Source organism: Bacillus glycinifermentans, assembly GCF_001042475.2.
GTDB lineage: Bacteria > Bacillota > Bacilli > Bacillales > Bacillaceae > Bacillus > Bacillus glycinifermentans.
This window is the reverse complement of sequence record NZ_LECW02000024.1, coordinates 1-115,343: the sequence shown is the minus strand read 5'-3', so window position 1 is coordinate 115,343 and position 115,343 is coordinate 1. Positions and strand designations below refer to the sequence as shown.

Annotated in this window: 92 protein-coding genes, 1 tRNA gene, 9 pseudogenes and 1 other annotated feature; of the genes and pseudogenes, 70 read left to right on the top strand and 32 right to left on the bottom strand. The window is 46.3% G+C overall.

Features of this window, described 5'->3' with window-relative positions; genetic code table 11:
• Nucleotides 1–309: 309 nt before the first annotated feature.
• Nucleotides 310–3,144, top strand: coding sequence for a 2-oxoglutarate dehydrogenase E1 component (gene sucA / locus AB447_RS15650; protein WP_057957643.1), 2,835 nt, complete (start codon nt 310–312; stop codon nt 3,142–3,144).
• Nucleotides 3,145–3,159: 15 nt separating this feature from the next.
• Nucleotides 3,160–4,431, top strand: coding sequence for a 2-oxoglutarate dehydrogenase complex dihydrolipoyllysine-residue succinyltransferase (gene odhB, locus AB447_RS15645; RefSeq protein ID WP_048356355.1), 1,272 nt, complete (start codon nt 3,160–3,162; stop codon nt 4,429–4,431).
• A 44-nt stretch (nt 4,432–4,475) separates the two neighbouring features.
• Here odhB and AB447_RS15640 read toward each other — a convergent pair whose 3' ends face one another.
• On the bottom strand, nt 4,476–5,447 hold the full coding sequence (locus tag AB447_RS15640) for a bile acid:sodium symporter family transporter (RefSeq protein WP_048356354.1): 972 nt from the start codon (nt 5,445–5,447) through the stop codon (nt 4,476–4,478).
• Nucleotides 5,448–5,672: 225 nt separating this feature from the next.
• Here AB447_RS15640 and AB447_RS15635 point away from each other — a divergent pair, with 225 nt between their 5' ends.
• Nucleotides 5,673–7,028 carry a sodium-dependent transporter gene (locus tag AB447_RS15635; RefSeq protein ID WP_082142420.1) on the top strand — a complete coding sequence of 452 codons (1,356 nt, stop codon included), beginning with the start codon at nt 5,673–5,675 and terminating at the stop codon, nt 7,026–7,028.
• A gap of 24 nt (nt 7,029–7,052) precedes the next feature.
• On the opposite strand, the gene AB447_RS15630 is transcribed toward AB447_RS15635, so the two are convergent.
• Complete coding sequence (locus tag AB447_RS15630; protein ID WP_048356353.1) at nt 7,053–7,895, bottom strand: superoxide dismutase; 843 nt, start codon at nt 7,893–7,895, stop codon at nt 7,053–7,055.
• The gene (locus AB447_RS15625) at nt 7,892–9,784 is read right to left on the bottom strand and encodes a terpene cyclase/mutase family protein (protein WP_048356352.1); all 1,893 of its coding nucleotides are present in this window, start codon (nt 9,782–9,784) and stop codon (nt 7,892–7,894) included. The genes AB447_RS15630 and AB447_RS15625 overlap by 4 nt, the downstream gene beginning before the upstream one ends.
• Nucleotides 9,785–9,947: 163 nt before the next feature.
• On the opposite strand from AB447_RS15625, the gene AB447_RS15620 reads away from it, so the two are divergent.
• From AB447_RS15620 to AB447_RS15595, 6 genes are all read left to right on the top strand, one after another.
• Nucleotides 9,948–10,430, top strand: coding sequence for a MarR family winged helix-turn-helix transcriptional regulator (locus AB447_RS15620; protein WP_231592098.1), 483 nt, complete (start codon nt 9,948–9,950; stop codon nt 10,428–10,430).
• Nucleotides 10,424–10,642: a binding site (T-box leader), on the top strand. It overlaps the preceding gene by 7 nt.
• Before the next feature lie 10 nt (nt 10,643–10,652).
• On the top strand, nt 10,653–11,918 hold the full coding sequence (gene tyrS, locus AB447_RS15615) for a tyrosine--tRNA ligase (protein WP_096892168.1): 1,266 nt from the start codon (nt 10,653–10,655) through the stop codon (nt 11,916–11,918).
• 183 nt (nt 11,919–12,101) lie between these two features.
• A complete protein-coding gene (locus AB447_RS15610) occupies nt 12,102–13,046 on the top strand; it encodes an aldo/keto reductase (RefSeq protein ID WP_048353825.1) in 945 nt (314 codons plus the stop codon).
• A 16-nt stretch (nt 13,047–13,062) separates the two neighbouring features.
• Nucleotides 13,063–13,479 carry a hypothetical protein gene (locus AB447_RS15605; RefSeq protein ID WP_048353824.1) on the top strand — a complete coding sequence of 139 codons (417 nt, stop codon included), beginning with the start codon at nt 13,063–13,065 and terminating at the stop codon, nt 13,477–13,479.
• Nucleotides 13,442–13,852, top strand: a complete 411-nt coding sequence (locus AB447_RS15600) for a cytidine deaminase (RefSeq protein WP_048353823.1) — start codon at nt 13,442–13,444, stop codon at nt 13,850–13,852. Before AB447_RS15605 ends, AB447_RS15600 begins: the two co-directional genes overlap by 38 nt.
• Nucleotides 13,853–13,870: 18 nt before the next feature.
• Nucleotides 13,871–14,407, top strand: coding sequence for a GNAT family N-acetyltransferase (locus AB447_RS15595; RefSeq protein ID WP_048353822.1), 537 nt, complete (start codon nt 13,871–13,873; stop codon nt 14,405–14,407).
• Between the two features lie 137 nt (nt 14,408–14,544).
• On the opposite strand, the gene AB447_RS15590 is transcribed toward AB447_RS15595, so the two are convergent.
• On the bottom strand, nt 14,545–16,029 hold the full coding sequence (locus tag AB447_RS15590; protein WP_048353821.1) for an aldehyde dehydrogenase family protein: 1,485 nt from the start codon (nt 16,027–16,029) through the stop codon (nt 14,545–14,547).
• A 278-nt stretch (nt 16,030–16,307) separates the two neighbouring features.
• Between AB447_RS15590 and AB447_RS15585 the strand changes: the two genes are divergently transcribed.
• From AB447_RS15585 to gerPC, 9 genes are all read left to right on the top strand, one after another.
• On the top strand, nt 16,308–16,511 hold the full coding sequence (locus tag AB447_RS15585; RefSeq protein WP_048353828.1) for a DUF6501 family protein: 204 nt from the start codon (nt 16,308–16,310) through the stop codon (nt 16,509–16,511).
• A gap of 66 nt (nt 16,512–16,577) precedes the next feature.
• Nucleotides 16,578–16,727, top strand: a complete 150-nt coding sequence (locus AB447_RS25360; RefSeq protein WP_157769089.1) for a DUF4025 domain-containing protein — start codon at nt 16,578–16,580, stop codon at nt 16,725–16,727.
• A gap of 269 nt (nt 16,728–16,996) precedes the next feature.
• Complete coding sequence (locus AB447_RS15580; RefSeq protein ID WP_046129545.1) at nt 16,997–17,341, top strand: PH domain-containing protein; 345 nt, start codon at nt 16,997–16,999, stop codon at nt 17,339–17,341.
• A gap of 609 nt (nt 17,342–17,950) precedes the next feature.
• The gene (locus tag AB447_RS15575) at nt 17,951–18,325 is read left to right on the top strand and encodes a Na-translocating system protein MpsC family protein (RefSeq protein WP_048353820.1); all 375 of its coding nucleotides are present in this window, start codon (nt 17,951–17,953) and stop codon (nt 18,323–18,325) included.
• Between the two features lie 152 nt (nt 18,326–18,477).
• Nucleotides 18,478–20,022 (top strand): NADH dehydrogenase subunit 5, encoded by a 1,545-nt coding sequence (locus tag AB447_RS15570; protein ID WP_411801443.1) that lies wholly within the window; start codon nt 18,478–18,480, stop codon nt 20,020–20,022.
• A complete protein-coding gene (locus tag AB447_RS15565) occupies nt 20,019–22,634 on the top strand; it encodes a DUF2309 domain-containing protein (protein ID WP_048353819.1) in 2,616 nt (871 codons plus the stop codon). Before AB447_RS15570 ends, AB447_RS15565 begins: the two co-directional genes overlap by 4 nt.
• A gap of 41 nt (nt 22,635–22,675) precedes the next feature.
• Nucleotides 22,676–23,149, top strand: coding sequence for a carbonic anhydrase (locus AB447_RS15560; protein WP_232517688.1), 474 nt, complete (start codon nt 22,676–22,678; stop codon nt 23,147–23,149).
• Nucleotides 23,149–23,313, top strand: a complete 165-nt coding sequence (locus tag AB447_RS26345; protein WP_172796360.1) for a hypothetical protein — start codon at nt 23,149–23,151, stop codon at nt 23,311–23,313. Before AB447_RS15560 ends, AB447_RS26345 begins: the two co-directional genes overlap by 1 nt.
• 197 nt (nt 23,314–23,510) lie before the next feature.
• Nucleotides 23,511–23,720, top strand: a complete 210-nt coding sequence (gerPC, locus tag AB447_RS15555) for a spore germination protein GerPC (protein ID WP_057957642.1) — start codon at nt 23,511–23,513, stop codon at nt 23,718–23,720.
• A 5-nt stretch (nt 23,721–23,725) separates the two neighbouring features.
• Here gerPC and AB447_RS15550 read toward each other — a convergent pair whose 3' ends face one another.
• Nucleotides 23,726–24,898 carry an oxalate decarboxylase family bicupin gene (locus AB447_RS15550; protein ID WP_048353816.1) on the bottom strand — a complete coding sequence of 391 codons (1,173 nt, stop codon included), beginning with the start codon at nt 24,896–24,898 and terminating at the stop codon, nt 23,726–23,728.
• Between the two features lie 138 nt (nt 24,899–25,036).
• Here AB447_RS15550 and AB447_RS15545 point away from each other — a divergent pair, with 138 nt between their 5' ends.
• The gene (locus AB447_RS15545) at nt 25,037–25,525 is read left to right on the top strand and encodes a TraR/DksA C4-type zinc finger protein (protein ID WP_048353815.1); all 489 of its coding nucleotides are present in this window, start codon (nt 25,037–25,039) and stop codon (nt 25,523–25,525) included.
• A 140-nt stretch (nt 25,526–25,665) separates the two neighbouring features.
• Nucleotides 25,666–26,292 (top strand): FMN-dependent NADH-azoreductase, encoded by a 627-nt coding sequence (locus AB447_RS15540; RefSeq protein WP_048353814.1) that lies wholly within the window; start codon nt 25,666–25,668, stop codon nt 26,290–26,292.
• A gap of 42 nt (nt 26,293–26,334) precedes the next feature.
• Here AB447_RS15540 and AB447_RS15535 read toward each other — a convergent pair whose 3' ends face one another.
• A complete protein-coding gene (locus AB447_RS15535; RefSeq protein WP_048353813.1) occupies nt 26,335–26,835 on the bottom strand; it encodes a DinB family protein in 501 nt (166 codons plus the stop codon).
• A 211-nt stretch (nt 26,836–27,046) separates the two neighbouring features.
• On the opposite strand from AB447_RS15535, the pseudogene AB447_RS15530 reads away from it, so the two are divergent.
• Nucleotides 27,047–27,754, top strand: a pseudogene (locus tag AB447_RS15530) (gamma-glutamyltransferase); the annotation flags it as partial.
• A gap of 17 nt (nt 27,755–27,771) precedes the next feature.
• Here AB447_RS15530 and AB447_RS15520 read toward each other — a convergent pair.
• From AB447_RS15520 to AB447_RS15510, 3 genes and pseudogenes are all read right to left on the bottom strand, one after another.
• Nucleotides 27,772–28,227, bottom strand: coding sequence for a YndM family protein (locus AB447_RS15520; protein WP_048353812.1), 456 nt, complete (start codon nt 28,225–28,227; stop codon nt 27,772–27,774).
• 21 nt (nt 28,228–28,248) lie between these two features.
• Entirely contained in the window at nt 28,249–28,374 is a 126-nt protein-coding gene (locus AB447_RS15515; protein ID WP_046129522.1) for a hypothetical protein, read from the bottom strand.
• Between the two features lie 371 nt (nt 28,375–28,745).
• Nucleotides 28,746–29,405: pseudogene (locus tag AB447_RS15510) on the bottom strand (YukJ family protein).
• Between the two features lie 476 nt (nt 29,406–29,881).
• Here AB447_RS15510 and AB447_RS15505 point away from each other — a divergent pair.
• The 7 genes from AB447_RS15505 to AB447_RS15475 all read left to right on the top strand — a co-directional run bounded on the left by AB447_RS15505 (nt 29,882) and on the right by AB447_RS15475 (nt 64,132).
• Nucleotides 29,882–30,184: a hypothetical protein gene (locus AB447_RS15505; protein ID WP_231592100.1), complete on the top strand. Its 303-nt coding sequence runs from the start codon at nt 29,882–29,884 to the stop codon at nt 30,182–30,184.
• A 420-nt stretch (nt 30,185–30,604) separates the two neighbouring features.
• Entirely contained in the window at nt 30,605–36,181 is a 5,577-nt protein-coding gene (locus AB447_RS15500) for a type I polyketide synthase (RefSeq protein WP_057957640.1), read from the top strand.
• Nucleotides 36,178–46,605 (top strand): non-ribosomal peptide synthetase, encoded by a 10,428-nt coding sequence (locus AB447_RS15495; protein ID WP_053075382.1) that lies wholly within the window; start codon nt 36,178–36,180, stop codon nt 46,603–46,605. The genes AB447_RS15500 and AB447_RS15495 overlap by 4 nt, the downstream gene beginning before the upstream one ends.
• On the top strand, nt 46,595–56,053 hold the full coding sequence (locus AB447_RS15490; protein WP_057957639.1) for a non-ribosomal peptide synthetase: 9,459 nt from the start codon (nt 46,595–46,597) through the stop codon (nt 56,051–56,053). Before AB447_RS15495 ends, AB447_RS15490 begins: the two co-directional genes overlap by 11 nt.
• Nucleotides 56,054–56,060: 7 nt before the next feature.
• Nucleotides 56,061–58,601: a non-ribosomal peptide synthetase gene (locus tag AB447_RS15485; protein ID WP_053075413.1), complete on the top strand. Its 2,541-nt coding sequence runs from the start codon at nt 56,061–56,063 to the stop codon at nt 58,599–58,601.
• Nucleotides 58,523–62,971 (top strand): non-ribosomal peptide synthetase, encoded by a 4,449-nt coding sequence (locus AB447_RS15480; RefSeq protein ID WP_057957638.1) that lies wholly within the window; start codon nt 58,523–58,525, stop codon nt 62,969–62,971. Before AB447_RS15485 ends, AB447_RS15480 begins: the two co-directional genes overlap by 79 nt.
• A 129-nt stretch (nt 62,972–63,100) precedes the next feature.
• On the top strand, nt 63,101–64,132 hold the full coding sequence (locus AB447_RS15475) for a monodechloroaminopyrrolnitrin synthase PrnB family protein (RefSeq protein WP_048354689.1): 1,032 nt from the start codon (nt 63,101–63,103) through the stop codon (nt 64,130–64,132).
• Between the two features lie 229 nt (nt 64,133–64,361).
• Here the strand turns inward: AB447_RS15475 and AB447_RS15470 are convergent, their stop codons facing one another.
• Together AB447_RS15470 and AB447_RS15465 are read right to left on the bottom strand one after the other, a co-directional pair.
• Nucleotides 64,362–64,547, bottom strand: coding sequence for a type Z 30S ribosomal protein S14 (locus tag AB447_RS15470; protein ID WP_048354688.1), 186 nt, complete (start codon nt 64,545–64,547; stop codon nt 64,362–64,364).
• A gap of 152 nt (nt 64,548–64,699) precedes the next feature.
• Nucleotides 64,700–65,323, bottom strand: coding sequence for a LysE family translocator (locus AB447_RS15465; protein ID WP_048354687.1), 624 nt, complete (start codon nt 65,321–65,323; stop codon nt 64,700–64,702).
• Nucleotides 65,324–65,599: 276 nt separating this feature from the next.
• Between AB447_RS15465 and AB447_RS25355 the strand changes: the two genes are divergently transcribed.
• The gene (locus tag AB447_RS25355; protein ID WP_231592103.1) at nt 65,600–65,854 is read left to right on the top strand and encodes a CotD family spore coat protein; all 255 of its coding nucleotides are present in this window, start codon (nt 65,600–65,602) and stop codon (nt 65,852–65,854) included.
• A 270-nt stretch (nt 65,855–66,124) separates the two neighbouring features.
• On the opposite strand, the gene AB447_RS15455 is transcribed toward AB447_RS25355, so the two are convergent.
• A complete protein-coding gene (locus AB447_RS15455; RefSeq protein ID WP_048354685.1) occupies nt 66,125–66,427 on the bottom strand; it encodes a hypothetical protein in 303 nt (100 codons plus the stop codon).
• A gap of 225 nt (nt 66,428–66,652) precedes the next feature.
• On the opposite strand from AB447_RS15455, the gene AB447_RS15450 reads away from it, so the two are divergent.
• Nucleotides 66,653–67,483: a pentapeptide repeat-containing protein gene (locus tag AB447_RS15450; protein WP_048354684.1), complete on the top strand. Its 831-nt coding sequence runs from the start codon at nt 66,653–66,655 to the stop codon at nt 67,481–67,483.
• Between the two features lie 33 nt (nt 67,484–67,516).
• Here the strand turns inward: AB447_RS15450 and AB447_RS15445 are convergent, their stop codons facing one another.
• Nucleotides 67,517–68,311, bottom strand: a complete 795-nt coding sequence (locus AB447_RS15445; RefSeq protein WP_048354683.1) for an SDR family NAD(P)-dependent oxidoreductase — start codon at nt 68,309–68,311, stop codon at nt 67,517–67,519.
• Nucleotides 68,312–68,485: 174 nt separating this feature from the next.
• Nucleotides 68,486–68,845 (bottom strand): YxeA family protein, encoded by a 360-nt coding sequence (locus AB447_RS15440; RefSeq protein WP_048354682.1) that lies wholly within the window; start codon nt 68,843–68,845, stop codon nt 68,486–68,488.
• Between the two features lie 124 nt (nt 68,846–68,969).
• On the opposite strand from AB447_RS15440, the gene AB447_RS15435 reads away from it, so the two are divergent.
• The gene (locus tag AB447_RS15435) at nt 68,970–69,200 is read left to right on the top strand and encodes a hypothetical protein (RefSeq protein ID WP_048354681.1); all 231 of its coding nucleotides are present in this window, start codon (nt 68,970–68,972) and stop codon (nt 69,198–69,200) included.
• A gap of 901 nt (nt 69,201–70,101) precedes the next feature.
• Nucleotides 70,102–70,968 carry an SDR family oxidoreductase gene (locus AB447_RS15425; RefSeq protein ID WP_048354679.1) on the top strand — a complete coding sequence of 289 codons (867 nt, stop codon included), beginning with the start codon at nt 70,102–70,104 and terminating at the stop codon, nt 70,966–70,968.
• 68 nt (nt 70,969–71,036) lie between these two features.
• On the opposite strand, the gene AB447_RS15420 is transcribed toward AB447_RS15425, so the two are convergent.
• Nucleotides 71,037–71,651: a hypothetical protein gene (locus tag AB447_RS15420; RefSeq protein WP_053075410.1), complete on the bottom strand. Its 615-nt coding sequence runs from the start codon at nt 71,649–71,651 to the stop codon at nt 71,037–71,039.
• A gap of 1,015 nt (nt 71,652–72,666) precedes the next feature.
• Between AB447_RS15420 and AB447_RS15415 the strand changes: the two genes are divergently transcribed.
• A complete protein-coding gene (locus AB447_RS15415; RefSeq protein ID WP_048354678.1) occupies nt 72,667–72,981 on the top strand; it encodes a hypothetical protein in 315 nt (104 codons plus the stop codon).
• A gap of 79 nt (nt 72,982–73,060) precedes the next feature.
• Here the strand turns inward: AB447_RS15415 and AB447_RS26920 are convergent.
• From AB447_RS26920 to AB447_RS15410, 3 genes and pseudogenes are all read right to left on the bottom strand, one after another.
• A pseudogene (locus tag AB447_RS26920) lies at nt 73,061–73,180 on the bottom strand (N-acetylmuramoyl-L-alanine amidase); the annotation flags it as partial.
• A gap of 322 nt (nt 73,181–73,502) precedes the next feature.
• Nucleotides 73,503–73,694 (bottom strand): annotated as a pseudogene (locus AB447_RS26340) (BLB8/JUQZ-1 family protein); the annotation flags it as partial.
• A gap of 587 nt (nt 73,695–74,281) precedes the next feature.
• Nucleotides 74,282–74,653, bottom strand: coding sequence for a BLB8/JUQZ-1 family protein (locus tag AB447_RS15410; protein ID WP_048354676.1), 372 nt, complete (start codon nt 74,651–74,653; stop codon nt 74,282–74,284).
• 214 nt (nt 74,654–74,867) lie between these two features.
• Here AB447_RS15410 and AB447_RS15405 point away from each other — a divergent pair.
• Nucleotides 74,868–75,236: pseudogene (locus tag AB447_RS15405) on the top strand (ArpU family phage packaging/lysis transcriptional regulator).
• 97 nt (nt 75,237–75,333) lie between these two features.
• Here AB447_RS15405 and AB447_RS25345 read toward each other — a convergent pair.
• The gene (locus tag AB447_RS25345; RefSeq protein WP_082634666.1) at nt 75,334–75,465 is read right to left on the bottom strand and encodes a Phr family secreted Rap phosphatase inhibitor; all 132 of its coding nucleotides are present in this window, start codon (nt 75,463–75,465) and stop codon (nt 75,334–75,336) included.
• A 337-nt stretch (nt 75,466–75,802) separates the two neighbouring features.
• On the opposite strand from AB447_RS25345, the gene AB447_RS25885 reads away from it, so the two are divergent.
• From AB447_RS25885 to AB447_RS15375, 7 genes and pseudogenes are all read left to right on the top strand, one after another.
• Complete coding sequence (locus AB447_RS25885; RefSeq protein ID WP_053075409.1) at nt 75,803–76,525, top strand: hypothetical protein; 723 nt, start codon at nt 75,803–75,805, stop codon at nt 76,523–76,525.
• A complete protein-coding gene (locus AB447_RS15395) occupies nt 76,480–76,755 on the top strand; it encodes a hypothetical protein (RefSeq protein WP_053075408.1) in 276 nt (91 codons plus the stop codon). Before AB447_RS25885 ends, AB447_RS15395 begins: the two co-directional genes overlap by 46 nt.
• Nucleotides 76,756–76,766: 11 nt before the next feature.
• A complete protein-coding gene (locus AB447_RS15390; protein WP_048354675.1) occupies nt 76,767–77,162 on the top strand; it encodes an immunity 22 family protein in 396 nt (131 codons plus the stop codon).
• 109 nt (nt 77,163–77,271) lie between these two features.
• Nucleotides 77,272–77,412: a hypothetical protein gene (locus tag AB447_RS26915; RefSeq protein WP_232517687.1), complete on the top strand. Its 141-nt coding sequence runs from the start codon at nt 77,272–77,274 to the stop codon at nt 77,410–77,412.
• Nucleotides 77,412–77,615, top strand: a complete 204-nt coding sequence (locus tag AB447_RS26910) for a hypothetical protein (protein WP_232517686.1) — start codon at nt 77,412–77,414, stop codon at nt 77,613–77,615. Before AB447_RS26915 ends, AB447_RS26910 begins: the two co-directional genes overlap by 1 nt.
• 53 nt (nt 77,616–77,668) lie before the next feature.
• Nucleotides 77,669–78,172, top strand: a pseudogene (locus tag AB447_RS15380) (XkdF-like putative serine protease domain-containing protein); the annotation flags it as partial.
• A 387-nt stretch (nt 78,173–78,559) separates the two neighbouring features.
• Nucleotides 78,560–78,661: a putative holin-like toxin gene (locus tag AB447_RS15375; protein ID WP_048354674.1), complete on the top strand. Its 102-nt coding sequence runs from the start codon at nt 78,560–78,562 to the stop codon at nt 78,659–78,661.
• A gap of 300 nt (nt 78,662–78,961) precedes the next feature.
• Here the strand turns inward: AB447_RS15375 and AB447_RS15370 are convergent.
• The 3 genes from AB447_RS15370 to AB447_RS26335 all read right to left on the bottom strand — a co-directional run bounded on the left by AB447_RS15370 (nt 78,962) and on the right by AB447_RS26335 (nt 79,622).
• Nucleotides 78,962–79,035 (bottom strand) — tRNA-Arg (locus AB447_RS15370).
• Nucleotides 79,036–79,149: 114 nt separating this feature from the next.
• The gene (locus AB447_RS25335) at nt 79,150–79,332 is read right to left on the bottom strand and encodes a YjfB family protein (protein ID WP_373687983.1); all 183 of its coding nucleotides are present in this window, start codon (nt 79,330–79,332) and stop codon (nt 79,150–79,152) included.
• 143 nt (nt 79,333–79,475) lie between these two features.
• Complete coding sequence (locus tag AB447_RS26335; RefSeq protein ID WP_172796359.1) at nt 79,476–79,622, bottom strand: hypothetical protein; 147 nt, start codon at nt 79,620–79,622, stop codon at nt 79,476–79,478.
• Nucleotides 79,623–79,700: 78 nt separating this feature from the next.
• Here AB447_RS26335 and AB447_RS15365 point away from each other — a divergent pair, with 78 nt between their 5' ends.
• The 4 genes from AB447_RS15365 to AB447_RS15350 all read left to right on the top strand — a co-directional run bounded on the left by AB447_RS15365 (nt 79,701) and on the right by AB447_RS15350 (nt 83,973).
• Nucleotides 79,701–80,219 carry a hypothetical protein gene (locus AB447_RS15365; RefSeq protein WP_048354673.1) on the top strand — a complete coding sequence of 173 codons (519 nt, stop codon included), beginning with the start codon at nt 79,701–79,703 and terminating at the stop codon, nt 80,217–80,219.
• 115 nt (nt 80,220–80,334) lie between these two features.
• Nucleotides 80,335–82,110, top strand: a complete 1,776-nt coding sequence (gene recQ, locus AB447_RS15360) for a DNA helicase RecQ (RefSeq protein ID WP_057957637.1) — start codon at nt 80,335–80,337, stop codon at nt 82,108–82,110.
• Between the two features lie 220 nt (nt 82,111–82,330).
• On the top strand, nt 82,331–83,152 hold the full coding sequence (locus AB447_RS15355; protein ID WP_048353395.1) for a LysM peptidoglycan-binding and 3D domain-containing protein: 822 nt from the start codon (nt 82,331–82,333) through the stop codon (nt 83,150–83,152).
• Nucleotides 83,153–83,652: 500 nt separating this feature from the next.
• Nucleotides 83,653–83,973: a hypothetical protein gene (locus AB447_RS15350; protein WP_048353396.1), complete on the top strand. Its 321-nt coding sequence runs from the start codon at nt 83,653–83,655 to the stop codon at nt 83,971–83,973.
• Between the two features lie 267 nt (nt 83,974–84,240).
• Here the strand turns inward: AB447_RS15350 and AB447_RS15345 are convergent, their stop codons facing one another.
• Nucleotides 84,241–84,747, bottom strand: coding sequence for a YoqH family protein (locus tag AB447_RS15345; RefSeq protein WP_411801438.1), 507 nt, complete (start codon nt 84,745–84,747; stop codon nt 84,241–84,243).
• A gap of 169 nt (nt 84,748–84,916) precedes the next feature.
• Here AB447_RS15345 and AB447_RS15340 point away from each other — a divergent pair, with 169 nt between their 5' ends.
• Nucleotides 84,917–85,453, top strand: coding sequence for a GNAT family N-acetyltransferase (locus AB447_RS15340; protein WP_048353397.1), 537 nt, complete (start codon nt 84,917–84,919; stop codon nt 85,451–85,453).
• A gap of 85 nt (nt 85,454–85,538) precedes the next feature.
• On the opposite strand, the gene AB447_RS15335 is transcribed toward AB447_RS15340, so the two are convergent.
• Complete coding sequence (locus AB447_RS15335) at nt 85,539–86,501, bottom strand: S66 family peptidase (RefSeq protein WP_048353398.1); 963 nt, start codon at nt 86,499–86,501, stop codon at nt 85,539–85,541.
• A gap of 253 nt (nt 86,502–86,754) precedes the next feature.
• On the opposite strand from AB447_RS15335, the gene AB447_RS15330 reads away from it, so the two are divergent.
• From AB447_RS15330 to AB447_RS15305, 6 genes and pseudogenes are all read left to right on the top strand, one after another.
• Nucleotides 86,755–87,735, top strand: coding sequence for a hypothetical protein (locus tag AB447_RS15330; RefSeq protein WP_048353399.1), 981 nt, complete (start codon nt 86,755–86,757; stop codon nt 87,733–87,735).
• Nucleotides 87,736–87,883: 148 nt separating this feature from the next.
• The gene (locus AB447_RS15325; protein ID WP_048353400.1) at nt 87,884–88,417 is read left to right on the top strand and encodes a DUF420 domain-containing protein; all 534 of its coding nucleotides are present in this window, start codon (nt 87,884–87,886) and stop codon (nt 88,415–88,417) included.
• Nucleotides 88,418–88,571: 154 nt separating this feature from the next.
• Nucleotides 88,572–89,798, top strand: a pseudogene (locus AB447_RS15320) (glycosyltransferase family 4 protein).
• Nucleotides 89,795–90,688, top strand: coding sequence for a hypothetical protein (locus AB447_RS15315; protein WP_048353401.1), 894 nt, complete (start codon nt 89,795–89,797; stop codon nt 90,686–90,688). The pseudogene AB447_RS15320 and the gene AB447_RS15315 overlap by 4 nt, the downstream one beginning before the upstream one ends.
• Nucleotides 90,689–90,882: 194 nt before the next feature.
• On the top strand, nt 90,883–91,521 hold the full coding sequence (locus AB447_RS15310; protein ID WP_048353402.1) for a DUF1796 family putative cysteine peptidase: 639 nt from the start codon (nt 90,883–90,885) through the stop codon (nt 91,519–91,521).
• Nucleotides 91,522–91,562: 41 nt separating this feature from the next.
• Nucleotides 91,563–92,549, top strand: coding sequence for a polysaccharide biosynthesis protein (locus AB447_RS15305; protein ID WP_048406354.1), 987 nt, complete (start codon nt 91,563–91,565; stop codon nt 92,547–92,549).
• 136 nt (nt 92,550–92,685) lie between these two features.
• Here AB447_RS15305 and AB447_RS15300 read toward each other — a convergent pair whose 3' ends face one another.
• Complete coding sequence (locus AB447_RS15300) at nt 92,686–93,336, bottom strand: lysozyme family protein (protein WP_048353403.1); 651 nt, start codon at nt 93,334–93,336, stop codon at nt 92,686–92,688.
• 81 nt (nt 93,337–93,417) lie between these two features.
• The gene (locus AB447_RS15295; protein WP_048353404.1) at nt 93,418–94,764 is read right to left on the bottom strand and encodes an APC family permease; all 1,347 of its coding nucleotides are present in this window, start codon (nt 94,762–94,764) and stop codon (nt 93,418–93,420) included.
• Nucleotides 94,765–94,925: 161 nt separating this feature from the next.
• Between AB447_RS15295 and AB447_RS26905 the strand changes: the two genes are divergently transcribed.
• Nucleotides 94,926–95,177, top strand: coding sequence for a YnfE family protein (locus AB447_RS26905; protein WP_048353405.1), 252 nt, complete (start codon nt 94,926–94,928; stop codon nt 95,175–95,177).
• A gap of 535 nt (nt 95,178–95,712) precedes the next feature.
• Entirely contained in the window at nt 95,713–96,045 is a 333-nt protein-coding gene (gene czrA, locus AB447_RS15285; protein ID WP_048353418.1) for a Zn(II)-responsive metalloregulatory transcriptional repressor CzrA, read from the top strand.
• A 40-nt stretch (nt 96,046–96,085) separates the two neighbouring features.
• On the opposite strand, the gene AB447_RS15280 is transcribed toward czrA, so the two are convergent.
• Complete coding sequence (locus tag AB447_RS15280) at nt 96,086–96,631, bottom strand: CcdC protein domain-containing protein (RefSeq protein ID WP_232517682.1); 546 nt, start codon at nt 96,629–96,631, stop codon at nt 96,086–96,088.
• Nucleotides 96,632–96,775: 144 nt separating this feature from the next.
• On the opposite strand from AB447_RS15280, the gene AB447_RS15275 reads away from it, so the two are divergent.
• On the top strand, nt 96,776–97,711 hold the full coding sequence (locus tag AB447_RS15275) for a helix-turn-helix transcriptional regulator (protein WP_048353406.1): 936 nt from the start codon (nt 96,776–96,778) through the stop codon (nt 97,709–97,711).
• A gap of 150 nt (nt 97,712–97,861) precedes the next feature.
• Here AB447_RS15275 and AB447_RS26900 read toward each other — a convergent pair whose 3' ends face one another.
• Together AB447_RS26900 and AB447_RS26895 are read right to left on the bottom strand one after the other, a co-directional pair.
• Complete coding sequence (locus AB447_RS26900; RefSeq protein ID WP_231592142.1) at nt 97,862–98,011, bottom strand: pectate lyase; 150 nt, start codon at nt 98,009–98,011, stop codon at nt 97,862–97,864.
• Nucleotides 97,983–98,204 (bottom strand): pectate lyase, encoded by a 222-nt coding sequence (locus AB447_RS26895; RefSeq protein WP_231592145.1) that lies wholly within the window; start codon nt 98,202–98,204, stop codon nt 97,983–97,985. Before AB447_RS26895 ends, AB447_RS26900 begins: the two co-directional genes overlap by 29 nt.
• Nucleotides 98,205–98,633: 429 nt before the next feature.
• Between AB447_RS26895 and AB447_RS15265 the strand changes: the two genes are divergently transcribed.
• The 7 genes from AB447_RS15265 to AB447_RS15235 all read left to right on the top strand — a co-directional run bounded on the left by AB447_RS15265 (nt 98,634) and on the right by AB447_RS15235 (nt 102,733).
• Complete coding sequence (locus AB447_RS15265) at nt 98,634–98,921, top strand: zinc ribbon domain-containing protein (RefSeq protein ID WP_048353407.1); 288 nt, start codon at nt 98,634–98,636, stop codon at nt 98,919–98,921.
• Nucleotides 98,918–99,373, top strand: coding sequence for a GyrI-like domain-containing protein (locus AB447_RS15260; RefSeq protein ID WP_048353408.1), 456 nt, complete (start codon nt 98,918–98,920; stop codon nt 99,371–99,373). Before AB447_RS15265 ends, AB447_RS15260 begins: the two co-directional genes overlap by 4 nt.
• A gap of 82 nt (nt 99,374–99,455) precedes the next feature.
• Entirely contained in the window at nt 99,456–100,172 is a 717-nt protein-coding gene (locus AB447_RS15255; protein ID WP_048353409.1) for an MBL fold metallo-hydrolase, read from the top strand.
• Nucleotides 100,173–100,177: 5 nt separating this feature from the next.
• A complete protein-coding gene (locus tag AB447_RS15250) occupies nt 100,178–100,750 on the top strand; it encodes a TetR/AcrR family transcriptional regulator (RefSeq protein ID WP_048353410.1) in 573 nt (190 codons plus the stop codon).
• Nucleotides 100,751–101,050: 300 nt separating this feature from the next.
• A complete protein-coding gene (locus AB447_RS15245; RefSeq protein WP_048353420.1) occupies nt 101,051–101,536 on the top strand; it encodes a DinB family protein in 486 nt (161 codons plus the stop codon).
• Between the two features lie 176 nt (nt 101,537–101,712).
• Complete coding sequence (locus AB447_RS15240; RefSeq protein WP_057957636.1) at nt 101,713–102,312, top strand: TetR/AcrR family transcriptional regulator; 600 nt, start codon at nt 101,713–101,715, stop codon at nt 102,310–102,312.
• A 10-nt stretch (nt 102,313–102,322) separates the two neighbouring features.
• Complete coding sequence (locus AB447_RS15235) at nt 102,323–102,733, top strand: DUF5367 family protein (RefSeq protein ID WP_048353411.1); 411 nt, start codon at nt 102,323–102,325, stop codon at nt 102,731–102,733.
• Between the two features lie 58 nt (nt 102,734–102,791).
• On the opposite strand, the gene AB447_RS15230 is transcribed toward AB447_RS15235, so the two are convergent.
• Nucleotides 102,792–104,120: a S8 family peptidase gene (locus AB447_RS15230; RefSeq protein ID WP_057957635.1), complete on the bottom strand. Its 1,329-nt coding sequence runs from the start codon at nt 104,118–104,120 to the stop codon at nt 102,792–102,794.
• A 222-nt stretch (nt 104,121–104,342) separates the two neighbouring features.
• Here AB447_RS15230 and csaA point away from each other — a divergent pair, with 222 nt between their 5' ends.
• On the top strand, nt 104,343–104,675 hold the full coding sequence (gene csaA / locus AB447_RS15225) for a chaperone CsaA (RefSeq protein ID WP_048353412.1): 333 nt from the start codon (nt 104,343–104,345) through the stop codon (nt 104,673–104,675).
• 43 nt (nt 104,676–104,718) lie between these two features.
• Here the strand turns inward: csaA and tlpB are convergent, their stop codons facing one another.
• Nucleotides 104,719–106,686 (bottom strand): methyl-accepting chemotaxis protein, encoded by a 1,968-nt coding sequence (gene tlpB, locus AB447_RS27635; protein WP_057957634.1) that lies wholly within the window; start codon nt 106,684–106,686, stop codon nt 104,719–104,721.
• A gap of 160 nt (nt 106,687–106,846) precedes the next feature.
• Between tlpB and AB447_RS27540 the strand changes: the two are divergent.
• Nucleotides 106,847–107,294 (top strand): annotated as a pseudogene (locus AB447_RS27540) (GNAT family N-acetyltransferase); the annotation flags it as partial.
• Nucleotides 107,295–107,431: 137 nt separating this feature from the next.
• Nucleotides 107,432–107,938, top strand: coding sequence for a ClbS/DfsB family four-helix bundle protein (locus AB447_RS15210; protein ID WP_232517681.1), 507 nt, complete (start codon nt 107,432–107,434; stop codon nt 107,936–107,938).
• Between the two features lie 45 nt (nt 107,939–107,983).
• Here the strand turns inward: AB447_RS15210 and bla are convergent, their stop codons facing one another.
• The gene (gene bla / locus AB447_RS15205) at nt 107,984–108,778 is read right to left on the bottom strand and encodes a subclass B1 metallo-beta-lactamase (RefSeq protein WP_048406359.1); all 795 of its coding nucleotides are present in this window, start codon (nt 108,776–108,778) and stop codon (nt 107,984–107,986) included.
• 558 nt (nt 108,779–109,336) lie between these two features.
• On the opposite strand from bla, the gene abc-f reads away from it, so the two are divergent.
• The 5 genes and pseudogenes from abc-f to AB447_RS15180 all read left to right on the top strand — a co-directional run.
• Nucleotides 109,337–111,037 (top strand): ribosomal protection-like ABC-F family protein, encoded by a 1,701-nt coding sequence (gene abc-f / locus AB447_RS15200; RefSeq protein ID WP_048353413.1) that lies wholly within the window; start codon nt 109,337–109,339, stop codon nt 111,035–111,037.
• Between the two features lie 297 nt (nt 111,038–111,334).
• Nucleotides 111,335–112,900, top strand: a complete 1,566-nt coding sequence (locus tag AB447_RS15195) for a spore germination protein (RefSeq protein WP_048353414.1) — start codon at nt 111,335–111,337, stop codon at nt 112,898–112,900.
• 23 nt (nt 112,901–112,923) lie between these two features.
• On the top strand, nt 112,924–114,030 hold the full coding sequence (locus AB447_RS15190) for a GerAB/ArcD/ProY family transporter (RefSeq protein WP_057957633.1): 1,107 nt from the start codon (nt 112,924–112,926) through the stop codon (nt 114,028–114,030).
• A 36-nt stretch (nt 114,031–114,066) separates the two neighbouring features.
• The gene (locus AB447_RS15185; RefSeq protein ID WP_048353415.1) at nt 114,067–115,170 is read left to right on the top strand and encodes a spore germination protein; all 1,104 of its coding nucleotides are present in this window, start codon (nt 114,067–114,069) and stop codon (nt 115,168–115,170) included.
• A pseudogene (locus AB447_RS15180) lies at nt 115,154–115,343 on the top strand (Ger(x)C family spore germination protein); the annotation flags it as partial. The gene AB447_RS15185 and the pseudogene AB447_RS15180, both read left to right, overlap by 17 nt.

Genomic DNA, 115,343 nt, shown 5'->3' with positions numbered 1-115,343 from the left:
ATTATCTTTATCAACTATAATTTTTGAAATTGATTTTTCTTGGAACAAACGTCATAACATACAGATGGAGAGGTGAAATATGGATAAAGTGTAAAACAGCTGCGGTCTGAATGTTCTAAATTATAATTTTTTTTATTTTTCAAGACGATTTTTTAATTTTATTTGAACAATCTGTGTAGAAACGAAGGAGAAACAGTGGTAAAATGAACGTGGAAGCGTTTTTATTACATAATTCTGGGCAAAGGGTTCAGAAGATATATTAAGATAGTGAATCATTCACTTGATTATTAGGTTGGGGGTAATGTTCAAATGTTTCAAAATAGTATGAAACAAAGAATGACTTGGGAAGAATTTCACGGTCCGAACCTCGGCTATGTGCTGGAGCTCTATGATCAGTATGTCAAGGATCCGGAGAGCGTCGATCCTGACGTGAAAGAGATGTTTGACGGTCTCGGAGCTCCCCCGGGTGACATAAGGGCCGCCTCTGAAAGCAATGAAGGGGCACATTTCACGGCAGAATCTATCGAAAAAATCGCATCCGCGGTAAAACTCGCAGAAGATATTCGAACCTATGGCCATTTAAACGCTTCCGTCAATCCTTTGAGAAAAACGCAAGAAAAACAAGAGCTTTTCCCGCTTGCTGAGTACGGTCTGACCGAGCAGGATGTGGAAAAAATCCCGGCATCGGTGATTTGCAAAGATGCCCCAAAAGAAGTAACGAACGGTTTAGAAGCCATCCAGTACTTAAGGAACACATACAAAAAATCGATCTCTTTCGAATTCGACCACGTGCATATTTTTGAAGAGCGCAATTGGCTGATGAAGAAGATCGAATCGGGGGAACTATTCGCACCGAAAGCGAAAGAGAAATTAATAGACGTCTTAAGAAGGCTGACAGAGGTTGAGGGGCTTGAACAGTTTTTGCACAAAACGTTTGTTGGGCAAAAGCGCTTCTCGATCGAGGGGCTTGATGCGCTCGTGCCAATGCTGGATGATATGATCGCCAAGTCGGTTTCCCTCGGTACGACGAACATCAATATCGGAATGGCGCATAGGGGACGCCTGAACGTTTTGGCCCATGTGCTCGGAAAACCGTACGAAATCATTTTTTCCGAATTTCAGCATGCTCCGAACAAAGATCTTGTCCCTTCTGAGGGATCGATCGGAATCAGCTACGGCTGGACGGGGGATGTAAAATACCATCTCGGTGCAAACCGCCAGATTCAGGATAAAGAGACAAAGACGGCGCGGATCGCCTTGGCGAACAATCCGAGCCACCTTGAATTCATCGATCCGATTGTAGAGGGCTCTACAAGGGCAGCCCAGGAAACGAGAACGGAGAGCGGCTATCCGGTTCAAGACGTCAAAAAATCGCTGGCGATTCTAATCCACGGCGATGCTGCATTCCCGGGAGAAGGCATCGTCGCTGAAACCTTGAACCTCAGTCAGCTGAAAGGCTATCAGGTCGGCGGAGCGATCCACATCATCGCCAACAACATGATCGGATTTACAACCGAAAGCAATGAATCGAGATCGACGAAATACGCGAGCGACCTGGCCAAAGGTTTTGAAATTCCGATTGTCCACGTCAACGCCGACGACCCTGAAGCCTGTCTTTCAGCGGTTCAGCTTGCTGTCGAGTACCGTATGACATTCAACAAGGACTTTTTGATCGATCTGATCGGCTACCGCCGCTTCGGACACAATGAGATGGATGAACCGTCAGCGACGCAGCCGATGCTGTACGATGCGGTCAGAAAGCATCCGACGGTCAAAAATATTTTTGCAGAAAAGCTGATCGATAGAAGAGTTATTGAAAAAGAGGCCGTTCAACACATTCAAGACTCGGTCATGAAGCGTTTGGAAGATGCGTACCGAAAAGTGCCGGCGAAAAAGGAAGACATGGCGCATGAAATCGTTCCGCCGGAGCCGGTTTCCAACGGGTTCCCGTTTGTCGACACATCCGTTGAATTTGACGTTCTGCGCAAAATTAACGAAGAACTGATCGCATGGCCGGAAAACTTCAACGTGTTCGACAAGTTAAAACGAATCCTCGAAAGGCGCGCCAAAGCGTTTGAAAATGACCGGAAAGTCGATTGGTCTTTGGCCGAGGCGATGGCGTTTGCGTCCATTTTGAAAGACGGCACACCTGTAAGGCTGACCGGCCAGGATTCAGAACGCGGCACATTTGCACACCGCAACCTTGTTCTTCATGACAGCAAGACAGGGGACGAATTCATCGCCCTGCATCACCTTGCAGATACAAAAGCGGCATTTGCGGTTCACAACAGCCCGCTTTCTGAAGGGTCTGTCCTTGGCTTTGAATACGGTTATAACGTTTCTTCGCCGGAAACGATGGTGATCTGGGAAGCGCAGTTCGGAGATTTCGCGAACGCAGCTCAAGTATATTTTGATCAGTTTATTTCAGCAGGCAGGGCCAAATGGGGGCAAAAATCGGGGCTTGTCATGCTGCTCCCGCACGGATATGAAGGGCAGGGGCCTGAGCATTCGAGCGGCAGAACAGAGCGATTCCTCCAGCTTGCAGCGGAAAATAACTGGACTGTCGCCAATCTGACAAGCGCGGCGCAATACTTTCATATTTTAAGAAGGCAGGCAAAAATGCTGCTGCGTGAGGAGATCCGCCCGCTCATTATCTTGACGCCGAAAAGCCTGCTGAGAAATCCGAACACCGTTTCAGAAGTACAAGAGCTGACAAACAGCAGCTTTAAGCCTGTTTACGAAATGTCCGGTCTTTCTCATCAGTATGAAAAAGTGACGCGCCTCATCCTTTCAAGCGGCAAAGTCTCAATCGACATCAGCGATTACTTTAACAAGATGGAAGGCGACAAAGACTGGATCCATATTGCCAGGGTCGAAGAACTTTATCCTTTCCCTGCAAAGCATATCAAGGGGGTCTTTGGCAAACTGCCGAACTTGGAAGAAATCGTTTGGGTTCAGGAAGAGCCGCAAAATATGGGGGCCTGGAATTACATTGAGCCTTATTTAAGGGAAATTGCTCCTAAAGACGTTAAAGTTCGCTATATTGGAAGAAGAAGACGTTCAAGTCCGGCAGAAGGGGATCCGACGGTTCATAAGAAGGAACAGGAACGCATTGTATCTGAGAGCTTGACTCGCAAAAACTAAGGGGGAACTGAAAAAATGGCGGAAATTAAAGTACCTGAATTAGCGGAATCAATTTCAGAAGGAACGATAGCCCAATGGCTGAAACAACCGGGAGATTATGTGGAACAAGGGGAATTCCTGCTTGAGCTGGAAACCGACAAAGTCAATGTTGAATTGACGGCAGAACAGTCCGGAGTGCTTCAGGAAGTGCTGAAAGACTCCGGTGACACGGTTCAGGTCGGTGAAGTAATCGGAACGATTGCAGAAGGCGAAGCAAAAGGAGGCGGGGATTCCGCACCACAGGCTGATGCCAGGAAGAGCGCAGAGGCTTCCGAAGAAAAGCCTGCGGCGCCGCAAGAGAAAGCCGAAACGCAGGATCAAGCGAAAAGCCGGGAAGAGGCGGCGAAAACAAGAACGATCGCTTCTCCTGCTGCCAGAAAACTGGCCCGGGAAAAAGGCATTGATTTATCGGAAATTCAGACTGGCGATCCGCTCGGAAGGGTCAGAAAACAAGATGTTGAATCCTATCAAAAGAACGAGCAGCCGCCAAAAGCTCCGGCCGCGCCGAAACCGCAAGGAAAGGCCGCAAATGCAGAGGATTCGGCAAAACCGGTTGAACGGCAGAAAATGTCCCGCCGGAGACAAACGATTGCCAAACGCCTCGTTGAAGTTCAGCACACCGCCGCTATGCTGACGACTTTTAACGAAGTAGACTTGACGGCGGTCATGGATCTCAGAAAACGCCGCAAAGACCAATTCCTGGAGCAGCACGATGTGAAGCTTGGATTCATGTCTTTCTTTACAAAAGCCGTCGTGGCTGCCCTGAAAAAATACCCGCTTCTCAACGCGGAAATTCAAGGCGACGAGCTTGTTATCAAAAAGTTTTACGATATCGGAATCGCGGTCGCCGCTCCTGAAGGTCTTGTCGTCCCCGTCGTTCGCGATGCGGATCGAAAAACCTTTGCAGATATCGAAAGAGACATCGCTGAGCTGGCGAAAAAAGCGAGAAGCAACAAGCTGTCTCTCGGCGAACTTCAAGGCGGATCCTTCACGATTACAAACGGGGGAACGTTCGGATCGCTGCTGTCAACTCCGATTTTGAACAGCCCGCAGGTTGGAATTTTGGGTATGCACAAAATTCAGCTTCGCCCTGTAGCCATCGATGAAGAGCGCTTTGAAAACCGTCCGATGATGTACATCGCTTTATCTTATGACCATCGGATCGTTGATGGAAAAGAAGCGGTCGGCTTTTTAGTCACCGTGAAAAACCTGCTCGAAGATCCTGAGCAGCTTCTGTTAGAGGGTTAAATCAAAAAAAGCTTTGGCCGCATGAGCGGCCAAAGTTTTTTTGTTTATGAAACGACGGAGGATTGCCGGGTTTCAGACGCATTTTTCTGCTTCTTTGCTTTTTTGGCCCAGTAAGTCGCAAGCCATGAACCTGAAAGGTTGTGCCAGACGCTGAAAACCGCGCTCGGTACGGCAGACAGCGGCGAAAAATGAGCGGTTGCCAGCGCCGCCCCAAGACCCGAATTTTGCATGCCGACTTCGATTGAGACGGCTTTTTGCGAAGCATAATCCATCCTGAAGCATTTTGCCAGCAAAAAGCCGAGCAGCAGTCCGAGCCCATTGTGAAGGACGACAACCGCAAAAATCAGCAGCCCGGATTGAATGATATTGTCCCGATTTCCCCCGACGACGGCCGCAACGATCGCGACAATCCCGATGACCGACACGAGCGGAAGCACCTGCACCGCTTGTTCGACTTGTTTTTTAAAGAAAAACTGGACGATCAGTCCGAGAATGATCGGGATCAGTACAGCTTGTAAAATCGAGACAAATAACGATGCGAAGGATACCGGAAGCCATTCTTTTGCGAAGAGCATAATGAGAAACGGTGTCAAAACGGGCGCCAGCAATGTTGAAATCGTCGTGATCGCGACAGACAGCGCCGTATTTCCTTTTGCCAAATAGGTCATGACATTTGAGGCGGTCCCGCCGGGGCAGCAGCCGACTAAAATGACGCCGACGGCAATGTCAGGCGGAAGGTTGAGCCCGTAAGCCAGCGCAACAGCAGTGAGGGGCATGACAGTAAATTGGACGATCACGCCGATTACCACGTGAAGGGGTTTTCTCAGCAGTTCTTTAAAATCGTCCGCTGACAGGGTCAGCCCCATCCCAAACATGATGACGCCGAGCAGAATCGTAATATAAGGGCTGATCCATGTAAACTGTGAAGGAAACGCAAACCCGAGCACCGCAAAGAGGATCACCCATAGGGCAAAGGTCTTTCCTGTAAATTGACTGATTTTGACTAAATAATTCATTTGTCCAGCTCCTTACTATGCAGAAAATCTAACAAAATTCGTGTCCTCTTATTATAATTAATATTCTGAATAATTCAACACCGGAAACATACGTTGGAATGGCCGATAATATTGTTATGTAAACCGAAAGAATTATTCGAAAACTTGACGGATTCAGAAATCGTTTTTAAAATGATAGTTTGTAGCATGATTTGCAGGGTAGTCCTGAGAAGAAGAGGTGCTTTAGTGGAAAATAATCAAAATTCATGGTCATCAAAGCTTGGATTTATTTTAGCTTCAGCCGGCTCAGCAATCGGGCTCGGCGCGATATGGAAGTTTCCTTACGTTGCCGGAACAAGCGGCGGCGGAGCGTTTTTACTTATTTTTATCCTTTTTACCTTACTGGTCGGGCTTCCGTTATTATTGGCTGAATTTATCATCGGCAGAAAGACGCAAAAAGATGCCGTTGAATCTTACAAGGAGCTTGCGCCCGGCTCGCTGTGGCATTTGATTGGGCGGCTCGGCATCGTCACGTGCTTTATTCTCCTGTCTTTTTACAGCGTCGTCGGCGGCTGGATTATCATTTATATCTTTAAAGGAATAACGGGAGAACTTTCAAAAAATACGGATTATGCGAACCTTTTTGGGCAAACGATTGCAGATCCGTTTCTCGTCCTTGTCAGCCAGCTTATTTTTATCATCATCACAATCATTGTTGTGGCAAAAGGAGTCAGCAGCGGAATTGAAAAAGCGAGCAGGTTTATGATGCCGGCCCTTTTTATCATTTTTCTGATCTTGATTGTCCGCTCGGTCACGCTGCCGGGGGCAATGGAAGGAATCGAGTTTTTCTTAAAGCCTGACCTTTCCCATATAAAAGCCGAGACGGTGCTGTTTGCCATGGGGCAATCCTTTTTCTCTTTGAGCGTCGGGGTGTCTGTCATGGTGACGTACAGCGCTTATTTGTCCAAAAAAGAAAATATGGTGCAGTCGGCCGTTTCGGTCACATTGTTAAACGTCTCAGTGGCCATTCTTGCGGGATTCGCGATTTTCCCGGCAGTGTTTTCATTCGGTTTATCTCCTGATGCGGGGCCGATGCTTTTATTCAACGTGCTTCCGTCCGTATTCCATCAGATGCCGTTTGGAATCGTCTTTTTATTGGCGTTTCTTATCCTGTTTTTATTTGCGACGCTCACTTCGGCCTTTTCGATGCTTGAAATTTTGGTCTCCGTTCTGTCAAAAGGGGACGCGAGAAAAAGGCGGATCTTTGCCTGGGCTGGAGGCATTGCGATATTTCTGTTCGGAATTCCTGCAGCATTATCGTACGGAGTGCTTCAGCACGTCACGATTTTCAACCTGTCAATCTTTGATGCGTCAGATTACCTCGTCAGCAACATTTTAATGCCGATCGGCGCCTTTTTAATCGCCGTTTTCGTTCCGCTGAAAATACCGAAAGACGAGCTGTTTGCCGAATTAAAAGAAGGCTCAAAACTCAAGCGAAAATGGTTCGCCGTCTGGCTTCTATTAATTCGCTACGTGGCGCCTGTCGTCATCATCATCGTCTTTTTAGATGTAATCGGAGTCTTCAAATCCCTAAACCTTTAAGGTTTAGGGATTTTTTTGTTCCGGTCAGTAAGGCTCCCACAAGACGCGTTTCGCTTGCGCAAAGCGTCTTTCCGGCTCCCGCCAGTCAACGACGTTCCACCAATTGTCCACATATTTCGCTTTTTCATTTTGATACTGGAGATAGTATGCGTGCTCCCATACATCAAGCGGAAGGAGCGGGATGACGTCCCACTGGCTCATCATCTGATGTTTTTCTGCAATCAGAATCTCGAGGCGATGCGCGCGCGGCGCCCATACGAGAATCGCCCAGCCGACGCCTTCGACATGTTTGGCCGCTTCTGTAAACTGCTCTTTAAAGGCAGAATAGCTGCCGAACGATCTGTTGATCATCTCCAGCAGTTCGCCGGACGGCCTTCTTTTGCCTTTCGGATTCATCGCATACCAGAAAATCGTATGCAAATAGTGGCCGGCTCCGTGAAATGCGAGCTCTCTTTCCCAATGGTTTACAAGCTGGTACTGTTTCGTCTGCCGCGCCTTTTGCAGCTCCCGTTCGGCTTTGTTGAGGCCGTCGACATAGCTCTGGTGATGCTTTGTATGATGGAGGAACATGATCTCTCTTGAAATATAAGGCTCAAGGGCCGAGTACGAGTAAGGAAGCCTTGGGAGACGGTGGCCGCCGATCGGAACCATCCTGTACGGCTGACGGTTCTTTTCAGCGCTGCTGCGCCTGATAGCCTCATAAACAGCTTCAGCCTGTTCATACCATTCCTGCTCAGTCGCATCGGCATCATTAAGCGATCGAAACAACCCATCTAACCGGCTTTCTAAAGAAGAATCATGCTTCACCTGTTCTTTCAGACGGTTGGCCCAAGACATGAGTTCCTCTTTGTATACGTCTCTGTTCAATGTTTCTCCCTCATTTCCATTTGTTTAATAAACGCGCTTACAGCCAGCAGAGAAAACACGAAGGGATAGCTGTGGTAGCGAATGTAAAATTGCTTCGGAAGCCCGATGCCCGTCGGATAAACGATATGCTGCGGCTGATGCCGTCTCTGATCGATGAGAAAACGAATCCCTTTTTGAATATGCGGTTCGAGCGGGTCTTCATATTGCAGCAAAGCGTCGAGCGCCCAAGCACTTTGAACGATCGTGCTATGGGAAAGGGGGGCAAACGTTTTGATTTCACAGCTTTTGCACGATTCGCCCCAGCCGCCGTCACGAAGCTGAATAGACGCGAGCCACCGCAATGCTTTTTGGACAGCCGGATGATCATCCCGGACGCCGACGGCTTTCATCCCGGTCACTGCCGCCCATGTTCCGTAAATATAGCAGACGCCCCAGCGGCCGTACCATGAACCGTTTTCCTCCTGATTGTGATAAAGCCAATGGAGCGCCCGCCTGATGGCAGGATGGTCCGCCCGGTAACCCGCCTTGAGACCGAGCATATGCAAGACGCGGCCCGTCAGATCGGCGGTTGACGGATCAACCGCCGCTTCATTTGCCGACTCGATCGGCAGGCTTCCGATCAATGGATGGTTGACGTTTTTTTCAAAGGCCGCAAAACCGCCGTCCCTGTTTTGCATCGACAATAGCCAGGCGAGTCCCCGGTTCCAGTCGGCCGGCCGTCTGTTAAAAGGGATCGCTTTTAACGCCGCCGCCGTATCGTCCAAATCCGGATTGTTCGTGTTGATATTCGAAAATCCCCAGCCGCCCGGCGTTGCATGCGGGTTGAAAACGGCCCAATCCGCTTTTTTGACATGCTGCTTTTTTTCCAGAAAGTCTGCCGCAGAGGAGACGGCAGCGCTTTTTTCGGGCATTCCGGCTTCCTGCATCGCATAGCTTAATAATGCTGTATCCCAGACGGTTGACGTGGAATTTTCCAAATAAAGGCCATCGCTTCCTCCGCACGGAGAAATCAGCCCCTTCACCCCGCTGACCGCTCTTTTGATCACGGGTGCGTGTTTTGAGATCCCGAGTGAAAGCAGACTGTAAATCATAAATATCGTCGCGCTCGCATAGCTGTACAGCGTACCATCTTGTTCGATCCTGTCAAGCATGTATTTTTTCCCCGCTTCATACCCAAGGTTGTGAACATATGCCGGCCCTTTCAAAAGCTCCTTCCATTGCAGGTTGAAAGGGTAAAAGCTCCGTTCATGAAAGGAGCGGATGCTGAGCCACTCCAGCGGATTTTTTGACATGTTTTCATCTAAGTGGCGCAGCGAGCCGATCTGCTCGTTCTTCAGCGAGAACTTTTTATTTAATGTGATGGCCATCGGAACGAAATGAATTCTCGCATATGTGCTCAAATGATAGAAATGCAGCGGGAAAATCGGAGGAATCAGCAAAAAAGACAGCGGCAAATACAGTCTTGGCCACGGATACAATCCGTTTGCGGCAAGCATCCATTTCGTCATAAAGTGGACGCGTTTTAATCCGCCTTTCGATTGAATAAATGCCTCCGCTTTCTGCATATGCGGTTCATAGCGGTTGTACATCCCTGAAGCCAGCATGCCGGTATACCCTTGCACGGTCGCCGTCAAATTTCCGGCTGTCTCATCCGGATAATTTCGGAACGTCCCGTCGCCATCTTGCTTCGACCTGATTCGTCTGGCAAGAGCGGAGATTAGAGAAGGGTCATGATCGCCGAGGGAAGTAAGCAGAAGAATCAAAAAACTGTTTGTCATGACAGACCCTTCAAAACAAAACTTCCACGATCCGTCCGGCTTCTGTTTGTTTAGAAGTTGTTCAAGAGTCTTTTGCCTGAACGCTTTTACATCTTCCAGTAAAGAATGCATTCTTCTCATCCCCTTCATATTAATCTATTCGCCTGCATGATTCATCATGCATCATGATAGCTGTTGCATGTCGGATGCGTTTCTGTTAATATCGTTTCATAGCTAACGATTTTGAAAATTAAAGGAGGGACGTGCGATCCACGTATTTGATGAAAACGGAACATTGCTTCCGGAAGAAAAGGATGCCATCAATGTATTAACCAAATTGCCATTAAAGGAGCTCAATTTAGAGGCGGTTGCCGTTTGTGCCAATTTGTACCGCACAGCACAGCTCCTGAAGAATAAAATGGAGCAGGAGGTTCTCTCAGCGCATCGATTGTCATGGACGGCGTTTTCGATTCTTTATGATTTATGGGTATGGCGGTCAATGGAGACGAAAAGGCTGGCGGAAACATCGGGGGTCAGCAAAGCGACAGTCTCAAATATCACGAAAACATTGGAGCGGAAAGAACTCTGTTATCGAAAAACCGATCCAAGGGACAGGAGAATCGTTTACGTCGCCATCACCGAAAAGGGGAGAGAGGTAATGAAAAGTCTGTATCCCCGCTTTCATCAAGGCGAAACCGAGCTCGCCGGAAGTCTTGAAAAAGAAGAGCAAAAGGTCATGGCCGACCTGCTCAGAAAGATCATCAGAAATAATGAATAGCGATGATGGGGTCTTAGTAGTGATGATTTCCCTGTATCAAGAGAGCCGGTGGACGGTGTGAACCGGCACAAAGATCATCATGAATTACCGCCCCTTGAGCTTTCTTTGTGAACAAAGAACGGGCGGACCGTTATACCGAATGAGCGGAAGAACGAACATGTTCTTCAATTAGGGTGGTACCGCGTGCAATCGGCAAAAATCACGTCCCTTTTCACAGGAGGGATGTGTTTTTTTATTTTTAAAAAGGAGGAAAATAACGTGAGTCATGTTTTGGAACAGCTTTCAGAAAGCCAAATCAAAGAAGTAAGGAGGCAAATGGACATCTACACGCAAGGAGCAGAGGACATCATACCGGCCGAGGATCTTGACCTTAAGGTTGCCAAATCGGTCATTTCCGGCCGGCCGTTAAACATTAAGCTTGGTCTTGATCCCTCAGCTCCTGACGTACACCTCGGCCATACTGTCGTTTTAAATAAGATCAGGCAATTTCAGGAAAACGGTCATACCATCCAGTTGATTATCGGTGACTTCACAGGGAAAATCGGCGACCCTACAGGCAAATCGGCCGCCAGAAAGCAGCTGACAGACGAAGAAGTAAAGCATAATGCCCGAACGTATTTTGAGCAGTTTGGGAAAATCATCGATATGGAAAAAGCGGAACTGCACTACAACTCAAAATGGCTGTCCAGGTTACATTTTGAAGACGTTATAAAACTCGCCGGAAAAATAACGGTCGCACGGCTTTTGGAAAGAGACGATTTTGAAGAGCGGCTGGCGCTCGGAAAACCGATTTCGCTGCACGAATTTTTTTATCCGCTCATGCAGGGATACGATTCTGTTGTACTCGAGTCAGATGTTGAACTTGGCGGAACGGATCAGCATTTTAACGTCTTAATGGGACGGCATTTTCAAGAAAAGTTCGGAAAAGAGAAACAGACTGCCATACTGATGCCGTTATTGGAGGGACTTGACGGGACCGAAAAGATGTCCAAATCGAAGAACAATTACATCGGCATTGATGAAAGTCCGAATGGCATGTACGGAAAGACGATGTCCATCCCTGATCAATTGATCACAAAGTATGCTGAACTTGCAACAGACCTTTCGGCTGAACAAATCAAACAACTTCAAGCGGACCATCCGAAAGACGCCAAAATGTTTTTGGCGGGAACGCTCGTCAGGATGTACCATGGCGCTGAAGCAGCAAAACGAGCCGAACAGCACTTTACCGCAGTTTTTCAAAAAGGAAGCCTCCCTGATGAAATGCCTGAAGTTCGCTGGCACGGCGTAAAACACATCCCGGTCATCGATTTGCTCGTTGAATTAAAGCTGCAGCCTTCTAAAAGCGAAGCCCGGAAGATGATCCAAAACGGCGGGGTAAAAATCGCCGGAGAAAGGGTCGATGATTTGCAGCAAACGATTATCGTTGAAGACGATTTAGTCGTCCAAGTCGGAAAACGGAAATTTGTCAGGTTAAAAGTTTCATAAAAAACAGAAACGGCAGCTTTGAACACTGGAGGTTCAAGCTGCCGTTTTGTCTTTAAAATTGGACCCACGATTACAATAGAATAACTCAAAGGCAAAAATAAGTCTATATTTTTCGCGAGATTTCCGATATATTTGTCGATGCTTAAAAAAACCTGCATTTCAGGGAATATTTGAGGTGGGAAAATGAAAAGACGGAAATTAGGCCGGCTGGAAGTATCCGCTATTGGACTGGGCTGTATGAGCATGTCCGAATTTTACGGCGAACAGGATGTCAGCGAATCAATCTCAGCCATACACCATGCGCTGGATTCCGGTGTTAATTTTTTCGATACGGCTGACATATACGGCATGGGCGAAAATGAAAAATTGCTGGGCAAGGCTTTGAACAAGCGGCGCTCAGAAGCCATTGTAGCCACGAAGTTTGGGGTTGTCCGCGACCCGCAGGGAAACACGGTTGGGCTGAACGGAAGGCCGGAATATGTAAAAAAGTGCATTGACGAAAGCCTGCAAAGACTTGAAATGGACTATGTCGACTTGTATTATCAGCACATTCCCGATCCGGCTGTACCTATTGAAGAAACAGTCGGAGCGATGTCCGAACTTGTCAAGGAGGGAAAAGTCCGTTTTCTCGGCCTTTCGAACGCGGGAGCCGACCTTTTGATACGCGCCAATAAAGTCCATCAAATCACAGCCCTCCAATCGGAATATTCATTGTGGAATCGTGAGATCGAGACAGTACTGCCACAAGCGCGGGAGCTGGGAATTGGCATTGTCGCTTACAGCCCGCTCGGAAACGGGTTTTTAACCGGCAAACTCAAGCAATACGGCGATTTTTCCGCCGGTGATATCAGAAGGCACTTTACAAGGTTTCAAGAGAAGACATTTCATCAGAATCTGCAATTGGTAACTGAGCTTAAAAGGATCGCAAAGGATAAAAAAGCAACGCCTTCTCAAATCGCGCTTGCCTGGGTATTGGCGCAAGGAAGCGATATTGTCCCGATTCCGGGAACAAAAAGAAAGAAATATCTCAAGGAAAACAGCGGGGCTGATGCCGTCATATTAACACAAAAAGACCTTGAAAAAATCAATCAGATTGCCAAACCTTTTTTCGTCAAAAGCGAGCTGTAGACCAAAGAGGGGGGATATGGCGTTAAAAAATGCCGATCATGTGGAATTTACCATAGCAGATAGCGGCAAAGCGGTGGGAAAGGTGTCAGGCCAGCATGAAGGAGGCGGCGTCTACAGCGGCAAAACGATGTTTCGCGAGGAAGGCGTTTATGATATTCAAGCACACGCCAAAGCGGAGGGTATGAAAGTAATGCCGATTAAACAGACGGTTGTCGGCGGTGTTTCTGCTCAGGAACCTGAAATCGTTGGCCGGAACGGATCAAAAAGAGGAAGGGCATCACCATTAAACGAAGCCTGCCAAAACTTGTTTACCCGTTGGGAAAAATCAGGTATCGTTAAAAGGAGATACACATACAAGCTGCGCCGGGCGCACGATCATAATGGAGGTCTTAAAAATGAATGTAGAACAAACGCTGTATGCAGCCGCTGTTGAGCTCATTAACACAAGGTACCCTTCCGGATGGGGCGGGGCGGCCGCGATGTATACGGAAGACGGTAAAATCCTCACGAGCGTGGCACCGGAGGTCATCAACGCTTCTACAGAATTATGCATCGAAACAGGCGCCATCTTAGAGGCGCAGAAGCTGGGCACGAGGATCACGCATTCTATTTGCGTCGTCAGAGATGATGAACATTCCGGATATAAAGTGCTTACGCCTTGCGGGGTATGCCAAGAAAGGCTCTTTTATTGGGGGCCCGAGGTGAAAGCGGCTGTTACCGTCCCTGACGGCGGCCTTGTCTTTAAAGCATTAAAGGAGATTCAGCCGTTTCACTGGTCTGCTGCATATCAAGAAACTGATGCGTAATCAAGGGGGAGAGTCTATATGGAAAGAGGCCGCACCGTTTACCTACGACCCGTCAGGAAAGAAGATATGGAGAGCTTTTACAAAGCCGTCCAGGATGAAGTCATCAGGTATATGACCGGAACAAGACGCGTCTTTACAATGGACGAATTATATGACCATTACGAGCGGATCACAAATGATAGTACACGTTTTGATTTCGCGATTTGTTTACGGGACGGCGATGAGACGATCGGCGATTTGTCGATTTTGGACATCGACCGGGTCAATCGGAAAGCTGGATTCAGAATTGCGCTCCACGGCCAGGAACATTTCAACAAAGGGTACGGTACAGAAGCCGTTCAGCTGGCCCTGCGGTTTGTTTTTGAGAAGCTACATTTAAACCGGATTCAGCTTGAAGTGTTTTCACATAATATCCCTGCCGTGAAAGCATACGAAAAAGCCGGCTTTAAAAAGGAAGGAACGCTGAGGCAGGTTCTTTATATGAATGATCGATATTCTGACGAAATCATCATGGGGATGCTGAAAAAAGAATATAGCGAGCGGAAAAACTATTGACTTCTCTATACGTTTTGAACTGCAGAGGCCGAAGGTCGTGTCACTAACAGCTTCAAATTAGCTAAAACAATGATTTTCCGAACAAAAAACACCGTCCACAATGTGAACGGTGTTTTGCCTTTGTCGAAAAAAAGATGCTACTCCATACTGATCCATACGCTTTTCACTTCCGTATAATTATCCAAAGCGTATGATCCCATTTCTCGGCCGAGGCCGGACTGCTTATAGCCGCCGAACGGCGATGCCGCGTCAAACGCATTGTAGCAGTTGACCCAAACGGTGCCTGCTTGCAGTCGGTCTGCTATATAATGGGCGTTTTTCACGTTTTCCGTCCAAACACCGGCGGCGAGTCCGTATTCCGTCCGGTTGGCGCGTTCGATGACTTCGTCAACCGTTTCATAAGGGATCGCGGCCAGGACAGGACCGAAAATTTCCTCTTTTGCGATTGTCATGTCATCCTCAACATTCGTAAACACGGTCGGAGAGACGAAATATCCTTCCTCATAAGGGCATGTTCCGCCGGCGGCAATTGTTGCGCCTTCCTGGCGGCCTTTTTCAATATATGAAAGAACCCGTTCATGCTGTTCTTTGCTGACAAGCGGTCCCATTTGCGTATCTTCGTGAAGACCCGCACCCTGACGAATGGATTTCGCATATGTGACCATTTCGTCGATGACTTTATCGTATTGGTCTTTATGGATGAAGACGCGCGAACCTGCACAGCACACCTGGCCCTGGTTGAACATGACGCCGGTCAGCGCTCCCGGAATCGCTTTTTTTAAGTCTGCATCAGGCAGGATGATGTTCGGCGATTTTCCGCCGAGCTCTAGGGTGACCCGCTTAACGGTTTTTGCCGCTTTTTCCATGATTTTTTTGCCGATTTCGGTCGAACCCGTGAATGCAAGCTTGTCGACGAGCCTGTGGTCTGTAAGCGCTTCCCCGGCTGTTTCTCCGAAGCCCGGGATGATGTTGATCACGCCCTTTGGAAAGCCGGCCTGATCGACGAGCTCAGCCAGATACAGGGCGGAAAGGGGAGTTTGCTCAGCAGGCTTTAAGACGATCGTACAGCCGGCTGCCAGAGCTGCGCCCATTTTCCACATCGCCATCAGGAGCGGGAAGTTCCAAGGGATGATCTGTCCGACCACACCGACAGGTTCATGGCGTGTATAGTTAAAATAAGGTCCGTTTACAGGAATCGTTTGTCCGGTTATTTTCGTCGCCCAGCCTGCGTAATAGCGCATGTGTTCAATTGACATCGGAATATCCCCGGCGGATGTTTCGCTGATCGGCTTTCCGTTGTCAAGCGTTTCGAGCTGAGCCAATTCGTTCTTGTGTTCCTCCATCAGATCGGCGAGTCTGTACATGAGCCGGCTTCTCTCGGCTGAGGACATCGTCCGCCATTCCCCGTGATCAAAAGCTTCCCTAGCGGCTTTTACCGCTTTGTCGACATCTTCAGGGCCCGCTTCATACAATGTAGCGAGAGTTTCTCCCGTGGCCGGGTTTGGGGTTTCAAACGTTTTGTTTGAAGCGCTCGCTACAAATTCTCCATTAATGTAAAGCTTTTTCGTTCCCTGCAAAAATGACTCCAGCCTTTTACTGACCTGCATCGTTAAAGAACTCATGTTTGTGAAACAAACCTCCCTTAAAATTTTGGTCTGTCTTCTTGTGAGTTATTCCTGGTGCTGGTGTGATCGGTGGTTGGATCAATGAGATGCCGAAGGTGGGATATATTGCTGATTTTGGAATCGTACACCACCATTCTATAACAGAAAATGTATCGAAATCAATATTCATTTGCAGTTTAGAGAAGGAGCCGCCCTGGACGGCGCATCGTTGCAATTCGGCAAAAAAACGCTACAATGGAATTTATACATCGTTTTTTTTAAAAGGAGACATCAGTATGATCCACGAAAAATGGCACAACAACAAAACCTTGAAAAAAGTAACATGCATTCAGACTGACGCAAAAAAATACATTGTCGACAGAGCTTTGACCGTAGGAAAAACGTATGAAGTCAAAAATGAAACGGAAGAATTTTTATTTATTATCGACAACACGGGCAAAGTGGGCGGCTATTACAAAGAATATTTTGAAGAGGTCTAAGGGCTGAATGATTCTCCCAAAGATCATCAATACTAAAAGATGATCACGATTGAAAGGGTGAATCTGGTGAAACAAAACCGCGACCAGGAAATTCGGGAGCTCCTTCAGAAAGAAGCCGGCCGCAACGATAAAGCAGGAGCGGAGAGAATGGCTGTAACAGAAGGGCAAGTGTCCGATATGTATACGGAAGGCACGATAGAAGACGAAAATCGCTGAACAAAACCGCAGGAGAAGCATTCCCTGCGGTTTTGTGCGTCTTTTGTCCGGCAAAAGATGACGAACTAAAAAAACTGAAAAAAGTTGAAACCTTTAGTTCTTGTTACGCGTATTAACTGGTAGATAAAAAACATACATACAGAGTTAAAGAAATGTAATCTGCTCGTAATTGTTTATAAAACGGTGTTATCGTATTCTAAATAGTAACGAAGAGATCCTTTTGCCTTGTGCATTAACATAAATTAGATATACAGAAAGAGGGGTTTTGATTGGGCGTTTTTTCAGCTAGCAAAACAGCAGACGGCAAAAAATTTGAACCGCTGCTTATTGAAGGAGAAAAGATTGAATCTGTCTGCAGACTAAGAATTGATCAAATTTGTTTTACCAACAAGCGGATTATTTTTTTTGATAACAAATTGTTTTCCAAAAAGAAAGTCCGTGTTTTTCTTCCTTACAAGTCAATTGAAGGCTTTGCAATCAGGGAAGTCAGCATGTTCAATCCTGATTCCTCTCTTTCGCTCATGACAAGCAGCAAAGTCTTTGACCTGGAGTTTACAAAGGATACCGACATGCTTGAAATACAAGCGCTTTTGTCAAAATACTTATGCGCATAAAGCGATGAAAGGCCGGTTCAAAAGAACGGCCTTTTTGATTTGCCGGCGCTGGAATCGATAAATCGGAATCAAGCTGCTTTTTTCTTAGACATTTTTTCTGTTTCAGAGGTTGGCAGATAACATGAAACGAATTTTTTACTGGGATTATTCACTTTATAAAGCTCTATAACTGCAGATTCATACCCATTCCCGAATCGTGTTGATGCCATCAAAGAGGTCGCTGTGAATGGCATGAAAAAATTCCTGTGCCAGGATTCCAGGACACACTTTTTTGCGTTGTAAAATTTATTGCTTTCGTGTCAGCTTCATAACGGCCGGGGACATTACCTCTTTCCCTTGGCCTAAAATATTCCTTTTCCATCCAGAAACAAATGGTATTGACATTATAAATCTTAAAAGCTATGATATTAAAAAAAGTAATCCGTAAAATCAATAATCGTAATCTCATGCAAAGAGCTTTAGCATTCGGTTATAATCCCATTATGACCGCGTGAAAAAGTATTCTTTACCATGCATGACATAAAGATTTTGATAGGACGGTATATTTCATTTTCCCTATATTTATGTATGAGGAAAAGAAATATACCGTTTTTTTAGGAGGATATAACATTGGAAAAACAGAAATTGACGAAGGGGTCTTTGGAAGCTGAAATCAGCAAAGCCTTAACCCAATGGGAAAAAGACTATTTAGGACGGGGGTCCGTTTCTGTCAAAACAGATATTCTCAGAAATATGGTCATCGTTTCATTGAACGGCATTTTAACGCCCGCCGAGTACGAACTTTGCAGTACAAAAGAAGGGCTGTTATCGGTTAAAAGAACCCGCTCCGGCTTGGTGGAATCGGGCCGGGAACACTTGAGCCGCATTATGAAAGAGCTGACCGGTGAAGATACGATCAGCCTTCATACGGATATCAGCACGCGTACAGGCGAGCGGATCATGGTGTTTAAATTGGCAAATGACCTGCAAAAAAAATTCTCATAAAAAACGGAAGATCTTTAAAACATGTATATGAGTTAAAGATAAGCCGGTATTATTCAGGAAGATGGCTGAAGTGGGCCGATCTTGAATATACCGGCTTTTTTTACGTTTGTAGAAAGGAAGGCAAGACATGAAACAATATGTTCTTTTTCATCATGCCGACGGAGGGATACCGGGTGTTTGATGTGCTGGATTCTTTATTTTGGCTGCAAATATTTTTCGCGTCGCTTGCGCTTTGTTTCATCAGCGCATTGCTCGTGCTGAATCCTAAGGTTCCATTGCCATTCGTACGGATTCATGCCAAGGTCATCGCTCTGCCTCCGATCGCCGCGCTTGCGGCATTATTGACGGCAAATCCCGGTCACGCTTCAGCTCCTTGGCGCTTGGATTCGCTGGCCTGGCTGCTCGCCTTGTTTGTCTTAACCATCGGCTTCATCGTCCAGCGCTTCTCCGTCCGGTATTTGTTAGGAGACAGGTCCTACCGTAAATTCTTTTTGCTGCTGACGCTAACGACAGGCGGGGCTTCATCCGCCTGGCTTAACGATGATCTTCGCTGGCTCCTTTTGTGCTGGGGAATCACTCTGCTCGGCTTGACTACGCTGATCGGTTTAAACAGCGTATGGCAGGCCGCGAAAAATGCCGCTATGTATGCGGGCAGGATCTTTGCGCTCAGCTGGCTGGCTATAGCGGCAGCGGCTCTTTGGCTGTCCTTGGCGACGGGGCACTGGCAGTTATCATCCGCCATAGCGGAAAAAAGCCTTGCGCAGATCAGCTCATGGGAGAAAACCGGAATCGGTCTCCTCGTCATCTTAACGGTGATGATTCCTGCAGCGCAGTGGCCGTTTCATCGCTGGCTGCTCGATTCGGCGATTGCGCCGACTCCGGTTTCCGCGGTCATGCACGCTGGACTCGTAAATGTCGGGGGTGTCATGCTGACCCGTTTTGCACCAATGTTCAGCGGTGAAGGGTTGCAGCTTATTCTGCTCGTTCCCGCCGTCCTTTCAGTCTTACTCGGAACAGGCATGATGATCGTCCAGTCGGACTACAAGCGGCAGCTCGCATCTTCAACCGTCGCGCAGATGGGGTTTATGCTCATCCAATGCGCATTAGGCGCCTATATCGCAGCTGTTATTCACCTCATCTTGCACGGCCTGTTCAAAGCCGCCCTTTTCCTGCAAGCAGGATCAGCGGTGCGCCGTTATGAATCGGACGCATCTAAACCGGGAAGGCCTGCTCTTCCTTGGAGTATGGCAGGAGGCGCCTTGGCTCTTACACTCGGAATCGGAATCTGGGTCACAGATGCAGATGATGGCTATCAATTGATCAGCGCCCTTGTTTTAGGCTGGTCACTGTTTGTTGCTTGGAGACAGCTTGTTACAGCCAGAGTCGCGCGAATTGCCGGACTGTTCATTTTAACAGGGGCCGGTCTCGCGTTTGCCATCATTCATTTCGTTTTGCACGGAATCCTGAAGGAAGCTGTTGTACAGGGGGCGCATCCGTCCGCAATAGCGGCCGTTTTAACGGCAGTCGTTTTGTTAACCGGCAGTGCAGCCGGCGCCTTGATCGTTCGGCAGCGCTTTGCATGGTCCGGCGCACTTTATCTGCGTCTTGTGAAAATGAGTGAGCCTCATTTCGATTCGGTCGAAGAACGGCCGAATTATCTTGACCATTATCTAACTCAAGGAGGTCGTCAATCATGAAAGCAGCCGCATCTACATTGTCTAAACAATCGATCTTCAAATATGAACATCAGACCGCTGACATTAATATTGATGAATCGGTTCAATCAGCTGCACGGGTTATTGCGCCGCTTTGGCCTATTGAAACCTTTGCTGCGCGCCATCCGTGGATGGGTCTGGAACAACAAACATTCGAACAGGCGGCGCGGCGGCTTAAACAACAGCTTCTTGTCGATATCTACCCAAAGCCCTCCATGTTTCATTCCGCAAAACAACGTGGAGAAATAGATGAGTCGATTCTTAAAGAAAAGCTGATGGATTGGCTCGATTCACACCAGCCCGGCATGATGAGGGAAACAGCGGCAGCGTTTTGCGAAGCCGCGCTCAAGCTCGACGAAATACCTGAACAGCTATTGTCATCCCGTCAAGTCAAAAAGCTTGCCAAACAAGCGGCAGGCTGGACGATCGAAGAACAGGAAACGCGATTCGTCCAACAGCAAAGCGTTTTAGCCGGGCAAAAAACAGCTCACCTCCTCGACCGTCATGTGATTAAATGGTCAAAGCTGTACCTTGATGAGTCACAATCGGCATGGCGGCTTCCGCATCGTGAGAAAGGGTTTTACAGCGCATGGCGGCGGCTTATTGAACATGATCCCGCCCTGTCGCGCGCTGAACGACTGCGGCTGAATGGGTGGCCGGAAGAGCCGCGGGAAGCTTTGAAAAGAGCACTCCGGGCGCTCGATATTCCTAATGGAGACGTTCAGGGTTACTTTGAAGCCCATTTGCTTTCTCTGCCGGGCTGGGGCGGGATGATGCTCTGGCGTTCCCGGCAATCGCGGGACGAAGAAGGGCTGTTGCTCGAGTATCTGGCTGTCCGGCTTTCAATGGAATGGATGCTTGTTGAGCCTTATTTGCCATTCTCTGTGCCAAAACCTGACAAAGAGATGCAGTTCGTTCCCCTGATTGCGGCCTGGCTGCATTGGGGCGGTCTCACTCCTGACGAATGGCTCAATCTTTCCGCGGCAGAGCAACAAGCCCGTTTAACACTCGCCCGTCGCTTTGATGACATCATGCGCCGGCGCCTCTGGCTGGAAGCGTGGGAGCAAACATACGCCGATGAGATAAGGAAGCTTACGGTTAACAAACCTGCAGCCGCCGAAAAGAGCGAACCGGTATTGGCCCAGCTGGCATTTTGTATTGATGTCCGTTCAGAGCCGTTTCGACGGGCATTGGAAAAGTCAGGGCCTTTTGAAACGTATGGAACGGCCGGCTTTTTCGGCCTGACAATCGAAACGTGCGAACTTGGCAGCAAACACAGCCACAGCTCCTTGCCGGTCATTCTAAAACCGCAGCATCGAGTAAAAGAAACAGCGGAAGAATCCAGTTTTAAATCGTATCAAGAGCATAAAAAAGCCGCAGCTTCGCTAAGCTCTGCCTTTAAAACAATGAAACAGAATCTATTGGCGGGTATGCTGCTTCCCGAAGTGAGCGGCCCCTGGCTGAGCCTGCAAATGGCAGCGCGCAGCCTGGCCCCCCGCAAAGCGGGCAAAGCTTTCCGAAAAGCGCGGAAGTCATGGCTGAAGAAGCCTCAATCAAAGCTCTCGCTTGATCGCATAGACACGCTTGAACCCGGCATTCCGCTCGGTTTTACGGAAGAAGAAAAACACGCGTATGCAAGACAGGCATTGCAAATGATGGGGATCACAGACCGGTTCGCTCCGCTGGTTGTCATTTGCGGACACGGCAGCAAAAGCACGAATAACCCTTATGCCTCGTCATTGGACTGCGGTGCCTGCGGAGGGGCATCAGGCGCTTTCAACGCTCGAGTCCTTGCCGCTTTATGCAACCTCCCAAGCGTCAGACAAAGGCTCCGCTCCGACGGAATCTTCATTCCGGATGATACGGTATTCGCTGCCGCAGAGCATATTACAACATTGGATGAATTGCATTGGCTCTATGTACCTGAGCTTCCGCCCAAAGCCCAACAATCGTTCGACCGCATCAACTCGGCTCTTCCCGATGTCAGCCGCACTGTCGGAGCGGAACGCTTAGCCGATTTGCCTCAGTTCGGATATAAAAATCCCCGGAATGAAATAGAACGATTTGCTGAAGATTGGAGCGAAGTCCGCCCCGAATGGGGACTGGCCCGAAACGCTTCATTCATCATCGGCACACGCCGGCTTACGCGGGGAGCCAATCTTGAGGGAAGGGCTTTTCTGCACAGTTATGACTGGCGGAATGACCGGGACGGTTCCATCCTCGGCAACATCATTTCAGGGCCGGGGACAGTGGCCCAGTGGATCAATCTGCAATATTACGCGTCAACCGTTGCACCGCATTATTATGGAAGCGGAAATAAAGCGACCCAAACCGTCACTTCAGGCCTTGGCGTTATGCAGGGAAATGCAAGCGATTTGCTGGCAGGCCTCCCTTGGCAGTCTGTCATGCTGTCAGATCAAGAGATTTATCATGCGCCTCTCCGGCTGCTTGTTGTCATTGAAGCGCCCCGTGAACATATCGAGCGGCTGCTTGAAGAGGATCACAGCTTCCGTCAAAAAGTGGAAAACGACTGGATTATCCTTGCTTCGATCGATTCACAGGGGAACTGGGTGAACTGGACAAAAACAAAATGATGAATGAGGTGAATGTTATGGGGATAACAGGAGATAAAAATGTGTTGTTAATTACCGGGATAGAGGATAAGCTTGAACAATCAATCTGCCATGCGGCAGCGATTAAGCCGGAAAAAATGATCGTTTTGAAAAGCGTATTCCCTCACATTTCCCAGCCATACAGCGATTTAATGAGAGATATCATCACTCTTGTCTTCCAAAAAAAAATCGGGGAAATATTAATTGTTCGATCTAAAAATGAACAGGCCGCTGATATCGATCTTGAGAATTTCCTGTTTGAAAATCCGCAAGTAAAGGATAAATTACAGACCATCGATTATCTTTTTCAGCATGGCAACCCGGAATTTCCATTCAGCAACCTGGAAGAATGGCTGAATGGGGAAAAAAGCGTTGCTCAAGGGATACAACAAAGCGTCGACCTGATTCGTCGACACCCGTTTATCCCCTCGCACGTCAAAGTCCGCGGCTTTTTAATAGACACGGAGCATGAGAAATTAACAGAAATTAAAGCTTAATGGGAAAATGGAGCCGGGTCACCTTCGGCTCCATTTTTCTATACAGGCTGACCGCCCGTTATCACGCCTGGTTATTAATCGCCCTTTACGCGACGCTCGATTTGCCGGCAACGGAATCGATGAAATCAGAATCCAGCACGGAACCGACAGGGACGATGAGATAAATGAGATCTCCGTTTTCTTCTCCAAAATCGTAGTTTAATTTGGCTGACAAAAGCGCCTCTGTCGACTGAATTGATTTTAAAAGCCCCCAAATTAATTCATTGCCGGTGAAAACATCAAACCGTCATCCCTTTCCCGAAGGCAGATAGAGGTACACCATAACAAACAAGATGAACATTGTTGCATTCGGATAGAAAACATGCGTGTCGATAAGATTGAATACAATATCGAATTCGGAGAGCTTGAAATCGAAAGTCTCAGCGGAAAACTGAATATCGGCGCCAACTATCCGCTGTCAGCAAAATGGCTGGAAGATGCACGAATTCAAAAAGAGCCGGAAAAAAAACGCGACGCAAAAAGCGAACGCCCCCAGCCCGAGATCTCGATCCGTTTGTCCTTTCGTGTTTGACAGCTTCACGCCTGTCCGTCTGTACCATATTTAACGACAGGCCATTTCTCTTTCCGCAATGCGTTCATCAGCTCAGGTCCAACGTGCAGGTGTTCCTCCACAAGTTCTTTTGGCGTCAGCGCCATCCATTGGTTCAATGAGATATCTGCAAAGCGGCTGCTCTTGAAAATTTCTAAAAACCACAGGCTGTCACTGCCTGTGTTTTGAATATAATGGCCCATGGCAAAAGGTACGTACCCCACATCACCAGCCCGATAATTAAACGTCCGTGCTGTTCCGTTCGCCGCGAATACAGTCATCCGCCCGGTACCTGTGAGATAATACTGCCACTCATCATTATTCGGATGCCAATGCATTTCTCTCATTCCGCCAGGCTTGATTTCGACGAGCGCGGCAGCGATTGTTTTCGAAATCGGAAAGTTGGAGGAATCAACGATTCTTACCGTCCCGCCCGGCGTTACGATCGGCTTCTGTTTCAGAAGGCGGTATGCAAAACTTTTCGGCACAGTTCCGTAGGGATCCGGCACCTTTTGGCTTTCAAGCGGACCCGGCACCTTTGTTTGAAAAATATAGCGCTGTTTGTCAGGGATGCGGGCGAAGGCGCTTTCATTTACACCGAAATTCGCGGCTAAGACATCTTTTGGTGTGTGCGCGAACCAATCGGTAATCGTGAAGGTGTCGAATTCGGAGAATGTCCCGTCGTCAAAGACGAGGAGGAATTCGCAGCCATCTTCAAGTCCTTGAATCGAGTGCGGGATTCCGGCGGGAAAGAACCACAAATCTCCGGGACCGACATCTGCGATAAAGTTACGGCCATCCTGGTCGACCGCGGTAATGCGTGCATGGCCCAAAATCATGTAAGCCCATTCCGATTGCTTATGCCAATGCAGTTCGCGTACACCGCCTGGGGTCAGCCGCATATTTACCCCGGCTATCGTCGTTGAGACCGGAAGCTCTTTAACCGTTATTTCGCGCGACCAGCCGCCGTGTTTTAACTGCATGTGGGTGTCCGAAAAAGAAAACTTTAAATTGGGGATCGACCCGGCATCTGTAGCCGGAGGAACGAACATGTCGGGATTCTCAAGATCCCGCATGACGTCACGGGGGCCAAAATCCGTCGCCCCGGCGCCGTCTTCCCTGATCGGATGGGGCACATGAGTTCCGGGTGTTCTTTTCATAGGAAATGCTCCCTTCACTGGTCTTATGTCATAACAGAAGTTTATGATGCGGCTGCCGAAAATATATCAAATCCTTAAGACACAGCGGTGTTTCAAGTCTCACATACCGGGAAATAAAAAACAAAGGAGGGATGAAGGATGCCGCTGACAAATGAGCAAAAGGAACGGCTCTACCATAGATTAATGGATTTGAAAAAAAGACTTTCAGACAGAGAGGCTCCTGATCAGACGATGACAGAAGAAACGGGTGAATTGTCAAACGGGGTGGACAATCACCTTGCCGACCACGCCGGCGTCTATTTCGAACGAATGAGGGAGCAAACCTTTGAGCAAACGGACAGAAACGTATTGCAGGAAGTAGAAGACGCCTTAGAGCGGATGGAGGACGGAACATATGGAATATGCGAAAAAACAGGCAGGGAAATACCTTACGAACGCCTTGAAGCTGTTCCATATGCCAGATATGTGATCGAAGCCCGGAGAGAAGCAGAAAAAAGAAACGAATCAGGGGCAGGGGATGACAGGGAGTTCAGCCGGCAAATGAGGGACCTGACCAACAAAGAAACGATGGATCAAAAGCATTCATACATCTATAAACGGCTTGATCAAGAGCAGGATTCAACATAGCGCACCCGCAGAAGGCGGGTGTATTTTTTTGATAGAAGCATATTTTGAAATAAAAATAAATCAGTTGACTTTCTATTTAAAAGAAAGTAACATACTATTTGTAAGTAAATAATGAAACGTTAGCACAGGAGGTTAACAATATGTCTAAAGTATTATTTGTCAAAGCAAACGACCGTACGGTTGATGAAGCGGTATCTGTAAAACTTTACGAAGCATTCCTTAACAGCTATAAAGAAACTCATCCAAACGATGAGATCACTGAGCTTGATCTTTATGAGGAAAACCCTCCATACCTTGGCAGAAACGCGATCAACGGAACGTTCAAAGCAGGAAAAGGCATGGAATTGACTGACGAAGAGAAAGCGGCTGCGGCTGTTGCCGACCGTTACCTTGATCAGTTCGTTAAAGCCGATAAAGTCGTATTTGCATTCCCATTGTGGAACTTTGCGGTTCCAGCAGTGCTTCACACTTACATCGACTATCTGTCACGCGCGGGAGTTACGTTTACATACACTCCTGAAGGACCTAAAGGCTTAATGGGAGACAAGAAGGTTGCCCTTTTAAATGCAAGAGGCGGATTCTATTCTGAAGGCCCGATGGCAGCAATGGAAATGTCATTGAACTACATGAAAACCGTCATGGGATTCTTCGGCGTTGAAGACCTTCATACGGTTGTCATCGAAGGACACAACGCTGTTCCTGATCAAGCGCAAAAAATCATTGAAGACGGCCTGGCTGAAGCGAAAAAAGTGGCAGCCGCATTTTAATCGAAACATCCCCCGTTTACAAAAAACGGGGGATGTTTTCGTTTATTGGAATACGTAATAAGCATAATCCGTCGGGACGCTCGCGTGTCCCATTTGCCTCAGCATCGCTGAAATGTTGCCCCTGTGATATGTGCCGTGGTTGATGACGTGATTCGTCATCTCGGCAGCGCTCGTTTCCCTCTGTCCTAGCATCGGGAGCTTTACTGTAAGAGGCGCATCGAGATTCTCAGCACCTTCAAAAAATGCTTGATATTGATGTGCGGTTTCATCAAAAAAAGCGCTCAGCTTTTCGATGTCTGCTTCCTTTAATTCTTCATTCAGCCTCATTGCCAGAGCCTTTGCTTCATCATATTCGCCCCCGGATATAATGTTCAGCCAGAGCGCGTCTGAGACGCACATATGTACAACAACTGCCGAAACAGAAGGGAACACGCTCTTGATTTCTTTCGTGAAAAGCTCTTTCGGAAGGCTTTGCAGGTGCTCAAACACCTTTTGGTTTGCCCAAACGTGGTAGTCAAAACGTTTTGCTGTGTCATGCTTCATATCATGTCCTCCTCGCTTTTAAAGGAATAGAATTCGACAAAACGGCTTCTGTTTCCTTCTACAGGGCGGATTTATTTGTTTCCATCCCGAAGCTGATATGTCAGGAGGAGAAGATTCATGATATATGATCCGTTGCACTGTCCGTATCCGTCAAAGCGAAGCACCGTTTATGCGAAGAAGGGAATGGCGGCGGCGTCTCAGCCGCTCGCGTCACATGCAGATCGAAGCGGTCAAGCTTGCATTTGCCGACGGTCTCGAATATATAACCGAAAATGATCAAATGTCCGTTCAAACAAATAAATTATTGTCAGAAGAATATGCCAAAGAAAGAAGGGCGTTGACAGGGGATACGGCGCTTGACCCCTATCCGGGGAAGCCGGGAATTGTATACTTGGCGTCTGCCGATGAAGAAGGAAACATGGTCTCTTTTATTCAAAGCAACTATACGGGATTCGGTTCAGGCCTGGTCGTCCCGAAGAATACGGGAGTCGCCCTCCAAAACAGAGGCTATGAATTTAAGCTGGACCCGAATCATCTTAAACCCGGAAAAAGGACGTTCCATACGATCATTCCCGGATATATCACAAAAGACGGTCAATCGGTAGTGCCATTCGGCGTGATGGGGGGATATGCAGCCTCAAGGCCATGTTCAAACAGTCATGAACCTCACCGATTTTCAGCTCAATCCGCAAACGGCCCTTGATGCCCCGCGCTGGCAATAGCAGGGCGGAAAAAAGTGCTGCTGGAAACGTCTGTTCCGCAGCACATTGCACAGGCCTTATCAGAAAAGGGGCATCAAATCGAGTGGGCGTTTGATTCAGGATCATTTGGCAGAGGACAGGTCATCCTCCGCCATGCAAACGGCGTTTTGGCGGGCGGGACAGAAGCGAGAACACACGGGAGCATTGCTTCTTGGTAGAACTTCCGCTCTGACAGTTATTTTTTGTCGCGTTTTTCCGACGGTGACACCGGAAAAAGCTCGTCTGATGCTTCATGTTGATACTGTAAAGAACCCGTGTTTTTCCGCTTTTCGTCTCCTGTCTCTTCTAAAACGTTAGCCGCCATATAGCGATGAAAGAAATACTCAAATACGGTCACGCCGATCGCTGAAATGATTGAAGCCATTGCAAGAGAGGCATACGGAGGATTATCCTGCATCGCGAGAATGGCCCAGATCAAAATCAGGGCAAGACCGAAATCCGCCATAGTCGCCGTCGTGTTATTCGTTCTTGGAAGGAGCCAAAGATCTCCTACCAGGTAGGATACGATCCCTAAAATCAAGGTAAGAACAAATACGTCTCCAAATGGGACGCCGAAAAACAGAGTTAAAATCACATATAATAGAACCAGGCTTGCAATGAACTTTAAACACAGTGCCCATACATGTTTCATAAGTTTCATCACCTTCCGCTTTTATTTTAAAGTGCCGCCGCTTTTTTGCTGTTTATTGCTTTTTTGCTCCTGCTGAAACGCGCTTTCTGTCTCATGATCGTTGTTAATCTGTTCGATGCTGCCGTTTTTGATGCCTTTCTTCTCCATGATCTCACCACCTTTTTCACTATATTTTGGATCGATTTTGATTTATTATTCATGCTTCCCGTTCAGCTTCATCGCTTTTTTGAAGCCTTATAGGACCCATTCTGCTGGTTTCGCGGGACATCAAGCCATTCCAATGCTAAAGGATTCAAAAATGTTTACCGGCCGGCACAGTCTATACAAACGAACTAAAAATGTATTTTTTCTTTTAGAAATACAGAAACTAAAAAAGACCCGGCTGCTGGGAACAGTCGAGTCCTCACTGATCAAGGGATCTGCACAAAGGCTTCTTGATGACAGGCCTCTTCCTCTAAGCCGGAGAGGCCTATTAATTTTGCAACGGAACATTGCCGTCAAAGGAGGAAGTGATCGTTTTATTCATATTCCTTATCGGGTTCTGTATGATCACAAAACCTGATTGGCTGCCCATCCCGATCTGTGCACCATGATTGAGTTTGAAAAGCAAGAAAAACCTCAGCCCAGGAGTTTTCAAACTGAATCAATATTCCTCCATCTTTCCATGTGCCATTGTCGTTTTCCCAGCGGCTGCCTCGGGGATTGCCTTGATTCATGTGAATGTTGTGCATTCCCAGACCCGTGTCAAATTTAGAACCGTATACGTAAATTGCTGCATGTTGATCGTTTTTTGCTTTATTCGCGTACTCTTCAAGAAATTCGTATAAGTCATTTTTTTCACCGGGCAAGGTATGCGGCAAAGGCTTCATATCAGCTGCATTAAACAGATTCCCGCGTATATAGTCAATGGCTATTTGATGATTTGCAGAGTTTTCATGAAGTGCCTGATAGCCGACCGGGATTCAGGGCAGGATCGTGATTTGGGAAGCATCGAAATCGTTATCGGCATAATAGAGAACTTTTGATTGATCCGACGATTTTACGTTGACGGCACATCGATAATGTCTGCCATTCTCACCGGCTACATAAATGTCAAGATGCGGTGTTCGGTCATTGATCGGATCTCTTTCGGTTCTCACGACGGTTCCTTTTAAAACGCCATAATGTTCTACAGGCATAAAACTCCTCCTCACATATGATCAGGGTTGAAATAAAACTTGGGAACAACGTGGTGAATGATTTATTGCTTGATTCCCAGATAAAATCCTTAACCAAGAGCAGTCGCTTAACGTCTAAAAGACAGGCCCGGCAAGTTCAATGAGAAAGTTTCACCATCAGAATTCCCCAAAAGCCTGTAAAATCCTCTTTTTATCATCATAATAGTGGTTTTTTATGTGATTTTCAGGTTGTTATTGTTGAAGTTTTTCAAAAAACTTTTAATAAATTGTGAAAAATATTTTAAATTTCATAATAATGGAATCGTTTTATTTACAAGATCATCCAAACAAGGTATATTATGATTGTTAGCCATTTCACAACAAACTTTGACAGGGAGTGACGCTTATAAAATCCAAGCTCGTAAAGATTTTGCCGATCGCCGCTGTTTTGTCGGGATTTATTAGTAACTTCACAATCCGCATCTGCGATTACCGGTTTGGCTGATAATAAAGAATCAGCGCTTGAAGTTCTGCCGGGGTATCATTTTCAATGGAAACTGCAGACGGCTTCAGATGAAGATTGGTTTCTTTGGCAAAATAAAACGGCAGACAGGCATGATTTGTCAGCCTCATTCACGTCTACAGGCGGAAAGAACTTCGACTTGGAAGCGCACTATGTAACTGCGCAAAAAAACGGTTATCGTACAAGCACAGGATCGCGGGCCCGGGAAAACGGATTCGCTCCGCCTCAATGCGATTCAGCCTGGGGAAAAGGTTTATTTAAGACTGAAGACACATGATGGTGATTATAGTACAACGAGCAATTATGATTTTACTTATTCTATTCAATGAAAATGACATTCTGATTAAAATCCCCTTAAGTAAATGCTGATGGAAAGTGTATTGCAGCGTTTCATGAAATGGGAAAGATTGCTGCAAATGCAAAACAAATGATGAGAGCTTTTCTTTTTAGAGAGGCTTTTTTTAAAACCGTATTTTCAGCCATGAGAGCAAACCGCCGCGGATTTTTATCATCCAAACGAAAACGGCCGGCGTTAGGTCCCAGTACATATGATTTACAGGAAATATTTAGACTATCTAAATATAGAATCAGTTAAAATAATAGATTTGAAAGTAATTTACAAAATATTTCTGATAGCATGAAAATGTTATTAGTATACGGTGCTTCTGAAAAATGTTTTCTAAAGGAGAGTATGACAATGAAGGACACTGACATTGCATTGGAACCTGTTGCAATTATTGGAATCGGATGCCGCTTTCCGGGAGGAGCAAATAGTCCGGAAAGCTATTGGGAATTATTGTCGGGAGGTGTCGATGCGATTTCCGAAATTCCTTCTGATCGCTGGGATATTGAAACTTATTATGATCCAAACCGTTTTAAAAAGGGAAAAGCGGTTTCAAAATGGGGAGGATTTCTCGATAGGTTTGATCAATTCGACGTCGAGTTTTTTGGCATGTCTCCCAGGGAAGCCGCCAGCCTTGATCCTCAGCAGCGCTTGTTATTGATGGCAAGCTGGGAGGCTTTAGAAGACGGCGGACAGGTTTTGGAACGATTGGCCGGGAGCGATACGGGGGTGTTCATCGGCGGTTTTACGCTTGACTATAAACTGCTGCAATTTTCAGAAAGCAACCGCGATCTTGTAGAAGCCCATACGGCAACAGGTTCAATGATGACGCTTTTATCCAATCGGCTCTCATATTCGTTCGATTTTCGCGGTCCGAGCGTTTCGGTCGATACAGCCTGTTCTTCATCCCTTGTCGCCGTTCATTTAGCTTGTCAAAGCTTGTGGAATAAAGAAACATCATTGGCGCTCGCCGGCGGTGTAAACGTCATGCTGAAGCCGGATTATACGATCGCTGAGTCAAAGGCCGGCATGCTGTCGCCTGACGGGCGTTCGAAAACATTCGACTCGGGTGCAAACGGATATGTACGAGGAGAGGGTGCCGGCGTCGCCGTTTTAAAACCTTTATCAAAAGCTCTGGCTGACGGAGACCAGATTTACGCAACAATTAAAGCGACGGCGGTCAACCAGGACGGTCACTCCAACGGGCTTACCGTACCGCGGGAAGAGTCCCAGGAAGCACTGCTGCGGCAGGCATATGCCAAGGCGGGAATCGCTCCGGGACAAGTTCAGTATATGGAGGCGCATGGTACTGGAACACCGGTGGGCGATCCGATAGAGGCAAACGCTTTGGGGAAAGTTCTGTCAATCGGCCGCCGAAAGGGAAGTAAATGCTACATCGGTTCGGTAAAAACCAATTTTGGACATACGGAAGCAGCCGCGGGGATAGCCGGTTTGATCAAAGCCGCCCTTTGCCTGAAGCATAAAGCGATTCCTCCGCATCTTCATTTGAACGATCCAAATCCGCAAATTTTGTTTGATCAGCTTTCTTTGCAGGTCCCTCAAACTCTGACGCCTTGGCCTGAAACAGACGAACCTGCAATTGCCGGCGTCAATTCCTTCGGTTTTGGAGGAACGAATGCTCATGTCGTGCTGGAAGAAGCGCCAGCCGCAAACCCGGCTTCTGCCAGAACATGTGAAGAAAAGCCGTATATTTTTCCGATATCGGCCCGAAGCACGGAAGCGCTGAAAAACATAGCGGCAATTTATAAAGAACTGCTGGAAACAAACGGCTCAGCTCAAGACCTTCATGATCTTTGCTACTCTGCGAGCACACGGCGGACTCATCATAGTTACCGGCTGGCGGCCGTCGTCAATTCAAAAGAAGAATTAACCGATCGATTGCGTGCCTTTCTGAAGGAAGAGCCTCAGCCTGGACTAAGCGTGGTACAGGAAGTTCAGAATCATGACTTGATCAAGGGAGCAACCGCCGCCTTGCCTGTTGTGTTTGTATATTCAGGAATGGGACCTCAATGGTGGGGAATGGGACGGCAATTGCTCGAAAAAGAGCCGGTATTCCGTCAGGCGGTTGAACAAGTCGACCGGCTGTTAAAGCAGTATGGCAGCTGGTCGGTGCTAAACGAAATGCTGAAAAGCGAAGAGCAGTCGCTGATGGATGAAACAGAGTTCGCTCAGCCTGCGATCTTTGCATTGCAAGTGGGGCTTACCGCCTTATGGAAATCGTGGGGAATCAAACCTGACGCAATCGTCGGTCACAGCGCCGGGGAGGTGGCGGCCGCATATGCTTCAGGGGCGTTATCCATCGAACAGGCGGTCTGCGTGATTTATCATCGCAGCAGATTGCAGCAAAAAACAACGGGCATGGGCAGACTAGCGGCAGTCGGCCTTTCACTGGAAGAGGTACGGCCGTTGCTGGAAAAGCATCAGGACAGCGTGTCCATTGCCGCTGTGAACGGCCCTGAGTCGCTTACGTTAGTCGGTGATCCCGCCGCATTGGAATCGATCATGAAACCGTTAGAAGAGGATGGTGTTTTCTGCCGCTATTTGCGCGGAAAAGTTCCATATCACAGCCATTATATGAATCTTATAAAAGAAGAGCTGCTAGAATCCCTTCACGATTTGTCCCCAGAGCATCATACCACACCATTGTTTTCGACTGTAACCGGAAAACAAATCGATGGAAGAGAATTAACCGCCGATTATTGGTGGAAAAATGTAAGAGAACCGGTGCTTTTTGCTTCAGCCATAGAAGAGCTGATTCAATCCGGCTATTTTACCTTCTTAGAAATCAGTCCTCACCCTGTATTAGTCAATTCAGTTTTAGAAACGTTGAAAAACAAAAATGCAAATGGAACCGTTTTGGCATCGCTGCGCCGTTATGAAGATGACAAGATCAAGCTTTTGGAAGCGCTGGGAGCGTTATATACCGCAGGCTGCCAAATCGATTGGCCGATGTTTTATCCGGAAGGAGGCAGATTTGAACGGCTTCCGGCGTACCCTTGGCAGCTTGCGCGTTATTGGCAGGAATCCGAATTGTCAAAGTTTGATAGATTGGGAGACAAGGTTCACCCGCTGTTAGGCCGCAGAATATCTTCACCGCTGCCAACTTGGGAATCGGAAGTCAATCCGACGCATTTGCCTTACTTGGATGACCATCTCATTCAGGGAACTGTCGTTTTCCCGGGAGCAGCATATGCTGAAATGGGACTGGCTGCGGCTAAAGAAGTTTATCAGCAGTCCGTTTCGATATTGACGGTTGAAAATGTTACATTTCATAAAGCATTGTTTATAAACGGCCAGGAAACAGTCAAACTTCGTTTGATTTTTAACCCGAAAGATGGAGAGTTTACGATTTACAGCAAGCCTTATCATGAAAAACGGGAGTGGGAGCTTCATGCATCAGGCAGGCTGATTGTGCAAAATGCTGTTGCGCCTCAGCCGATCGATGCAGATAAATTAAAAAAACGCTGCCTCAGGAAAGTTGAAAGCAAGGAATGCTATCAGCAATTCCGGACATTGGGGCTTGAATACGGACCGGCTTTCAAAGGGATTGAAACGCTTTGGCAAGGATCGGATGAAGCCCTGGCAAAGGTAGCGATTCCTGCCGGGCTTCGGGCTGAAGTTTCAGACTACCACTTTCATCCGGCTGTGCTTGATGTTTGTTTCCAAGTACTGGCCGCAGCGCTGCCTTTTTCAAAGGAAGGTCATGCGGAAACGGTTTATATGCCGACAGGGGTTGAGTCTGCTTATATTCCGGAAGGAACCGGGAAAACTGCTTACCCTGAAGTAAAACCCGATATGTGGGTTTATGCGCGGATTAACAGCCGGAACGACTCCGTTCTAACCGGCGATATCTTTATGGCAGATGAGCGGGGAAACATCATTTTGAACATTAAAAACTGCCATGCAAAATCTCTGAAGGATCAATCAGCTGAGCAAAATGTGCTGAAGGAACAGTCGTTTTATGATTTGCAGTGGAAGGTGCAGCCGTTCACAGAAGCAGAACACACAGAAGAGAAGCCGGCCAGACAAGGCAAATGGCTGATCTTTGCTGATCAGGGGATGGCCAAGCTTTTGGCAGAACGCGGCGAGCCATATGTCATGGTCTATCCGGGAGAACGCTTTGGCAAATCCGAACAGGGCGATGCGTACCGGATTCAGCCTTCTGATCCTGAGCAATTCCGCAGGCTGATTACCGAAACGGGAGGAAGCGACTTACATTTAAAAGGCATCGTTCACTTGTGGAACCTTGATGCGGCAGATCCGGAGCAGGCAACATGTGAAGATGTACGCAAAGCAGAGCTTCTTGGCAGCATCTCGGTTCTCCATCTTGTACAGGCTTTAGCTGCGTTTAGCTGGAAAACGGCACCGCGTTTGTGGGTGATAACGAGAAATGCACAAAGCGTTGTGAAACATCATCCTCCGCTAAATGTACTGCAGGCTCCGGTCTGGGGGCTTGGCAAAGTGATTCATCAACTTGAGCACCGCGACATGAAGGGCGGTTTAATCGACTTGGGCCGGCTTTCTGATTCTTCTGAAGCAGACTTGATCTGGGGCGAAATTGCGGCGCAAAGTCATGAAGATCTGATCGCATTTCGAGACGGCAGGCGTTATGTTGCGAGATTAACTGAAAGAAAAGACCTGCGTTTGCCGGCGGCTCCTGTATTCCGTTTTGATGGCAGCTATTTAATTACGGGTGGGTTTGGGGCACTTGGCTTATTAGCTGCCAAATGGCTTGCCGAACGCGGTGCGCGCCATTTGATTTTGATGGGGCGTCAGGCGCTGCCTGAGCGTCATACTTGGAACGGGATCGGCTCTGATCATCCAATGGCTGATCGAATTAAAGCGGTGCAAGAGTTGGAACGGCTGGGCGCGACGGTTCACGCAGCTGCTGTGAATGTAAATGATGAGCGAAGTCTGGCGGCTTATATAAACGCATACCGCCAAGAGAATTGGCCGGAGATTCGCGGCATTGTTCATTCTGCCGGCGCAGCTCTGCCTCAAATCCTCCTTCAGGTTCAGCGGAAGGAATTCAGCCGGGTCATGGAACCTAAGACAATAGGCGCATGGAATTTGCACAAACAATTTGAACACCATTCTTTAGATTTCTTTGTCTTATTCTCATCCATCGCTTCACTCGTCGTCTCAACCGGGCAAGGAAGCTATTCGGCGGCAAATGCCTTTATGGACGGGCTCGCCCGTTACCGGAAAGCGAAAGGCCTGCCGGCTTTAAGCATTAACTGGGGACCGTGGGGACAAGCGGGAATGGCTACTCAGCTTGATTTGCTCGAATATTTTGTTCAGCGCGGGTTTTATCCGATGACAAATGATCAGGGGCTGGAAGCCTTCGGGCATCTGCTCGGTCAAAAAGACGCCCAGGCTGCCGTTCTCGGAGCTGACTGGACGCGCGTGATAGAAGCCAATTTCCGCGGCTTTAAGCCGAGCCTGCTGGAGGATGTTGCCGTTCAAGATAAAGCCGATTCGCCAGACCCGTCCGCCGGGGAGCAGAGTAACGATCCGCTGGAAGAACTTTTGGCGCTGAAAGATCCAGCAGAACGGCAAACGCTTATGATGTCACATCTCCAAGATATAGCGGCCCGCGTGCTTAGTCTAAGCCGTTCAAAACTGTCGCCTGAACAATCGCTGAGCAATTTCGGTTTAGACTCCATGATGGCGATTGAGCTGAAGAATCGCATAGACGACCATTTTAGAATCAACATTGCCATTGTCGACCTGCTAAAAGGACCGAGCATCGTCCAACTGTCAAAACAAATCTCGGCTCAGATAACGGACCTTTCCGCAGAAGGGGCTGATGAGGAGACAGCAGAAATCCTTCAGGAGCTTGAGAATTATTCAAGCGATGAGCTAAAGGCATTGCTCAACGAAATTTCTGCAGGGGAGGAAAAAGAGTGAAAGACTTTAGGAAAAAGTTCGAAACCCTTTCATCTGACAATAAAGCCCTTGTGATTGAAATGATGAAAAAGAAGGCGCGCACTAAAGCGGAAGACTCTATTCCGGTTCAGCCCCGCGAGTCTGATGAATTTCCGCTTTCCTTTCCGCAGCAGCGTTTATGGGTATTACACGAAATGGAACCGGGAAACCCGTTCTACAATGTGCCCAGCGGTTTTCGTTTGAAAGGTGTATTGCGGCGTTCGCTTTTGCAAAAAAGTTTGGACGAAATGTGCAAGCGTCACGAAATTCTCAGAACCCGTTTTTCTGCAGCGGAAGACGGACAGCCTGTTCAACGGATTGAACCGCATTTCACTCGATCTTTGGATATCTTCGATTATCGTCATTTGGACCGTGAAGAGCGGGAAGCCGAAAGTCAGCGCCGGATTCGCCAAGAGATTCTAAGACCGTTTGACTTGAGTGACGTTCCCTGGCGTGCAGCGTTATTTTGCTTGAGCGATAGCGAACATATTTTGCTTTTAAGCATGCACCATGTTATGTTTGACGGCTGGTCTTTACAAGTATTTATGCAGGAGCTGCTGGCCATCTACTCTGCTTTCAGCGCCGGAAAACCGAATCCTCTTTCCGAACCGGCGCTTCAATATGCAGACTTTTCCTGCTGGCAGCGGCAATCCGTACGGGAGGACGTTTTACATAAGCAGTATGAATACTGGGAGAGAAAGCTGAAAAACGTTCCGGTACTGGAACTTCCGGGTGATCGTCCCCGTCCCGGTGTGCAAACATATCGTGGTTCCGGGTATACATTCCCGATCCCGAAACCGTTGTATGATTCCCTGAAAAAATTGAGCCGGGATGAAGGCGCTACTTTATTCGCCGTTTTGCTGTCTGCTTTTAAAGTGTTGATTTTCCGCAATACTCATCAAGAGGACATTGCCGTAGGCACGCCTGTTCACGGACGAAGCTGCAAGGAATTGGAGGGGATGATCGGCGTCTTTATTAATATGCTGGTCCTTCGCTCAAGATTATCCGGCAATCCTAGCTTTCGCACCTTATTGCACAGCGTCCGCGAGGAAACATGGAATGCATTGTCCAATCAAGAAGTTCCTTTTGATCAATTAGTAGCCCGTCTGCAGCCGAATCGTTCGTTAAGCCATAGTCCGCTGTTTCAGGTAATGTTTGCCTTGCATCAATTCATGCCGGCAATGAGAATTTCCGAACTTGAGCTGGAGTTTATGCATTTGGACACCGGCGGGTCAAAATACGATGTGTCTCTGGAGATTTACGAGAAGCCCGAAGGTTTGTCATGCCATTTCGAATATAATACAGACATTTTTAACCGTGATCGCATTGAGAGAATCGGAATGCAATATTACGCTCTGCTTGAATCTCTCGTATCCGACCCGGCCCGCCGGATTGAGGATATCGCTTTGACACACCTATTAAGCGAAGAAGAAAGAAGACAAAATATCCGGCTGCGAAATGAGACGTATTGGCTGAAGCAGCTTTCCGGCGAACTGCCGGTGCTGCAGCTGCCGGTTGACAGGCCGCGCCGGGGCAAAGGCTTTACAGGGGATGCTGTGGGCATAACTGCCGGGGCTGAATTGAAGCAGAAACTGGAGCGGCTGGCAAGGGAGAACGGAGCAACATTGTATATGGTGCTGCTTAGTGCATACCAAACATTGCTGTCACGCTATAGCGGACAGGAGGAAGTGATTGTCGGATCGCCCATGGCCCGTCAGCTTTCCGGCTCAAATCGCGCCGCTGAGATGATGTTTGCGGCCCTACGGGGATATCCGCAAACCGGGAAATCATTCCATGCATTTTTAAAGGAAATGAAGGAGGTCTCAATTGGAGCGTTAGAACATTGGGAAATCCCGTTTGAGAGCCTTGCAGAGAAGCTGGAGACGGGGACTGGAGCGGGCCGAAAGCGAATGTTTGACGCTATGCTTGTTCCGGACGGACCGGTTATTGACGAAGATGATCACTCAAGAATGCAGGAGGCCTTCTCTTTGGAAAGTGACTCGGCAATCAAACCCGACCTCACCCTCGGATACGGAACAGGCGGATCAGGTATTGCGTTTCGGTTTCGATACAATCGGGAGCTTTTCGAGCGGGAAACGATCATGCGCTGGACGAGCCATTGGCTGCGGCTCTTGGAACAGGTGGCAGAAAAACCCGGTATCCAGCTTGGAAAGATCGATCTCTTAACCGAGGAAGAAAAGCTGATGCTCCGCTCATGTAACGACACAAGAGCGGCTTATCCGCAGGATAAAACAATTCACCGGCTGTTTGAAGAACAGGCAGAACGGACGCCGGATCAAGAGGCCGTGGTGTTTGAAGACAGGCGGCTTACATATCGGGAGCTCAATGCCCGAGCAAACCGGCTGGCACGTATTTTACGGGAGAAAGGCGTCGCGCCGGATGACATTGTCGGGCTGATGGCGGAGCGTTCTGTTGAGATGCTCGTTGGCATACTGGGAATTTTGAAGGCGGGCGGGGCATATCTTCCGCTCGATCCAGACTACCCGGAGGAACGGATCGCTTTTATGCTCGCTGACAGTCATGCCAAGTGGCTGTTAAAGGAGCCTCAAAACGGCGGCCGCATATCGTTCTGCGGAGATACCCTCATATTGAACGAAGCAGACGAGCTTACGGAGATCGAGCCAAATCTGCCGGCTGCGGCAGGGCCGCGTAACCTGGCATATGTTATTTACACCTCGGGTTCAACCGGTAAACCGAAGGGTGTCATGGTTGAGCACCATTCAGTCATCAATCGCTTGCAGTGGATGCAAAAGCGCTATCCGCTTCAAAAAGATGACGTGATTTTGCAAAAAACGCCATTCAGTTTTGATGTTTCCGTCTGGGAGCTGTTGTGGTGGGGAGAAGCAGGCGCGAAGGTTTGTTTGCTTCCGCCGGGGGGAGAAAAAGACCCGGATATTTTACTTCAGACGATTAAACGGCATGGCATTACCACGCTTCATTTCGTCCCGCCGATGCTGTCCGCTTTTCTCAACGCATTGGAGGACGGAAAGCGCATTGACTCTATCGGAAGCATTCGCCGGGTATTTTCCAGCGGTGAAGCTTTACCGGCAAGTCTTGTGAAGCGGTTTCAGCGTTTCATTTCTCGCAAAACCGGGGCCGGGCTGATCAATCTGTACGGTCCGACAGAAGCAACGGTCGACGTGAGTTATTACGATTGTCCGCAAACGGAAACCGTTTCAAGGGTGCCGATCGGAAAACCGATTGATAATATTCAATTATTTGTTGTCGGAGCACAAGGGATGCTTCAGCCTGTCGGAGTTGCCGGAGAGCTGTGTATCAGCGGGGCTGGACTCGCACGCGGCTATTTAAACAAGCCCGGGCTGACGGCTGAGAAATTCGCGGTCAATCCGTTCGTGCCCGGTGAACGGATGTACAGGACCGGAGACCTTGCCCGCCGGCTTCCTGACGGGAGCATTGAGTATCTGGGAAGGATCGACCATCAGGTGAAAATCCGCGGGTACCGGATCGAGCTGGGCGAAATCGAACATCGTCTGCTGGCCCACGAAAAAGTAAAGGAAGCAGCCGTAATGGTGAAGGAAGGCGCTGATGGAGACAAAATACTTTGCGCTTATTTTGTTGCGAACGTACCGATGGAAACAGACGAACTGCGCATTCATGCAGCAAAGATGCTGCCGCCTTTTATGGTGCCCGCTTTTTACGAGCAGCTTCCGCATATGCCGCTGACAGCAAACGGCAAACTGGATCGCAAAGCACTGCCGGATCCTGAGCATGTATCTAGAGCAGCATATGTAGAGCCCGCCTCCGGAACAGAGACAGAATTGGCTCGTCTCTGGCAGGACGTGCTCGGGCTTGAACGTGTCGGCGCCGCCGATGATTTTTTCGAGCTGGGGGGGCACTCACTGAAAGCAATGACGCTTGCGGCGCGCATTCATCGGGAATGGGGGGCTGAAGTTCCTTTAAGGGAAATATTCCGCTGTTCGACATTAAGAGAACTTGCGGCGCGGATTGTGGAGAATACGGGCACATCTCGCTACGCTGAAATCAAACCCGCTCCTTATCGCGAGACCTACCCGGTTTCATCAGCTCAAAAACGAATGTACGTGCTGCAGCAAATGAACCCGGAGGCAACGATTTACAATATGCCGGCAGTTTTTGTGATAGAAGGAGTATTAGACCGGAAGCGGCTGGAACGCGTATTTCGACGTCTGATAGCCCGTCACGAATCGCTTCGCACGCAATTCGGCATGATTGGCGAAACACCGGTACAGCAGGTGCTAGAACGTGTAAGTTTTGACGTTTCATATGTTAACGAAATAAACGGTGATGCCGAACGGTGGATGCAGTCCTTTGTTCAGCCGTTTGATTTGAGCAAAGCCCCACTGCTTCGGGTCGGGGTGATGTCGCTGGGGGACGAGCGGCATCTGCTGGCGGTTGACATGCATCATATTATTTCTGACGGCGTGACGGCGAGTCTATTCATCAATGAGTTCAGCCGTTTATACCGCGGCGAGAAGCTGGCGCCGCTTTCGATCCAGTACAAAGATTTTGCCGTCTGGCAAAATGCACGGCTGGAAAGCGAGGCCTATAGGAAACAGGAAGCATACTGGCTGAAGCAGCTTGCCGGTGAGCTCCCGGTGCTGCAACTTCCGGCTGACAAGCCGCGTCCGCCGGTGCAGAATTTTGCCGGGGATGCCGTATTATCAACCGCTTCCGCAGAATTAAGACAGAAGCTGGAGGAGCTTGCTCAAGAAACAGGGGCGACGCTGTATATGGTGCTTTTGGCCGCTTATCAAACATTGCTGTCGCGCTACAGCGGACAGGAAGAAATAATCGTCGGCTCTCCGGTTGCAGGACGGCCGCATGCGGATCTCGAGAAAATCGCCGGAATGTTCGTCAACACGTTGGCCATGAGGAGCTATCCGCAAAAAAATAAAACTTTCCGAATCTTTCTTGAAGAGATGAAGAGAACAGCGCTTGAGGCATACGAGAATCAAGAAGTGCCGTTCGAGGCGCTTGTTGATAAACTCGGAGTCCCCCGCGATGTCAACCGGAATCCTGTATTTGATGCGTTGTTTGTGCTGCAGAATGCGGAAGGCGCAAAGCTGGAGATGGATCGGCTGACATTGCATCCGTATGAACAGGTACACCCGATCGCCAAGTTTGATCTGACTTTGCAGGCAGAGGAAAAGAACGGAGAATTGCATTTTACATGGGAATACAGCAAAGAGCTGTTCGAAAGGGAGACCATAATGCGCTGGACGGGGCACTGGCTTCGTTTGCTCGAACAGGTTGCGGGCAATCCGGACACGCTGCTCGGCGAGATTGATTTGTTGACCGAATCTGAAAAACGACAGCTGCTTGTCGCATTCAATGACACGAAGGCAGATGATCCAGACGATAAAACAATCCATCAGTTGTTTGAGGAACAAGTAGAAAGGACTCCGGATCGCATTGCGGTTGTATTGGAAGATCAGCAGCTTACATACAGGGAACTGAATGAAAAAGCCAACCGTTTGGCAAGGGTCTTGCGGGATAAAGGAGTGCATCCTGAGGATCTCGTCGGTATTCTCGTAAACCGTTCGTTAGACATGGCGGTTGGCGTTCTGGGAGTATGGAAAGCCGGCGGGGCATACGTGCCGATCGATCCGGATTATCCCCTGGAACGTATTCAATACATGCTTGAAGAAAGCCGAACGAAGCTCCTGCTGGCCCATCGGGATCTGACGGAACAAATTTCATTTTCGGGAGAAATCATCGACTTTACGTCTCTTCAAATCAATCAGCAGGAGAACACGAATCTTGAATCCGTTTCAAGACAGGAGCATTTGGCATATGTAATGTTCACATCGGGGACGACAGGCCGGCCAAAAGGAGTCATGATTGAGCACCGCAACCTTCAAAACATGGCGCATGCCTGGAACAAAGCCTACCGGTTGGACGGGGGAACAGCTAATGTACTGCAAATGGCAAGTTTTTCTTTTGACGTTTTTGTCGGGGATATGACGAGGGCTCTGGTACACGGCGGAAAAATGGTTATTTGTCCAAACGACTCCCGCCTTGACCCTGCCGCCGTATACAATCTGCTGATAAGCCATGACATCCATTTGCTTGAAACGACTCCTACGATGGCGCTGGCATTTATGACATATATTGAGGACAACAATCTGGAGACAGGAGCGCTCGAGCGGCTTATCGTTGGTTCAGACAGCTGTCCGGCAGCCGATTTTAACCGGCTTCAACAGACATTCGGGACTCGTTTGAACATCTTGAACTCCTACGGAGTAACTGAAGCTTGCATTGACGCGAGCTATTATGAACCGGCCGGAGGAAGCCTTTCTTCATCGGGTTATGTGCCGATCGGCAAACCCATCTCGAATGTGAAGCTGTACGTTACCGACGGGAATCGTCATTTGCAGCCGATCGGAATACCGGGAGAGCTTTGTGTAGGCGGAGCGGGGGTTGGCCGCGGATATTGGAACCGTCCGAAATTGACGGCCGAGAAGTTTCTTCCAGACCCGTTTGTTCCGGGTGAACAAATCTATAAAACAGGTGATTTAGTAAGATGGCTGCCTGATGGAAATCTTGAGTATATAGGGAGAATCGACGATCAAGTAAAAATCCGCGGATACCGGATTGAATTAGCAGAGATTGAACACCGGCTCGCAGCACACGAAGCAGTAAAGGAAGCTGTGGTCATTTCAAGGGAAGACGGCAGCGGCGACAAGACGCTGTGCGCCTACTTTACTGCGAAGCAGCCGGTAGAAACAAACGAGCTCCGCGTCCATATTGAAAAGTCGCTGCCGCCGTATATGGTGCCGTCTTTCTTCACAGAGATCGAGTCTATGCCGCTGACACAAAACGGCAAGCTGAACCGCAGGGCGCTGCCGGAACCGGATCGCTTATCGGGTGGGGCTGAATATGTTGAACCGGAAACGGCAACAGAAGCGCATCTGGCCGCTTTGTGGGAGGAGGTGCTCGGAATCGAAAAGATTGGAGCCGATGATAACTTTTTTGAGTCAGGCGGCCATTCGCTGAAGGCCATGACGCTTATATGGCGCATCCGCAAGGAATGGGGGACAGAGGTTCCGCTGCGTGAACTGTTCCGATATCCGACGGTAAGGGGACTTGCTGCATGGATTGATGAATATCAAAATGCTTCACGATTTGATGAAATCAAACCCGCGTCGCCGCAGAAGACATATGAATTGTCTTCTGCGCAGAAACGGATGTATGTACTGCACCAGGTGGATCAGAAAGCAACGACTTATAATATGCCGACGGTTTTTGTACTTGAGGGCCGTCTTGACGTCGAAAAGCTGGAACGGGCATTTAAAGGGGTCATCGCCCGTCATGAATTGCTGCGTACGAGATTTATCATCGACGATAGGGAGCCGAAGCAGCAGATCGAAAAGGAAGTGGCGTTTGCGCTCTCATTCCTGAACGGCTCAGAAGAGAAAGCCGAGCAATGGCTCCAATCTTTTGTACGGCCGTTTGAATTAAGTACAGCGCCGCTCCTGCGGGCTGGTGTGATGGCTGTATCTGAAGAAAGATATTTATTAGCAATAGACATACACCACATCATCGCAGACGGTATGACAGTGAGCCTGCTGGTCAACGAGTTATGCATCCTGTACAACGGAGCAGAACTTGCACAGCCTACGCTTCACTATAAAGATTTTGCCGTCTGGCAAAACGCCAGAATGAAAGATGAAGCCTGTGCGAACCAAGAAGGATACTGGCTGAAACAGCTTGACGGCGAACTGCCGGTGCTTCAGCTGCCGACTGACAAGCCGCGGCCGGCGGTCCAAAGTTTTGCAGGCGACGTTGTGGAAGGAACAACCGGCACTGTTTTGAAGGAAAAGCTCGACAGGCTGGCGCAAGACACGGGAACGACAATATATATGATTCTTTTGGCTGCCTATCAAACGCTCTTGTCTCGTTACAGCGGGCAGGACGACATCATCGTCGGCTCGCCGATTGCAGGCCGAATGCATTCAGATCTTGAAAAAATTCCCGGAATGTTCGTGAATACGCTGGCGATGCGCGGCTATCCGCGAGGAGAAAAGGCGTTCAGCGTCTTTTTAAAGGAGATAAAGGAAACCGTACTGGGGGCATTCGAACATCAGGAAGTACAGTTTGAAGCGCTTGTCGAAAAGCTCGGAGCACCTCGGGACGTCAGCCGGAACCCCGTATTTGACGCAATGTTCGTCATGCAGAATACGGAAGACGCAGAGCCGGTTTTGAACGGGCTGTCTCTGAAAACGTATAAACTGATACACACGATTGCCAAGTTTGACCTGACGCTTCAGGCAGAAGAGAAAACGGAGGGACTGAAGTTCACCTGGGAATACAGCACAGCCCTGTTCGAACGGGAGACCATTATCCGCTGGGCAGGCCACTGGCTGCGGCTTCTTGAGCAAGTGACCGGCAACCCGGATATTCAGCTTGGGAAGATTGATTTTTTATCAGAGAAGGAAAAACATCAGCTTCTATATACTTTTAATAACACAAAGGCTGATTATCCGCGGGATAAAAAGGTCCACCAATTGTTTGAGGAGCAGGTGGAACGGACGCCGGACCATGCCGCTCTTGTCTTTAAAGATCGGCAGATGACATACCGGGAGCTAAACGAACGGGCCAATCGGCTGGCGAGGACGCTCAGATCCGCAGGGATAAAGACAGAACAGCCTGTTGCTCTCATGGCCGAACGCTCCTTAGAGATGGTCGTCGGTATTTTCGGGATCTTGAAAGCTGGCGGCGCCTATGTCCCGATTGACCCGGAATATCCCGAAGAACGGATTCGCTATATGCTAGATGATTCAGGTGCGGACATGCTGCTGCTTCATTTGCAAGAACGGATACCTTTTTTGGGAAAAACAATCGTTCTCGATGATGAAAAAGCCTATAGCGTAAACGATTCGAATCTAGAAGCGATCACAGGGCCGGATCATGTAGCGTACATGATCTATACGTCAGGGACAACAGGAAAGCCAAAAGCAGTCATGGCCGAACACCATGGATTATGTAATCTAACGCTCATATTCGAGAAAAAGCTGCCTATCAGCCAACAGGACAAAGTCGTACAATTCGCCAGTTTATCTTTTGATGCTTCTTGTTGGGAAATCGTCATGTCGCTGCTCTTCGGAGCAACTTTATACATCCCTCATGCAGAAGCGATTTTAGATCATCGTTTGTTTGAGCAATTCATCTATAAAAACGGGATTACAACGGCAACATTGCCTCCTGCTTATGCCGCTTATCTGCGCCCTGAGCAGGTTCCGACGTTAAGAAAGCTGATTACAGCAGGGTCGGCTCCTCCTGTTGAACTTGTCCGGAGATGGGGAAATAAAGTGACCTATTTTAATGCTTATGGGCCGACTGAATCTTCCATTTGTTCGGCACTCTGGCAATTTGACGGCTCCATGGCAAGCGGATGTGTTCCAATTGGCAGCCCGATTCATAACCATTTCGTGTATATCCTGGATATACACGGCAACCTGCAGCCTATAGGAGCTGCAGGAGAATTGTGCATCGCAGGCGAGGGGCTGGCGCGTGGATACCTAAACCGCCCAGAGCTGACAGCCGAAAAATTCGCAGATCATCCGTTCAGAGCAAATGAAAAAGTGTTTAAGACAGGAGACCTTGCCCGCTGGCTGCCGGACGGAAATATCGAATATCTCGGCCGCATTGATCATCAGGTGAAAATACGCGGCTACCGGGTCGAATTAGGCGAGATCGAGCATCGGCTGTTGGAGCATGACGCTATAAAAGAAGCGGCGGTGATTGCAAGGGAAGATGCCGGAAGCGGCAAATTTTTATGTGCCTATTACGTGGCGAAAAAACCGGTAAATGTCAGCGAACTCCGCTCATTTATAAGAGCTGTACTGCCATCGTATATGATGCCGGAATTCTTCGCGGAACTCGAACAAATGCCGCTGACGCCAAACGGCAAGCTGGACCGAAAAGCGCTGCCGGAGCCGGACCGTAAATCTGCTGAAAATGTGTACGTTGAACCAGAGACTGAGACAGAAGAGAGGTTGGCAGCCCTTTGGCAGGAGGTGCTTGGAGTTGAACGAATCGGTGCCGCTGATCATTTCTTTGAACTCGGCGGCCAGTCGCTAAAAGCCATGACGCTCATGACGTACATTCAGCAGGAGCTGAAAACGGCTATTTCGATCAAGGAATTATTTCGTTTCCCGACAGTAAGGGAACTTGCAGGGCGGATCGATGCTGCCGCTGCACAATCAGCAAATCGATACATCAAGTATTTAGAAAAAATGACGCCTGAAAACCGGAAATTATTTTTCGAAAACGAACGAGACCATATTGTGAATGATATCGGAACAACAGGATATGACCATCTGTACAACATCTATGTTGGACGGCCGGATATTAGCCAAAGGGGGAAAAAACATGCCGATTGACTGGAGTAAATATGGGGTAATTGAGGAACATCCAAACGAACGTGTGCCTGAAAGAATTGAACCTGTTCCGCTTCAAGATGTCTATGCTCTCTCGTCAGCCCAGAAAAGAATGTATGTGCTTCAGCAGCTTGATCTGACGTCAACGGCTTACAACATGCCGCGGATTTTCATAATAGAAGGAATGTTAGAGCATGGCCGGCTGGAAAAGGCGTTTTCCGATCTGATCAGCCGGCATGAATCGCTGCGAACGCGCTTTTTCCTCAAAGGGGGAGCTCCGGTACAGCAGGTATTGCAAGACGTGCCTTTCACGGTGTCATTCACAAATGGAACAGAAGGAGAGGCGGAACATTGGGCGCAGTCATTCATTCAGCCGTTTGATTTACACGAAGCTCCGCTCTTGCGCGTGAAGGTGATGTCACTTTCAGATGAACGCCATCTCTTGGCAATTGATCTGCACCATATTATTGCAGACGGTGTTACGGTCAATTTGCTGATTCGTGAGCTTCTGGCGCTGTATCAGGAAAAAGAGCTCGCTCCGCTTCCTTTTCAGTATAAAGATTTTGCCGTCTGGCAAAATGCAAGGATGAAAAACGAAGCCTACGCCAAACAAGAAGAATACTGGCTTGAACTGCTTGCCGATGAACTCCCGGTACTGGAGCTTCCTCTTGATAAGCCGCACCCGGCGGTGCAAAGTTTTGCGGGGGATTCCGTAGAAACAGCGGCGGATCTGAAGCTGAAACGGAAACTTGAACTGCTGGCCCGCGAAAATGGAGCCACGCTGTATATGGTGCTGCTTGCGGCATATCAAACACTTCTCGCCCGCTACAGCGGACAGGATGACATCGTCGTCGGCTCGCCGATTGCAGGGCGTCCGCACGCCGATTTGGAAATGGTCGCCGGAATGTTCGTGAATACTTTGGCAATGCGCGGCTATCCCCAAATAGATAAAACGTTCAGGATCTTTTTAAAAGAAATCAGGGAAACCGTGCTGGAAGCTTTTGAACATCAAGAGGTACAGTTTGAAGGGATTGTTGAGAAACTCGGAATTCCCCGCGATGTAAACCGGAACCCGGTGTTTGACACGATGTTTGCATTGCAACATAAGGAAGAAGAACCTGTGCAGGACAGTTTGACATTTCGTTCATATGAAGTCAAGCACATGGCTGCCAAGTTCGACATTTTGCTTCAGGCAGAGGAACAAAGCGACGGGCTGCGTTTCATATGGGAATACAGGACCGCGCTGTTTGAACGGGAAACCGTCGAGCGCTTTGCGGATCACTGGCTACAGCTTCTCAGGCAAATAACGGATGATCCGGATATGCGGCTCGGAGAGATCGACTTGCTTTCGGACAGCGAAAAACAGCAGCTGCTCGTTACATGTAACGGCACGAAGGCTGATTATCCGAAGGATAAAACGGTCCATCAATTGTTTGAGGAGCAGGTAAAACGGACGCCGGATCATATCGCAGCGGTATTTGAAGATCGAAAGCTGACGTATCAGGAGCTAAACAGCCGGGCCAATCAGCTGGCGAGGATGCTCAGGAGAGCGGGAGTAAAAGCAGAGCAGCCTGTCGCCCTCATAACCGAGCGTTCCTTAGAAATGATCGTCGGTATTTTCGCAATCTTGAAAGCCGGCGGCGCCTATGTCCCGATTGACCCGGAATATCCCGAAGACCGGATTCGTTACATGCTGGAAGACAGCGGTACACAGATGATCCTAGCATCTAAAGCAGCTCAGCTCCCTTCTACAGATAGCAAAACAGTGTTTTTGATTGACGATGCAGCTGCAGCGCAGTATGACAGCTCCAATATGGAGCATGCGGCGGCACCGGAGCAATTAGCGTACATCATGTATACGTCGGGAACAACGGGCAGGCCGAAAGGAGTAATGGTCGAACATCGAAATATTGTCCATTTGACAACAAATCGTGCATATATACCGTTTGCGGAAATCGGCCGTCTTGCTCAGACGGGGGCGGTCAGTTTTGATGCTTCGGTTTTTGAAGTATTCGGAACTCTTCTGAACGGAGGTACGGTATATCCGGTAAGTAAAGAAATCTTGCTTGATTCGACGCGTATGAACCTTTTTTTAAAGAACAACGGAATTATGACCATGTGGCTAACCTCACCTTTGTTCAACCGTCATGCACAGGAGAATTCGGCAATGTTTGCCGGACTGCGGCATTTGATCGTTGGAGGCGATGTTCTGTCGGTTAAACATATTCACAAGGTGAAACGGTCATATCCGGAGCTGGTGCTGTGGAACGGCTACGGGCCGACTGAAAATACAACATTCTCAACTTGTTATCAGATTCAAGAAGAAAGTGAAATCATTCCGATTGGCCGGCCGATCAGCCATTCATCTGCTTATATCGTCAATTCGAAAGGACGGTTACAGCCTGTCGGAGTGCCGGGTGAATTATGTTTGGGCGGAGCAGGCCTGGCGCGCGGCTATGTGAATCAACCGGAATTGACGGAGGAGATGTTTGTTTCAAATCCGCATGCCCCCGGTGAGCGAATGTATAAAACAGGTGATGTAGCCCGCTGGCTGCCGGACGGAAACATCGAATATCTCGGCCGGTTCGATCAACAGGTTAAAGTCAGGGGACATCGGGTTGAACTGGGCGAGATCGAATCACGGCTGCTCGAACATGAATGTATTCAAGCAGCGGCTGTCACCGTGAGAGACAATGGAGCGGGCGATAAGGAGTTGTGCGCTTACTATGTAGCCATGCAGGCGGTTAAAGCAGAACAGCTGCACCATCATGTTGCCGCGGTGCTTCCTTCTTACATGGTGCCGGATTTTTTCACGGAAATTCCTTCATTGCCGCTGACGGCAAACGGAAAATTGGATCGACAAGCATTGCCGGAACCGGACCGGGCAACCGCCGCAGATTCGTATGTAGAACCGGCGACGAAAACAGAAGCACAATTGGCCGGCATTTGGCAGGAGATACTTGGCGTTGAACGCGTCGGTGCTACTGATCATTTTTTTAAACTGGGCGGCCATTCTCTCAAGGCGATGAGCCTTATATCACGCATTCACCAAGATATGGAATCGGACATGCGATTGCGTGAAGTATTCAGCCATCCGACAGTAAGAGAGCTGGCGTCATGGATAGACAGAAATGAAAGAACTTCGCGATACGCAAGGATTGAACCCGCTCCGCAGCAGGAAGAATATCCGGTGTCATCGGCACAAAAACGCATGTATGTCCTGCAGCAGCTGGATCCAAAGGCAACGGCTTACAACATGCCGGCGTTTATAATGCTTGAGGGTGAGCTCGACTATAACCGTCTGGAACAGGCGTTTCGGAAATTAATTCAACGGCATGAATCGCTTCGTACGCAATTTGTTCTCAGAGAGGGAATACCGGTTCAACAGGTGCTTACGGATGTACCGTTTATGATGGCTTATGAAAGCGAAACGGAAAAGAAAGCCAGGGTCTGGGTACAGTCGTTCGTTCAGCCGTTTGACTTGGGCAAAGCGCCTCTCTTGCGGGCAGGAGTTATGCCTGTATCAGATAAACAGAATGTGTTAGCGATCGATATGCATCACATCATTGCCGACGGTGTTACTGTAAACCTGCTGGTCAATGAACTTTGCATGATGTACGAAGGAGCAGACCTTGAGCCGCTTTCGATTCACTACAAGGACTTTGCGGTCTGGCAGAATGCCAGAATCCAAAGCGGGGACTATGCAACACAAGAAGCATACTGGAGGGAGCAGCTGGGCGGGGAACTTCCGGTGCTGCAGCTTCCGGCGGACAAGCCGCGGCCGGCAATGCAGAGCTTCGCTGGTGATGTCGTAGAAGCAACGGCAGGCCCGGAGCTGAAGAGAAAGCTTGAGCAAGCGGCACAGGAAAGCGATACAACGCTGTACATCGTGCTCTTGGCGGCATACCAAACGCTGCTGTCCCGTTACAGCGGGCAGGATGACATCATCGTCGGTTCGCCGGTCGCAGGACGTCCGCATACAGACCTTGAAAAAATCGCCGGAATGTTTGTTAACACATTGGCGCTGAGAGGGAATCCGGCCGGGAATAAGACGTTTCGGACATTTACAAAAGAAATGAAAGAAACTGTGCTGAGTGCCTTTGAAAATCAGGATGTACAGTTTGAGGCGCTTGTTGACATGCTCGGGGTGCGGCGTGATGTCAACCGAAATCCCGTGTTTGATGCCATGTTTGCGCTGCAGAACACAGATAACCCGGAGCTGACGCTGGACGGGCTCACTTTACGTCCATATGAACAGCAGCATACGATGGCCAAGTTCGATGTATCGCTGTTAGCAAAAGAGAATGGAGACACGCTTCAGTTTACGTGGGAATACAGCACAGAGCTCTTCGAACGGGAGACTGTTGAGCGCTGGACGGGTCACTGGCTGCAGCTTCTCGGGCAAATCACGGACAATCCGGATATACGGCTCGGAGAAATTGATGTGCTGACAAAAGCTGAAAAAGATCAGCTCCTTTTCTCATTCAACGATACAAAAGCAGAATATCCGCGAGATAAAACGATTCATCAGCTGTTTGAAGAACAGACTGAACGTACGCCCCGGCATACAGCCGTGCTCTATGAAGGCGGGCAAATGACGTATCAGGAACTGAATGCCAGAGCGAATCGGCTCGCGCGAATCCTGCGAAACAAAGGTGTCAAACCAGATCATATTGTTGGCTTGATGGTGCGGCGTTCTGTCGAGATGCTCGTCGGGATACTCGGCATTTTAAAAGCAGGCGGTGCATATCTCCCGATCGACCCGGACTATCCGGAAGAACGGATCCGGTTCATGCTGGAGGACAGTCAGACCAGATTGTTATTAAGACAGCCGGATGGCAAAGCGCCTATTTCGTTTAACGGAAAAAGCATCATTTTGGATGAAACCGAGGAGCTGTCGGGAATCGAGCCTAACCTGCCTCCCGCTGCCAAAGCAAACGATCTGGCTTATCTGATATATACATCAGGATCAACCGGAAAGCCGAAAGGCGTCATGGTCGAACATCATTCAGTCATCAATCGTTTACATTGGATGCAGAAATGCTATCCTCTCCGGGCTCATGACGTCATTTTACAAAAAACCCAGTTCAGCTTTGACGTTTCTGTATGGGAGCTTTTGTGGTGGGGAGAAGTCGGTGCGAAAGTTTGCCTGCTGCCGCCGGGAGGAGAAAAAGATCCGAAAGTGCTGTTCCAAACTATTGCGCAGCACGGCGTAACGACAATCCATTTTGTACCATCGATGTTATCTGCCTTTCTGGATGCTCTTGAAGACGAAAATCGCGTTGAACAGATACGAAGCGTCCGGCGGGTATTCGCCAGTGGTGAAGCTTTGCCGGCGGCATTGGTTGAACGCTTTCAGCGCCTGGTGTCCCGCAAAATCGGTGCCGATTTGATCAATATGTACGGGCCTACAGAAGCGACCGTTGAGGTGAGTCATTATAAATGTTCCAAAACGGAAGCTGTTACGACCGTTCCGATTGGAAAACCGATTGATAACCTCCAGCTTTCCATAGTCAGTCCCTATCAGGCAATGCAGCCGATTGGGGTAGCCGGCGAGTTATGTATCAGCGGAGCAGGTCTTGCCCGCGGCTACCTCAACAGGCCGGAGTTGACGGCGGAAAAATTTGTGAATCATCCGTTCATGACGGATGTTCGAATGTACAAGACAGGAGATCTGGCGCGATGGTTGCCGGACGGGAACATAGAATATTTGGGACGGGCTGACCAACAGGTTAAAATCCGCGGCTATCGGGTCGAGCTGGGAGAGATCGAGCATCGCCTGCTGGAGCACAAGGCGGTGAAGGAAGCGGTTGTGACCGCGCAGGAAGATGCAAATGGCGATAAAGCGCTGTCCGCCTATTTTGTTGCAAAACAGCCGTTGGCAGCGGAAGAGCTGCGTGTGCATGTTGCTTCGGAACTGCCGTCTTACATGGTTCCGGCGTTCTTCACATCGCTGCCGTCAATGCCGCTGACGGCAAATGGCAAGTTGAACCGAAAAGCACTGCCTGAACCAGACCGCGTGTCCGCCAGGCCGGAATATGTAAAACCTGCTACGGAAACTGAAGAACGCCTGGCGCTCCTTTGGCAGAAAGTGCTGGGTCTTAAACGTGCAGGTGCCGCCGACCATTTCTTCGAATCGGGCGGCCACTCATTGAAAGCGATGACGCTCGTTTCCCGTATTCACCGAGAGCTGGGAGCAGACATTCATTTGCGGGATATTTTCCGTCATCCGACGGTAAGGGAACTTGCGAAATGGATCGAGACGAATCAAAACACTTCATCACATGCGAGCATCGAACCTGCTCCGCAGCAGGAAACCTATGCAGTGTCATCAGCGCAGAAGCGCATGTATGTACTGCAGCAGCTTGACCCTCATGCAACAGCCTATAATATGCCGGCAGTTCTTGTATTGGAAGGAGATCTTGATCGTAAACGGCTTGAAAACGCGTTTCAATGCTTGATTGAAAGGCATGAATCATTGCGTACGCGGTTTATTCTCGCAGACGGAGAGCCGGTGCAGCAGGTCATGAAAAAAGCGCCGCTTGCGGTTGCTTATGCAGGCGGAACTGAAGAAGAAGCCGAACAATGGGCGCAGTCGTTCGTTCAGCCGTTTGACTTAAGAACGGCGCCGCTTTTGCGCGTAGGGGTGATGACGATATCTGCCGTCCGGCATCTGCTTGCTATTGACATGCATCACATCATTGCGGACGGTGTAACGATCAGTAATTTCATCAATGAGTTCAGCAGGTTATACGACGGAGCGGTACTCGATCCGCTCAAGATTCAGTACAAAGATTTTGCTGTATGGCAAAATGCCCGGATGGAAAGCGAAGCGTACAGAAAAAAAGAGGGATACTGGATAGAGCAGCTTGGCGGAGAACTGCCGCTTCTTCAGCTCCCGGCTGACAAACCGCGGCCGCCAGTCCAGAGCTTTTCCGGGGACGTATTGACAGTAACCGTTGAAGGTGAACAGAAGCTGAAGCTTGAACGTTTGGCCCGGGAAAACGGAGCGACGCTGTATATGGTGCTTTTAGCGGCATATCAAACGCTGCTTTCTCACTACACGAGACAGGATGATATCATTGTGGGCTCGCCGATCTCGGGAAGGCTGCATGCTGACTTGGAAAACGTCGCCGGAATGTTCGCGAACACTTTGGCCCTTCGCGGATACCCCAAAGGGGAGAAAACGTTCAAACGATTTTTAAAAGAGATCCGAGAAACTGCACTTGAAGCATTTGAGCACCAGGAAGTGCCGTTCGAGGTGCTGATTGAAAAGCTCGGTGTACATCGTGACATAAACCGGAATCCTATCTTTGATGCGATGTTTGCACTTCAAAATATGGAAAACGCGGAGCTGAAAATGGACGGGCTCACACTGCGTCCCTATGAACTCAAATACAAAACCGCCAAGTTCGATCTTACCATGCATGCAGAAGAGAAGGGCGAAGAGCTGCAGTTTACGTGGGAATACAGCACAGCGCTGTTTGAACGGGAAACCGTAGAGCGCTGGGCCGGGCATTGGCTGAGGCTTTTAAAACAAGTAACAGAGAATCCTGATGTACGCCTTGGGGAGATTGATCTGCTGACCGAAACGGAAAAAGATCAGCTGTTTAAAACGTTTAACAGCACGAAGGCCGATTATCCGGAAAATAAGACGATCCAACAGCTGTTTGAAGAACAGGCAGAAAGAACGCCGGATCATATCGCAATAGCGTTTAAAGACCGGACGCTGACATACCGGGAACTGAACAAACGGGCAAATCGGCTTGCCCATGCATTGCGGCGCCGCGGAGTTCAGCCGAATGACGTCATCGGACTTATGATGGAGCGTTCGCCGGACATGATCATCGGGATTCTTGGAATTTTAAAAAGCGGGGCTGCATTTGTGCCGGTAGATCCTGATTATCCCGCACAGCGAATCAGATTAATGATTGAAGACAGTTCAGCATCTATTTTTGTCGCTCAGTCACATTTAGCAGAACGGCTCCCTTCCGCCGTCACCATGATTGAAGCGGATAGCAGCGCTATGCGAAATGAATCTGAAGACAATCCGGCAGCAGTCAATGAACCGGAACACTTCTTTTATGTGATCTATACATCCGGGACGACAGGAAAGCCGAAAGGCGTGATGCTGAACCATCGCAATTTTGTCAATTTAATTCATTTTCAGCTTACAAAAACGGATGTTGATTTCAGTCATGCCGTGCTGCAGTATGCTACCTTCAATTTTGATGCGAGTTACCATGAAATTTTCTCAACGCTTTTGTCAGGAGGACGGCTGCAATTGATTACGAAAGAGCAGCGGACAGATGTGAATGAATTGCTGGGAATCATTGAAGACAACCGTATTCAGGTGCTCTTCCTGCCGCCTTCTTTCCTGAAATTCGTCTTTCAGAATAAAGATTATGCCGAGCGCTTTCCAGCGTGCGTCCGCCATATCGCTTGCGCCGGCGAGCAGCTTGTCGTTACTGCCGAGATGAAAAAGGCGCTCTGCGAAAAACAGATCACGCTTCATAATTACTATGGCCCATCAGAAACCCATGTCGTGACAACTTTGACGATGAAGCCGGGTGATCTGATCGATGATTTTCCGGCTATAGGAAAGCCGATCTCCAATACGCGAATATATTTGCTGAATGATTCAAAAAAACCGGTGCCGATCGGTGTCGATGGTGAATTGTATATTGCAGGAGACAGCGTTGGCCCTGGCTATATGAACCAGGCGCAGCTTACCGCCGAAAAGTTTGAAGCAGATCCTTTTCACAGCGGCGGAAGCATGTATCAAACAGGAGACCTGGCAAGATGGCTGCCTGACGGGAACATTAAATATATAGGACGGATCGATCACCAGATCAAAATTCGGGGGTACCGGATCGAACTTGACGAAATTGAGCAGCGGCTGCTGGCGCATGAAGCAGTGAAAGAAGCGGCTGTTATTGTGAGAGCTGACGCTGCCGGCGATAAGACGTTGTGTGCCTATTACACGGCGAAGCTGCCGGTTGGTACGGACGAGCTGCGCGGACATCTTGCATCGGCACTGCCGGCGTACATGCTGCCGTCATTCTTAACAGAGCTTGAGCGCATGCCGGTGACAGCAAACGGCAAGCTGAACCGCAAAGCATTGCCTGAACCGAAACATTTAGCCGGTGCGACTTATGTGGAGCCGTCCACGGCAACCGAAGCGCAGCTTGCTGTGCTTTGGCAGGAAACGCTTGGCCTCGACCGTGTCGGGGCAGACGATCACTTCTTTGAACTGGGCGGTCATTCATTAAAAGCGATGAATCTTGTAGCACGCATCCATCAGGAACTGGATACAGAGGTGCCGCTGCGGGAACTCTTCCGCCATCCGACTGTGCGAGAGCTGGCGGCATGGATTGAGGCCAATGGAAGCGCCTCGCCTTATGCTGCGATTCAGCCGGCGCCGCGGAACATCAAAAGGAAGGGGGACTAAAAAAGCCATGGGAGAATATGTCGAGGAATACCCGGTGTCATCGGCGCAGAAACGAATGTATATGCTTCATCATATGAATCCGAAGGTGACGGTATATAACATGCCGCTGATTTTGATCGTAGAAGGAAAACTTGATTACGGGCAGCTGGAGCGAGCGTTTCACAGCCTGGTGATGCGGCATGAATCGCTTCGCACCCGGTTTGTCACGGTAGATGGGGAACCTGTGCAGCAAATCGAAGAGGATGCGCCGTTTGCGGTTTCTTATGCAAGCGGAACGGAAGAAGAGGCTCGGGGATGGGCGGATTCGTTCGTCCGGCCGTTTGATTTACAGCTGGCACCGCTTTTTCGTGCAGGTGTGATGACGATATCTCCTGACAGGCACCTGCTTGCGATTGACATGCACCACATCATCGCAGACGGTGTTACGGTCAGCATTTTAGTCCAAGAGTTCAACGCATTATATCATGGAGCCGAACTTGCGCCGCTGCGTATTCAATACAAGGATTTTGCCGTTTGGCAAAATGCGAGGATGGAAAGCGGGGCTTATAAGACAAAAGAAGCTTACTGGATGGGTCAGCTTGCCGGCGAACTGCCGGTGCTGCAGCTACCGGCTGATAAACCGCGTCCGGCGGTCCAAAGTTTTGCGGGGGATGTCGTCGAAGCGGCGGCCGGTCGGGAGCTGAGGCAAAAGCTGGAGCTGTTGGCGCAGGAGAGCGGTGCAACGCTGTTTATGGTGCTGCTCGCTGCGTATCAGACGCTGCTTTCGCATTACACCGGACAGGAAGATATCATCGTGGGCTCGCCGATAGCCGGCCGTCCTCATGCCGATCTGAAAAAAATCGCCGGAATGTTTGTCAATACTTTGGCATTGCGGGGCTATCCGCAGCGGAATAAAACGTTTCGGGATTTTGTAAATGAGATGAAAGAAACCGCACTCAGTGCATATGAACATCAAGAAGTTCCTTTTGAAGCGCTGGTCGAAAAGCTCGGCGCACCGCGGGACGCGAATCGGAATCCTCTGTTTGACACGATGTTTGTGCTGCAAAACACTGAAAGTGCAGAGCTCGTAATGGAGGGACTTACGTTTTGTCCGTATCAACAAAAGCGCACGATCGCCAAATTCGATCTAACCCTGCAGGCAGAGGAGAAAAACGGGGGGCTGCAGTTTGCGTGGGAATACAGCACTGAGCTGTTCGAACGGACGACCATAGAGCGCTGGACGAATCACTGGCTCAAGCTTTTGGAGCAGGTGGCTGCCGATCCGGAGATACGGCTCGGGGAGATTGACTTATTGACAGAAACAGAAAAAGCAGAGCTGCTTATGACATATAACGATCCGGGGAAGGATTATCCAAACGATAAAACAGTCCATCAGCTGTTTGAAGAACAGGCGGAACGAACGCCTGAGAAAACCGCAATTGTATTCGGGTCTGAAAAGCTGACGTACCGTGAACTGAACAACAGGGCCAATCAGCTTGCCTGTATCCTTTGTGAAAACGGTGTAAAGCCGGATATGATCATCGGCCTCACGGCAGAACGTTCCCCTGAGACCATCGTCAGCATACTGGGTATCCTGAAAGCAGGAGGCGCCTATGTTCCGATTGATCCAAGCCATCCGGAAGAACGCATTCAATTTATATTGGCAGACTGTAAAGCAAATATGTTAATTACCCAACAAAAATTAAAGAAAAAATTGCTGGATTCACAGACCGTAATCAATCTTGGACAGATCAAATGGGATGACAGCGGAGAATCGTCTAATCTAATCTCCTCCGCAACCCCTGCCAATTTGGCTTATGTAATTTATACGTCAGGGACAACCGGACGGCCGAAGGGCGTAATGGTTGAACATCGGAGCATTGCGCACAACCTGCTTTGGCATGCCGGGGAATACGGCTTGACAAGCGGCGATACATTTTTGCAGCTCGGCGCTTATACATTCGATGCTTCTATATTAAGTACATTTTCTTCGCTGCTGACCGGGGCGGCCGTATCGATGGCACCCGAGCATGAAGCAAAAGATCCGAACGCTGTATCAAGGATCATTGCTGCAGATAAGGTCACCCATTTATGCTGTCCGCCCAGCTTCTTTACTTTGTTGCTGGATTCAATGACGCCGGAGAAGGCTTTATCTCTTCACACGGTTATTATGGGCGGGGAAAGACTGCCGGAAAAGATGGTATCTCGAAGCAAGAGGGAATACCCGTTCATCGAACTGGTTAACGAATACGGCCCGACTGAGAGCACCGTAACATCAAGCGTTCAGCGGGACGTGCAGCCAGGCAAAAAAATAACGATCGGGCGGCCGATTCCCGGGACCTGCATGTATATTGTAAATGAAAAAGACAACCTGCTGCCGATCGGGGTGGCCGGAGAATTATGCATCAGCGGGCGGGGACTGGCGCGCGGCTACGTTAATCAGCCTGAGCTGACGGCGGAGAAATTCACCCGCATGCACCCGGCGAACGGATGTACAAGACGGGGGATCTCGCGCGGTGGCTGCCTGACGGGAACATCGAATTTCTCGGGCGGATCGACCAGCAGGTGAAAATCCGCGGCTATCGAATCGAATTAGGAGAAATCGAGCATCAGCTGCTGGCGCATGAATCGATTAAGGAGGCTGCAGTTATCGCAAGAGAAGAGACCGGCGGTGATAAAACGCTGAGTGCCTATTATGTGGCGGCCCGGCCGCTTGATGCTGGCGAACTGCGGACGCATGCCGCTGCAAATTTACCTTCTTACATGGTCCCGTCATTTTTTACGGAGCTCGACCATCTGCCGGTGACACCGAACGGTAAACTCGATCAAAAAGCCTTGCCGGAGCCGGACCGTTTATCTGCGGCTGTAGAATTCGTGAAACCGGCAACTGAAACAGAAAAGGCTTTAGCATCCCTATGGGAGAATGTTCTCGGGATTGACTGCGTCGGTGCAGCCGATGATTTTTTTGAGCTGGGCGGCCATTCGCTAAAGGCGATGATGCTCGTCTCACGCATTCATCAAGAGCTTGGAACTGAAGTGCCGTTACGTGAGGTATTCCATCATCCGACGATAAGAGAGCTGGCAATATGGATTGACACGAACGGCGGGATCTCACCATACTCAGAGATTAAACCGGCACCTCATCAGAAAGAGTATCCGGTATCACCCGCGCAGAAACGGATGTATATCCTTCAGAATCTACATCCGCAGGCGTCAGCCTATAACATACCGGCAGTCTTTGTTATTAAGGGATCGTTACATCACAAACGGCTGGAACAAGCGTTTTGCAGCTTGATCATCCGGCATGAATCACTGCGGACGCGGTTTGTCCTGAAAGATGGGGAACCGGTGCAGCAGATTGAGGAGAAGGTACCGTTTACAGTTTCCTATACCGGCGGAACGGAAGAAGAGGCTCGGCGGTGGGCAGATACGTTCGTTCAGCCGTTCGATTTACATCTGGCACCGCTATTTCGGGCAGCTGTCATGACGATATCTCCTGACAGGCATCTGCTTGCGATAGATATGCACCACATCATTGCGGACGGTGTTACAATGAATATTTTCATCAGTGAGTTCAACGCGTTTTATCAAGGAGCCGAACTCACACCGCTGCGGATACAGTATAAGGATTTTGCCGTTTGGCAAGCGGCTCGTTTAAAAAAGGAATCTTACCTGAAGCATGAAGCATATTGGTTGACGAAGCTCGCCGGCGAATTGCCGGTCTTGAAGCTGGCAGACAAACCGCGGCCTGAGCTTCAGGACTTCACGGCAGATCACGTTGATGTAATAGCTGATGGGAAGCTGAAGAAAAGGCTTGAGCTTTTGGCGAAGCAAAATGGCGCGACGCTGTATATGGTGCTTTTGGCCGCGTATCAAACATTCCTGTCGCGTTGCAGCGGACAGAACGATATCATCGTAGGTTCACCGATCGCCGGCCGTCCTCATGCCGATCTTGAAAAGATAGCCGGAATGTTCGTCAATACGTTGGCGTTGCGGGGATCTCCTGAAGACGGGAAAACGTTTCTAACGTTCCTGGAGGAGATCAGGAATACTGTACTTGAAGCATTTGAACATCAGGAAGTGCCGTTTGAGGCACTGGTCGAAAAGCTTGGGGTGCGCCGCGATGTGAATCGAAACCCTGTGTTTGATGCGATGTTCACCATGCAGAATATAGACAAAACAGAGTTCGTGATGGAGGGGCTGACGCTTCGCCCTTATCAACATAAACACTCATCTGCTAAGTTTGATGTGACGTTGCGGGTCGGTGAAGAGAACGGGAGGCTCTGCTTCACCTGGGAATACAGCTCGGCGCTGTTCGAACGGAAAACCATCGAACGCTGGACAAAACACTGGCTTAAGCTTTTGGAACAGGTAACGGAAAACCCCAAGCTGCAAATCGGAAAAATTGACCTGCTGACTAAATCCGAAAAATATCAGCTGCTTCATACATTCAACGATACAAAGACGGATGATTATCCAAAAGAAAAAACGATCTGCCAGCTGTTTGAAGAACAGGTAAGCCGTCGGCCCGATCAGACAGCTGCGGTGTTTGAAGACTGCAAGATCACATATCGGGAGCTGAACAACAGAGCAAATCGGCTCGCACGGCTTTTGCGCAAGAAGGGCGTCAGACCGGATGACATCGTTGGCCTGACGGCAGAACGTTCCGTCGAAATGATGATCGGGATGATCGGCATTTTGAAGGCGGGAGGCGCGTATTTGCCGATCGATCTGAACTCTCCCGAAGAACGGATCGGGTTTATGCTCGAAGACAGCCATGCCAAGCTATTGTTGGGAACACGTGATGGAAAGAACATTCCGTTTGATGGAGAGACCATTCTGCTGGATGAAACAGAAAAGAAAGCGGGCACTGAAGCCAATTTACCGCCTGCTGCAGGCCCGCGCCATCTCGCATACGTAATCTATACGTCAGGTTCCACGGGTAAACCAAAGGGAGTTTTGATTGAACAGCGCAATGTGGTGAACCTGATTTTTGGCTTGAACGATCGCATTTACCGCCATTATCCTGAAAAGCTGCGAATTGCATTGATTGCACCGGTCTACTTTGATGCATCTGTTCAACAAATCTTTGCCAGCTTATTGCTGGGGCACACGCTGGTGATCGCTTCTGAAGCAGTACGTTCAGACGGTCAGCTTCTTGCCGATTTTTATAAGCGGCAGAACATCGACATTTCTGACGGAACACCGGCACATCTGCAGCTGCTCGTTGGAGAGAAGCTGTTGACGAACGTCAAACATTTTATCATTGGCGGGGAGGCGCTGCCAGGCCGTTTGGTTAGCCGAATGAATGAAATGTACGGAACGGGGAAAAGACCGGTGATGACGAACATTTACGGTCCGACAGAATGCACGGTCGATGCCACCTCGTATAAAGTCGAACACGAAAAGACCGTCATACCTATCGGAAAACCGCTTCCGAACTATCAGGCATATATCGTGAATCGTTATAACAAGCTGAACCCTGTCGGTGTTGTCGGCGAACTATGTATCGGCGGCGAGGGGCTTGCCCGCGGTTACTTAAACCGGCCCGAACTTACGGAGGAGAAGTTCACGGCTAATCCGTTTATCCCGGGGGAACGGATGTACAGAACCGGTGATCTTGCCCGGTGGCTGCCGGACGGAAACATTGAATATATAGGGCGGAGCGACCATCAGGTCAAAATCCGCGGCTACCGCATCGAGCTCGGCGAAATTGAGAACCGGATGCTTGAGCATAAGGCCGTGACGGAAGCAGTCGTCATCGTCCGGAAAGACAGCGGCGGCGATCAGGTATTATGCGCCTATTACGTCGGCGATCCGGCCGTTAAGCCGGAACAGCTCCGTTCGTACGTACAAGCGGCGTTGCCGCCGTATATGGTACCGCAGTTTTTGTCTCAGCTTCACAGTATGCCGCTGACGGCGAATGGCAAGATTGCCCGCCAGACACTTCCGGAACCGGAGCGGGTAACGCCTTCAGGCCAATATGTGCCGCCTGCTACTGCAACTGAAGCCAATTTGGCCGCTCTTTGGCGGGAGGTCCTTGAATGTGAGCGGGTTGGTGTTCACGATCACTTCTTCGAGCTTGGCGGTCATTCGCTGAAAGCGATGAGGCTCACATGGCGCATCAAACAAGAGATGAACCTGAATGTTCCGCTTCAGGCCATATTCCAATATCCGCGAATCAGACAGCTTGCCGGACACATCGCGAGCTCGAATCAGCTGAACTTTGATCAGATGAAAGGGCATATGGTCCGGCTCAGTGAAAACGGAACGAAAAATTTATATTGTTTTCCGGGTATTGGCGGCGTCGGTTATATATTTTATCAATTGTCTCAAGCCGTGCCGGACTGGAATTGTTACGGGATCAATTTTGTAGAGTCCCCTGACAGAATTGATGAGTACGTGAATCATATCAAGCGGGTGCAGCCGCACGGTCCTTATTATTTTTTGGCGTACTCTGCAGGCGCGGCACTCGCCTATGAAGTGATCAAACGTCTGGAATCTGGCAACGGTCAGGTCGAACAGCTGATTCTTTTCGATTGCAAAATGGAAAGCGGCAAAGAAACGTATCATCAGCAGAAAGTCACAGAATCAGCTGAAGAATTTGTTGAACAATTCATCATTACCCAATTTTTAAAGGAAAACGATATACAAGACCCTGCTCAAGCAGCATATCTTCGGAAAGAAGGGCTAAAAAGCGTATTGCGTTACTTTCAATATTATCAGGAAATGGTTTTCGAACAGCCGATCCATGCCGAAATCCACCGAATCGAAGCCGATCATGAAAAATGGAACGATCAGGACCTTGAGAAAATGACGACCCAAAGATCGTTTACCTATCGAGGATACGGATCTCATCAAGAAATGCTGGCTTCGCCGTTTGTCGAACAAAATGCAGAGATTCTGGCCGGAATTTTAAACAAAGTCAAAAGCATGTAAGGCTACCGCCGCTTGACGTTTCAAAAAGGCTCGGCATCTTGCATGTCTAAGCTTGCGCGAATCCGTGATTTCAATGTGAGGGAAATAAAGCTTTAAAATCATACTTTTAAATAAAAGGAGTGATTTTGTTTGGCTTCATCTGAAATAACCTCAACTTGTGAAAAGGCGTTGTATCCATTTGGCGAATTCAGCCGCTTTGTGGTCCATGAACTGCCCGAATATAATCAAAAAGAAGAATATGCTAAAGGAATCAGCGCTTCAAATGGTTTGATTCCATCCTTTGAAGACGTTCTGGAAGTCGTGTATGATCAGCCGTTTTTAGTCCGCATCCGCGCTATGGGTGATTTAGGCATGTTTCTCGTTTCCTCTGAATTGGGACAGACCTCTGTTTCGCAGGACATCATCAGCCGATTGAAGGTTCTCGCTGCTTCAGCAGGCGTGGCACCAAGAGATACATATTCATCCTATGTTAACTACAATCCTGTTGAAGCGCTTCGGACCTTTACAGGGAATAAAAGTGAAGTCAATTTCATCCGTCAGCTACAACAATCGGATGAAGCAATCAGACCGGCAGCCGAAAAGCTGCTGCTCTTAAAAAAGAACCCTTTTCATGAGAATCGGATTAAGTTCTTGGAAGAAACCGTATCCTGCGTCAACATGTTGAAACAGGAGAGCCGGACCGTTCATCAAACCGTAGATCCCGCTTTCTTTTTTAAATGTTTTCGGCACTATTTCTTCCCGATTCAAATCGGCGGGCAGGAATACAGCGCACCTAGTGCAGTCCATCTTGCCAACTTGATTGTGGTTGATATCGTGACAGGCACTGCAAGTGAATCACATCTTCAGTTAATTCATAGCTTGTTCCCGTATTTTGAGCCCAAAAATAAATTCAGAATCGTACAGGCGATGTCCAGGCCTTCACTGAAAGAGCACTATCTGGAAGCAAACCATTTAGACGAACTTTCTTTATTGGATGAAATCTATCAATCCCTCATCGAATATCGTCTGACACATCAAGGAATTGTAAACAGATACATTAGAAAGCAAGATCCAGACGTGAAATACGGGACAGGCGGATTCCCGTTTGATTCATTTCTCCAAGAATTGATTGAGATGGTTAAAGTATCTCGTGAAGATATTCATAGGTATGTAAAAAAATAGCGAAAAAACATAAGCCGTGTCTTTTGCCTGAACAGAGGAGGATAAAGGTTGCCTATGAATCGTGTCACAGGTACTGCTGCGGCTGCTTTTACTCCCGGCTTCTGACACGCTTTGCCCCTGCGGGATTTGTTCTTCATAAAGGTTTGGGGGTCAGCTTGTTGATCAGGGCCGTGCCCCATTCTTCAATAAAAAAACAGCCTTACGAATAAGGCTGTTCGAAAAGCGAGCCTTACCAGCTCGCTTTTTTGATACCCGGAATTTGTCCTTTATAGGCAAGCTCGCGGAAGCAAATCCGGCAAAGCTTAAATTTGCGGATCACAGAGTGCGGTCTGCCGCAGCGTTCACAGCGTGTATATTCCCGAACTTTAAATTTTTGTTCGCGCTTTTGTTTGGCGACCATTGATTTTTTGGCCATTATTTTTCCTCCTTTCAAGATCATGGTTGTATATAAACATAAGTGTGTATGATTTCTGTAAACAATTTATTATAACAAATCAAATTGGATTTGTAAACTGAAGTTCTGGGATTATGTAACATCCCATCATCCGAATATCAGCCAAAAAGCCTTTATTTTTGCGTAAACGCCATTTTTAGACCGATGATGGCAAACAACGAGCCTTGGATCAAGTTGATTTTTTTGGCGATGGCGGGGCGGTTTCGCAAAAATTCTCCGACTTTACCTGCGAATATGCTGATGATGATAAAAATGGCCAAAGCCTGAATCAAAAAGATGATACCGTACATGAGCATTTGTATCGTCACATTGCCGGCTTCATCGTTGACAAACTGCGGCAGAAAAGCCAGGAAGAATAACGAAACCTTGGGGTTTAAAAGATTCATAATGATGCCTTTTCGATACAAAGATGTGAAACTCACAGAATGCTGATCGCTTATATGAAAGCCGGAGCTTTTGTCCCGGAAAGACTGATACGCCAAATATAACAAATACGCTGCTCCGGCGTATTTCACGAAGGTGAAGGCAAGAGCCGATTTGTAAATGACCGCTGAAATTCCGACGGCTGCAGCCGAAATGTGAAAAACGAGTCCGGTGCAAAGCCCGAAGGCCGTTGATATTCCGGCGGTTTTGCCATTCGATATGCTCTGTGCCAACACGAACAAATTGTCCGGCCCGGGCATGAGGGTCAGCAATATGGCTGCACCTAAAAAAGATGTTGCTGATAAAAAGTCCATATGTCCCACTCCATTTCGATGCAATGTTGCTTTGTGCCATTATAACATGCAGAACGCGTCGGAAGGTGCGGCCATCATTTATATTCCGGCGGGCATATTACTAGATTTCATGCTATAGCCCAAAATTTCTTTTAAATATAGGTAAATGTTACATTAGAAAATAAGGATAACAGCCTTTTTATCCAATATTTTGGTTTCTTTTATTAGTACATGTTGTCTCTCATTCTCATAGTTTAATAGTGAGAAAGAATTAAATGAAAGAAAGGGAGAATGTCCATGTATGATCATGATTACTGCAAACCATATGTAGCACGTCCTATCGTCTATCCTACAAGGAAATGTGAGTATCATGAGTATTCCAAAACAATTATTCCTCATATTCATCCGCAGCATGTTTCCAAAGTAAAGCATCACAAATATGAGCATGTTCATTACTATCCGACCACTTATTCCAAATACGAGCCTGAGTCACATTACCACTCACATCACGGAAAGCCTTGCAAACGGAAACACAAAGAAGACCGGTATTAATTGTTTGGACTTTCTTAAAAAAAGAATGTCTAAACCGATCTGAATATCATTTCAGAGGAAAGCACCCTTCGGGGTGCTTTTTCATTGGAAACCAAGTGAAGCGAATGGATGAAATAAAGTTGTACAAGTTCGTAGAAATGCTGTGCAAAAGATGGCCAAACGTAAAAGGAGGGTGCTTTGTGCACCCTCCTCAAGAACGGCCGCCGAATATTACGTCTCATACGATGCAAACAGGGGAGACCGAACTTGAATAAAACGGTATTTAATTTTTTAGTAATAATATTTCTTGTACGGTTCACACTTAAAATAATATTTTTTGTGATGGTGTTTTTTGTCATATTCGTAACCGTAATCATAATCGTACTTTTTCTCATGATCATAGTCATAATCATAATCATACTTTTTCTTATGATCATAGTCATAATCATAGTCATACTTCTTCTTATGATCATAGTCATAATCATAGTCATAATCACAGTATTTCTTATCATGTTCAGGTTTATAATAAACCTTCTTACATTTGAACCAGTAATAGTCCTCGTGCTTCTTCTTATCGTATTCGTATTCGCTCATCTGCCATTCCCTCCTTTCTCATTTGTCTGTATATACTATGCCCTTTATACGAAAGAGATTGTGCGTTTTAAATATATTGGAAAAACAGGCTGATAACTGGTTTTGAAAGTGCGGTGTCGACTACCTGCCCCGGTTGAAAGAAATGTAGATTACTGCTTTAAAATAGGTAAAAAGAAAACCTTCATATATAATAATAGAGACCGTGAAAGGGGGAAGTATAACATCATGATCGACACGATGCCGAATGAGGTAAGAGCAGATTGCATGAATTGTTTCGGGCTGTGCTGCGTAGCGCTGCCGTATGCGAAATCTGCTGATTTTGCGTTTGATAAAGACGGCGGTACACCTTGCCGTCATTTACAATCGAATTTCCGGTGTGCGATACACGAAGATCTTAGAAATAAAGGGTTTCGCGGCTGTACCGCTTATGACTGTTTCGGCGCCGGCCAAAAGGTGTCACAAGTCACTTATGAAGGAAAGGACTGGCGAAACAGCCCTGAGCTGGCGAAAGAAATGTTTGACGTATTTCCCGTTATGCAGCAGCTTCACGAAATGCTTTGGTATTTGCATGAAGTCCTTTCAATAGAAAGAGCGCAATCAATTCACCGGGATGCGCTTGCGATCCTTGAAGAGACGGAACGGCTGACGAGACAGAATAAGGACTTCATTTTACAAATTGATGTGTCTGCGCATAGAAGGAAGGTGAATGGCGTTCTTTTGCGGACGAGTGAAATCGTACGTGCTAAATCACCGAACAAAAAACATCCGAAAAAAATCGGCCGTGGAAGCATCCTCATAGGTGCTAAACTAAGAGGTTTTGACCTAAGGGGAGCAAACTTGAGAGGCGCCGTCCTGATAGCCGCCGATCTGAGGAATTCCGATCTGAGAATGGCTGATCTGATCGGGGCTGACTTTCGGGATGCCGACTTAAGAGGCGCCGACCTCTCCGAAAGCATGTTTCTTACGCAGGCTCAGGTCAATGCGGCGAAGGGTGACCGGCATACAAAATTGCCGCCGACATTGAGGGTTCCTGATCATTGGAAAGCAGCTGATTGAGTAAAAAACCTCTTCCCGCGAAGGGAGAGGTTTTTAAAAGACGCTGCGGACCAGTCCGCCGTCTGCCCGCAATGCCGCGCCGTTGATCGCGGAGGAAAGCGGGCTGCTTAAAAACGTGACAAAGTGTGCAATTTCTTCCGGCCTGATCAGCCTTTGAATGATCGAAGTCGGACGATTTTCTTTCATAAAGCGCTTTTCCGCTTCTTCGACCGTAAGATGTTCCCCTTGATAGAGAGAGTTCAGCATCGTTTCGACTCCCTCGGTTAAAGTCGACCCCGGCATCACAGTATTTACTGTTACATTTGTGCCTGTTGTAAGCTCTGCCAGGCTTCGGGAAATGGAAAGCTGCATTGTCTTCGTTGCACTGTAGTGCGCCATTTCCTGCGAAGGCATCACAGCCGCCTCGCTCGCAATAAAAATGACACGGCCTTCCTTTTTTTCTATCATGTTCTGCAAATACTTACGCGAAAGCCTTACGCCGCTCATAATATTCACTTCGAAAAAGCGAAACCATTCATCATCCGGAATATCAAAGTAATCAGCCGGTTCAAAAATCCCTAAATTATTGACTAATATATCGATCTCAGGATACGCCTCAAATAGTTCATTGCATCCTTTTTCCGTGCCAAGATCAAAAGCGGCCGGATAAAGTGCGGCTCCTGTATAGCGTTGTTTCAACTCGTCTATCGTTTGTTTTACGGTTGCTTCACGCCGTCCGTTGATGATAACAGATGCGCCTTCTTTCGTTAAGGATGCGGCAATCGCTTGACCGATTCCTGACGTGGACCCTGTGACCAACGCCTTTTTTCCCTGCAGATTCAGTTCCATCGTATATTCCTCCGTTCCTCTTATTTATAAACAAAAATTCAGCACATCATACTGCCACCATTATGAGACAGAAAAGCCGTTTCCGGTAGTACGCACTTTTTTGTTCTATAGGCACTTTTTTGTGCCTGACATGAAAAAGGCCCTCCTAGAGGGCGGTAAAAAACCGGATGTGGATTATGGCTGCTGATTCAATTTCTTTACAATGCCTTGATCGATTTCTCTTTCGTTTACTCTTTCCTTGCTTGATACGATCTCTCTCCTGTTTTCCCAATGAATAAGATAATATTGACCTTTCTTCATTTGATCTCCAGAAGAAAGTTTCAGTTTTTTCGCTTTTCCAGTTTTATCATAACCGGTAGTATAATAAGTATACGTAATGTCTGTATATCCATCATTAGCTTTTTCTTTCACGATTTCCGGATCTGCCGTAATTTTCACATAATAATCTTCCGTTGAATAATACGCCGAGTAAAACAAATACCCGCCTCCGAAAATGATTAATATTGCTGCGATCATTCCAAGAAAAAATTTCATCATTTATCACCCCAGGAGCCATCATACGTTAAAACTGACGGGCGGAACTATTGATTCAGCTTACATTTTCATTACACGTATGTAAGGAGGGGCTTTGTCCTCTGGACTTCCAGAGGGAAATGATATGAAGTCAATAAAATCGATCACTGTTCGTTCAAATACATATGTTGTAGGGAAAGCATGCCATCCGCCTGGATTTAAAGACGGAGCTGTCGTGATGAAGATTACCGAAAAAAACAAGTTTTTCGGGCTGATTAGTGGTTTTGTTGTTCATTTTGATACAAAAGCAGAGCTGCATATTCATTCGAATGGTGTCATTGTCGATTGGACAGAAGGAGGCTTCATGGAAAATTGATTTGAGATAACTTTGCTTGATAAAACAAGCCCTCATTTTGCAGTAAATGCAAAAGGGAGCAGGATGGGGGTGACCATTGGGATTTAATGAAATCCGTGTTGTATGAAGTCTCATCCAAAAAAGCATCTAAGCGATGTTTTTTTATGTTGAGGTGTGATTCTTCATGATCTTGAAAAGAGTTTTCAAACAACGAAAAAATTAAAAGCGGATTTAAGGTAAATGAATGATGGCATAAGGGAGATGCAACGGGAATTAAGTAAGGGCCTGGTTCCAAAGTTCACGAAGCCGAAAAGAGAATGTATAAGTGATACTGCAAAGGCCGCAGCAAGAGCTGCCCGGGGTGGGGCATATGAGAGTACGCTATGGTCGCCTCTGATTATGCTGTTAAAGCGGTAATGAACAGGGAATCCAAAAAAACACCGATCAATGTAATCGGTGCTAGAGGGTGCCAAGAGGTTCTTACTTTAGCATATTCACAAATGTTGTTTTTATCCTTTTTTCATTGTGAATTAATCCTCATCAAAAAGATGCTGTATAAGACACCTCAATTTATAATATATGCCATGCCAGAGACTCACGATATTTTATTCTGCTAAATGGCAAAAGGTGAATAAAATTTCAGTTTGGGGTGATGATGATCAAAACAAATCATCGGCGCGCTCCAGAACTGTTCATCATAACGAGGAAAACCGATTTTATAAAAATGTATTTTGGCTATTGATATAAAACCGATTTGTAACTATAATAGTTACAAAAATGTGTGAACAGGTCGATAGAGGAGCCTGCCGGGATATGTGTACGTCTTCAGTTTAAAGGAGAGGGCTTTTGAATAAATGATGCGTCAAGTCAATAAAAGCTCATGATGATATACATATGACAATGGAAAGTGGAGGAATCTGCAATGAAAATGTTAGTTACCGGAGCAACAGGAAAACTCGGGTCAAACGTGGTAGAGACGCTATTAAAATCTGTGCCGGCGAGCCAGTTGGCCGTTAGCGTCCGCAATCCGGAGAAAGCGGAAGGATTGCAGGAGCGCGGAGTGGAAGTTCGCCAAGGAGATTTTGATCGTCCGGAAACATTGGATTCCGCTTTTGCAGGGATCGACCGCTTGCTGATCATTTCTGCAGACGGAGATAATGAAACGAGGATTCGGCAACATACAAATGCGGCAGAGGCAGCAGAACGCGCAAAAGTAGGCTTCATCGCCTATACCAGTATAGCCAATGCCGAAGGGAGCACAATGTTCCTTGCTCCTCCGCACGTTGCCGCAGAAGAAGCGATTTTAAAAACAGGGATTCCTTACTCATTTTTACGAAACAATTGGTATTTAGAAAATGAGGCGTCAAGCATTCAAGGTGTGCTGGCGGGAGCTCCCTGGGTGACATCTGCAGGAAGCGGCAAGGCAGGCTGGGCACTCCGGCAAGAGTATGCAGAGGCTGCGGCGGCAGTGCTTTCCGAAGAAGGACACGAAAACACAATCTACGAGCTTTCGGGCAGGTTATTGACTCAGGAGGAACTGGCGTCTGCCCTTGGCGACGTATTGGGCAAAGACATACCGGTTCAGCAGGTTGATGACGCTCAATATGCCGATATCATGAAAGGTGCCGGCGTACCGGATTTTCTCATCCCGATGCTCGTGAATATTCAAAAAGGGATCCGGGACGGAGCTTTGGACGTCGAGAGCAGCGATTTTGAAAAACTTCTCGGACGTCCGCTTACCCCGATCAGCGAGGCGCTGACTCAAATCGTAGACGGAACAACAGAATAGTTGAAAACCGGCCTTTGTTCATGTCGACAGAGGCCGGCTTTATTTTTGAGACTTCCGGGATTCTCCCGTTACTTGATTTCGATCGCCGAAGCCTTGTTATCCCAATCCGAAGCCATATTAGCCGTTTTCCCGTACCAATCGGAATGTCTAAACAAGACTCCTTTTCCATACCCTTGAGTTGAAGTATGCTCCCACAGCGTCGTCGAATAGCTTGAAGAAGGTGACGCCGTACTCAAAGAGGAAATTCTGTCATTCCAGCTGGAAGGCAGATTTTTAAACCCGTCTCTCCAATAAATATACTGCCCGCCTTTATTTTTATACTCATAGAAATCAGTACAGCAAGGACCGGAGCCCGTGATCTTGAATTTGTCCTGAAGCCTTTGTTTGTCTTTTTCGATAAATGCCTGCAAACTTTCCCTGCTCGTAAAGCCATATGCCAGCCAATCGCCCGCTTGATTTTGTTTAGGCAGGACCATGGTTACTTTTATATCTTTGTTGGCTTTATTACTCATTTTGATCTGGGAATCCGCGTCTTTTCCATCTACTGCTACATAGTGAAACGACTCAATCGTATAATCGTCCCTTTCATTTGCCGACACAGCGCTGGCTGGCCATGCAGAAATGAAACAGGCTGCTGCAACGATACCCATTCCTACTGTTTTTTTGAGCTTTGTCTTAAACATAACACCACTCCCTTGCTGGATTTCCCTATTTTTCAATAGGCTTGAAAAATCATAGCATTAATAAAATGAAAATCATGTCTTTTTTTGCAAAAAAACTTTAAATTTAAATAAATTTACAGGTTTCGATCTTTGTGTAAGCTGCCGATAGCCTGCTAACCCTCTGCGGCAGCCTTTATTATTGGTTGAACGTAACCAAATAGGTGATTTGAAGTGAAGTCAATCGACTGAGGATTTTAACCGTTTTAGGAAGTCGAGGATGCAATGTTTAGACGTATACTTGAAGACGCACAACCTTGCCGCTTATGGAGAATGACAGTTTTATCAAAAAAGAGGGCGAAAAGCCCTCTTGAATAAAGTATTAACGATTCCCGGTCGTGGCTACTGTTTCCAGGTTTTGACCTGGTCCCGGGCTTGTGCTACTTTTAAGAAAATATATTTTTCATTTTTGTTTAGCCATATTTGATTCATATTCATTAGAACTGTCTATATAAAAGTATTCAATAGGTGTTCCATTTTCTTTTGATAAATACCCCTTATCCTTTCTGCCTACATCTCTTCCAGAGTATTCACAAATAAATTATTTTATATACTTTCCGGCTCCATCTATAACCGTTTCTGTTACCTCATTAGCTGTTAATACAAAAATTGCAAGTCGGGAAAGACAGCAACAAAAAGTGGGAATTTCTTCATCGGAAACTCTTATTGTTATTTTTCCACGGTTATTATTTGTTACATGGAATGAATATCCTTGTGAATTAATGTTAATGCTTGTGGCCTGTGCATTAGTAAATGAGGGAAAAAATTAATTAAGTCAAGAAATCAGAAACACGATCTTAAGGAGGTTGAAAAATATAAAACTTTGAAGGCAGAATCGTTTGACCATATAGAGGTCTTCGACAAGAGAGGCCGAGCAAAGGTTGTTTTGGACATGAATGGTAATATGATTGAAGCTAAAACAATAGCGGCATTAAAACAAAAAAGAACAATTTCAATTTTTGATTGAGGTGATAGAGATATGGAAGATAATTTTAAAAAAACAATAGAAATTTTAACTGATATTAATGAACTTATAAAGAAAAAAAAACAAATTGAGGTAGTTAGTAAAAGCGAATTAGATGATAAAATCGATAATCTAGATGAATATTCAGATTTACTAGAAAATATGACTCAAAACATAGAAAAGTTATCTAATTCACACCTTTACTCTACAGATGAGATAAGAAGTTTACTCCTTAAATTACATTTAAATTTTGCAGATTATATTTGGCATATTGATGAAATTCATGATTTATTAAAAGATTTCATTGGGAATTTCCCGGATAGTAATTAGTTTAAAGAATATTCAATTTGAAATACTCTTTAATTGGCTTAGCATTTAACAAAAAAGGCTCTATCTGGGGCCTTTTTTGTTACTCCAATAAAGTTTCAATTTTCGCCTTTGCCTTCGTTTTCCGCTCGTAATAGTCATCTATTCCGTTATTTTTGGCTCTTTTGTCCGGATAGAAATAGAGAGCAGGCAACGCATCCTTAGAGGGAATTTATATGTTAAGGAATATGGGGAGTGAAAGAAATTTGATTATCATACGGTTTATTCAGATGGAAAGTATTTATATAATCCTAGATATATAGAGTCTTCTATTCTAGAAGTTGAGTACTTTAATATAATAAAGAGTGAAAACCCTAATGGTATAACTACAAAAGAGGAATGAGGTAAAACATATGTGTACAACTTCTTCTATGTTGGTTATTGAATATTGAAAAGCAAATTTTCCAATCATTCTCATCATTTACTGGTGAGCTTCAGGCCGCGAGAAAATACGACAGCCTGAAGAGCAGATAATACGCTCTTAATCATCTGACAACAGTTACATAATGCACCCAATAAATAACACCGTTTTTATAAACAACAACAGTCGCTTTACCAGGACCTATGGCTGTAACCATACCATATTGATTAATCTCAAGGACGCCCTGACCATTGAGGATTTGATATTGGTCTCCTCCCATAAATACGTTAGAATCGCCAACATTCATTGTAGTGTAGGTTACGCCATAAGATTAAGATATGACTGACGCTGTTTGGGCAGAGGCGTTTAGAGCAAGGGCTGGTGAAATGAAGACTCCTAAAATCAGTGATAATGCCAATAAACTTTTCATAGCTTTTTTCATCATTTACCCTCATGGGTTTTCATTTTGCTTGCAAGTCTAGTTTAGCATGTTAAATATTTGAAACATGTGGAGGGTTTGTGAAACGGAAAGATAACCAATGAAAGATGTGTGACTTTTCCTTAAAGGAAAACAACAATATTGAGGGTGAGTTTGAATTGAATCGAATTAAGAGGTAGGACAGCTATTGGGAACGCATACATTTTTGTGTTTTTTGATTAGGGCGAAGGGACGTGCTAGTTTCACTTGCAAAAATCGAATATTGCGCAGGACGTAACGTCACACTCACTAAAATGAATTGGAAGCTTTGATTCTAAAAAATTTCGAATAACGGAAAGGATTTAAACAAAAGAAGGCTTCTCTTTGAGATGAAGCCCTTAACAAAGATTCAGAAAAACTTTCTCTTTGAATTCAGCCGGTTCGATGTTCATTTCGAAAGGAGACAGCGGCTTCCCCCTGTCAACTTACGGTTTCGGAACGTGTACGAAAATAGCTCCTAACACCGTACCATTACTTTTAAATACAGTGATTTTAGCATCTCCAGGGTTGTTTGCTCTAATTATTCCACTGCCGGTTACAGATGCAACATACGAATTATCACTTTTCCATGATTTGGCCCCTGATATATGGGATGGAATATCATACTCTTCTCCTAAACGTAGAGTTATAGGATAATTTTGAATTGATATTTTATCCTGTAGCAAGAAGGAAGCTTGTTTACCTTCTGGAATCAGTACAGTAGAGTTATCTACCTCTTTTGCAGATGCTACTCCACTTATAGACAAAGCTAAAGCAGAAATCGATAACGTAGAAACAATACTTTTTTTGAATTTCATTTAAAACACTCCTTTTGAAATTTTTTGTTACACTTTACTAATTCGACTCAAGGAATGATTTTCCTTGTAAATAAATGTTAATTATTTGTGGGCAAATAAAATATCTGAGAAGAGCACAAGAAACGAGTAAGTCCAAGATGGAGAGCCTGAGGACACTAAACCAACGCTGTGATGCGTTGGTTTAGTGTCTTTTTTATTTCAAGGAGGGATGATTTTGTTAGCTAAACAATTGTCTTTTCTGCCACCTATAGACGAAAAGGAAGTCAGAAATACGATTATTAGGGAGCTCAAAAAATATAAGGCTTTGAAGGTTCAGCTTGAATATTGGAAGGAGCAAGAAGCGGCAGGGATGTCAGAGCCTTTCCCGCGGCTGTCCGATCCACATCCCTATAATGAATTAAAAGTTGCACAGATAGACAGGGCGTTAACATAAAGTCTTGATAATGAATTGCAGATCATAAAGGCCAAGTACCTCTCTTCAAAGAAAATCAAGGATACTGAGATTTATATGGAGATGGGACTCAAAAAGGACAAATATTATCAGATCAAATGTCATCAGGCCACAGCTCCCGGGATTATCTGAGGGCTGTTATGAACGAAAAAAGCAGACTCCTACGAGTCCACCTTATCAAAGTTTAATTTTTTCAAATCCTAGGAGCTGCACTAAATCCCGTTATGATTTAACCAAAAAATGCATTTTCAGCAACTTTAAAGTCTCCAGCACCAAATTCAGCTTTTCCTTGAGTAGTAAAGTTTAAAATACCAGTTAAAACTACTCCTGTTATTACTGCACCTAAAAGTATTTTTTTCATGAGACAAGTTCCTCCGTCCATGTTTGAATTTTGTCGCGAGCGACTACTCCTTCATCGAAGTATTTCGCCGCTAATTCATGATATTCCTTCTTTTTGAAGTGTCTTGCTGCAATGATAGCTAAAGCTTGAAAAAGAGATTAGCGAGGTTAGCGAACATGATATAAGAATTGCCAAGCTAAAAGAGAAACTTGACAAAACACTTGACCATGGTGAATATATTAAAATTGCTGATGAGATTGGATATGATAATCTTACAACTGAACAGCAAGTTATTTACAACCTGTCTAAATTCAATAAAACAGGTGATGACATTCAAGCAGGCATTTTTAACGCTGCTGTGGATCTTGGGAAGGATTTTGTCGATGGAGGAATTGAGCTAGGGCGGAAAATTGGATGGACAATTGACTATTTACACAAAGATCCGCAAGTAGTTAGTGATGCAATTCTTGGATATGACTTTAAAGGTGCCTTTCAAAGTATGGTGGACACGTTGGTGGAAAAATGGGATGAGAAAGTAGTCAATGGGGATGCGTATTCAAGGGCGCACTATTTCACTTATTTGATTGGGAGTCTTTGGGGTTTGAAAGACGGACCTTCTTCAGCTTCAACGGGATCGAAGGATCTTGTCAAGGCTGGAAAGACCGCGGTTAGCAAGGCGAAGAAAGCCGGAAAGGCCGTAAAACAATTTGTAAAGCTGCCTACTAATCGATACACTCCCGCATTGGAAGGGATTCTTCAGGATGCACCGAATTCAATTAATGTGAAGAATACGCCGCCTATATTAAAAGAATTGGCCGAGGATAAAAAGAAAAGTGTGCTTTTCAATAGTAATAAAGAGACTTCGGGTCAGGGTGTAAAAAAAGTAAGAAAAACCATTGTGCCAACAGTTAAAAGTGGGGAGTTTAATAAATGGTTCAATTCATTATCAACTAAACAATTAGATGAACTCTGGCGTGATAAAAAAACTAGAAGGGCCATAGAAAGACAGCTTCGAGCTCCAGGAGGAATGCATGAGTGGCATTTAGTTTCACGAGCCCTACTTTTAAACACTGGGGAGTAACGGCAGAACAAATTAGAGAGCTACGAACGGCAATAAATGAAGTGGAATTTGTTAACCCGACAGGAAAGCACGGTGGATTAGGTTCTACTGCTGCTCACAACGAACTACTAAAGATCATAGACTCATCAAAAGATTATAATATGTTTGTACGAAGATTAAACAATTGGGCCAATTACAGACTAAAAGGTGGAGTTGAGGCTTTGCCTGATGGATTAAGGATAAAAAAATAGGAGGATTTAAAATGGAACGAGAAAATTTTGTCTCATTATGGATTGGAAGTATTCAAACTGATGATAAATTAAATGAATACGTTGAATTACCGTACGATGAAGAAGAAGGTGACTTTCTCCCTTCTCCGTTTTTAATAGACTTTGACATAGATATTGATGATTTAGATGAAGATTTTATCGAAAAGGTCGTTTATGATCAAAATAAAGAATTGCTGCAAGAATTAATAGGTGGCTGTTCGTATGATGAAATCATTTTGTCTCGTTTTGAAGCTATTCAGGGTAAACAACTTCCCAAGAATATAAACTCTGCCATTTTACTATATAACTTTGATTATGAAGGAAAAAGAAATGAAATAGTTAACAATGGGTATACTTTTAAATTTGTAGGATCCGTTTCATATGTTTAAAGATAAAATTGAGCTAAAGAACTGATAAACTTGTTTTAGCACTTGATCTCTGATTGAGTGCTTTTTTTATGTTCAAATCCGAGAAAAATCCGACAAAAAGGGGGATAAAATGGGGGACTTTTTTTATTCCACTTTGTCCTACGATAGAGACAAGAAAAACGAACGTGAATATCGAGTCCAAGAAGGAGAGCCTGCGGACACTGATATTTTGCACATTGATATTGTGCAGCTGATTGGCGGCCGCTTTTAATGGCCAGAATGGGAGACGCACCTTTCCCTTATCAAGTGTGCACCCGGATGTATCGAATGATGATGAAGGTCGTCAGCTTCATAGGAGGAGCAGCTGGAGTCTATGCAGGATTGCGCGCGATAGTCACGGGGAATGCAAGCGGTGAGATCCCGTTTGCACAGGAAGTCATTTTCTTCACATGGCTCCTAAAAAAAGGCAAATAAAGAATTCGAAAAGAAGGATAAAGATTTAATGTACAGTGAAAGGAGGTGAGCACATGCCAAGAGAATTGGTAAACGCCAAAATTACACACGTTTCATATGTGGACAAGGCTGTTATTCAAAAACAGTTCTTTTTTATGAAATCAGAAAAACAGCCCGATTTTTAATAAGAAATCAAGGTCCTCACAAAAGCTAAAGATAAGCAAAAGCTCGTATACGGAATTGTATACGAACCAGACACGATCGACGCACATGGGGATTACATGACGGCTGCTGAAATCGCAAAAACAGCTCGCGGTTTCCTGAAGGATGCCCAGCAGATCGACAAGCAACATGATTTTCAGGACGGTCCGGCCGACTTTGAGGTGAATGGCGAAACCATTAACAAAGGAACTTGGGTTATTGTCACGAAAGCCTCGAATGAGATTTGGGAACAAATCAAAAAAGACGACTTCACCGGGTATTCAATGACTGGGACCGCCGAAACAATAGAAAAGCAAAAAGAGAAGCCTTTTTCTCCGTCTGCCAGTGAAGAGAAAGGGCTTTTTAATTTGCTGAAAAAGGAGAGGTCCAAGACAGATTTAACGTCGAACGCAGCCGCTGGTGCCGTGATGGAAACTGATCCTAAAAAAATCAGAGAAGCCTTGCAAGACTTTGTGAAAATCTTAAGAAAAACGAGAGAACCTGAACTGATCAAAGCTGGGAATCTCAGAAGTACGTATGGCGGCATCATCCTACTGAGTTAATCGGCATAAACAAAGACAACGCTGGTGAAAATGGTTTTAGCGCCCCTGTTTTCAGTCTTGGTGCTACTGTTCATCTCAACTATATCTTATAAAAAAGGACAACCACAGTGTAGTTATATAGAGTATAATATTCTTGTATATAAAAGCTTTGCTCACTCAAGGGAAGTCTTGCTCATCCCCAATTGAAAGGGGGTGATGCAAATGACAACATTCGAAACAATCTCTTTAATGATTGCTTTCGGCATGTTAATTGCCGTGTTGTCGAAGAAAAAAAATAGACCTCCCTTGAGCCTTCAAACTTAAAGGGATAGTCTATCATCAAGATCCTATGAGCAAGCCCCTTGGTGGGCTGCTTTTTGTACACTGACTCGACTGTTCCCAGCAGCCGGGTCTTTTTTATTTTATGCATTTCCTAAAGAAGAAATACATCTGAAACGTGATCATGATATGGTATCTCTAATATGATTATAACACACGTTGATTGAATTTCTATATACGATATAATGTTACGGTCGACGAAGTAGAAATGGTGACGAGAACCGCAAATCACAAATAAAAAAGAGCCAAACCCTTAAATACCAAGGACTGACTCTTATCTGAATACGTCCCAGGAGAGATTCGAACTCCCGACACACAGCTTAGGAGGCTGTTGCTCTATCCACCTGAGCTACTGGGACACAGAACAATATTATAGTATAAAGCAATGAAAAAATAAAGGGGGAAAATCCAATTTTTTTCGTATTTCAGGAGAAAGCGTGCATCCAGCCTGACTGAATGCATGCTTTTGCACCTTAGCCTTTCAGATCAATATGATGGCCTGAAACAGGGTGGGGCGCTTGTATTGCGTCGATTAATTGTTCCGCATTTTGCTTGGCGGTGTCCATAGCTGTTTTCGTTAATGAAATATTCACGTTTTGGGCCAGCGAGGATTGACTCATAGCCACCGATAAAGCTGCGATATCCAACAAAACCACCTCCTTACCATGTAATATCGGTTGAATGAAGGGAGGTCTTTATTCACATTTAATCGTTTGAATATTCAAATTTTTAAGATGGCGTGATAGTATAGATTTGGAAAAGCGCTGGCGCGAGCAGTCAGTTCTCGCTAATGTACCGTCTAACGCCTTTTCTCAACCGGCTGTTTCGTTTTTTCCTCCAACAATTCAATGATTCTATTGTTTTGTTTCACCATTGTTCTCAGTATCGTGATGATCGTTCCGGAGAATCCGGTCAACATGATGAGCAGCACGATGATGATCCACATGCTAAACACTCCGTATTCTTTTTTCTTCTTTCGCAACATTTCGTCTGTTTCTAAAAAAATGATATGGGAGGCTGATTCATGGATTGGCTTGAGTTTGTATCTTCGATGGTCCAGTCGTTAGCGTGGCCCGTTACATTGGCAATGATCGTATGGCTCTTAAAGGAACCTGTATCCGAACGGCTGAAGGAACTTATCAAATTAAAATATAAAGATTTCGAATTGGAATTCGGCATGCGTGTTCAGGCGCTGGCTTCAGCACGCGGTAAAAGAAACCGCGCTCTGGCATCGATAAAGGCTGAGAATCCGCCGCAAGCCGTTGTCGAAAGCGCATGGGCTGAGGTTGAGGAGGCGCTGCGCGAGGCTGCCAAAAGACTGGAATCGGATTCCGGCAGTCAGGGTGTGCTGCATGTCATCGATATGCTTTATGAGCAAGGAGAGGTCACGAAAGAAGCGGTGTCGGAATTGAGAGAGCTGTGGAATTTGAGATTTATGGCTACAGGCGACATCAGTTCCGACAGTGCTTTAGAGTACAGAAGCCTTTGCAGCGAAGCAGCTGAAACGCTCAGATCAGCAAGTAAAATGCCTTCAACCTATTAAAATATCTTTTTCGTTCTTCATTTTGTGTTTTTTACCAGGATGATTGTCTGCAGTCACAAATATGATATGATGGAGGCACAGGAAGAAGACTACCAAAAGAGAGGTTTTCAGTTGAATGTTAGAGAAAGCCGAAGCATTATTACAGCGTTATTTTGGCTATCCGTCATTGCGGCCGGGACAGCGGGAAGCCATTCAATCCGTTTTAGAAGAGCGGGATACGGCGTGCATTATGCCGACAGGGGGAGGCAAATCGATTTGCTATCAGATTCCCGCTCTGCTTTTGGAAGGTACGACACTGGTGATTTCCCCTTTAATTTCACTGATGAAAGACCAAGTGGATGCCTTAAATGAGCTTGGGATCAAAGCCTCATACGTCAACAGCTCCCTCGATTCCCGCAAGGTTGAGGAACGTCTTTCCATCTTAAGAGAGGGCGGGTACAAGCTGTTTTACGTCACACCGGAGCGTTTAACTTCCCCGGATTTCATCCGTGTGATCTCCAATCTTCATATTCCGCTTGCGGCGATAGACGAAGCCCATTGTATCTCGCAGTGGGGGCACGATTTCAGGCCGAGCTACAGGAATATTGAAAGCTTTTTAGGCTCGCTCGTAAGCCGTCCCGTCGTGCTTGCACTAACGGCGACCGCGACGCCTGAAGTTCATGAAGATATTTGCGAACAGCTTGGCATCCAAAAAGAAAACACTGTGTACACCGGATTTTCCAGAGATAATCTGACGTTTAAAATCGTAAAAGGTGAAAACAGGGACCGGTTCATCGAATCCTATATCGAAAAAAACCGCTCTGAGGCGGGGATTATTTATACGGCGACTAGACGCGAGGCTGAAAGAATTTCCGGACATCTCTCGAAAAAAGGCATAGCCGCCGGGTGCTACCACGGAGGAATGAATGATGAAGAGCGGGAGCGCCAGCAGGATCTCTTTTTAAATGACAGCATCAGCGTAATGGCGGCGACTTCCGCATTCGGAATGGGCATCAATAAAACAAATATCAGGTACGTGATCCACTATCAGATTCCAAAGAACATGGAGAGCTATTATCAGGAAGCGGGACGCGCCGGGCGCGACGGTCTTGACAGTGAGTGCATTCTGTTGTTTTCTCCGCAGGATATCCGGCTGCAGCGCTTTTTAATCGAGCAGTCCACAGACGATGAAGACATGCAGGCGCAGGAAATGAAAAAGCTGAGACAGATGGTTGATTTTTGCCATACAGAAGGCTGTCTTGAACGGTTCATTCTCGGTTACTTCGGCGAAAAACAGACGGAAGACTGCGGGAGGTGCGGCAGCTGCCTTGATACGAGAAACGCAGCGGATGTCACAAAAGAAGCGCAGATGGTATTATCCTGCATGATGAGAATGGGCGAAAGATTCGGGAAAACCATGGTCGCACAGGTTCTTTCCGGGTCTAAAAATAAAAAAGTCATCGAAAACGGCTTTCAGCATTTATCGACGTACGGTATTTTAAAGCATCAGACCATTCTTGAGATCAGCGATTTTATAGAATTTTTGATTGCCGATGAATACATAAAGATGTCTGACGGAACATATCCCGTTCTTTTTGTGACAAATAAGGGGCGGAACGTATTGCTTGGAAGGGAAGAGGTAACCCGAAAAGAAAAAATGAAAACCGCCCAAATTGTTCAGGATGACCAGTTGTTTGAGCGTTTAAGAACGCTGCGCCGGAAGCTTGCACAGGAGCAGGGGGTGCCTCCATTCGTCGTTTTTTCTGATGAAACATTGAAGGAAATGAGCGGCAAAATGCCGTTGACCGAGGATGAATTAATGGATGTCAAAGGAGTAGGGGAGCAGAAAAGACAAAAATACGGCGCTTTATTTTTACAGGAGCTAAAAGCCTATAAAGCTGAAAATGAATGATAAAAATGCATTTTTGTAAATCTCTTTTTTAAAAAAGTAAAAGAACGAGAGAACCGTTGATATGACTGGGTTTATAACGACTTAGACAGGCGTGGAAAATGTTTCTTGTAAAGGAACTGTAATCAAAAACAAATTGTTTTGTTATTGAATTGACATTTTCATATGTTACGATTGCTCCTGTTAGCCGGACAATAAAAAGCTAACAAGGGAGGATTTACTTATGAAGAAGACGTTTATGTCCTTTGTTGCGGTTGCGGCGCTGTCGTCAACTGCATTCGGAGCGAGTGCCTCTGCAAAAGAAGTAACAGTCCAAAAAGGTGATACACTTTGGGGAATCTCGCAGAAACAAGGTGTAAGCCTGAAGGATCTAAAAGATTGGAACCAGCTTGCTTCTGATGTTATTATTCCAGGCCAGAAGCTGAACGTTTCAGAAAAAACAACAGAAAAAAAACAATATACAATTAAAGCGGGAGACACACTCTGGAAAATCGCCCAAAAATTCGGCGTTACAGTAAGTGATCTCAAAAATTGGAACGACATCAAATCAGATATAATTTATCCGAATACAACGATTGCTGTCGATGGGCAGGCAACTGTTCAGACTGAAGTAAAAGCTGCGGAAACCAAAACTGCAGTTCAACATAAACCGAAAACCGAACAGGCTGAACCAGCTCAAAAACCTGCTGCGCCAGTCCAAAAACCGGCCGCTAAAAAAGAAGCAGTTTCTCAATCAAATACATCTCAAAACGCGGTAAAAGAGCTGACGGTTACTGCAACGGCTTATACTGCTAATGACGGCGGAATGTCCGGCATCACAGCAACAGGAATCAATTTGAAAGCCAACAAGAACGCCAAAGTCATTGCCGTCGATCCAAACGTGATTCCTCTGGGCTCTAAAGTTCACGTTGAAGGCTATGGTGTAGCGACTGCGGGAGATACCGGCGGAGCCATTAAAGGAAACAAAATTGACGTATTTGTTCCAAGCAAATCTGACGCAAGAAATTGGGGCGTCAAAACCGTTAAAGTAAAAGTATTAAAATAAAGAGCGATTTTCGCCTTGACACTGAACATCGTTGATGGTCAGTGTCTTTTTTTATGTTCATGAAACGAGCAGCACAGGTCTTCACGAAACCTGATACCGATCATCTCATTGCACCATTTAACAAATTACAGAATCCTGATTGACTTAGAGCGCAACCTATCAATTGTTAGCCAGACACAATGGATGATTGAGGAACTAAAGGGGAAATATCATTTCGTGTTGGCTTGCTAACTGGATTACATTCATAGCGAGCAAAACGCCTTCGTCATTACATCAAAAGTTAAGTAATAGTCACATTAGGAAAACTGAACAAATACGTTTGAGAACAAGGATTCATCAACAGCCGCACCGACCACCCTCTTTAAAAAACTGAGTCATTACGTGTAAACTAGAAGTGATGCAAATTCATTAGCACACAATGCGCGAGTCGAAGAGGTTCGCGACAGGTACGCATAATGGAGCAGTGTGCATGATTTTAATGATTTTAAGGATGTGTAATGATGAATCAAGAGACATACATTGAAATTAGCAGAACATCGCAGTACATCAATAAAATGAGAAAATTTTCCGTGTTGATTGACGGTGCCGAGATGGGAAAAATCAAAGATGGAGGAAGGCTGCGAATTGATTTGCAGCCTGGCGAACATTTTATTCAAGTGAAAGCTGATTGGTGCATAAGCCAATCAGCGAAGTTTACTTTACATAAAGGAGAAGTGTTGAAGTTTAGATGCGGAAGTCCGATCCGGGGATGGAAGGTTTTCATGGTGATGTTTTCCGTTTTGTTCAGCCCTGAAAAACATCTGTTTATCCATCAGGAATAAGCGGTCTAAAGTATTGTCTAAGATTTTCCTAAACCAATATTGGCTCCGGAAAACGCACGTTCAGCTGCACGACATTCGGCGATTCATACGAAAACGCCAGGCATTCTGGGCTATCTCTGAAACGCGGGCGGGTGCGAAACGCCGGAAGCTGGCGCTGTACTGATTTTTATGGTTATGAGTCGCCCGGATGGTCGGCAGTGCAATGTATCTGGCAGCAGCGGTTTCAAAGATCGCAAAATTGTTCCGTCGTTCCCGAGAATCAACCTGTTATTTGCGGCATCCGGATAACGTGTTTTGCAAAATGGCAGGACCTAATCTATTCGTTTTCGAATGAGAAAGACGTATCTCCACCCGCGTATTTACAGGAAGCTCTGAAGATATTTGATCAAATTTGCCTGCCCAGGGAGTTCCCCCGGCCCAGCTCGGCGCATCTTCCTTAACGGGATACATCTTAAACCGCCAACTGATTTCCCCTGGAATTTGGGCCAATCCTTCATATCGGTCGTACTCTCCGAATGAAGAAGGAGACGGCATCCAATCAGCATAGATGCTAATGCTCTGTCGTTCTCTCACAGGACTCGTCGGCATATCTGTATACGGTTTTTTAACTTTTGTAATTAAAGCGGTTCCCAAAGCATTGGGTATATCCCTGACCGGATGAAGAACGACGCTGCATGGATAGGATATCTGTGCCGAAGTCTGCGCCTGAGCTGTTTCCGCCTGAGGCAAGAGCAGGACTAGAAGCGGCAGAAAACTTTTTAACATTCTGTTCAATCGAATCACCTCCAAATCCGGAAATAGTTTAACCGATCTCTACGTCCGAAATTCATCCGTGCATAAAATGGTTGAAACGTGGCATCCCGCTCATCCAGCTATCAAGATTAAACAGCAATAGCAATATAATGAGGAAGCACGACAAAGAATCCTGGTAAGGAGGGCAAATATGTTTCCGGTGATTGAAACAGATAGGCTTGTATTAAGAGAAATAACGGATCTGGATACAGAAAGCATATTCGATTGTTTTTCCAATGAAAAAGTTACCCGTTATTATGGACAAGAAACATTCGAAACGAGAGAGCAAGCAAGACATCTAATTGCTCTTTTTAAGCAGAATTTCGTTGAAAACAGGGGAATTAGATGGGGAATTCAAATAAAAGGAGAAGAAAAACTAATCGGCACAATTGGATTTAATGCTTGGTCGCCTAAACATAAACGGGCAGAAATAGGATATGAATTGAATCCCGAATATTGGAGAAAAGGCTATGCAACAGAAGCGATTGCTAGAATTGTAGAGTATGGATTTGGCGATATGGGGTTAACTCGTATCGGTGCGGTTGTTTTTATTGAAAATGAAGGCTCTCATCAAGTATTAACAAAATTGGGTTTTCAAAAAGAAGGAGTATTAAGAAATTATATGTATCAAAACGGCGTTTTGCATGATACATATGTATACTCTATTTTAGGTGCTGCGGGTTGCTGAACTTCCCAAATTTCAAAACAATGTCAGCAGCCTGCAAGTCATCTCACCCGTACTCAGGCAGAGGAAAACGCTGTTCCTCTGCCTGTTAATGCTCCGTGATGGTGAGACGGACCTTGCCGTTTAGCGCTTCGATCCGGCATCTTCCTCCGATGGGAAACGTAAAAAATGGAGTCGTATGGCCGAAATCCATATTGGCGATGACCGTTATCGACGAAAGCTCTTTTTTTGTTTGAATGATCGTTTTGAGAAGGTCGATCGGCACAACGGATCTTCTCTGAAAGCGGCCGATAACAACAGCTTTGACAAATGAGAAGTCCGGAAGGTGGAGCAACGATTGTAAATCGCGGTCGAAAAAAGCGGCTGAAGATTCAAAATCATCTTCCAAAAATAATACGGCATCTTTTATGTCAGGGAAATATTCCGTTCCTTGAAGAAGATTCAGCGTACATAAGTTTCCCCCGAGCATCCTGCCTTCCGCAGTTCCTTCGTTTAAGATGACTGGACCTCGATTTGGATAGGGACGCTCTTCCCCAATCTCCTCGCACCAGAAGTTAGATGGTTCGATTTCGTACGGTTCTTCCGACAGACAGCATTTCACAAAATAATCTTTTGTATACTCTAACCCCTGTTTCATAGAAAAGCTTGAAAAATGCGGGCCGGAATAGGTCACAACGCCCGTCTTTTTATAAATGGCGGAGGCGAGAGCCGTAATATCCGAAAAACCGCAGAACACCTTTGGATGGGACTTGATCAATTCATAATCCAAATAGGGAAGAAGCTGATTGCTGTTGTAGCCGCCGAGCACTGTCAGAATCCCTTTCACGTCCGGATCTGAGAAGGCTTCGTGAAGGTCGCTGACTCTTGATTCAATGCTTGATGAAGAACATGCATCGAGTTCATCGGCATGGGCCGAAACCGAAATTTGAAATCCGATCTGTTCTAACACGCGCGTTGCCCTTTCTACTTGCTCTTTTGCTAAAAGGGACATACAGCTGGAAGGAGCAACGACTCTTAAGAGGTCTCCGGCTTTTAATTTTGAAGGAAACATATGCAACATCCTTTTGATTGATTTCCTACCATTTAACCATATTATCAGCGGTGTTGAAAGTTTTTTATATTCATCACTGCAAGCCAATTTTGTAAAAAAAATCAATTTGTAAATCTATTTCCAAAATAAGTTTTAATGTAATGTTAAGCAAATTTTTTAACTTTCTTTCCTCTTTTTGTGATAGAATGCTTATGTCATCTGGTACATATTTTGTCTAAGCCCAGAAAAAACCATGACAAAAGGAGCGTTCGATTTGAAGAAAAGAAACTGGTTTTTATTTTTAATTATTTCGGCTTTTGTACTTGCACTAGCTGCATGCCAGCAAGCTGATCCAAAAGGATCGTACGCGGCCGCTTACAAAAAGTTAGCCGAAGCGGAAAAGTACGATTTTTCAGCTGATATCGGCCTGAAAGTAGATGCGTCCAATATGGGTGCGGAAGATAAGCAGATTGCCGAAGTGTTGAACAATCTAAAATTAACGGTCAGCGGAAAAACAGATTCAAAGACAAAACAGTCAGAAGTCGTGTTAAAAGGCGAAATGAAAGTCCAAAATATGACGATGAATTTCGATGTTCCGGTGTTTATGGATGAGAAAAAACAAGTTGGGTACATCAAGCTTGACAGCGTCTTAGACAATTTCGGATTGTTCCTTGGAACAACGGGAATGAACTTTGACAGTCTGAAAGGAAAGTATTTGGAATTCCCGCTTGAAGACGATCAGTCATCATCAAAAGAGGCGGAAGACATTCAAAAGAAACTGATGGATTCCATCCAAAAAGGCGCGGATAACCTGTCTGCTGATCAGTTTAAAACAGAGGATTTGACTGATAAAGAAAAAGAGAAAGGCGCATCAGAAAAAATCACATTCAGCCTGAAAGACGAAGAAGTTAAACAAGTCGTGATGAACGTCATCAAAATCATCGGCGATGCTTCAGAAAAAACGTTGTCTAAAGATGATTTGAACAATGTAAAAGACGGCTTGAAAGATTTGACTTTCAAAAAGTACAATGTGACAACAACGCTTGATGACAAGAAAAATATCCTTTCTCAAAAAGCCGATGTGTCCGTCGACTTTGACATAAAGGATTTCCCTAAATCAATCGCCATTACGACTGATTCTTCTTTTAAAGAAATTGACGGTGATGTGACATTCAGCCATAAACCGAAAAAATCTGATATCGTGACAGAAGAAGAAGCGCAAAACCTAATGGCAAACGATGCACTGAATTTCTAAGTCCGACAAATTCCCTTCGGGTTTCAACCGGAGGGAATTTTTGCGTTTTCTATGTCTAATTTCTGACGAACGATGCGAAAACGTTGACAATGCCCGTGAGATTGAATACGATTTTGATAGCTTGGACAAATAGGAGAGATTATTGCATATGACTCATAAAGAAAAAAATAAAAATTTTACAGGCATCGTTGTCGCGCTGACGATCATCATCAACGGTGTCATCGCGTTGCTGTTTTTCCTCCCGAAAGGCGACAAGTTCAGCCATTTGGATCTGACGTTCTTGCCGCTGCTTAACGCCGTCTGTAATAGTTTTACTTTTATTTTTCTGGTTGCGGCGCTCATCATGATTAAGCAGAAAAATATTAAAGCTCACAAACGGTTTATTTTTGCCGCTTTTACAACGACGGCAATCTTTCTTGTGTCTTATCTGACCTATCATTCGCTGATGCCTGATACCCATTTTGGAGGACAAGGCATCATACGGCCCATCTACTTTTTTATCTTGATCACGCACATTGTGTTGTCAGCTGTTATCGTGCCTCTTGCCTTGTTTACATTGTTCAGGGGGCTCAGCATGCAGGTTGAACGCCACCGCAAAATCGCACGATGGACGATGCCGCTTTGGCTGTATGTCAGCCTGACGGGCGTTCTCGTTTATATCTTGATTTCCCCTTACTATTAAAAAAGCCGGACAACCGGCTTTTTTTGTTTTATCCTCAACTATTCCTTTTTTCGAAATTAATCCGTCCAAATTAGATAAACGTACTACACAAGAACTGAACATGACCAATATAAATAATTAGAGCATTGGATAGAAAAGAAAAAGGGAGATGCTTATGAAAATACTTCTGGCTACTTATTGGGATATCCCCCATGTTGGTGGTGTATGGACATACATGGTCCAATTAAAAGAGAAACTTGAGTCATTAGGTCATCAAGTAGATTTGCTTGGGTATGGGAAAGAGAGCAAAATCGTTCATGTTGCAAATGAAAATCGAAGCATTGACAAAGAAAAGCTGCTTCCTTTCATAAAAACAGTCGTGAACAAAGACCTGTTTCCGGAAATCTTTGCAAATCAGCTGGTCGCTTATACGGAACAGCAGCGTTATGCGTATGAGCTTGGTGCGGCTTATTTAGGGCTCGATAAGTATGATATTGTTCACGCCCAGGATATTGTGTCAAGCACGAGCCTGAAAAGAGTGCTTCCAAACGATATCCCGCTTGTTACGACCCTTCACGGCTGTGTCGCACACGAAATCAGGCAGCAGCTCAATACGATTCACAGATCCTCAACCTCTTATATGGCAAGAGCTTACTATGATCATCTTGAACAAACGGGTGCAACGTCGGCCGAGAAGACGATCGTTGCCAACAACTGGCTGAAGAACATTCTGACGGAAGAATTTCAAGTGCCGGCAGAGCAAATCGAAGTCTACCAGTACGGATATGACGTGAATGGTTTCTTAAACAGGCTTGAAGCAGAAGGAAGCAAAAATCCTGTGACAGACAAAAAAGTCATCCTGTTCACCGGAAGGCTTACCGAAATTAAAGGCGTTCACCATTTAATCGCGGCACTTGCAGAGCTAAAGAATATCCGCGAAGACTGGGTATGCTGGATCGCAGGTGAAGGAGAGAAGCTTGCTCCGCTCAGACTTCAAAGCAGGGAGCTTGGCCTGGAAGATGATGTAGTCTTTTTGAAGAAACGCGAAGATATTCCTTACTTGCTTTCACTCGCCGACGTTTATGTTTTACCGAGCCTGTTGGAAAATCAGCCTTTATCATTAATTGAATCTTAAATAGCCGGAGTGCCTGCGATTGTCACCGATGCCGGAGGACTGCCGGAAATGGTGGAACATGAAGTGACAGGACTTGTAGCGCCTAAAGGAGATTCGGAAACATTGTGCAGCTATCTGGATCGGCTGTTGGGAGATGACGAATTCAGGCGCACATTGGGAGTAAACGTAAGGGAGTTTGCAAAGGAACATTGGGATATGGATCAAGCTGTTGATAGAATTGTCAATATTTATCAAACGATTACAGACACAAGGAGTGATGTTGAATGAAAACGTTAATTATTAATCATTTGCTCGACAGCATCAATAAAGAGCTGAATGGTGAGTGGTGGGCGACGTATTTGGATCTGCTGTTTCAATTAGCTGAACAGCGCGCGCAGGAAAGTGAAGAGGCTTCAACGGAAGAATCAGAATTAGATTTGATTGACGAAAGCCTTAGACCGTTGATCCAAGATTTGCATTTAATCTTTGATCATATGAACAATCAAATTTTAGAAAATAATAATAGGATTTTGCAGGACATTCAGACGGCGGCTGTCCAAGGAATGGATCGCTCAGCTTTAGAACAGGTTATTCGCTCATTGCCGCAAGTTCCTGAAACGGCAAATGCCCTTAATATCAATCGCGGATCTTTGTACCCTGTATCGGTATCTAGTCCGGTAAACTCGAATGGGAACGCTTTAGGAAATAACACCGGATCATCGCCGACAAATACTGATCTGCCGAACTCTTTTAACGGGGTAAACGGAAATACTCTAGGAAATAACACTGGATCATTGTCGACAAATACTAATCCGCCGAACTCTTTTAACGGGGTAAACGGAAATACTTTAGGTAATAACACCGGATCATTGTCAAAAGGTTCTATTCCGGCAAACTCTCTTAACGGAGCGAACGGGAACACATTGGGAAATTTCACTGGATCGCTGCCGGATTCCAAAGCGGCAGACGCTCTTCAAAATATAAATCAAGAAAATTTCGAAGCGAGCATTGAATCGCAGCCAAACGTTTCTGAAACGGTAAATACCATGAAAAATATCGACCGCAACATAGCGGAAACGCTAAAAGAATCGCTGCCGGAAGATCATACTCTACCAAGTCCTGAAACGATAAACGTTCTTAAAGAAGCTCAGAGAAACGGCGAGAATAGCGAATCGTAAAATAATCAGCCTTCGGAAAACGGAGGCTTTTTATTTTTCCGGCTTCCAATCTCCTTATCCCAAACCTTCCTGAAGTAGGTGGTTGTCTTTTACCTTTCTCTATCATGAAGCATACAATACTAAAAAGTATGAGCCAGCTTCGCGATTTCCTATTACAAGCAGCCGCGTAACAGGAGGAAAGGGGAGTTGGAAATATGAATTTGCAAGAAATGAAAGGTCAGTATGATGCCGTTTTTAGCTTAGGGCACCTTTGTCTGTCGGCCATCCAGCTTAGAAAAAATAATTTAAGGCCGTTTGCAGGTCCTATTGACTGGATGACGTCTCATTCCTTGGCAGACGTCAACCGCCTTCTTCGAAATCGGTTTTCCGATTTTATGAGACCGGTAAATCTAAGGGTGCTGGGCTATAACTCCGGTGAAAAAGAAGAAGGTTCAACGATCTATGTAAGAGATGACTATTATGGTGTTGAATCTGTTCACGATTTTGATGCAGATCAAAATACACTCGATGATTTAATGACGTATCCTGAGGTGATGGAAAAGTACAACAGAAGGATCAACCGCTTTCTGGAACAAATGTCGGAGAGCAATCGTATTCTTTTCGTCAGAACGGAAGGAAGCCTTGAAGAGGCGCGGGAACTTGAACTCGTTTTATCGGAATTGGTTCAGCATGACTTTAGCGTCCTTTTTGTGCGGCATACAGACGCCACCGGCATTGACGAAATTGATTGGCAGCTTGAGAAAATTTGCGCTGTAGAATTGCCTGATACGGAAATATGGGAGAGCAATAATGCTTTATGGTCAGAGCTGTTTGAAGGAATTACACTCGTTTAACCAGCTATGTTTCATTCAAGTATACTCAAGGAGGAAAAGGGATGTTTGAGAATAAAGTCGTTTTCATTACCGGGGGAACAGGCTCATGGGGCCATGAGCTTATCCTTCAATTATTATCTTTAAATCCGAAAAAAATCATTGTATTTTCTAGAAATGAAGAGAGACAAGTACAGATGAGAAGGCTGATCGAAGATCCGAGGCTTTCGTTTTTCATCGGGGACATCCGCGATCGAAAAGCGCTGGTTGCCGGGCTTAAAGGAGTCGATTACGTTTTTCATTTAGCGGCGCTGAAGCACGTGCCCGTCTGTGAGGAACAGCCGCTTGAAGCATTGAAAACGAATGTGACGGGAACCGAAAACGTCATCGAAGCAGCAATTGAAAACGGCGTAAAAAAAGTAATCAATGTTTCAACTGACAAAGCGGCTGATCCCGTCAATTTCTACGGCATGACGAAAGCGATCGGCGAAAAGCTCATCATTTATGCCAACCATTTACATTCAGACACGGCCTTTATCTGCGTCAGGGGAGGGAATGTGCTCGGAAGCAGCGGAAGCGTCCTTCAGCTTTTTAAAGACCAAATTAAGCAAAAGAACGAAGTGAGCATCACGGATAAAAGAATGACCCGCTTCTTCTTGACAAAAGAAAAAACGATCCAGCTTTTATTACAGGCAGCTGTTAAAGGAAAAGGCGGAGAGATTTTCATCATGAATTCGCCTGCGTGCAGAATTTTGGATATGGCGAAAGTCTTAATCGAGACATACGGAGATAAAAATACGTCAATCGTCGAAAGCGGTGCAAGACCTGGGGAAAAGCTTCATGAACTGCTGATTTCCGGACACGAACATCAGCATGCCGTTTCGCTGACGGATGATCTTTCGGTCGTGCTGCCTTCGATCCAAATTCCGGAATTAAGTACACATTACGCCGGCTGCAGATCTCTGCAAACGGAAAAATTAAGCTCGAAAGATTTTTTAATCTCAAAAGAAGAAGTAAAAGAGATGTTAAAAGAGGGCGGATTTTTATCATGATGACGGAGGAGTAAGTCATTCATCATCTGCGGACTTTAAAAAGCATGGCATGCATTTTGCAGGCGATGCTTATGTTCGCTGGTTCATAAATGGCGAACCGGGCGCCGCTTTAAAAAACGCCCAGTCCGTAAATGGTTTACTGTCTAAGTGTTATACCTTCGATTTTTTCTTCGACTTTTTTCGTTCGTTCCATTACTTTTTCCGTATAAGAGTAATCCCCGTAGCAGTAAGGGTAGCGGAAGTTGTTTTTATTTCCGCCGCAGTTATACAGATCGGGGTTCTGTTTTACTTGCTTTTCGGAAAATTCCTTTGCCAGTTTCTCAGTGTGTTTTCCGCCGTGTTTTGAGACGTAATCGATGTAACCTGATCCCATATTATAGCTTTGGATGATCGTTGCTAAATCGACTCCTTTTTTCTGTCCCCTTTTGTACATAACGGAAAAATGGTGCACACCTTGTTTGATGCTTTTCTCCGGGTCGTTAATTTCATTTCTTTTCAAGCCGAGAGATTCTGACGATTGCATCGGATCTTTGCCTCTGCCTTTCGACTCTTGATAGATCATTCCTAACAAGAGAGAGGTGTATTGTTCCAGTCCCTCTTTCTCAAGCTCTTTTTGTACAAGAGGCTTGTAATCTGTTAATCTCTCCATAATATTGGTCTCAGTGTCAAGAGGAAGCCATTTCAGCTGTTCCTGACCGTTGAGGGCCAAGAACAGGATCAAGGGAACGAGCACAAAAAAACACAAACAGCCAGCTCCGGCAAAACACCCTGATTTCTTTCTTTTCAACGGTTTCACCTCTGTAAAGCCCTAATCAGTACACAGCCTTTTTATTATGACACATCTTGATCTTAAGACCAAGCGATTTTATCAGCGCTTCTGATCATAATCTCTGTCAAATCCAAACGTGATGTCCGGAAGTGACCGAACCCTGAACCAGAAATACAAAAATCCGGCAATCAGCCAGACAGCGCCGATGATCAACGCGTTTTTGCTGATGCTCAAAAGCAGCCAGCCGCAAAAGGCGGCGCCTAAAAAAGGGAGGATCAAATAGCGCAGCGTGTCTAAAAGGCCTTTTTGCCTCCGGCGGATATAGTAATGGGCAATGACAGACAGGTGAACAAATATAAAGCCGATCAAAGCGCCAAAACTGATGAACGAATAAATAACCTCCAATTCTCCTATCATGGCCGTCAGCGAAATCAGCCCGATGAAGACGATATTGAAAACCGGGGTTTTCAATGTCGGATGAATATATCCGAAGAAACGCTTCGGCAAAGAGCTGTCGCGGCCCATCGCGTACAAAAGCCTTGAAGCGCTCGCATGCGAAGAAAGGGAGGAAGAAATAACCGCTACCATAGTGCCTGCCAAAAAGAAAGAACGCAAAAAAGCGCCTCCCGCATAATAAGCAATTTCCAGTGATGCCGAATCGGCATGGCGGAAACTTTCATAATGCGGATAGATTTGCTGCATGAAGTAACTAATGGCCGTAAACAGCACACCCCCGATCGCCACCGTTAAGAAGATAGCCAGGGGAATATTCTTTTTCGGCTGAATCGTCTCTTCTGACATCGTCGAAATCGCGTCAAATCCTAAAAAGGAAAAACATAAAATCGTTGCCCCCGAAACGATGAGGGAAGGCTCCATATCAGGCTGATAAAACGGGGCCGCTGATACAAGCTCGCCTGAACCGAGGCCGCTTGAAAGCCCTGCGATCATAAAACCCGCAAATGTTAAAGCGACGATCACTTGGAAGGTGACGAACAAGGCTGTAATGCTCGCTGTCAATTTGATGCCCAAAATATTGACGGCCGTGATCGCCGAAGCGAGCAGAATCACCCAAAAGCCGTGGGGAACCTCTGGAAAGGCTGCGGACAAATAGGCGCTGCCGATCGCGAAGTTAACCATTGGCAAAAACAGATAATCGAGCATAATCGTCCAGCCCGCGATAAACCCCGCGCGGGGATGGATGCTTTCAAACGCATACGTATAAGCCGATCCGGCTTTCGGATAGGCTTTGGCCATTTTGCCATAGCTTAAAGCGGTCAATAGTAAAGCGGCAACCGTTAAAATATATGCCGCCGGAACGTGTCCCTTTGTCATTTGGGCAACTACCCCGTATGAATCAAATACGACGAGCGGATCCATATATGCAAGCCCGATCACGACAAGCGGGAGGAGGGAAAGGCTTCGTTTAAGCGCAGTTTCGTTTTTCAATGACTTATAAAACTCCTTATGATGTTAATTGTAAATTAAGACATATTTTAAATGTTTTTTGCCATGCTAGCAACCGTATAAAACGTCTTTTTTTCGTATAAAAACTCACGGATCGGCAAATGCTTTTGACTGATCTTCAAAAAGCGAGGAGAATGTGACATATGGAAGAATTAAAAGGATATGTAGAGGCCGTAAAGAGAAATATGGAAACGATGAATGCAGACGATTATGACGGAAAAGAAGACGATTTGAGAAGACAACAGGAAGAAATCGAAAGGTATGAACGGCTGTTAAAAGAGCAGAGCATATCAGCCGATGCATTTGACCGAATCGTGAGCGCCGCCGTTGATTATGCGGCGGGAGACATTCCTTTTTCACAGCTGGAACATGTCTATGAGGAGAAAAGCATTTAGCATCCGGGGCTTCCTGGATGTTCTTTTTATGCCATTAGAAAAAAATTTGCGGTATTCAATATAAAAAACAGGGTGCCGCCTGCGGGAATGACAGTATATCAATCCCGCAGGCCAAACGCTTGAAGAGTGGAAAAAATGACATCCGTTACAGGGGTAAAAACGGTTATACAGCCTGACGACAATATCAAAGCCCCGGCTTCATTTGACTGCGGGACTGCATGACATATCGGCAAACCGATGGAGAACTCAGGCGATTGCATAATACAAAGGATTTTTAGACGGCACGGAGGCGACCTTGCCGCGGGAAACCATTCGGAGGGTGGAGCGCTGCAAACTGGATGGATAACTGCAGATGCGCCGGATTAAACATTGATCTTGTCAGCAGCAGTGCGTCATGTTGGACCGGACGCAAGTAGCTTAAGACGGCTATCGGTTTCATAGCGCTTATAACCTGAATCGTTCTGAAAACTTTTCAATCCGCTATGTTTTGGTATATGATAAATAAGGGAAAATGACGTGCGGAAAAGGTGAAAATATGAACGAGCAAAATCAAGATATACAAGAAGAACAAGATCTGTCTGCATTAGATGAAGAAACTTTATTTCTCGTCTCGCAGACGTTTAAAGCGCTCTCAGATCCTACGAGAATTAAAATTCTCCATCTGCTGTCACAGGGGGAGCATTCGGTGAATGAAATTGCAGAAAAGCTGAGCCTTCTTCAGTCAACCGTATCCCATCAGCTGAGATTTTTAAAAAATCTTCGCCTCGTGAAATCGAGAAGGGCGGGAACCTCTATTTTTTATTCGCCTGAGGATCAGCACGTGCTTGATGTTCTTCAGCAAATGATCGATCATACGCAGCATGATTGACAGGATAAAAGGCAAACCCTAATCTTTTAGAGTTTGCCTTTTATATTGAACGGTTTTCCGCAACTTTTCCTTTTTTCAAAATAAAAAAAGAGAAGCCGACATAATAAACGGCAAGTACAAAAAAGCCGATCATTGTGGCCGGGTCCTGCGCGAAAAACGTTCCGTTCGCAGATCCCCCGTCTTGCTGAATCGTTTGCAGTCGGTTGATTTCGATGAGACGCGAAAGAAAACGGTATAAAAATAAGCAGAGGACAATCAGTTCAACCCATAAATGAGTCCGAAAATAGATCACCCCCTCCCGGTTCTCGATGGATAGATGCTTGAGCGCATAGATCGTAAGCAATAGCCCGAGCAGAATGCCGATCAAATCGTAAACATATGACAGCGGGTGCAGGGAGCTCATTGTCAACAGTGTAATGAATACTCCCGAAAAAAGAACGATTCTGAATATCATCCGCGCTTTTTTTAATGGCTGAAAACCGATGGAGCGCTTCACTTTTATATAAACGATCAGACAAATGGCAAAAAACTGCGCAAAATATACTGAGATGCTTTCAACCTCCCTTCTAACCGAGTATATGTACAAACTTGAAAAATCGTACCGTGAAATCCGATTTTTACGGTCAAAATAGGCCATGAGTTCTTGTTTTTGTTATTTAATGCTAAAATGCTTCTGTGCTATAGTAGAAGAATAAGAGGGGAAAAGAGAGGCATATGGGAGGATGTACTTATGAAAATTGACCGCCTTCTGGCGATTGTCGTTCTGCTCGTCGGCAAAAGGCAAGTTCAGGCGAAGGAGCTTGCCGACATGTTCGAGGTGTCTGTCAGAACGATTTACCGGGATATTGAAACGATCAATCAGGCCGGCATCCCGATCGTTACGTCGCAGGGAGCAGGAGGCGGGATCAGCATAATGGAGCGGTTCCGGCTGGAAAACAAGCTTCTTTCGGCTGACGAGCTTGCCGCCATCTCGACGGCGCTCGAAAGCGTCTCATCGACCTATGAATCGTTTCATCAAGGGGCCGCCCTGCAGAAGATCCGCCAGCTCGTGTCAGAGGAAGAAATGCATGAGTTTCGGGAAAAAACGGAAAAATGGTTTTTCGATATTTCACCATGGGGAGAAAAGAAGATCATAAAGGAAAAGATGCAGCTGTTGAATCAAGCGATCGACAGCTCAAATATCGTATCTTTTACATATGCAAACAAGAAAGGACAAACGGGCAAACGTCTCACAGAACCCCACACCCTTGTATTAAAGGCAGGCCATTGGTATCTGTATGCTTTTTGCCTTGAAAAGCAAGCGTTCCGTTTCTTTAAGCTGATTCGAATGAAAGACGTGACCGTTCTTTCTGATTCATATAAAAGAAGGGAAATCAACCTCTCTGAGCTTCCATGGGAGAGAACGTGGCATCGGCCCGATAACATGACGGAGATCACGCTTCTCGTCAACCCGTCCGGAGAACCTTTGGCAAGGGAATGGTTCGGCGCTGAATCCCTTACATACGAAAACGGGACGTGTATCGCATCTGTAACATATCCGGAGGATGACTGGCTATTTCGATTTATGCTTCACTTTGGAACCCATATCGAAGTCCTGCACCCTCCTCACATCCGCCAAAAGGTAAAAGAGTTGGCGAAGCAGGTGGTTGATGTATACGAAATGTGAAGCACCCCCGTTAAGAAGCCGGGGGTGTAATCAACTAAAACCCCTATTTTTTTCCGACCTCTGAATATTTTTGTGTTAGCCATTGTCACGGAGCTTGAAGAGCTGTCCGTTTTGAAAATGGCTTTCATGTTTGTGATGGTCCAAGTTGCGTTAAATACCGCTTTGACGAATGAACTTGCCGCCTTGATAATCGGTGAAGTGTTTTACCGTACATGTACTCGGGTGATTGATTTTAAAAATTTTATCTGATCTAAGACGCGCACATCCGCCGTCAATTGTCACGTTTCCTTTTTTGACCATTCTTCGCCGGCATGATTCCAAACGATATTTTAACATTACTGTAAGTGTGTACACCGGCAGCAACAGGTGCGTTAAGTATGATATTTTTAAGCGTGGCCCCATCCCCGTATTCCGCCTTGAACAGCAGTTTTTGGTCTTCTCTTTGATGCCGTCTCCAATTTCCGAACCAGCCTAATACGCTTGCCTTTTCCATCATATGTCTGCCCCTTTTTCGGCAGCGGAAGCTTTTGAGGGGAAAGCCTGTCATCAATATCAATCCTGCTAATTTCTTCACCTCTCTATATCATCCAAAAAGCATTATTTTTCAATGAAAGGGAAAAACGTTGCCATTACCTGAGGAGGTGGCCTTGCACTTGCATAACCAAGTAATAAAATTTGTATATTGAATATGTAAATCAGCCATTCGGGAGATTACTAAAAACAGGAAGCCAGGAATGAAATCGTTTGTTTTTACGAATAATACTATTTTTAAAAAATTGAGATTTTAAAAGGAATGAGAATGGGAAAAAGCCGCGATCGATTAAGCGGCTGGAACAGAACAAAATGTAACCTCAATTTCTAAAAACTTGACACAATGCTGTCATGTTACATTTTATATGATCTATGTAAAGGAGGAATGAACATGGAAACTTTGGTTTGTCAAAGCTGCTCTATGCCGATGGCAGGGGAGGCTCTGAGCGGTACGGAAAGGGATGGCGCTAAAAGCCGCGATTATTGCATGTATTGCTATAAAAATGGCGAGTTTGAACAGCCGGGCGCAACCCTTGAAGATATGATCGAGATATGCGTGCCGCATTTAATAGAGGAAGGCAGAACAGAGGAGGAAGCGAGGGCGCTATTAGAAAGCACATTACCGCATCTGAAGCGCTGGAATTCAACACTGATGAACAGGAAGGAGAAGCGGTCATGAGCTTTTCGCATTTTGAATATTTGGACAAAAAACGGTTCACCGGGATATCGACAGTAACGAGCAACGCGGAGGAAGCGTCAGGGAGGGGCAAGATTGCGGCAATGTGGGAATTGTTCAGCAAGCAAAACGCCATTCCGCCAACGTCTAATGTCATCGCACTTTATTCACAGTATGAAACAGACGAACACGGAACATATTCGTATTCCATCGGAACGTTTGCTGAACAGTGCCGGGACGGTCAGGACGTCATCACTCTCCCGGCTTCCTTATATGCCGTCTTCACTTCGCGGCGGGGAAGGGTTGAAGAGGTCGTTTTTGAAACGTGGCAGGAGATTTGGTCATGGAAAGAGAAAGGATTGCGTACGTATACCGGGGATTTCGAGGTTTACGACGAAAGGACCGCGGATTCAGGAAACGCCCAGGTTACCATATATGTAGCCGTTAAAAAATAAATGTCTTGAAAAACTAATGGCATTAGTTTTATAATGAAACTAACATCATTAGTTTTTTATTTTATTTAAAGAGGTGGAGCTTTTGAGACTGACCCGCTATGATTCGATTTACCAGCTGACATTTTTTCCTTCTATATTTCCCGTCAATTGCTATTTGGCTGAGGAAAAAGACGGTTTAACGCTTATCGATGCCGGACTTCCCGTAAGCAAAAAAGGAATAATGGAGGCCGCCAAAGGTCTCGGCAAACCGATTAAAAGAATCGTGCTGACTCATGCACACGGCGATCATATTGGATCGCTTGATGCGCTCAAACAAGCGATCCCCGGCGTAAAGGTCTTGATTTCTGAACGCGATTCGCGCTTGTTGAAAGGGGACAAATCGCTCTTGGAAGATGAAGCACAAACACCGGTAAAGGGAGATATCCCGAAAAACATCCGGACAAAGCCTGATCAGTTTTTGTATGACGGTGACCGCGTCGGCTCTTTGCTTGTGATTGCAACACCGGGGCATACGCCGGGAAGCCTGTCTTTTTTTGATGAAAAAAACGGGGTTCTAATCGCGGGCGATGCTTACCACACAAGAAGCGGGATCACGGTATCGGGGCGTTTGAAGCTTTCTTTTCCTTTTCCTGCACTTGCCACTTGGAATAAGGAAGAAGCTTTAAAAAGCGCGAAGAAATTATTAGACATCAAGCCTAAAGTGCTTGCCACAGGCCACGGCAACATGGCAATAGATCCACTGGAAGGCATGAAAAAGGCGATCGGGGAAGCTGAAGCTTCGCTAAACAGGAAAGGGTGAAAAAGATGTCTCCGAGAATAGGGCTGAACACGCAGACAATATTGGAAGCAGCCGCATTATTGGCAGACCAGGAAGGGATTCACGCGGTAACATTGGCATCCCTTTCAAAAAAACTGAATGTGCGTCCGCCGTCTTTATATAATCATGTTGAAGGGCTTGGGGGCATCCGTAAAGAGCTGGCTGTTTTGGGACTGAGGAGCCTCTATGAGGAAATGGCTTCAGCGGTTCGGGATGCCGAAAAAGGCGAGGCTGTCTGCGATATGGCCAAAGCTTATGTTGCATTCGCCAAAAACCGCCCCGGGCTCTATGACGCGACGCTGTTAAAGCCGGCGGGAGAAGACAAACGGATCGAAGAGGCCGGCGAAAGAATCGTCAACCTGGCTCTCTCAGTGTTAAAGGATTACCAATTAGATGACGTGTCAGCCGTTCATGCAGTAAGGGGCTTGAGGAGCATTATGCATGGATTTGCAACACTTATGCAAATTCGCGCATTCGGGCTTCCGTACGATATTGAAGACAGCCTGAAGATGACGGTCCGGGCTTTTTTGGCGGGACTTGATGCCCGCCAGACCAAATGAGGGAAAGAGATGCTGAGAAAATGGATTTAGAAAATTTCAAATTGTTTACTTTTTCCTGAAAGTTTAGTATCATGGCATTAAGACTCAAGAAGTATTTCAGAGTCGTAGGTATTATATGGCTTAACCAGCCACCTTCCTGCCTTGGCGAAAGCCAAGGATTTTTTTTGCGTAACCGAACCGTCAATTTTTTAAAAAAGGATTACGGGCTTGGACAGAGAAAATAAAAAAACAGAGCAGCCTTGGTGCAACAGGCAGATGGAAAAGGCGAAAAAGGCTCTGAAAATGGGCAGGAGGGTTGTTATGCTGAAAAACGTTTTTCTGAATCAATTGAAAGCATGCTATGACGAAACGACTTGGTTTGTTTGTTTTCAAACGGCTGCTGAAGGACTGACCGAGAGTCAGGCAAAGCAAAAAGGCGAAGGCGCAGAAAATTCGATTATGGAAATCACCAATCATTTAATTTTTTATAATGAACGGTACTTAAAGCGGTTTAAAGGAATTCCCGTCCCGGCGTTTGACTATACCATAGACGATACGTTCATCAACAAAAGCGGACTTGGATGGGAAGAGAGCAGAAAGGACCTGGACCGCATTTATTCCGAATGGATAGAAGCGATTGCCTCTTGCGACGAAACGAAGCTGACTAAGCCGGCCGAACATGATCCGAAATACACCTGGGCGGAAATTCTATCCCTTCTCATTCTCCATAACACCTATCATTTGGGGCAGATCGTCACGATAAGAAAGCAGCAGAAAAGCTGGGATCCTGCAAAAGGTGTAAACTGATGATCAAGCGCCCGGATGAAACCGCAGTCCGGGCGCTTGATCATGATGTTAGGAAACTATAAAAATATTATGTCGACTAAAAAGGGGATATATTCAATTTAAATTGACAACGATTTCTTCCATATTATATTTTTCTTATAAAAGTTAGTTATCTGAATAACTAAGAAGGTGAGGATATGGCAAGACCTAATGTCACATCAAAAAAAATGCTGATTGAAGCTGCCAAAAGGTGTATTACGGATGAAGGGCTGGAACATTTGACGCTCAAAGCGGTCGCCGAAAAAGCGAAGGTGACGCAGGGAACCGTCTATTATCACTTCCGCACGAAAGAGCAGCTTGTATTCGAGGTGGTGCAGGACGTGTGCTATACGTCGTGGGAACAGTTAAAAACAGGGCGGAAGCCGGCGGCGGAAAAGGTCAAGGAAGGTCTGCTTTCTGCCAAGTCAAGAACGGGGCAGGACTCGTATTATCATCGGCTATTTTTGGAGCTGGTCGTTTCCGGGTTTCGCAATGAAAAGGTGAACAGCCAAATAAGCAAACTGACAGACGATGAAAATACGTTTCTGACAAAACAGCTTTCCGAGATATGGAAGCGTTCCCCGGTAGAAGGGGTTTCCTTCAAGACATGGGGGATTCTTTTAAACGCATTGATTGACGGTCTTGCGCTGCAGTCAGTGATTTCTTCCGGCTTTTCATCTGAAGAAATATATGGGGATCTGGAGCTTGTTTTACAGCATTTGACCGAAAAAGCCGGCCAACCTGATAGAAGGGAATAGGAGGGGACGTATGTTTACGGAAAGAATAGGCCTCGCGCTTCTTTTTTCGTTCCTCGTCTGGCTGGGGGCGACGATGTTTTTTGTACTGTTTGGGGAGCTGGTTCTCGCAGACCCCGGCGAACAACATTTTTTCGTCAATTTTCTGCTTCTTGAAGCGGGAACGTTTGTCATTCTATACGCGGTCTTGTCTTTGTATCAAAAGCTTGACAGATCACGCTATGCGGCGGTCAAGCTCGGGATTTGGGGTTCGGCGGCCGGATTGTTCATTGACACGTTTTCATTGTGGAACCATTCGCTGATCTTCCCAAAGCTGTCACAAGGCCAGGTGATTGCCTTCGCGATTTGGCTGGTATGTGCCTATGCGATGTATCTCATGATCCCGCTCATCCTGATAAGGAAGGAAAAGCAAGGGACGCCATAGCCGGTGTTATGTAGCGTTCGCCCGTTTTCAAAACCCAAAACGGGCGAATGATTCATTTTTAGGCGGAGGGGATTGAATTTTCGGCATTGATATAGCCTGCGCCGTAGATGTTGGCGTCTCTATCCTTCCACAAATCCGCACCTTCCATCAAAAGCTTTTTGACTTCATCCGGTGCGGCGCCGGGTGTTTGCTGGAGAATGAGTGCGGCGATTCCCGCGCAAATCGGGGTGGCCATCGACGTTCCGGACATCGTCATATAGTCCGTTCCGACGCGGCTCGACTTTTGCAGCTTATCCAAAAAAGACCCCGGTGAACGAAGCGAAATGATATTGGTTCCCGGCGCTAAAATATCCGGTTTTACCTTGCCGTAAATCGTCGGTCCTCTGCTTGAAAAAGAAGCTACATCGTCATCGTCTCTGTTTACCGTATCGCGGTCATCAAGCGCGCCGACGGTAATGACCTTTCCGCTGACCGCTGGACTTGCTATCGTTTTGGCATCAGGTCCGGAGTTCCCGGCTGCAACACAGACGACAATCCCCGCGTCCCACGCTGCATCTACGGCTTTGACGACCGGATCTTCCTGTTCGTTTTCGTATGGAAGCGCATCTGAACCGAGAGACATTGAGATGATATCAATCGGTCTATCGGGATTCTCTTCATTAAATTGGATGCACCAGTCGATCCCGCGAATCACGGTTTCCAGCGATCCAGACCCCATTTTGTCCAATACTTTTACCCCGATCAGCTCAGCCTCGGGCGCCGGACCTGTGTATTTACCGGAAGAAGCCAGTCCGTTTCCTGCTACACCGCCGGCGCAGTGGGTCCCGTGTCCATTGTCATCATAAGGTTCTGTTCTTTGATTGACAAAGTCGGTAAACGCCCTGATCCTTCCTTCAAGATCAGAATGCGGATAAATTCCTGTGTCCACGACGGCCACCGTGACGCCTTTTCCCGTCAACGTCTGGTTGTTTCTGACGACTTCCTTGGCATGGCTTGACTCGACGGCGACATCAAGCAGAGCTGTGACTTTCCGGTTTAAATAAATTTTGTGGATGTCCCCGCACTCTGCAAGAAGAGAGTTCAGGACAGCAGGCGTGACTTCGGCGCTGCAGCAATTGATTTTCGGAAAATTGTGCTTCATTCTATTTCGTCTTTCCTTATCTGTCATCTCGTTTACAAATTGATAGCCCCGATGATGACAATCTCCTTCAAATTCGATAATCACCGACATCTTTTTTCGTTTCATCAACATTTTTTCAAACAGGCCGTGCAAAAAACAAGGCGTCCATTTAAAAGGTTTATAGAGCCTTAACACCTTTTCTCTCAGCGGCCGGTCTAATTTGTGGGCGTTGTTGCGAACCATTTGAACCATATAGGAACCGAACATCAGCATCCACCTCATTATCATTATTCTTTCTCATAATCTATGAATCGGAGGCTGGATCCGTAAAGATGGCTGTCCACACGAAAGGGAAAAGGGGCCGGTTCATTATGGATGATCTTTCTGAAGCCTTTAGATCGGAACGGCCCGGTCCCGGATACGACGTTTCATTCGAACAAAATACATGCTATTCTGTTCTTATATTTGGCAAAACAAGGGGTGATCTAAATGGCAGTGATCGAAGACTTTTTAAAGCTTGATATCCGGATCGGAACGATTGTAAAAGCGGAACATTTTCCGGAGGCGAGGGTGCCGGCGATCAAGCTTGAGGTCGATTTTGGAGAAGAAATCGGCATTAAGCAGTCGAGCGCGCAAATTACGAAACGCTATGCACCGGATATGCTGGAGGGGAGGCAGGTCGTAGCAGTGGTCAATTTTCCGCCGCGGCGGATTGCCGGGTTTAAATCAGAGGTGCTCGTCCTTGGGGGCGTGCCTGAAAAAGGCGATGTGATCTTATTAACGCCTGATGAAGAAGCGCCAAACGGAACAAGAATCGGATGAAAAAAGAGGCTCTCAGGGATACCCGGAGAGCCTTATTTCATGATTAGAGCTTGAATTTTTTCGTTAAATCCCTTAGTTCCTCAGCCATTTGTTCAAGCGTTGCGGCAGACGAGCTGATCTCTTCCATCGATGCCAGCTGTTCCTCCGCAGATGCGGCGATGTCCTGAATGCCGGCTGTGCTTTCTCTTGAGACTTCTGCGATATCCCCGACCGCTTCCGATACGTCCTGCGAGCCTTTTGACAGGTGCTCGACCGCTGTGTTCATCGTTTGCAGCTTGCCGGCAATCTCATTTGTCATGCCATAAATATGTTTGAAGCTGGCCTCGGTTTCTTCGGTGATTTTCAGCCCTGACATTACCTCATCATTGACCGACTGGAACATTTTCAGCGAATTGTCGATTTCTTTGACGATGTCCTGAATCAAGTCTTCTATCTCCTTTGCCGAGCCTGCCGATTGGGCAGCGAGCTTCCGCACCTCTTCGGCAACGACGGAAAATCCGCGGCCTGATTCCCCGGCGCGCGCGGCTTCGATCGCTGCGTTCAGCGCCAGCAAATTCGTCTGATCGGCGATGCCGTTGATGACGCGCAAGATTGCCGTAATATCTTTTGATTTGGCTTCAAGCCCTTTGACGACGCCTTCAGCCTGTTTGACTGAGCGATCGATTGAATTCATTTGGCCGACCGTCTTTTGAACGAGCTCTCCGCCAGATTCGGCAATCTTCGTTGATTTGCTTGACGAGTCTGTAATCGATTCCGTCACTTTCGCCATTTCAAGCAATTTGCTGTTCATTTGACCGAGCTGCTTCGAGCTTGTTTCTACTTTTTCATTTTGGTTTTCCGCTCCGTTTGAGAACTGCTCGATGGCCAGTGTGATGTGCTCCGTCGCCTTGCTGGTCTGATCGGCGCTTGCTGTCAGCTGTTCGGAGGAGGAAGCGACATTTTCCACAGATTCTTGGATGGTGCCGATCAATGAACGGAGCGATTCAGCCATCTCGTTAAAGCTTGTGCCGAGCTGTCCGAATTCGTCTTTGGAGCGGACGTCGATGGTTTGCGTCAGATCGCCGCTGCTGATGCTTTTTGCAGACGAAACAAGCTGTCTCAAAGGCTTGCTGATCGCCCGTATGATAAAAAAGACGGCAATGCCTCCGAGAATCACTGCGCCGGCTAAAATGAAGACGGCCATATGAAGGACCGGCTTTGAAGCATCTGTAATTTCATCCGTAAAGATCGTACCGGCGATTTTCCAACCGGTTAATTTGTTTGTTGCAAAGACCATCTGTCCGTTTTTGCCTTCGGAGGTATAGTGCAGTTTGCCTTTTTCCTTGCCGTACGCTTCTTTGACCCAGCTGCCTTCACCTTCAGTACCTGTAGCAATCTTCGGATGGGCGATGTATGTCTTTTCCGAGCTTAAAATAAATGCAAAACCGTTTTTTCCGATTTTGACAGCCTTCGTTGCTTTAATCAGCTCGTCGATGTTTAAGCTGAGCGCTGCAACTCCTGATCCATCTTCATTTTGTTTGGCGATGGTGATGACGGTATTGCCTGTGGCGGCCGACTGATAAGGCTCAGTTACAATCTCAACGGCTTCTTGATACCAGCCCCTTTTAACGGGATCATAATCATCCGGCATTTTTGTATAGGGATACTGGACATAAACGCTGTCTTTTGAACCGGTAAAAACAGCCTCGACATCCTTGTTTTGTTTTGCGTATTGTTCAAATTTTTCTCTGAGGGAAGTCTGACCTTTTTCCCCGTATGCTTTCTTGCGAATCGTTTCGCTGAAATAAGCGATCGCATCCGCCTTTTTTTCGACATTTTGGCTGATCATTTTATTTAATTGATCAACGCTGTTGTTCGCGCTCCTCATGATTTCGCCTTCAAGCGAATGCCCGGCGGTGCTGTATGAGCTAAACGCGAGTGCTGAAACAGGGATTGTCAATATACATAAAAATGAAATGATTAACCTTTTTGAAATAGACGGACGCTTGATCCATCCCCATATTTTTCCCATAGTCATAGCTCCTTTGTTCTAGTTTACGACATTTATATCGGATAAATTTCTTAATATTGAATCAATTTTGAAAACACCCAAATTTTGTTTTTATATTCTTTGAGTAAAAGTGGTATAGTGATTGATAGAATAATTTACAGGAAATGGATCGGAGAATACGATGCTGATCCAAAATGGTGATCAGCGACATTTAGCCAAATGGCTTTCTGATCCGGCAGTTCTTGAATTTTATGAGGGAAGAGACAGTCCCTTTGATGTAAACAAGGTTCAGCAGGTGTTTTATGATGAAACAACATGAATTGTAGAATTCAACGGAAGAGAAATTGGATGAGGAAGAGAAAAAAACATGAGGACCGTTTATGGAACAGACCGGTTTATAGGCGAGACAGAATATTGGAATAAAGGAATTGGAGCACTGATTGTGACTTCTATGGGGTACTATTTAATTGAGTATCATAAAGCAGACCGGATAGTGATGGACCCATGCCATCAATGAAAGGGCTTTAAGGTGCTATGAAAAATGCGGCTTTAAAAAGGTGAGAATGCTTCCAAAATACGAATTTCATGAAGGGAGATATCAAGATTGCTGGTTGATTGAATATAAAAAAGTGCGCAATAAAAGAAGAGGGGTGCCGAGGCTCATTTATCCATCCTGGCTTCTTAAAAATGTGAAGGCTGTTTCACTCTTTTGTTTAGTTGAAATCGTGTACAATAGAGTTAAAATCACGTAATCGGGGTGGTTATTGTGTACGAGTCCAAAAAACATTTAAAAGAGGAAATTCATAAGCGCTATTTGTTATTAGACGGTGAGTTCGACGGTATCCCTGATGAATATAGAGATGTGCGCGACAGCGATGCAGATCGGACTCCGGGAGAAATCATTGCTTACCAACTTGGATGGTTAAACCTTCTGATGAGCTGGGACAGGGATGAGCGCTTAGGGAAAACGGTTATAACGCCTTCACCTCATTATAAATGGAACCAATTGGGAGCGCTCTATCAATCTTTTTATAAAACGTATTCTCACCTTTCGTTAACTGAACTGCGCCAAGAATTCAGAAAAGCAGAGGCGCAGTTTCAGTCTTGGATTGATACGCTTACGAATGAAGAGTTATATACTCAAGGTACTTTAAAATGGACAGGCACTAACCCGAAATGGCCTGCCATAAGGTTTATTCATATCAACTCTGTAGCTCCGTTTAAAAGCTTCAGGACTAAAATAAGGAAGTGGAAGAAGAATCAATTGGGTTGAAAATGTATGATCTGCCGCTTCTAAGGTGGTTTCGTACAGCTTTTATTAAGGATGTTGTTTGATCAGATCAAGTGTGTGGAAGAGCAAACCCTTATCTCCCCAGGTCCCATGCCCGGGTACGACCGTTTTGACGTTCGGATATTTGTCGATTACCTTTTGAACAGAGTCATCCCATTGTTCTACATTTGCATCAGAAAGATTCCCAAGATCTTTTGCCTCTAATGATTTAATGAAGCATCCGCCGAATAATAATTGAGATTGGGGAAGCCAAACGGTAATGTTGTCTTTCGAATGGCCTTCCCCGGGATAAAAGGCCTCGATTACGGTGTTGCCTACTTTCATCACGGGCTTTCTATCGAGTGTCGGATTGGGCGAAGGATATCCGTTTTCTTTAGCCAGCTTTGCAGTCAATCGTGTACTGCGAACATCGATTCCCTGTTTCAGCAGCGCCCGGATGCCTGAAATGCTATCATCATGCGCATGAGTAATCAGCGCCAGAACAACTTTTTTCTTCAAGTGTTTTTCGCTTAATCTTAATAATTCTTCAGTTTTTTGGTCGTCCCCCCATGCTGTATCAATCAGGACTAACCCTTCTGAAGTAGAAATAACGAACCCATTGTGGTCATAGGTTGTGCCATTCCAATCATTGAATGAAGTATGCGCCCATACGTTGTCATTCAATTTTGTTAATACAATCGTCTTTTCCGGATTGGTAATCTGAGTTGGTGACGATGTTTTAGATTGTGCAATGATTTGAGAATTAAGCGGTGTCATCACAACGGATAATGCAAGCAGCAAACTGAACACAACTTTTCCTATCCAACCCGTGCTTATTTTCAAAAGAATCTCACCTTTCCTGCATTGGATTTTCACAAAAAGCTCGTACTTGGCAAAACAATTTATGATACATATACGATATTCAGAATGAAATCCCTCTTAACACGATGTTTTTCTGAGTTTTTATTGTTGCTGCAAAAAAACAAGAAAAAGGAGACCTTGGGGGACCTGCCAGATCTGACAGGATTGGGTCAATCCGGCTTCATAAAAAGTTGGAAGGTTGTTTTGTCCGTGGCATCATGAGAAACCGCTGCGAGTTCAACAATGGCCAATCTAAGAATGTTTCCTATTGACAATGTTTCCCTTCATTTATATACTGTTTTAGTAAATACAGTGAAAGGAAAAGGTATCGGGGACATGAAGCAGTAATCTTATTTTCCATCGTTTTTTTAATACGAAAAAACGGAAACTTGGAGAATAGGATGAGTCTGCCCTTTTATACCTTTTTTGCATTGCCCTTTAGCATCCGCATGTCTATTTGCCGTGCAGATGACGATGCTGTTTTCGCAATGCATCATTCGGCATGCTGTCCTCTCCGGGTTTCCCGCGGGAGGTTTTTTTATGACGTTTTTAATGAAAGTGAGAGGCTTGAAAAAAAGCTTTGGAGACCAAACGATTTTAAAGAACATCGAATTTGATATGACACGTAATGAACGAATCGGGTTGGTCGGATATAACGGAACGGGAAAAACGACGCTTGCCAACATCCTAGCCGGTCACATGGAAGCTGACAAGGGTTCCATTCAAACGGAACGCGCGCTTAAAATAGGCTACCTGCAGCAATCTGTCGCGTATTCGGTCAATGATTTCAGCGATATGTTAGGCGGTGATGAGAGCGGCGGATTGTATCAGCTGGCGAGCCAATTGGGACTCACAAAGGTTCAAAGCTGGAATGCAGAACGGCTTCACCATATGAGCGGCGGAGAAAAGCTGAAGCTTGCGCTTGCCTTTGTCTGGCAAACGATGCCTGACGTTCTCATCTTAGACGAACCGACAAACCATCTGGATGCAAACGGAATCAGCTGGCTCGTTGAAGAGCTTCGAGCGTTCCAGGGCGCTGTCTTGATCATTTCGCACGACCGCTACTTTTTGGATCAGTCCGTTTCAAAAATCTTCGAGCTGGAAGATGGGCTATTGCATGCTTATGAAGGAAACTACTCCGCTTACCGCAGCGAGAAAAAACGGCGATACGAAGCACAGCTGCATCAATACGAAGTACAGCAGAAGCAGAAAGAAAGAATCGAATCGCAAATCGCAAATCTGCAAAATTGGTCTCAGAAAGCCCACCGGGATTCTACCAAAAAAGAAGGCTATAAGGAATATTACCGGGTAAAAGCCAAAAAGCTCGACAACCAGGTCAAATCCAAATTGAAGCGTCTCGAACAGGAGCTGGAAAAAAATAAAGCGGAAAAACCGAAAGGCGAAGAAACGGTTAAGTTTCAATTTTCTTCAGGCGAAAAAAGGGGAAAGCGGATTATTGAAGCAAAAAACGTGACGAAGGCGTTTGGCGGCCGCACGCTTTTTGAAGACAGCAGCTTTTTCATCAAGCACGGCGAGCGGATCGGTCTGGTGGGAAGCAACGGCTGCGGCAAAACGACCTTGATCAGGATGATGCTGGAAGAAGAACCGGCGACAAACGGAACCCTTTGGATAAGCCGGTCAATCAAGACCGCTTATTTAAGCCAGGATGTCAATGATGTTAACGAAAATCAAACCGCGGCTGAAGCGCTGCAGCTGTTTGACAGGCGCGATTTAGCACACGCGCGAACGATTTTGGCCAATATGGGCATAAAGGAAGACCGGTTTGACCGGAAAATCGGCACGTTCAGTTTGGGTGAGCGCACACGGATTAAGCTGGCGGGCATGATCGTCAAGGATTATGATGTTCTCGTGTTGGACGAACCGACCAATCACCTTGATTTGCCGACTAGAGAACAGCTTGAGGATACATTGCTCGACTTTCAGGGGACGATTATCATCGTTTCGCACGACCGGTATTTCACGGAAAAATTGTGCGACAAGCTTCTTGTATTTGAAAAGGGACGAATCCGGCGCATCGAAACAGGGCTGAAGGACTATCAGAGCAAAAAGGAAGATCCCCAAATCGATCATGACGAGGCAGAGCGGCTGCGCATCGAAACGCGTATGACCGCAATTCTTGGCGAGCTGTCAGGGCTCACAGAGGAGAACCCGAGATATCAAGAATTGGATCAGGAATTTATCAAGCTTTTGAAAAAGAAACAATCGCTGTCGAAAAAGTGAACAACGAAAAGGCAAAACAGCCATCTGTGTTTTCTCACACAGATGGCTGTTTTTCGTTAGCCTGTGTCAATCGTGGTTTAAATTACCATATTGTTAGAAGTCATCCAAGGCAATAATAGGATAAAAAAGATGGTCTTAGCAAAACGTAAATGAAGGTGATCAACATGTGGGAAACGATCGTTTCTTTTTTTCCGGACTGGCCGACAATCATGCAGGCATGTTTTGTCTTTTTAATCCCGTACGCCATTTCAAAATTTTTTGTTTGGGTTCGTACAACAATAGAGGGTGAATGAGTATATGAGATGGTGGAAATCAAAAACACGAAGGATACGAAAGCAGCCCGTCCAGCATGAGCTCCCTAAAAAACCGTCCCAGGAATCAACGGGATATTTCACCGGCGATTTGGATCATGACCTGAAAATGGTCAAGGAAGAAATAGGGCATAACACAGATGTGCATTTTCGGGAATTTGACATCGGGCGCACCGGTGTCAGAGGAGCGGTTGTTTTCATCGATGTGCTGTCAGACAAAGACTTGATTGATAAGCACATCATGAAATCGCTGATGGCGGATTTTTCCGAAGACTATAAAATAGAGCTTTCTTCATTAAAAAACAATCTGCCCGGATTGATTAAGTCTCAAATTTTGTCCATAAGCGAAGTAACAGAAGCACATCATATCGGCAAAACGGTTCCGGAAATCTTAATGGGTTCAACCGCGCTTTTTATCGACGGTTTTGCTGGAGTATTCGTTTTGGGTACGACAAAGGGAAACACGAGGAATATTGAAGAGCCTGTATCAGAGTCCTTGGTCAGGGGAGCCAGGGTGGGCTTTACCGAAACGATAGGTACAAACACCGCGCTTTTAAGACAGCAGGGGAAAAATGAAAGCCTGTCGCTGATTGAATTTGAGGTGGGAAAACGGGCGACAAAAAAGCTTGTTATTGCCTATATCAAAGAGGTGGCTGAACCGGATTTGGTGGAAGAGGTCAAAAAAAGAATCCTAAAGATTGATATCGATCTTGTCCCTGAGTCAGGTTATGTTGAACAGCTGATCGAAGACAATTATCTCAGCCCTTTTCCGCAGGTGCAAAGCACTGAACGCCCTGACCGGGTGATGAGCGCTTTGATGGAAGGAAGGGTGGCGATTTTGCTGGATGGGACTCCTTTTGTTTTAATCGTGCCTGTTACATTCAGCATGATGCTGCAATCACCCGAAGATTATTATGAACGCTGGTTTCCGAGTTCATTTATCCGGATCTTGAGGTTTGGGGCGGCTATGATTTCACTGTTGGGGCCGGCTTTATATATTTCCTTTATTTCGTTTCATCCGGGGCTGATTCCGAGCGAGCTTGTGATATCCATAACAGGGACGAGGATAGGGGTGCCGTTTCCTTCCCTGATCGAAGCGCTCATTATGGAAGTGGCTATTGAAATTTTGCGTGAAGCCGGTCTGCGCCTGCCTAAACCGATCGGGCAGACGATAGGGATTGTCGGCGGTCTCATTATCGGCGAGGCTGCCGTGCAGGCCGGGATCGTCAGTCCTATCATGGTCATCGTTGTTGCGGTAACAGCAATTTCTTCATTTGCGATTCCGCAATACGGTGCCGGTATTTCACTTCGTATGCTGAGGTTTGCGGCGATGTTCTGCGCAGCTGTGTTTGGATTATACGGGGTTATTATGTTTTTCCTGTTGCTTTCCAGCCATGCGGTGAAACTGAAAAGCTTCGGCGTTCCTTATGCCAGTCCGGCTGTGCCCTATCGTTTAAACGACTGGAAGGACTTCATCATTCGAATGCCGATTTCGATGATGAAGCGCAGGCCAAAGATGATAAAAACAAACGATTCATCGCGCAAAAGCTAGCTGGAAAGGAGTGAATCTTTAAGATGATCAGGCCGCCAGACCGCATAACCACTTCACAAACAATCATTATCGTCACCAGTTTCCTGATTGCAACCGGAATCTTGACGCTTCCGAGAACATCGGTGGCCGAAGTGAAGACGCCTGATGTTTGGATCGCTCTTTTATTAGGGGGACTCGTTGCGCTGACGGCGGGAATCATCATGGTGGCGTTAAGCCTTCAGTATCCTGAACAAACGTTTTATCAATATTGCGGGGAGATAGTTGGAAAACCGATCGGCGGGTTGCTCAGCCTGTTTCTTAGTTTATATTTCTTGGCGCATGCGGGCTTTCAGGTCCGTGCGATGCTTGAAATTACGAAGTTTTTTTTGCTGCAAGGGACGCCGGACTGGGCAATCACCATGATTTTTTTGTGGGTGGGACTGTATTTGATCACCGGCGGTATAAATCCGATTGCGCGCATGTGTGACATCATTCTTCCCAGTACAGTGTTTTTGTTTTTGCTGGTGATTTTCATGAGCATCGGGATATTTGATGGGGACAATTTGCGGCCTGTTTTAGGAAAAGGGATTCTGCCGGTTTTAAAAGGAGTGAAAGTAACGGCACTCTCTTTTTCGGGAATTGAAGTCATGCTCTTCCTGCTGCCATTTATGAAACATCCTGATCGGGCGATAAAAGTTGTCACAATGGGGATCGTGCTTCCTTTGCTCTTTTATATGATAACCGTTGTCATGGTCATCGGCGGATTATCGATTGACGGGGTGGTAGCCCGTACATGGCCGACAATCGATTTGTTGCGAAGCTTTGAAATACCGGGGCTGATTTTTGAACGCTTTGAATCTCTGCTGCTTGTCATCTGGATCACGCAGTTTTTTACGACGTTTGTGATTTCTTATTATGGCGCTGCACTAGGCTTATCACAGCTCTTTCAGAAAAATATTCAGCCGGTCATGTTCGGTTTGCTGCCGGTGATATATTTGATCTCAGCGGCACCCAACAATATCAACGGCCTGTTTGAATTTGGAGATTTCATCGGGAATTGCGGATTTTATTTAGGCGGCTTGCTGCCGCTTCTGCTTCTCGCGATTTCAAAGATCAGGAGGAAAACGAAAATAAAAAGACGGGCGGGCTAAAGAAAGAGGAAGATGGCTGGAAGGAAGTGTTCAATTATGAAGGTCGACGCAAAAGACCGAATCACCGTTGCCCAAACCGCCGTTATTGTCACCAATTTTCTCCTGGGGACAGGAATTCTCACATTGCCGCGAACATCGGTGGAAAAAGTGAAAACGCCTGATGTTTGGCTAACCGTTTTGTTAGGAGGATTGGTCGCAATCATCGTGTCGTATATTATGGTGAAATTGAGCAGAGGATACCCGGATAAGACGTTTTATGAATACAACCGGGAAATCGTCGGCAAATGGGCTGGCGGTTTGATCAGCCTGCTGCTGATTTGCTACTTTCTTGCTATATCGGGATTTCAAATTCGCTCAGTGACAGAAGTGATTCAGTTCTTTTTGCTCGAAGGCACCCCGATCTGGGCGTCTGCGACGGTGTTTTTATGGTGCGGCTTCTATTTGCTGCTGGGCGGCATCAACCCGATTGCCCGTCTGTTTGAACTCATATTTCCGATTACGGTTATCATTTTTTTGCTTGTCGCTTTTATGAGCATAGGGCTATTTGACATTGACAATCTCCGCCCTGTGCTGGGGAAGGGAATTATCCCTGTCATGCAGGGGATAAAAACCACGACTTTCGCTTATACAGGCATTGAAATTATGCTGATCATCGTCCCTTTTATGAAACAGCCTGAAAAGGCGTTTAAAGCAGTCCTCATCGGGACGGTTTTCCCGATAATGTTTTACATGATCACGGTCATCATGGTAATCGGAGCGTTGTCAGTCGACGGTGTTGTGACAAGAACATGGCCGACAATCGACCTGATGAGAAGCTTTGAAATTCCCGGCCTCATATTTGAACGGTTTGAGTCTTTGCTGCTTGTCATCTGGATCATGCAGATCTACACTAATTTGGTTATCAGCTACTATGCTGCGGCATTAGGGCTGTCACAGCTCTTTAAAAAAGACATAAAACCAATTATGTTCGGTTTGCTCCCGGTTGTTTATTTGATCGCGATGATACCGAAAAACGTCAACCAAGTCTTTCAAGTTGGAGACCTGATCGGTAACAGCGCCATTTATTTATGCGGCACAGTCCCGCTGCTGCTTCTTTTGATTTCGAAAGCGAGGAGGAAGAAAGATGAAGCAAATCATTAAAAAAATCCGTTTCCTATCCGCTATTTTGCTTCTGTTTTTAACCGGATGCTGGAGCAGCCATGAAATTGAAGAGCGCGGTTTAACATTTGGAATGGGGATTGATAAAGGCAAGGAAACCTCCCTGGAAAAGAAGTTTGATAAAGAGGGGGGATACCGGGTTAACCCCCTAATTT

Bases quoted from the DNA above. Each gene is read 5' to 3' on its own strand.
- sucA (WP_057957643.1), top strand. From the start codon at position 310: ATGTTTCAAAATAGTATGAAACAAAGAATGACTTGGGAAGAATTTCAC.
- odhB (WP_048356355.1), top strand. From the start codon at position 3,160: ATGGCGGAAATTAAAGTACCTGAATTAGCGGAATCAATTTCAGAAGGA.
- AB447_RS15640 (WP_048356354.1), bottom strand. From the start codon at position 5,447: ATGAATTATTTAGTCAAAATCAGTCAATTTACAGGAAAGACCTTTGCC.
- AB447_RS15625 (WP_048356352.1), bottom strand. From the start codon at position 9,784: ATGCATTCTTTACTGGAAGATGTAAAAGCGTTCAGGCAAAAGACTCTT.
- tyrS (WP_096892168.1), top strand. From the start codon at position 10,653: ATGTGTTTTTTTATTTTTAAAAAGGAGGAAAATAACGTGAGTCATGTT.
- AB447_RS15610 (WP_048353825.1), top strand. From the start codon at position 12,102: ATGAAAAGACGGAAATTAGGCCGGCTGGAAGTATCCGCTATTGGACTG.
- AB447_RS15605 (WP_048353824.1), top strand. From the start codon at position 13,063: ATGGCGTTAAAAAATGCCGATCATGTGGAATTTACCATAGCAGATAGC.
- AB447_RS15600 (WP_048353823.1), top strand. From the start codon at position 13,442: ATGAATGTAGAACAAACGCTGTATGCAGCCGCTGTTGAGCTCATTAAC.
- AB447_RS15595 (WP_048353822.1), top strand. From the start codon at position 13,871: ATGGAAAGAGGCCGCACCGTTTACCTACGACCCGTCAGGAAAGAAGAT.
- AB447_RS15590 (WP_048353821.1), bottom strand. From the start codon at position 16,029: ATGAGTTCTTTAACGATGCAGGTCAGTAAAAGGCTGGAGTCATTTTTG.
- AB447_RS15585 (WP_048353828.1), top strand. From the start codon at position 16,308: ATGATCCACGAAAAATGGCACAACAACAAAACCTTGAAAAAAGTAACA.
- AB447_RS15570 (WP_411801443.1), top strand. From the start codon at position 18,478: ATGCCGACGGAGGGATACCGGGTGTTTGATGTGCTGGATTCTTTATTT.
- AB447_RS15565 (WP_048353819.1), top strand. From the start codon at position 20,019: ATGAAAGCAGCCGCATCTACATTGTCTAAACAATCGATCTTCAAATAT.
- AB447_RS26345 (WP_172796360.1), top strand. From the start codon at position 23,149: ATGGGAAAATGGAGCCGGGTCACCTTCGGCTCCATTTTTCTATACAGG.
- gerPC (WP_057957642.1), top strand. From the start codon at position 23,511: ATGCGTGTCGATAAGATTGAATACAATATCGAATTCGGAGAGCTTGAA.
- AB447_RS15550 (WP_048353816.1), bottom strand. From the start codon at position 24,898: ATGAAAAGAACACCCGGAACTCATGTGCCCCATCCGATCAGGGAAGAC.
- AB447_RS15545 (WP_048353815.1), top strand. From the start codon at position 25,037: ATGCCGCTGACAAATGAGCAAAAGGAACGGCTCTACCATAGATTAATG.
- AB447_RS15540 (WP_048353814.1), top strand. From the start codon at position 25,666: ATGTCTAAAGTATTATTTGTCAAAGCAAACGACCGTACGGTTGATGAA.
- AB447_RS15535 (WP_048353813.1), bottom strand. From the start codon at position 26,835: ATGAAGCATGACACAGCAAAACGTTTTGACTACCACGTTTGGGCAAAC.
- AB447_RS15520 (WP_048353812.1), bottom strand. From the start codon at position 28,227: ATGAAACATGTATGGGCACTGTGTTTAAAGTTCATTGCAAGCCTGGTT.
- AB447_RS15515 (WP_046129522.1), bottom strand. From the start codon at position 28,374: ATGGAGAAGAAAGGCATCAAAAACGGCAGCATCGAACAGATTAACAAC.
- AB447_RS15500 (WP_057957640.1), top strand. From the start codon at position 30,605: ATGAAGGACACTGACATTGCATTGGAACCTGTTGCAATTATTGGAATC.
- AB447_RS15490 (WP_057957639.1), top strand. From the start codon at position 46,595: ATGCCGATTGACTGGAGTAAATATGGGGTAATTGAGGAACATCCAAAC.
- AB447_RS15485 (WP_053075413.1), top strand. From the start codon at position 56,061: ATGGGAGAATATGTCGAGGAATACCCGGTGTCATCGGCGCAGAAACGA.
- AB447_RS15480 (WP_057957638.1), top strand. From the start codon at position 58,523: ATGTACAAGACGGGGGATCTCGCGCGGTGGCTGCCTGACGGGAACATC.
- AB447_RS15470 (WP_048354688.1), bottom strand. From the start codon at position 64,547: ATGGCCAAAAAATCAATGGTCGCCAAACAAAAGCGCGAACAAAAATTT.
- AB447_RS15465 (WP_048354687.1), bottom strand. From the start codon at position 65,323: ATGGACTTTTTATCAGCAACATCTTTTTTAGGTGCAGCCATATTGCTG.
- AB447_RS25355 (WP_231592103.1), top strand. From the start codon at position 65,600: ATGTATGATCATGATTACTGCAAACCATATGTAGCACGTCCTATCGTC.
- AB447_RS15455 (WP_048354685.1), bottom strand. From the start codon at position 66,427: ATGAGCGAATACGAATACGATAAGAAGAAGCACGAGGACTATTACTGG.
- AB447_RS15450 (WP_048354684.1), top strand. From the start codon at position 66,653: ATGATCGACACGATGCCGAATGAGGTAAGAGCAGATTGCATGAATTGT.
- AB447_RS15445 (WP_048354683.1), bottom strand. From the start codon at position 68,311: ATGGAACTGAATCTGCAGGGAAAAAAGGCGTTGGTCACAGGGTCCACG.
- AB447_RS15440 (WP_048354682.1), bottom strand. From the start codon at position 68,845: ATGAAATTTTTTCTTGGAATGATCGCAGCAATATTAATCATTTTCGGA.
- AB447_RS15435 (WP_048354681.1), top strand. From the start codon at position 68,970: ATGAAGTCAATAAAATCGATCACTGTTCGTTCAAATACATATGTTGTA.
- AB447_RS15425 (WP_048354679.1), top strand. From the start codon at position 70,102: ATGAAAATGTTAGTTACCGGAGCAACAGGAAAACTCGGGTCAAACGTG.
- AB447_RS15420 (WP_053075410.1), bottom strand. From the start codon at position 71,651: ATGTTTAAGACAAAGCTCAAAAAAACAGTAGGAATGGGTATCGTTGCA.
- AB447_RS15415 (WP_048354678.1), top strand. From the start codon at position 72,667: ATGGAAGATAATTTTAAAAAAACAATAGAAATTTTAACTGATATTAAT.
- AB447_RS15410 (WP_048354676.1), bottom strand. From the start codon at position 74,653: ATGAAATTCAAAAAAAGTATTGTTTCTACGTTATCGATTTCTGCTTTA.
- AB447_RS25345 (WP_082634666.1), bottom strand. From the start codon at position 75,465: ATGAAAAAAATACTTTTAGGTGCAGTAATAACAGGAGTAGTTTTAACT.
- AB447_RS15390 (WP_048354675.1), top strand. From the start codon at position 76,767: ATGGAACGAGAAAATTTTGTCTCATTATGGATTGGAAGTATTCAAACT.
- AB447_RS26915 (WP_232517687.1), top strand. From the start codon at position 77,272: ATGGGGGACTTTTTTTATTCCACTTTGTCCTACGATAGAGACAAGAAA.
- AB447_RS26910 (WP_232517686.1), top strand. From the start codon at position 77,412: ATGGCCAGAATGGGAGACGCACCTTTCCCTTATCAAGTGTGCACCCGG.
- AB447_RS15375 (WP_048354674.1), top strand. From the start codon at position 78,560: ATGACAACATTCGAAACAATCTCTTTAATGATTGCTTTCGGCATGTTA.
- AB447_RS26335 (WP_172796359.1), bottom strand. From the start codon at position 79,622: ATGTGGATCATCATCGTGCTGCTCATCATGTTGACCGGATTCTCCGGA.
- AB447_RS15365 (WP_048354673.1), top strand. From the start codon at position 79,701: ATGGATTGGCTTGAGTTTGTATCTTCGATGGTCCAGTCGTTAGCGTGG.
- recQ (WP_057957637.1), top strand. From the start codon at position 80,335: ATGTTAGAGAAAGCCGAAGCATTATTACAGCGTTATTTTGGCTATCCG.
- AB447_RS15355 (WP_048353395.1), top strand. From the start codon at position 82,331: ATGAAGAAGACGTTTATGTCCTTTGTTGCGGTTGCGGCGCTGTCGTCA.
- AB447_RS15350 (WP_048353396.1), top strand. From the start codon at position 83,653: ATGAATCAAGAGACATACATTGAAATTAGCAGAACATCGCAGTACATC.
- AB447_RS15340 (WP_048353397.1), top strand. From the start codon at position 84,917: ATGTTTCCGGTGATTGAAACAGATAGGCTTGTATTAAGAGAAATAACG.
- AB447_RS15335 (WP_048353398.1), bottom strand. From the start codon at position 86,501: ATGTTTCCTTCAAAATTAAAAGCCGGAGACCTCTTAAGAGTCGTTGCT.
- AB447_RS15325 (WP_048353400.1), top strand. From the start codon at position 87,884: ATGACTCATAAAGAAAAAAATAAAAATTTTACAGGCATCGTTGTCGCG.
- AB447_RS15315 (WP_048353401.1), top strand. From the start codon at position 89,795: ATGAAAACGTTAATTATTAATCATTTGCTCGACAGCATCAATAAAGAG.
- AB447_RS15310 (WP_048353402.1), top strand. From the start codon at position 90,883: ATGAATTTGCAAGAAATGAAAGGTCAGTATGATGCCGTTTTTAGCTTA.
- AB447_RS15305 (WP_048406354.1), top strand. From the start codon at position 91,563: ATGTTTGAGAATAAAGTCGTTTTCATTACCGGGGGAACAGGCTCATGG.
- AB447_RS26905 (WP_048353405.1), top strand. From the start codon at position 94,926: ATGGAAGAATTAAAAGGATATGTAGAGGCCGTAAAGAGAAATATGGAA.
- czrA (WP_048353418.1), top strand. From the start codon at position 95,713: ATGAACGAGCAAAATCAAGATATACAAGAAGAACAAGATCTGTCTGCA.
- AB447_RS15275 (WP_048353406.1), top strand. From the start codon at position 96,776: ATGAAAATTGACCGCCTTCTGGCGATTGTCGTTCTGCTCGTCGGCAAA.
- AB447_RS26900 (WP_231592142.1), bottom strand. From the start codon at position 98,011: ATGGTCAAAAAAGGAAACGTGACAATTGACGGCGGATGTGCGCGTCTT.
- AB447_RS26895 (WP_231592145.1), bottom strand. From the start codon at position 98,204: ATGGAAAAGGCAAGCGTATTAGGCTGGTTCGGAAATTGGAGACGGCAT.
- AB447_RS15265 (WP_048353407.1), top strand. From the start codon at position 98,634: ATGGAAACTTTGGTTTGTCAAAGCTGCTCTATGCCGATGGCAGGGGAG.
- AB447_RS15260 (WP_048353408.1), top strand. From the start codon at position 98,918: ATGAGCTTTTCGCATTTTGAATATTTGGACAAAAAACGGTTCACCGGG.
- AB447_RS15250 (WP_048353410.1), top strand. From the start codon at position 100,178: ATGTCTCCGAGAATAGGGCTGAACACGCAGACAATATTGGAAGCAGCC.
- AB447_RS15245 (WP_048353420.1), top strand. From the start codon at position 101,051: ATGCTGAAAAACGTTTTTCTGAATCAATTGAAAGCATGCTATGACGAA.
- AB447_RS15240 (WP_057957636.1), top strand. From the start codon at position 101,713: ATGGCAAGACCTAATGTCACATCAAAAAAAATGCTGATTGAAGCTGCC.
- AB447_RS15235 (WP_048353411.1), top strand. From the start codon at position 102,323: ATGTTTACGGAAAGAATAGGCCTCGCGCTTCTTTTTTCGTTCCTCGTC.
- AB447_RS15230 (WP_057957635.1), bottom strand. From the start codon at position 104,120: ATGTTCGGTTCCTATATGGTTCAAATGGTTCGCAACAACGCCCACAAA.
- csaA (WP_048353412.1), top strand. From the start codon at position 104,343: ATGGCAGTGATCGAAGACTTTTTAAAGCTTGATATCCGGATCGGAACG.
- tlpB (WP_057957634.1), bottom strand. From the start codon at position 106,686: ATGGGAAAAATATGGGGATGGATCAAGCGTCCGTCTATTTCAAAAAGG.
- abc-f (WP_048353413.1), top strand. From the start codon at position 109,337: ATGACGTTTTTAATGAAAGTGAGAGGCTTGAAAAAAAGCTTTGGAGAC.
- AB447_RS15195 (WP_048353414.1), top strand. From the start codon at position 111,335: ATGAGATGGTGGAAATCAAAAACACGAAGGATACGAAAGCAGCCCGTC.
- AB447_RS15190 (WP_057957633.1), top strand. From the start codon at position 112,924: ATGATCAGGCCGCCAGACCGCATAACCACTTCACAAACAATCATTATC.
- AB447_RS15185 (WP_048353415.1), top strand. From the start codon at position 114,067: ATGAAGGTCGACGCAAAAGACCGAATCACCGTTGCCCAAACCGCCGTT.